This window comes from Bradyrhizobium sp. USDA 3240, assembly GCF_054063295.1.
In genome coordinates, this window is sequence record NZ_JBSSGD010000002.1 from 5,548,262 (window position 1) to 5,663,604 (window position 115,343).

Genomic DNA, 115,343 nt, shown 5'->3' on the forward strand with positions numbered 1-115,343 from the left:
GCAAAGCAATACACATTTGTTGATCAGGCTTCGCGATTGGCTGTGTTCGATCGCGTTCGCCTTGCTTTGACGAGGTGATGCGAAACGGGCGGGGCGTTGGCCAACGCTCGTTTCAGATGGCGCAAGGCGACGTAGGCAGAGCGTTCGCCATTGCGCTGAACGTTCAGTAAAATGATCCACTAAACATCGGGCAGAGCCGAGCGCTGGGTGCTTTCCACTATCAGCGTTGGTGCACTGCAGCGATTATCTCGCGCTGGATAGCGCGGACAGCTTCTCTTGAGGTTCGCAAGAAACCCGCTTGACGGGTTCCTGAATTTAGTAATACGTTTAGTATTACAAAAACGATAAACATCGCGCATCGAGCTGATGCGTGGGAGGAGCCCCGCCATCCGGACTCCGATGTCCGGACGCGTTCAGTCTCGCTCTCCATCATCGCTCATCAACTCGGTTTTCGAAGTCTCGGCGTCAATCCGGCATGGATGCGCCGGGCGAGTTAGGTGCTTCAACGATAGGGAGGAAATGGATATGCGAAGATTGGGATGGTTACGCAGTACGGTGGCGTCCGCGGTCGTTGCGGCCGCAGCACTTGGCGGTCCCGGCGGCGGGCAAGCCGCAGCACAAGGCAAACAGCTCACGCTGTGCTGGGCGGCATGGGATCCGGCCAACGCACTGGTCGAACTGGGCAAGGACTTCACCAAGCAATCCGGCATCGAGATGAAATACGAGTTCGTCCCTTGGACGAGCTATGCCGATCGCTTCCTCAACGAGCTCAACTCGCACGGCAAGCTCTGCGACCTGATCATCGGCGACAGCCAATGGATCGGCGGCGCCGCTGAGAACAAGTGGTACGTCAAGCTCAACGACTTCTTCGACAAAGAGAAGATCTCGATGGACGATTTCGTCCCGGCGACCGTGGTCGGCTATTCGCAGTGGCCGAAGAACACGCCGAACTACTGGGCGCTGCCGGCCATGGCCGATGCGGTGGGCTGGACCTACCGCAAGGACTGGTTCTCGCGGCCCGAGATTCAATCTGCGTTCAAGGCCAAGTACGGCCGCGATCTGGCGCCGCCGAAGACCTATGACGAGCTGAAGCAGATCGGCGAGTTCTTCCAGGGCCGCGAGATCGACGGCAAGAAGGTCTATGGCGCCTACATCTTCACCGAGCGCGGCTCGGAAGGCATCACGATGGGCGTGACCAACGTGCTCTACAATTACGGCTTCGCCTACGACAATCCGAAGAAGGCGTACCAGATGCAGGGCATCGTCAATTCCGCCGACGCCGCCAAGGGGCTCGAGTTCTACAAGGAACTCTACAAGTGCTGCACGGCGCCGGGCATGACCAACGCCTACATGCAGGAAGGACTTGACGCCTTCAAGTCCGGCCAGGTCGCGATGCAGATGAACTGGTTCGCGTTCTTCCCCGGCCTCTACAAGGATCCGAATGTCGGCGGCGACAAGATCGGCTTCTTCGTCAACCCGGCCGGTCCGAAGGGGCACTTCACGCAGCTCGGCGGGCAAGGCATCTCGGTGGTGGCGACCTCCGACCACAAGGACGACGCGCTCGCCTACATCAAGTGGTTCGCGCAGCCCGCCGTGCAGCAGAAGTGGTGGCAGATCGGCGGTTACTCGGCGCTCAAGGCGGTGGTCGACGCGCCCGACTTCCCGAAGAGCGCGGCGTTCGCGCCGCAATTCCTGGAGTCGATGGGTATCGTGAAGGACTTCTGGGCTGAGCCGTCCTACGCGCAGCTGCTGCTCGACATGCAGAAGCGAGTGCATGACTACGTCGTGGCCGACAAGGGCACGTCACAGCAGGCGCTCGATCTCTTGGTCAAGGACTGGACCAAGGTGTTCAAGGAGCAGGGCAAGGAAGTCGCCTCGCAATAGCGTCCGCCCACACTTCATCTGAACTGGATTCCCCGAGGGCCGCCTCGGGGAATCCGAACCGGCCCAGCCCAGCTGATGGACACGATGACGACGATCCTCCAACCCGATCATGCTACGATCCCAGGCGTGAGCAAGCCTGTTAAATCCCGCGCCGGGCGGCGCGTCCACGGCCTGTCGGACCGGGCCATCGCGTGGCTGTTCGTCGCGCCGACGATCGCGCTGCTGCTCGCGATCAACATCTTTCCGCTGATCTGGATGATCCGGCTGTCCTTCACCAACCTCAACCTCAGCATGTCCTATCTGCCGCTGCGGTTCGTTGGCCTCGACAATTTCAGGGACATCCTCACCGACGAGGACGTCTGGTTCCGGCTGCAGACAACGGCGCAGTTCGTGATCTCGTCGGTGGCGTTGCAGGTGGTCGTCGGCTTCGGCCTCGCGCTTTTGATCAACCGTCAGTTTCGCGGCCACAGCTTCTGGACCACGATCATCCTGCTGCCGATGATGCTGTCGCCGGCGGTGGTCGGCAATTTCTGGACGCTGCTGCTGCAGCCGCAGATCGGACCGTTCAACTACCTGATCAGCCTGTTCACCGGTGTGCCGCCGAGCTCATTCAGCATGACCGGGCAGGTGTCGCTTGCGCCGTGGACCATCGTGCTGGTCGATACCTGGATGTGGGCGCCCTACGTGATGCTGATCTGCCTCGCCGGGCTGCGCTCGATCCCCGACTACATCTATGAGGCCGCGGAAGTCGATCGCGCCTCGCCCTGGCGGCAGTTCTGGTCGATCACGCTGCCGATGACGGTGCCGTTCCTGATGCTCGCGGTGCTGTTCCGCGCGATCGAGAACTTCAAGATGTTCGACATGGTCAATTTGCTGACCTCGGGCGGGCCGGGCTCGACCACCGAGCTGGTGTCGATTTCGCTGAAACGCGCTGCGTTCGAGAAGTGGCGCACCGGCTATTCCTCGGCGCTCGCCATCATCCTGTTCGTGACCGTGTTCGGTGCCGCCAACATCTACGTCAAGACGCTCAACAAGGTGAAGCAACGATGACCGCTGCCGCCACCAAATCCACTGCGCATTCGATCGTCGAGGCCTCGCCGCGCACCAAGGCGTTCGCCGGCGGCTTCGTCATCCTGTACGCCGTGATCACGATCCTGCCGCTGCTGTGGATCGTCGCTACCGCGTTCAAGTCGCAGAGCGACGCCATTGCCTATCCGCCCAAGGTGATCTTCGAGCCGACCCTCGAAGGCTATGTGAACCTGTTCACGGTGCGGACGCGGCAGACGCCGGACTTCATCGCCAAGCTGCCGCCGCCGGAGACCTGGTACGACAAGCTGGTGCGCAAGCGGGACATGGTGATCGCCGGGCCGTCCAAGGTCGTGCCGCGCTTCGTCAACTCGCTGATCATCGGCTTCGGCTCGACCTTCCTCGCGGTCTTCCTCGGCACGCTCGCGGCTTACGCATTCTCGCGCTTCCGCATTCCGCTGGCGGACGATCTGCTGTTCTTCATCCTCTCGACGCGCATGATGCCGCCGGTCGCGGTGGCGATCCCGATCTATCTGATGTACCGGCAGCTCAACCTGACCGACACGCGGCTCGGCATGATCCTGCTCTACACCGCCGTGAACGTCTCGCTCGCGGTCTGGCTGCTCAAGGGCTTCATCGACGAGATCCCGCGCGAGTACGAGGAGGCGGCGCTGGTCGACGGCTATACGCGGCTGCAGGCGCTGCGCAAGGTGGTGTTGCCGCAGGCCGTCACCGGAATTGCGGCGACCGCGATCTTCTGCCTGATCTTCTCCTGGAACGAGTATGCCTTCGCGGTGCTGCTGACCAGCGGCGAGGCGCAGACCATGCCGCCTTTCATCCCCTTCATCATCGGCGAGGGTGGACAGGATTGGCCGGCGGTTGCCGCCGCGACCACGCTGTTCGTCGTCCCGATCGTCATGTTCACCGTGCTGTTGCGCAAGCATCTGCTGCGCGGCATCACCTTCGGAGCGGTGCGCAAATGAGCGGGTCTGTGGTTGCCAAGAATGGCGTAACTCGGGCCGGCGTCGCGCGCTGGTTTCGCCGCGGGCCGTGGGAGGCCGTCGCGATGACCCTGATCGGAGGCGGCATCGTCATGCTGGTGCAGCCCTGGTCGATCGATCTCTACAGTTACTCGTTCGTGACGATCCTTGCCGGCACGATCGGCTTCGTCATCGTCAGTCATTTTCCGGAATAGCCCCATGGCACAGATCCGCATCGAAAACCTGCGCAAGTCGTTCGATCAGTTCACCGCAGTGGAAGGCTCGACCTTCACGATCGACGACGGTACGTTCTTCGCGATGCTCGGGCCCTCCGGCTGCGGCAAGACCACCACCTTGCGCATGATCGCCGGCCTCGAGCTGCCGACCGAAGGCAAGATCCTGCTCGATGGCGAGGACGTCACGTTCCACCGTGCCGCCGCGCGCGATATCGCCTTCGTGTTCCAGCTGTTCGCGCTCTACCCGCACATGAATGTCGGGGAGAACATCGGCTTCCCCCTGAAGTGCCAGGGCATGGGCCGGCGCGAGATCCGCGAGCGGGTGCAGGAGACCGCGCGGATGTTGCGGATCGAGCACCTGCTGTCGAGCAAGACCTCGAAACTCTCGGGCGGCGACCGGCAGCGCGTCGCGCTCGGGCGCGCTATGGTACGGCGTCCGAAGGCGTTCCTGATGGACGAGCCGCTGGGTGCGCTCGACGCCGAGTTTCGCCATCTGATGTGCGGCGAGCTGCGCGACCTGCACGATCGCATCAAGGCGACCACAGTCTATGTCACCCACGACCAGCTCGAGGCGATGTCGATGGCTGACCAGATCGCGGTCATGAACAAGGGCCGTGTCGAGCAGATCGGCACGCCGCAGGAGGTCTATGACCGGCCCGCGAGCATGTTCGTCGCCGACTTCATTGGCTCGCCGCCGATGAACTTACTGCGCTTCGAGGGGGGCTTGCGATCCGGCGATCGCGCGGTCAGCTTCCACGACACCAGGCTTGCGGTGCCAGAAATTCGCGAGGACCGCGCCAGCGCGCCGCTGGCGCTCGGCGTCCGTCCGGAGCATATCCGCTTCGCTGACGCGGGCGCCGTTCGCGGCGAGGTGTTCGGCGCGGAATATCTCGGCACCACCCAGATCGTCACCGTCGACACGGCCTATGGCCGGGTCGCGGCGCGGCTGCCTTCAAGCGCGTCGGTGCAGATCGGCGAAGCCATAGGTCTCGAATTCAACGCCGAGCGGCTGGCGCTGTTCGACATCGGCAGCGGCCGTGCGATCCGGACCGCGAGCGCGGAGGGTGTGCGCCATGGCTGACGTCACCCTGCGCAACGTCAACAAGCGCTTCGGCGCGATCGAAGCTGTCCGCGACCTCTCGCTGACGGTGAACGACGGCGAGTTCCTGGTCCTGCTCGGACCGAGCGGTGCCGGCAAGACCACGACGCTGCGGCTGATCACCGGACTGGAGAGCCCCGATACGGGCTCCGTCATGATCGACGGGCGCGACGTGACGCAGGATCCGCCCGGCTCGCGGGACATCGCCTTCGTGTTCCAGCAATACTCGCTGTATCCGCATCTCACGGTCTACGACAATCTGGCGTTTCCGCTGCGCTCTCCGGCGCGGCGGGTGGCGGAGCCGATCATCCGCAGGCGCGTCGAGCAGACCGCGGAGCTGTTGCATATCGCAAGCAAGCTGAACAACCGCGCCACGCGGCTGTCCGGTGGCGAGATGCAGCGCGTGGCGATCGGCCGGGCCCTGGTCCGCGATCCGTCGATCTATCTGATGGACGAGCCGTTGTCGTCGCTGGATGCGAAGCTCCGCGCCGAGCTGCGGCTCGAACTCAAGCGGATCCAGATCGAGCTCGGCGCGACCATCCTCTACGTCACCCACGATCAGGTCGAGGCGATGACGATGGCCTCGCGCATCGGCGTGATCAGGGACGGCCAGTTGCTTCAGCTCGGCACGCCCCGGGAGATCTACGAGAGTCCGTCCAGCAGCTATGTCGCTTCGCGGCTCGGCACGCCGCAGATCAACTTCCTGCCGGCTCGCCTGCTCGCCGATGTCGCGATGCCGGCTGGAACCGAGACGGTCGGCATTCGCACCGAGCATCTTCAGCTCGCCGCGCGCAATGGCGGGCAGATGGTCGGCCGCGTGCATCGGGTCGAGCACCTCGGCGAGCAGAATCATATTCATGTGGATTATAAGGGCGAGACGCTGGTGACGCTGGCGGATCCGCATCAGCCACTGCAGGCCGGCCAGGAGGTCGACTTGCATCTGGTGCGTCCGTTGTGTTTCGACCGCGCCGGGCAGCGCATTGCCGCGGCGGTTCATTAGAGGGGCGAGAGGATCGAGGAGATGTCGGTGCCATCAGAGACATTGAAGTCGTTGGTCAAGGCGGCCGCAGAGCAGGTCATCGCCAGCGCGCCGGAGCTGACCAGCCTGGATCAGGCGATCGGCGATGGCGACCACGGGACCAACATGAAGCGCGGTTGCGAAGCCGTGCTCGGCAAGCTCGATGCGATCTCGGCGCAGCCGCTCGACGAAGCGCTGAAGATGATCGGCAAGACCCTGGTGATGACGGTCGGCGGCGCCTCGGGGCCGCTCTATGGCAGCTTCTTTCTCGCAGCGGGCGAGGCGCTGTCGCACGACAAGCATCTGCCCGAGGATCTCGCCGACGTGTTCGGCAGCGCCGTGAACGCTGTGAGCGCGCGCGGCCGCTCGCAGGTCGGCGAGAAGACGATGCTGGATGTGCTCGTTCCTGTGCTTGAGACGTTGAAGACGGCGGCCGGCCAGCCGGATCTGATCGCGCGGGTGCGCAGCACCGCGAGCGAGGCGGTCGAACGGACGGCGCCGATGCAGGCCACCAAGGGACGCGCGTCGTTCCTCGGCGCGCGCAGTGTCGGCCATGTCGATCCCGGCGCGCGGTCGAGCTGCGTGCTGGTGCAGGCGGTGTGCGCCGGCCTGGAGGCACGCCCATGACCGACACCGTGGGGATCGTGATCGTCTCGCATTCCAGCGACATCGCCAAGGGAACCGCCGACATGGTGCGCCAGATGGTCGGCAGCGAGGTCAAGGTGGCGTTCTGCGGCGGCAATCCCGACGGCGGATTGGGCACCAGCGTGCCGCTGATCATCAACGCCATCAATGACGCATGGTCTCCGAAGGGGGTTGCGGTGCTGGTCGATCTCGGCGGCGCCGAGACCAACAGCGAAATGGCGGTCGAGATGCTGGAGCCGGCGCGGCGCGATCTCGTTGTCGTCTGCAACGCACCGATCGTCGAAGGCGCCGTGATGGCGGCGACCGAAGCGGCGGGCGGCAGCTCGCTGGCCCAGGTCAAGGCCGTGGCCGAAGAACTCTCTGCCGACTGAAATGTCGGCGAAGCGATGATGGATGATGAGTATGCTTGATAAAGCGGACGGACAGATCTTCTCCGGCAATGTGCGGTTGGTGCATGCGGTGGGCATGCACGCGCGCCCGGCGGTCAAGCTGACCAAGCTCGCCAAGAAGTTCGAGGCGCAGATCTCGGTGCGGGTCGCGGGTGCGCCCGAGTGGATCAACGCCAAGAGCGTGGCCAAGATCATGGCGATGCGCGCCGCGCACGGCAGCACGATCGAGATCAAGGCTTCCGGTAGCGACGCCGAGGCCGCCGTCGCGGCCCTCGTCGATCTGGTCGCCAGCGATTTTCCGGATGGAGCAGGCTAGCATGCAGGGCGGCGCTGCAGGATCGGCTTACCGCGGCAGGACCGCCTCGATCGGCTTTGCCCATGGTCCGCTGGTCCGCGTCGATGCGGGCGCCGGCGGCGAGCGGGTGGCCGGCACGCTGGTCGAGGAGGCGCTCGCCTTGCGCAAGGCGATCGATCTTGCCAGCGGACAGATCGCCGATCTTGCCGCCAGCGCCGGCGGCGAAGCCGCGCAAATCCTCGAATTCCAGGTCGCGTTGCTGGAGGATGAGGATCTGATCGAGGCGATCTTCGCGTCGATCGGCGAGGGGCGTCCGGCCGACGTCGCATGGCGTTCGACTCTCGACGAGCAGATCGCGGAGTACAATTCGGCGGCGGATGAGTATCTGCAGGCGCGCTCGTCGGACCTTGCGGACCTGCGCGACCGCGTGGTCCACATCCTGCGCGGCGACGAGGGCGAGCCGCTGAAGATCCCGAGCGGAGGCGTCGTCTGCGCCGACGACCTGCCACCGTCGCGCTTCCTGGAGATCGACTGGTCCGGCGGCGGCGGCCTGGCGCTGCTGCACGGCAGTCCGACCAGCCACGTCGCGATGCTGGCGCGGGCGCGCGGCATCCCGATGGTCGTGCAACTCGGTGCTATTCCCAATGCTGGCGCCACGGCGCTGCTCGACGGCGAAGGTGCGACGCTGGAGCTCGATCCCAGCGCCGAGCAGGTGCGGATCTTCGAGAAGCGGCGCGAGAGCCATCGCAAGAGCCGGGCATCCGCGCGCGCGATCCTGCGGCGGCCGACCGCCTCGTGGCGCGGCGAGCACATCAAGCTCCTGATCAATATCCAGCGGGTCGACGACCTCGAGCATGCGGATGCGCAATATGCCGACGGCATCGGGCTGATGCGGACCGAATTCCTGCTCGCCGGGCGGAGTGACCTGCCGGATGAGGAGACCCAATTCCAGGCCTATGATGCGGTGTTGCGCTGGGCCGGAGCGCGGCCGGTCACGATCCGCACGTTCGATGCCGGCGGCGACAAGCCGGTGCCCGGCTTTACATTCGACGGCGAAGCCAATCCGTTCCTCGGCGTGCGCGGCTTGCGGCTTTGCCTCGCCCGGCCCGAGATTTTTGCCGTCCAGCTCCGCGCGCTGGCGCGCGCCGCGGTCCGTCGCAATCTCAAGGTCATGTTCCCGATGGTGACGTCGGCGGACGAGCTCGAGGCCGGACGGAAGCTGTTCGCCGACACCGTGCAGCGCTTGCAGGCCGACGGCATTGCCGCGATGCTCCCGGATCTCGGAATCATGGTCGAGGTTCCGGCGGCGGCCCTGGCGATCTCGAGCTTCAAGGCGTCGTTCTTCTCGATCGGCTCGAACGATCTCGCGCAATATGTGCTGGCCTGCGATCGTTCCAACGGAGCTCTCGCCCCCCTGATGGACCCCTTGCATCCCGCAGTGCTCGAACTGATCGCGCGGACCGCCGAGCACGGCCGCCGCGCCGGCGTCAGTGTCAGCCTGTGCGGCGACATGGCGGGTGATCCGCGCTGTGTTCCCGCGCTTCTGAACTGCGGCCTGCGCGAATTGTCCGTGAACCCATCGGCGCTGGCGCAGATCAAGCAGACCATCGACCGGCTGAGCAGCGGAGGCGGCGTTGGCTGACACGGCGGCCGATGAAGCGCCCGAAGCCGGCGCGGTTGCGGCCTACAAGCGCATCTTCAAGGAGGTGCTGGAGAGCCGCCCGTCCGGCATGCGGCTTCGCCTCGCCCATGCGATGGGCAAGAACCGCAGCTTCGTCAGCCAGATCAGCAATCCGGCCTATCCGGTGCCGATCCCGGTGCAGCATCTCAACACGATCTTCGATGTCTGCCACTTTCCGCCGCAGGCGAAGACCGCCTTCTTGCGCGCCTATGCGCGCGCGCATCCACGCCGCGTCGGCCGGCTGAGCGAAGGATCGCATGAGCGGACGCTGACATTGCATCTGCCGGATCTCGGCAGCGCCAAGCGCAACGCCGAGCTCGACGCGCTGCTGCAGGAATTCACGCGGCGCCTGATCGGCATCATGCGGGAAAAATAGGCGAAAACGCCAACCAAAGCGTTTTCGAGCGAAGTGGCTAGCGGTTCGCGAAGAAAACGCGTCAAAACAACAAACCTGGAGCTTCGTTCCGATTGATCGGAACGAAGCTTTGGACGAAGCGGGGAGGACACCATGAAGAAGTTCATCAATGCGGTTGACAATGTGCTCGGCGAAAGCCTCGACGGCTTCGCGGCCGCGCATGCCGATCTGGTCGTGCTGGGCGCCGAGCGCAAATTCGTTCGCCGCCGCGAGCTGAACGGCAGGAAGGTCGCGCTGGTCTCGGGCGGCGGCAGCGGGCACGAGCCGCTGCATGCCGGCTTCGTCGGCCACGGCATGCTGGATGCCGCGTGTCCCGGACAGGTGTTCACCTCGCCGACGCCGGACCAGATCGTCGAAGCCGCGCAGGCGGTCGCGGGTGATGCCGGCGTGCTGTTCATCGTCAAGAACTACGCCGGCGACCGCATGAATTTCGAGATGGCCGCCGAGATCGCCGAGGGCCGCACCGCCACCATCGTGACCGATGACGATGTCGCGGTCGAAAAGTCGACCTACAGCATCGGGCGCCGCGGCGTCGCCGGCACCTTGATCGTCGAGAAGATCGTCGGCGCCGCCGCCGAGAAGGGCGCCGATCTCAAGACCTGCGTGGCGCTCGGCGAGCGCGTCAACGCGCAGACGCGCTCGATGGGCGTGGCGCTGACCAGCTGCACGGTCCCGGCCGCCGGCACGCCGACCTTCACGCTCGGCGCCGACGAGATGGAGATGGGCGTCGGCATCCATGGCGAGCCGGGCCGCCGTCGCGTCAAACTCGCGGAGGCCGACGCGATTGCGTCAGAAATGACGACCGCCATCGCCGACGATCTCGCCGCGCCGGCAGGCTCCGAGGCCTTGTTGCTGGTCAACGGCTTCGGCGGCACCCCGACGATCGAGCTCTATCTGATGTACAACGCCGCGCGCCGCATGCTCGAAAGCCGCGGCCTGCGCATCGCGCGCTCGCTGGTCGGCAGCTACGTCACCTCGTTGGACATGGCCGGCTGTTCGCTGACCGTGAGCCTGCTCGATGCCGAGATGTCCGCGTTGTGGGACGCCCCGGTGCGCACGGCCGCGTTGAAATGGTGATCGTTGCCGCTGTCGGCCGTATGGATGTCGGCGCAGCTCAAAAGGACTGATATTGGAATCTGCGGCCCATACCTCGAAATGAGGCCGTCCGTCTTCGCTCTCGTGTCGCTCGAGCTTCGCGGGACACGTTTCGCCGTTGCAATCTTGGCGCGGCTGCGCCACGCGAAGCCCGCAAGGGCGAAGCGTGGTGCCCCTGGCCGATAATTGCCTAGAGCCATAACCATTTGAATTTGAAGCCACTTTTGTCGTCGATTGCTGTCGATACCAGCACAAATACCAGCAGGATGACGCGCGGTATTCGCCGACAAAAAATAGCAGCAGGCTTCCGGCAGCGGAGGCGCCTATGGATCGTCGCGTCGAGGATACTGAAAAGGTGAGCATCCGTGGTTGCTTGAACCGGTGCAGAACATGCCTAAATGTGATCTCCATCTCCCTTTTCAGGAACAACCGACCGATCGCGTACTCGTGAGCGCAAACTACCTGCGCTAGATGACATACGCGAAGGTGAGAGCGGTCAGCCAAAGCACCAAAAGGACTGCGGCCCGGATGGCGAATGGTCCCTGCGCTCTAACGGCCGCCCAGCGAGCGAGACTTAGTTTAATCCAATCGTCTTGCTTTCCCGGCTCCGGCTTCATGGTCATTCCTCGAAGGCTTCGCCGTCGCGTATGGATATGTCGATGCTCCAGGATGCGTGCCGCTGGATGCGGTCATACAGGGCAAATGCAGGCGAAAACCGGGGAAGTTCGGCAACCGCTTTTTCTGCCTGTGCCCGTGTTGCGAGATCATCCGGAGTCGGTTCACCGGGCGTGCCAGACCGCACGCCACTTATCGCCGATCGGAAAAGGTTGCTGATCGCTTCTTCGAGAGCACGTTCGCCGAACTGCCGGGCCAGCTCGACGAAGCGAACGACGAAATCGCGATGCGTGAAAACAAACTCAGGGGGCGCCTCGCCCAGAATCTTCGCGATCGCCTTGATGTCTTCTTCCGTCGCGGTCTCGGCCCATTCCCGAAGATTTGCGACAAGGGTCTCGTCGAACGGCTTGAACATCGTGTCGAACAGTTCCGCGCTCCGCTCCCGGAACAGGAGATCGTTCCGGGTCTTCATCCAGTCCGACACCTGGCGGAGCACCGCTCCGCAATCTGGTGATGACCTGAACCGAAGCGGGACATGCCCGTGCGGGCCGTAGTTGCAGGGGCGATAACGCCAGTCGCCGGCGGTTGCCGCCTGATCGACACGGGCCATGAAGAAGGCGGCCAAGCGGCCTGCGTGTTCTTCTGAAATCGCAGCCAGGAACGTTTCCGTCCACCAGCCATCCAACTGGGGAAGGCCCATCAGAGAGCTCAGGAACGCATCAACATCTTCGCCGGTCAGGACGGCCAAAAAATCACCGTTATCGGCGGTGAAACTCACGAACACTTCGTCGGCGAGCTTCGGTGATATTGCGAGGTCCACGTCCCGCAAGAGGTCGATGGCAAGCCTCCAATCGCCTCTGGTGATCGACCGCACTCCCAGAACGGCGGAGTGCGCGACCCATTCGTCGCGGGAGCGCAGCTGTTCCCTCAGGAGCTCGACCTCTTCAGGCGGCAATGGAAGCTGGTCATTGCCAAAGTAGCTGAACGCCAGCCCCACGGCCGCGCGCAGGTCCGCAGCACCGGACCGGCCGAAGCGCTTCATCCACGCGAGGCATTCGTCCCGGTCATGCTGCGCAACCTTGGCAAGGGCGGTCGCGACGAATGGCCTGGTCGATGAATCGGGATGGGCGAGCGCATCTTCAAGCATTGCCCTGGCGAGGGCGAGCGAACCGCTGATCAATCGCGAAAAAAGGAGATGCCCGGACGAACCGGCATCCGGATAATTGGCGTTGATATGGTTCATATCCGCCGCAACAAAGCCGCGCAGCGTTTCGCCATCCGGATAGGCTTTCACGAGATCGGTCACTAGGTCGAGGAGATAACCGTCCCATCTCTTGCGGTGCTCGCGATAGTCCGCGTGCAGCTTGATGGCCGTGCCATGTCCATCGACGAGGGCGCGTAGCGTGCGAAATTCCAGCGATTGCGGCAGGAAGTTCAAAATGCGCTGCGCAATGGCCCGAGTCTCCGGGAAACCATGATGGGCTTGCCACCAGACGGCACCGCCGACCTCGATGAGCGCCAACGGATCGACATCATGCGTCGCAATGTGGTCGGCGATCTTGTTGAGGGTCAGGGCGAAGTCGGCGGCCCATTTCGGCAAGGCCTCGGGGCGAGGGTCCATGGGGCCCCGCAATGCCTCTTCCAGCAACCGGCCCGCGAGCACGGCGGCCCTTGTGTTCTGATTGGACAGTGTCGCGACAGTCGCATCTACGACCCTGGCGCGCAGCTTGCCGACGGCGTCCAGATTGACGCCGAATTTCTTCAGCAGGAACTGTCGACCGCTGGCCTGGGTCGTATGCCCCTCCGACTGCAGCATGCCCTTGAGAATGTCGAACGGAGAGTAGCGGTGCTTCCAGGAATCCTCGCGATCAAAAAGCGAAAGCGCAAACGCCACGATGGCTTCGTTGAATTGAACAGGCTTCGTCGGCTCCACGGCGCAGAGTTCGGTCAGGATCCGGATCGCGTGACTGGGATTCGGATTGAGCTCTCTTGTGTCCGTCTTGCCGAGCTCCCACAGGCATTCGCAGGCGCGATTGATGTAGGCGAAGTTGAAGGTGGTGTATTTGATGAGTTGCGGCAACTCACGCAGGTGAAGGCCAAGACCGATCAGCTTTTCGGCGAACGACAACGCTCGCTCCGGCTGGAAATAGGCGACCGCCGTCACCGCTTTGATGTGAGGATCGCCATATTCGCGCGACGGTGAAAGCTGGCCCCACACCCCGTCCAGCAGGCGGCTGTTGCGCGGCTCGCCGCTGGCAAGACGCCAGTCCAGCTTCCCCAGATTCAGCAGCACGTTCTCTACGTACCGGTCACCGGCGATGGCGAAGACCTTTTCCGCGTAACCGGTCGACATGCCGGCGGGGCCGACGCATGCATTTTCGATCAGATAATCCGCCAGAAGGTCCGGAGAGAGCCGATACCGGCCGCCACGGCGAAACAGCACTCCGGCCTCGGTGAGGGCGCGAATGATCCGGCTCACATCGTGTGGTTCGATGCTCTCGACGCCCGAGATGATCTCCGTGATCGTTTGGTCCTCGGGGTAGAAGGGCTGAACCAAAGCCAGAACGCGCAGGATTTTGCGGACCAGCCCCGTCTCGCTCTTGCTCCCGACCCGACCGGCAATCACGTCCTGAAACTTCCCGAGCAGCGTTGCCCGGAAAACCTCCTCGTTCTTGACCAACTCGAAATGACGGCGATCCGTCGCGACGACCTGAGCGCCGATCACGGTGGCGAGTGAACAGTCACGCGTATAACGCGCGATAGTCTCGGCTTCGCCCACCGGTCCCGAAAACCGCTCCAGGGCCTGCCGGGCGAGTTCGGTCGCCTGGGCGAGATTGAGGGCCGGGAGATCGACTTCCGCGACCAATTTTCCCGCGAGGGCAAAATTGGCGGCCTGGCCCTTGACGGCATCGCGGCCATAGGGCCGCAGCGACAGGACCAGACGCGCGTGATTTTGAGGGGCTGCGGCGTACTGGAACAGGAGCGGCAGGTCGCTGCGATCATGCGCATCGTCGACGACAAGAAGCTTCTCCCCGCTGCCGAGCTCGTCCAGGCTCTGCCTGGTCGCGTCCTGGGTCGGCGAGAGAAAGCGGATGGTCCGGTCCTTGTGCCGCCCCTGATATTCCCCGATGGCTTCCTTGAGCACGCGCGATTTTCCGCTGCCGCCGGCGCCGGTCAGCAGGATCACCTTGGTGTTGGCGTCTTCGAGCTTGGCGGATAGCCCGGCCAGTTCTGTCGCTCTCCCGACAAGCGGCCAATCGTGACTGAAGGCCCCATGGCCCGACATGTATGGCGCGAAGAACTCATCGCTGCTCTGCCAGCGTCCGTCGGCGGTATCGCCGAGAAGGGCGAACCGGCGCTCGGGGAAGAACGTCATCACGAGCCGAACCTGTTGCTCGCGCGACAAGCTTCGCACGCGCCGGGACAGATCCTCCTTGTCCCAAAGCTCCCAGTCGGCATGCTCGCGGATCGCATCCCGCGTGCGCGGGCTTGCGATCCGCGATAACAGGATGAATTTCCGGGTGGCCGCTCCCGCATACGCGGCGACAGCTTTGTCGACGTCGTTGGGACCAAACTGGCCGACGCGCTTGCATTGGAACGAGTGACACTTGCCGTCGTCGAATGTCACGTCAATGTCCGAGCCCAGCTGCGTATGTCCCTGGCCTCCGACCGCATGCACGCGTGCGGTCGGATAAAGCTGCTCCAAAAGCGCCTGGCTAAAGCGTTCGAAGCTTTCTGGTGCCAGTCCGCCGACGGGAAATGGCTTATCAAATGAGACGATCGTTTCCCTTGGGGCGTAGCCGGCGGCGGCGAGCAGCTTATCGGCGGAGACCCGCAGCACCCGGGCGAGCTGGGGAATTTCGTTGGCGCGCGGCCGCGAGATGCCAGCCTCCCAGCGGCTGACGGTCTGCTGCGAGGTCTGCATCAGGCCCCGAGCTCGGCCTGCTGCGCGATTCCAGCCAATTGGCGCAGTTCCGCCAGCCGCTTGCCGAATTCGGCGTACGGCCGAGCGCTGGCACTCTTTTTTTGTGTGTCGATAATAATCACACACATTAAGTGTGTGCTGATCTGATTCGCAAGGGCCTGAGACCTGAACAATCCCGGATGGGGCGGGCACTTCTGAAGTGGTCGCTGGACGATCTCGCCTCGGCCGCCGGCATCCATCGCAACACGCTGTCGAACTTCGAAACCAGGAAATTTCAGGGAGATCCGAACACGCGTTTGGCGGTGAGACGGGCCCTGGAATCCGCGGGCGTGCTCCTTGTGGACGAAAACGGAGAGGACGGCCCCCCACTTGTCAGGATTGTAGCAGACTTCTGACCAGATCGCTTGCTATCAGATGTCCGGCCTGTTTGCGCGAACAAAGTCCGCTGGCCGAGATGGTGTTCGCTACGCACGCCCCAAGCACATGGGCGACATTTTTGGTGCCAGTGTAATCTTCGGAAGCTCGCGCGTATCGACCGATCGGTCCTTCCATCTACTGCGTCCTGCAAGTTCGTGGGCAATCCGCCGAGCAACCTCGCTCGCGGTCCGATTTCAGATCAAGTCGGCATGGCTGCTACCGGCTGGCTGTACACGCCGCCCGATATCATCAAGCGCCAAGCGATGCGGGCAAACTTGTTGGCCAATGCCACCGCAACCAACTTTGGCGGCTTTCGCTCCAACAGTGAGGCGAGCCATGGTGTGGGCTTATGACGACCCTTGCGGATATGCCTCAGCAGCGCGGTAGCACCGACAATCAACGTCGATCGCAGTACAGAATCTCCAGCCTTTGTGATGCCGCCGAGTCTGTGCCGGCCGCCAGTTGAATGATCCTTGGGTGTCAGGCCGAGCCATGCCGCAAAGTCGCGACCCGATCTGAACGTCTCGGGCGGCGGTGCCTTCATGCTGAGCATCGACGACCCAATCGGCCTATTGGGCCGGACGCGTGCGTTTGATGCAGCGTTGCACTGATCGCCTCGACAGCCTGCGCGACGGTGCGCCTGCCGTTCCGCTGCGCAGATCGGCGGTCTAGCTTGCTCTCGCTTCGACCCTCGGCAGCGAAGCGTGATATTCATCCACGCTGTCGAGATCGATCATGGTCTTACCTCCCATCTTGTACGCTCTGATCCTCTCGTGGGCGATCAGCTCATAAGCCTTAGTCTTTCCGAATTTGCCATAGCGGCAACCATCCTTGAACTCGACGAGCCGGCGCCGCTTGTTGTTATCATTGTCAATCATGGTTTCTGTGTGTGCTTCGATGATTTCCGCCACAATCGGATCAAGTCCCGCTGAGCGAGATCGGCATAGGAATTTCCATGGCGCGACCTTGGTGTCGGCGCGGGCTTACCAGGAAGGCATTGCTTTTGTGGTAGCTGATGAGGTTCATGCTGACTTGATTCGACGCCAGCTGCGCGCAGCCCAATTGCCCGATGCGTCGATCTATGTCGCCTACGGTGCCAAACAAAAGGCTCTCTGATGCCGCGACTAACTCCTGCGCGCTATAGCGTACAAATCGGACAGACCGGATGCGCTGTTGGCAAGTTCGTAACACGCCGTCCCCGTGCTCACTTGGCCCCGTGTGCAAAGAAAAGACGAAAGTCGGCGTGAAGGCGCGCGAGCGCCCGGCCCGGGGCCTTTTGAAACGTCTGGACGCCGCGCTCGTCGCGGATGAATTCTGCAGCAATGGTGGTCATACCCGCCGCTAGCAGCGCGTCAATGCGTGATTGAACCTCGGGCAGGGGCCGAATCTCTCCGGCATCAAATCGCCAGCAAACCTGACATCATGAGCGAGTTCACGCATCGGACCAGCCTATAGGGTCAACCGATGGAGAGTTGCGCCTCAATGCGGCTGTGCTAGTACGCCCGCTCTCGAATCGAGGAGCTAAAAGTGGCGAAGAAGGCAAAGAAGACGGCTACGAAGAAGAAACCTTTGCGTCGCGAATACACAAAGGCTGACGTAAAGGAGCTGCGCGCTCATTCGAAAGCCAAGACTCCGGTTGCAAAAATTGCGAAGCTCACAAAGCGCTCCGAAGGCTCACTCCGCCAAAAGGCGCTCAAGCTTGGAATCCGGCTTGGTCACCAGCGCTAGAAGGCGACATCATGATGCTCTTCAATAGAGTGTTGCCGCATTGACGGCTCCCTCGATCGCAAGGCTTAGATAGGTGTCCAACTTCTCGTCCCATCGCTCAGCGTAGGCAAACGGACCGGGAAGCGTACCGCCCACGGCAGCCTGCACGGCCTTGACCAGAACCTCCTGGTTCTCTAGCCGCGGCAGGTAGACATAGCGATTGAGGTACTCGCGGAGGTCCTTAAGTGCAGGCGGGCAGAGGCTAAACCCCGGCCCAGACCGCGGAATGGTGCCCGAAGAACCTGCACCGTGGCTGCAGCTTACTATGTCGGCACGGCGGCTCTTCCTGGGTTGCGCCGCCTGAAGCCGATGCGGTAAAACAAACGCGGATTTCGAGATCAGCGATGGTACTCGTAATTCACGCTGACGCCGAAAGCGACGTGGGACGCTCAGCTCAGGGTCTCCGCTCAAGCCGAAGTTCACCAAAACCAAGCCCAAGTGGAGAAACCGAAGATGAAAGCACCCGTCAGCAAACCGCGCAATCACATCCGTAGCACGATGCGTTCGACGGTTCGAAAAGGTTTAGCAGCACTTACGGCACTGGGGACCCGAAAGGGTTGAGCGCTGTCACGCCAGCTTCTTGCTACGTGAAGTACCTGTTACCAAGCTGATACCCCACCAGTTTTAGGCCCCGGTCACCCGGGGCCTTTTGCTTTGTGGTCGTCAGTCTGCCTTGGGCCACTCGAAGTCGAGCTTTTTGGCCCATGACTCCAGGATGAGGTCGGAGAAGCCGCCGCCCTTCTTGAACCACATGGTCGGGCGACTGCGGACGCTGGTCAGCTCCACCTTGTAGTAGATGCTGTTCAGTTCGTGCGTGAAAAACTGGTTCAGGTTCTCGGCGTTTGCGCGGGTGTAGCAGGAGGCAAGATCCTTCAGTTTGTGTCTGAATACGGCGAGGAGTTCCTCGACGTCCTGGAGAATGATGACCGCGACATTGCGCTCTTGTACTGACATGTCGGCGATGAAGTACAGAGCCTCGTCGCCGTAGCCATCTGGCGCAACCGACGCCAGCTTGCGGTGGATCGTCTCCAGATCCCTGATGGCGTTATAGTCCTTCACGACAGCGGTGTGGCCGGTAAATGAACCGAAGGTATGGTCCCGGGTCTCGATCGCGTCCTTGCCTCGCCCTTTGAGCCGGCGGGTCCGTAGTAGTCCGACTCGTCCTCGGTCGACTCGTTGCGGATGATTTCGGTCAGGGTGCGCTGACCGCCGTGCGGATGCTTCATCCTGCGAAGCAGCTCATGGACTTGGGGGAGGCTGGTCCTAAACTTCCGATAGGCCCGCGTCGCCTCCAGGGCGACCGGCTTCAGCTTCTCCAAGATGGCCAACTTCGGAGCCACCAGCGGCAGGTTCGCGAGAAGGTAGTCCTCCTCGAACTTCCTCTTCTCCTCGAACTTCCATACCCTTGTCGGCCTCGGCCAAGACGTCGGCGTCGGCGCAGCAGTTGCCGATGAAGGCGCAGCACTGGAGGTCGGGAAACCAGACGAGAGTGCCGGTCAGAAAGCGGTTTGGTGCACACATCGGGCAGGGGCAGAGGTCGCCGTCCGGCCGCCTGGTCCCATTGACCGTGATGAGCTGCCAGAGCTTCCTGAACTTGGCATCCTTCGGGATGCTGTTTCGATACAGGGACTCGATCAGCTCCGGTTGGCCAGTCTCCGTGATCTGCGCCACCGTCTCCTCGATCCAGATACCTGACCGACGGTCCTTGAAGGTCCGCCAGGGTAACACTTTGACTTCAGAACCTTTCGTACCACGCGACTTACGACCGTCTTTGGTCACGAACGCCCCTATGAGAACGAACCCAAAAGATTCCTTTTGTTCTTTGTGCTGAGCCTGCCGGGTTCCAGGAACTCCCGATTCGCATGCCTACAATTAGTACGGTCGCAAGGCGTGAAGCTCAATATGCTGCGCGTATCTACCCCCGGTAGTCCCAGCATCCACAGGGTCAGGTCGCGTGTAGGGCCCCTGTTCGATGGCGGCCATAAGCTCGGCTCCTGTGGAACAGGTCGGTGGTTCGAGCCCACCCAACTGTACCAGAGCGCTCCCTAAGTGCTTCTGCCGCAGCAAGTAATTGAACAGCCAGACCATTTCGCTCGCTCTTCAATACAAAGAGCGATACAGATGCCCATCCGAATGGCTGCGCTAAATTTCTCAGCAACAGGTACGACGAAAACTCGCAAGGCCATCCCGAAGGATGTACAAGCGGCTATACGGCGTCAGCCGCGAGGCAATCCTCCGTACCCCGGCAGGAACCTCCAAGGCTCAGGCCAAAGCGCTCCATGGACAATGGCTGGCAGAGGTCGAAACGCGGATCGAACGCATCCGCGCGGCGGCAAAGGGCCAGGGCCAGCCACTCACGAAACTCAACGCCTTGGCCTTGGCAGGCCGGTGGTACGCTTGGTTTCTCGAGAAGCACCAGAGCGGCGCATTGGAGCAGCCGCAAGGATCATACATCTGGCAGGTTCTCGCGCCGCATGCGCCCGAGGTGTCAAACGCCATCCGGAACTGCCCCCTTTGCGTCATGAAGAACTGCCTCCACCATCGGGATTATGATCTCGGTTGAAGGTTGGCTCCGCCGCTGACGGGACGGAGGGAGGCGGAGCCGACCGGAGGGCCGTCAGCGGCGGGCGGCTTGATGAGGCCGCTCTTGCGCTTGGATCGGAGCCGGTAGCTGTCGCCGCGGATCGTCAGCACGTCGCTGTGGTGCAAGAGCCGGTCGAGGATCGCGGTGGCGACCACGGGATCGGCGAACACGGTGCCCCATTCGGCAACACTGCGGTTCGAGGTGATCAGCATGGCGCCAGTTTCATAGCGCCGACTGACCAGTTGGAAGAACAGATGCGCCGCGTCAGGTTCCCGCGGCAGGTAGCCGAGCTCGTCGACGATCAGCAGCTTTGGCTTCGACAGCGCGAGCAGTTTCTCATCCAGACGCCGTTCGCCATGCGCCTTGGCAAGGCCTGCGACCAGTGTCGTCGCCGTGGTGAACTGCACCGTGTACCCGGCCAGGATCGCCTCTCGCCCAGCGCGATCGACAGGTGCGTCTTGCCGACTCCGGGCGGGCCAGCGTCATAATGCCGGGTGTCTGGGATCTGAGGTTGAGATCCTCTACCCATTTCATCCGCGATGTGGAGCGTTAGTCGTCGTTGTCGCCCGCAAGCGGCTCGGGAGTGAGACGCATTTTGTTATCAGACAACCTGATGCGACGTTAACGCTTCTGCCGGCATGGATGACGGCCCCCGCCGCCGCTTCCTTCCGACTGACGGCTGATCCGCGGCTTCCGGTGGATCGTCTGCTGGAGGCGCGCGTTCTTGCCGACGCGGTCTTAGCCTCCTCTCCCAGGGAATCGTCCCAATCGCGAGGAGGCGGTCATGGCGGACGCATCACGTCGTCAGGGGGATCTTTTCGGGAGCCCTCCAAAATACAGCAGCATTCCAATCGAAGCCCACCAGCAAATGTTGGAGCTGTTGAAGGAGCTTCTGACCGAAGCACTCACCGACAGCGCGGTCGACGCAAACGACGTGAACCGGGAGGACAGCGGTGAGCAAGATCACGCCTGAGCACCTTGCTCGCCAGGCCGTCGTGTACGTTCGTCAGTCGACGGCCGACCAGGTTATCAACAACCGAGAGAGCCAGCGCCGCCAGTACGGCTTGGCCGACCGTGCGCGGCAGCTGGGCTGGAGCGAGGTGGTCGTGATCGACGATGATCTCGGTCGCTCTGGTGGCGGCACCACGCGTCCCGGGTTCGAGAAGCTGCTTGCCGCCATTTGCGAAGGGCGAGTTGGCGCTGTGGTCTCGATTGAGGCCTCTCGGCTGGCCCGCAACGGCAGGGATTGGCATACGCTCCTGGAGTTCTGCGGGCTCGTCGGAACACTGATCGCCGATGAGGACGGCGTCTATGATCCGCGCCACCCCAATGATCGCCTTCTGCTCGGCATGAAGGGCACAATGAGCGAGATGGAGCTGTCTATCTTTCGGCAGCGCTCGCTTGAAGCCTTGAAGCAGAAGGCCCGCAGGGGGGAGCTCTTCCTCAACGTTGCAATCGGTTATCTCAAAGTCTCCCACGATCGGATCGAGAAGGACCCTGATCGGCGCATTCAGGAGGCGCTCGCACTCGTGTTCACCAGGTTTGCTGAGATGCAGACACTTCGCCAGGTCCACCTGTGGTTACGGCAAGAACGAATCACTTTGCCCGCGGTCAGCCATGGCCCCGAGGGTCGCCACGTCGAGTGGAAGTTACCAGTCTACAATACGATCTATCACATCCTTACCAATCCCATCTATGCTGGCGCCTACGCCTTCGGGCGCTCGGGCAGTCGGGTGACGATCGAGGCCGGCCGCAAGAGGATCGTGCGGGGCTTCCGGCGGGAGCGCAGCGACTGGGAAGTTTTGATCAAGGATCACCATGAGGGCTACATTACGTGGGCGGAGTTCGAGAGGAATCAGCGCTTGATCACCGATAACGCCAATGGGAAGAGCTTCATGAGTCGTGGCTCGGTCCGCTGCGGCGAGGCCCTTCTTGCAGGGCTCCTTCGTTGCGGTCACTGCGGTCGCAAACTTCACGTTGCCTACAGTGGCACGCACGGCACTGTTGGGCGTTATCATTGCCGCGGTAGCCAGATCAACCATGGCGGAGATCCGTGCATCTCATTCGGCGGCCTGCGCGTGGATCGCGCAATCAGCGCGGAAGTCATCGCACGTTTGCAGCCGCTCGGTGTCAAGGCTGCGCTGGCTGCCATGGAGGCTCGCGGCCGTGAGCACGCCGAGAAGCTGCGCCAACTTGAACTGGCTCTGGAGCAAGCGCGCTATGAGGCCACTCGTGCTCGTCGGCACTATGAGGCCGTCGATCCCGACCATCGCTTGGTAGCTGGCGAGTTGGAGCGGCGTTGGAATGAACGCCTGCTGGCTGTCCGCGCGCTCGAGGATGAGCGCGGGGCGTTTTTAGCCAAGCCGGAGACGACTCTGAGCGAGGCGGATCGCGAGCGGTTACTCGCGCTTGGCTCCGATTTGGAGCGAGCCTGGAACAGCCCTGGGGCGACGCCTGCGAGGCGCAAGCGGATCATCCGAACTGTGATCCGCGAGATCGTTGTGCGCGTCCACGATGAGGCGATCGAGCTTGTCATCCACTGGCAGGGCGGCGATCATACAGCACTGAAGACCAGGAAGAACCGTACGGGTCAACACCGCTGGAGGACGTCCGCGGATGCCATCGATCTCGTGCGTGTTCTGGCACGGCAGATGCCCGACAACACGATCGCGGCAGTCCTCAACCGGGCCGGCAAGTCGACGGGGCGGGGTAACAATTGGACCCGCGCCCGCGTTTGCCACTTGCGCAACCAGCAGGCTATCGCGCCCTACCGAGAGGGCGAACGCAAGGAGAGAGGAGAAATCACTCTGGATGAAGCCGCCGCAGCCTTGCAGGTCAGCCCATCGACGGTTCACCGTCTGATCGCGGAGCAGAGCTTACCTGCGCACCAGCTGTGCAAAGGCGCACCTTGGGTGATCAAAGCGCTTGATCTGGAGCAACCCGAGGTCAAGAAGGCCGCGCAGGCGCGACGCTTCCGGCGGCCGCCGTCCGACGATCTGCGCCAAAGAGAGCTTGAACTATAACGGCATAGCGAGGTGAGCAGTATGAATCGGACTCGGGCGGCCCGAGCAACAGCACGTTCTCTCCGTTAGCGATCCAACGTGATGCGGCCAGGTCGCGGATCTGCTTGGGATCAATCGAGGGCTGCGCCTCGAAGTCGAAGCTTGCGAGCTCCTTCACGGCCGGGAAGTGTGCAAGCTTCAGCGCCATATCGATGCGGCGATGATCCTTGCGCGCGATCTCACGTTCGCACAGCAAGATCAGCGTCTCACGCGCCGACAGGTTCGCGCGCGCCGCCTCGTCGAGCAGGCTGTCGAGCTGATCGCGGATGCCGGAGAGCTGCAATCGCGCCAGCATGGCATCGAGCGGATCGGTCGGTGCTTCGGTTGCCTTCTTTGCGCGCGTCATCAGAAGCTTCCCCCGATCACGGCTTCATATTCGGTAAGCGGACGCAACAACGAATGCGGTGGAGACGATCCCGGCACCGCCGCTGCAGTCTCCGGCCGGCGGACCGCGCCATTGCGCCCGGCAACACCGTCGAGATGAACCGGATCGACGATCCGCAGCCTGCGCCCCTTCGATTTCTCGTGAACCGCGACCTGGTGCACGCCATGGCGGATCCGCACCTCGCCGGCTGCGATCGTTACCGCTACGCGCTCGCCAATAAGGCGCCACGGCACCGAGTAGCTGTTCGTATCAATCTCGACGGCGCAATCATTGCCGACGACGCGGGTCGGTTCACGCAAGGATCCGAACGACGGCTGCCCGCCGAGCGGCTTCAACCGATGTATTTCGTCACGCGCGAAGCGGATGATCGGCGCCTCGCCCGTCGTGCCGTGGATACGAACGTTCGCAACCTCACGCTCCCACCTGTCGAGATGCGCCTCGAATGCTTCCCAACTAAGGAATGACCGGCGATCGCGTTCTTCTTCACATAGCCGACGCCGTTCTCCGTCTTGCCCTTCGTGCGCGCCCGATATGGCGCGCAGGCGCGAGGACGGAAGCCCCAATGTTTTGCGAAGGCTATCAGCTTGTCGTTGAACTGAACCGACCGGCTCACCGCGTCGTGGCGCACGACAAGCGCGCGTGGATTGTCCATCAGCACTTCCTCCGGCACACCGCTGAAGGTCGTGAACGTGCTCTCGAGCCCGGCGAACCAATGCTCCTGCCTCTCGGCCCGGAACGCACGCGCATGGAGCCGTCGCGAGTGTCCAAGCGTTGCCACGAACACGAATGCCTTGACTTTCGCCCCTCCGATCTCGACCAGACGCTCCCCGAAGTCGATCTGCAGCTGCCGGCCCGGCGGCGTCTCAAACCGCGTCGTCGCCAGCGCCTCCGCCTTCAGCGCCTGGCGATAGGGCTGCACGGCGCGTTGCAGTGTCCGCCGGCTGACGGCCACGCCTCTCTCGGCCAACAGGTCCTGGCGCACCACGTCGGCATTGCCGCGATGCCGAATGAGCCTCTCGCGCAGCCAGCCCTCAAGGCCGTCGAGACGCTTCGGCCGCTCAGGCGACTTGAACGGCTTCAACCCGCCCGCCGCCACGTAGTCCTTCACCGTGTGATGGCTGCAGCCAAGCTGCCGCGCAATCCGCTTCACGCCCCACCCGCACGCTCTCAGGCGCATCATTTCCGCCACGTCATCCGGCGTCTTCATCACCTGCCCCCGGGGATCATTCCACGGCGAGCCTTCAGTGATTCGTTCCCGCTTGATTCACTCTCTCCTCAGCTATCCGAGGAGGGGGCAATTCCTCGTGACGCTGAGGGGGCAGTTTTCCATGGCGCGCGACAGCAGGGTGCAGGATTCACGGACAGTGCGAATAAGGGCATAAGGTCGGAATCGCAGTCGGCGCCCGTGATTCGCCTTGCTCCAAGCCTTCCGCTCACTGGTTTCCCCCGAGCTTTCGATTGTCCAGATCCTTCCCCGGACCGACAGGGTGGCGCTCGTGGCTCGCTGAAGTCAGCGGTCTTGCTGTGTCCCTGTTGCGTCTGCCAGACGAGTCGCGTCCACAGCCATTACGTGCGACGCTTTAGCCGATCTGCCGTGGCAAGGTTGGGTGGTCGAATTCCGGCTTCACGCGCGGCGGCGAAGGCTGCCTCCGTTCATGTCTCTGATATCGGCGCGAGCGATCTGGCGAGCCGATTAGAGGCGGCCTAGGCGCTTGCAATCGCCATTCCGGGTATCGTCGTGAACCACGACTTGCCCGATCGCCGTGTAGAGCGCCTGCCGCTCGCAACTCGACTTCACCTCGTAGATTTTGCGCAAGACGCCGCCGGTCTGGACCCCGAGATCAACATAGCTATCCTTGAAAAATGGTCTGAAGCGGTAGCTGCAATGACCCGTGCCTTGCCCGGGAATGTCCCCTCGCTGATAATGGCGCAATCAACAGAGTTGCCGAACGAAACGTTCTGCCCATAAAAAACGTGCCAAGGTGCTCGTTGCGGAAAATTCGTGTGTTGTTATCACCCTGTTCAAGAGTGCCATGACAGCCTCTTGCGAAACCAAGCCGAAGTCGGCCAAGGCGCAAGAAGCAAGCTGTGATGAAATTATGTCCGCACGAGCCGCAATCGCCTTTGGCAGTACAAGCGCGAAAGTCTCCTTTGCGTAACCGCGTGGAAATACGTCAGAGCCCAAGCGCTCACGCAAGTAAGAACGGAGGAGCTCCTTGCCCGAGCGAAGTGCAAACGGAAGCTTCGCTCCAAAATTGATCAATCTCGGATCGCCGAATGGGCGGACGGGCCAAAGTCCTCGCGTCGCGAGTGGGCGAGCATGACAAAGACTTGCGAGCAGAGTTGTGGATAGAGTGGCGCTGATGGGGGCGCTAAAAAGGAAGGATGAACGAGCGGCGTCAAGCCCGCGTTTCGTCAATAGGTCTTCTGCAAGCCCAAGTGCGATATCCAGGTCGGGTGAAGACGGAGATCTGGGTTCCTCCTCGTCGCTGCTGAAGCGAGCGCAAAGCTCGTCTCCTCCTATGCCGGTCCAGATTATTTCGCAGCCATCACCTCGGAACCGATCCCAGAGTGACCCGAACGCCTCAAGGTAATACTCTGAAATGAGTGGCAGGCGTCCTTTCAGGTCAAGATCTAGATCAATCGCCGGCATGTGGGCGTGCATGTCAACTTTGTGATCGCGACAATCCAGTGCGCTCAAAATGTTAGCTCGGCGGTCAATCTGCTTGGGGCTACTCCCGTCGCCCAATAGTATCCCGCCACATGCTAGCGATGCTACACTCTCGCCAACAGCAACTGCGACGGAAGCGGAGTCCATTCCTCCGCTCAGCTCCACAGCGTTTGCGCAGAAGGCCGTCGGCCGCGAACGAACAACCGCCTGAAGAGTATCAGAAAACTCAAGGACATAATTGCTCCCCTCTCGTCCAGAGAGCTCAGGGGCTGATGAAGTTGTCGCGCCGTACTCAAACGACGTTTGCGATCTGTCGACGTACAAGGTGGCGCCAGCAGTCAGCAGATTAACGCCAACGAGGGCCTGTCGCGCAGAGTAGAACGTTCTCATAGATAGATGATGGGCTACGATTTCTGTATCGATCGTTCCCGATTTATCCAAGAGATCTATGAAATCCCAGGAGAGCGTAACCGTACGAGTGCGCTCCTCCACGTGGAAGTAAATTGGGAGGCTGGCTATATAGCCTGCTCGTACACGCAACCGAGGGCCCCGTCGAGCCGCCTCGATCACGATAAAATCGAGCGGCCAGTGCATACATTTCTGGTAGTGCTGACGAAACTGATCCATAGACGCATGGGCTATTACGACCGAATGAACGCCAGCCCCGTCCGCCGCTACTTGACGCTCACGTATGACGAAGAACCATTGCTCAGTGTTCTTCACTAACGAACTCTCAAGACTCTTATGTTGGAACGGCCGGATGTAGCTTTCACCAACCTGTATCGAACTGCCTTTGGCAACAGGATCGTAGTTTTCCAAGTCGGCTATTTTCAGAGTGGCCTTGAGCATTTGTTCCTTAAACGTTGCCGCCTCTCGTGGGAGAGGCGGCAACGGAGTTAAGAATGATCTTAAAGGTAGCCGAAGTTACTGCTGTCGTTAGGGAAGGGGCCCTTCTCTCCCTGAATAGTGGGAGGTGGCAGTACCGGTAAGGGGAGGTCAGTTGTATCGGGCCGCGATGGCCGCTTAGGCGCGTCTGCAGTTGTGCTCTTCATGTCAATCTCCGGGTGGTCCGGCTTCTCGTCGTCTCAAATCTAGGCTTCAGTAAAAGCCAGAGAGAGAGTGGCGCGGCACCGTGTCGAGCCACAATGGAAGGTCTCTCATGTGAGAAGGCGGGCGACAACCTACCAATGTCGGCAGTTGGATGACGGTGCTGGACAGAAGAGCTATCGCCAAATTTTGGTGACGGCGCGGCCGGTCAGGCGGCGGCGGTTATGGGCTGACGGTCAGTCGGTTTGGCGATGAGCTCGATCCCGTCGTTGAATGTCACACCGAGAACGAGTTTTGGCAACTGGTTGTGGCCATCGAGACGACGCCGGCTTTTCTGCGCGGCCTCAAGCAGTTTGAAGACCATCGCGAGCGCCGTTCTGTTGGACAGGCAGCCCTTCGATCGGATCGTGCGGTGGCGCACGGTAGCGAAGGTGCTTTCAATGGGATTGGTGGTCCGCAGGTGTTTCCAGTGTTCGGCCGGGAAGTCGTAGAACGCCAGTAGCGTGTCCCGATCCTTGCTCAGGCAGTCGGCCGCCTTCTCGTATTTGGGCGTATAGCTCTCGATGAAGGCGTCGAACGCCAGCTCGGCGGCGGCCTTGGTTTCGGCCATCCAGCTCTCCTGCAACGCGCGTTTGGCTTTAGGCTGCTGGCTCTTCGGCAACTTGGCGATCACGTTGGCGGTCTTGTGTACCCAGCAGCGCTGCTCGTGCGTTTTCGGCCAGACCTCGCCGGCGGCCTTCCAGAACCCGAGCGCGCCGTCGGCGATGGTGAGCCGCGGCGGCACGCCGAGCCCGCGCCGCTTCAGGTCGAGCAGCAGATCGCGCCAGTCCTGCGCGCTCTCGCGGGCGCCATCGGTGAAGCCGACCAGTTCCTTGCGGCCTTCCGGCGTCGCGCCGATCAGCACCAGGATGCACTGCTTTTCGTCTTCGAGGCGTGCTTGGAGATGGATGCCATCGGCCCAGATGTAGACGTAGCGCTTCGCCGACAGATCGCGCCTCTGCCACGCGGTGTGTTCGTCAAGCCAACCGTCCTTCAGACGGCCGATGGCGGATGCCGACAACCCGGCAGCATCCTTGCCGAGCAGCGCCGCCAGAGCCTCGGAGAAGTCGCCGGTGGAGATACCCTTCAGGTAAAGGATCGGCAGCAGCGTCTCGATCGATTTCGAGCGGCGCATGTAGGGCGGCAGGATCGACGGAGAGAACCGGATGCGGTCGGGATCGGTAGCCTCCGCCTCGCGATCGCGTACACGCGGCTGGCGGACGCCGACCGGACCGATACCGGTCATCACCTCGCGTTCCGGCAGGTGACCGTGGCGCACGAGCGCTGGTGGCCGTCCGCAGTCCTCAAATCGGCATGCTTGCCGAGAAAGTCCGCGACCTCGGCCTCGACCGCCTGGGCCAACAGAGCACGCGCCCCATTGCGCAAGATTTCGGTGAGTTGATCGTCGACGTTTCCTGGCTGAATCAACTTGATGATGTTATCTTTGGACACGGCATATCGCTCCTTCGGTGGAGAAGTGGAGGCGTCAAGCACCCCCACGATATGCCGCCTTCCCGATTCCCGCCGTCACCAACTTTCAGCGATAGCTCGTCACCCGCCGAATGTGCCAATTGCTTCGCCGACGCCGGATATGGCCAAAACTAAAGTCATCACGCTCTAGGTTGTGACGAACCGAAGTTGCATCCCATGCAAAGACCGCCACGGGATATCGCCCCGAGCGATCAGACCTTGACGCCTTATGACCGGGAGCACGCCGAAGGCCGATTGCTACGACAATGCTCCGATGGAGAGCTTCTTCCATACCTTGAAGACTGAGCTCGTTCATCATTGCAACTACAAGACCCGCGCCGAGGCCCAGCGCGATATCTTCGCCTTCATCGAAGGCTTCTACAACCGAACAAGGCTCCATTCCGCCGTGGGATATCGCCCCGATCGAAATGGAGCTAAAAGCCGCTTAAACCAGTCCACTTTCTCGGGGGAAGATCAGACGCAGAGTGCGCAGACTGGCGAGAGGTAGCGGAGAGTATTGCGCATCAATCCTAAACGCGAGCCGCAGCGCGCCCGCCGAGCGTGACCTGCTCCCCGATTTGCTCGTTTATAAGGAGAGTCTGTTCTGGGTTTGGCCCCTGTTGGGGCGGGTTGCAAACTCGGTCGGTGTGAGCCCGTTGAGGCTCGTGTGCGGTCGGTTGGTGTTGTAGTCGATCCTCCACTCTTCGATGATCCGGCGAGCCTCGTTGAGATTGGCAAACAGGTGCTCGTTCAGGCACTCGTCGCGCAGGCGGCCGTTGAAGCTTTCGACAAAGCCGTTCTGCATCGGCTTGCCGGGCGCAATGTAGTGCCACTCGATCCCGAGTTCTTCCTGCCAGGCCAGGATCGCATTTGAAGTGAACTCGGTGCCGTTGTCGCTCACGATCATGCGTGGGCAGCCCCGGCTTTCAATGATGTGGCCAAGCTCACGCACCACACGCAGGGCGGTGAGCGAGGTGTCGACGACCAGACCCGGGCATTCCCGGGTGAAGTCGTCGACCAGGGTCAGGACACGGAAGCGCCGGCCACTGACCAGCGTGTCCATCACGAAGTCGAGCGACCAGCGCAGGTTCTGATCCTGCGGGATCGTCATCGGCGCCCGGGTGCCCAGTGCCCGTTTGCGGCCACCACGCTTGCGCACGCTCAGCCGCTCCTCCTTGTAGAGCCGGTACAGCTTCTTCCGATTGATCCGGACCCCTTGCCGAGCCAATAGCAGCCCCAGGCGACGGTAGCCGAAGCGGCGACGTTGCGACGCCAATTCCTTCAGCCGGGCTCGCAACGGACCATCGTCCGGTCTCGTCGGGGCATAGCGATAGGTCTTCGGTTGCAGGCCAACCAGCCCGCAGGCCCGCCGCTGCGAGTAGCCCTTCTCATCGATCGCCCAGGTCACAGCGCGTCTCCGCAAGCTGGGCGTCAGAAGTTTTTTCCGAGCATCTCCTTCAGTGTCGATGCGTCTAGCATCGACTCCGCCAGCAGCTTCTTGAGCTTGCGGTTCTCCTCTTCCAGGGCCTTCAGCTTGCGGCCGTCGTCGATCTCCATCCCGCCATAGCGCGACCGCCACTTGTAGAAGGTCGCATCGCTGATGCCGTGCTTGCGGCACAGATCGCTCGCCGACATTCCGGCAGCGTGTTCCTTCAAGACCTTGATGATCTGCTCTTCCGTGAACCTGCCTTTACGCATCGTCTGTCTCCTCGGTGGAGAACAGAACCCTAACTCAAAACCGGGGGCGTTTCAGGGGAGCAGGTCAGTGGCGACCTTCCGTATATCGCATACGTCATTTTGATAGGACTAACCTCGCTCGCCATCGCCGCGGTCGTAATATTTATGCAATGAGGTGGCCGTCCTCGTGTTCAGCCGCGGTGTCCGATGCCTCGGGATCTTCAGAGGTTCGGCAGCTCAGGGCCCACGGAGCTCAACAAGATGGATGGTTGGATAGTAACAGCGGCAAGGAAGATGGCGACGATGACGAAGAATTCGGGCACATAACTTGCGTGGGGGCCGTCGCCGATCCGGCGGAAGTGGTGAGGATGACCATCGCGGAATGCGGCGCAAAGGCCGCAATGCTCAACTGCCCAATCGAAGAGGAGCAGTTGCGAAGACTTGGCGTGAAGCCCGGCGAGCTTCTCATCGTGCACGATGACGAGATCAGTCCGACTATTTCGCACGCTCGTCGTCATTAACGCGGCACGTCTGATGTCGCTCAGTTGCGTCCGGTTCGTGACATTGTCGTCCGGAAAGCACCGCTCGCGCGAGTAGTTAGTCTGCACAAGGTATGAAAGCGCGCCGTTTGCCTCTCTGCGCAATGTGGCCGTCTGGCCCATTGATTGCTGAGCCAAGTATGGCTTGGTCGCTTATTGATTGAGGGCCAAGTCCTCACACCGTAACTCGTGCGGGCGGTCGTCAGCACCGCCCGCACGCTTTTCATGGTGGTGCGCACTATTTCGCCTCTCTTGCATCTTGAATGGCCCGCGAGTTGCTGAGAGCCAATTGGGCTTGGCTCCTCATAATTCGCGCGACCTCTATGAGATGGCCAAGTCTGCGCGGGGGGGCTCTCCTCCGTGCATCTTTTCATGCCATCGGAGGCACGGTGTGGAGATCATGCATGCCTGCGTTCGACGCAGCTGTTCGCTCTGCCGATCCCGACAGCTCGCCGCACTGCGGGAGGCCGTGACGCGTTCGCGAAGGCGAGCACAGAACTCTTACGTAAACACCCGCTTACGCTCTTTAGGCTGCTTACGATCATTTCCGTTGCGGCGCATGAGGAGCATGGACTATGAGCATCAAGCTAGCTTCTCGAAGTTACACTATTCTCATCGCAGACGCAGCTGTATCGGTCGTTGAGGTGGTTTGCGCAGCATGGCGCGGACAACATGCCTTCTCGGACAGCAGCGCGAGCAGCCTGCGATCTGCGTGTGAAAGCGTGTCCCTTGTTCCCTTACGTTTATCTAGCACGCGGACTGCTGAGCTATGTATAGCTTGGTCGCTTACTGAATCTCTTGAGGACCAAGCATCATGCGTAACGCAACTCGTGCGGGCGGTCTCTCAGCTACCGCCCGCGCGGTTCCATCGTGGCGCTAGCCGCCATGCTCTGTCGAGGTCAGGCTACGACGGGCGAAAAGACTGGCTCCGCTTATCTCTACACTTGAAGTTCGTGACCGTCTGGCACGCGAGTTGCTGAGAGCCTTTTGGCTTGGCTGTTTATTTCACGTAACCCCAGCAGCCAAGCTTGGCGTAGCAAACTTCGCGCGGGCGGCTCCTCCAGACGCCCGCGCCTCTTTTCCTGGGTTTTACCGGTCTTCTGCAACAGGCTCGCTGGGGAGATAGTTCACATGAGCCGTGAAGAGGCTTTGGAAGGAGCCATCGCGGCGCTCGGAGATTGGTCCGGGGGAACGACCGAAACGAGCGTAGTTCTCGCGACGATTGCGCAGCTCACGGCGACTGGGCCGCCCCCTAGCCGGCCTCAAAACCAAAAGCTCGTTTCCCCGACTGACACTCACGATGGCTTTGTGGAGCGTGCTGTAATGGCCCGGCTCAAATTCATACCGGCCTTCGAGGCCGCTATTCGCTCTTCCGCCCCTGAGAAGCCATCTGCACTCCGAGAGGTCATCCGCCAGCGCGGAGGCCCTGATGAGTTCGCGGTGACGAGCACTTAGCTCTTTAGGCTGATCAAGATCATATTCTCGCGGCGTGCACGAAGAGTATCGCTCATGAATGGCAAGCTGCCGCCCGCTCGTGGTCGCTTGGCTAGGGGCGGCTCGCGAGCAATGAAAGACAGCACGGGGAGCATCACTGCGGATGTTGGACCGACATCGATCGGCCCTATCGGCATCTTAATGACAGCGGTCCAACTGGCCGCGCACTTCAAGACCACGCCTCGAACAATCGCTCGTTGGGCTGAAGAGCCAAATTTTCCGTGCGCGAGCACTTCAGCAGGTGAGGTAATGTTGCTGTTAACGGACGTACAGGAGTGGAATCGCCAACGCCGACGCACCGCGCCGCGCTACGCTCCAAAGAGAAGACCATCGAGAAGGTGGTGGAAAAAGCTGGCCGCCGCCAGCGCCTCATTGCGGTGTTTTCCCGGCGATATCCGCCGCAGATCCGGCGATCGGCAGTTCCGCCGCTTGGCGCGCCCCTCTCGCCCAAGATGATCGTTCAGGCCGATGGCTCGCTAGCCCCTGCGCCCACTGAAGAACAAGAATCGAATGTAGCCGATTTTCATCAGTGACAGAATCTTAGTGCTGCCGTGTTTCGCCAGGCTGTGAATGCACTGCCGGCGGCATTGATCGCGTCGATAACGCGCTTCTCAGGTGCACCCAGCGTGTCTTTCGGCACGTAGTCCCGGGCCACCTCAACGCGGAGATCGGCCAGCCTTTTTCAAGCGAGCTTGTTCGAGCGACCGCCGGATGCCGATTTGGCTCCCTCATCCGCGGTCACTTTGCATCCGTTATAAAGTTGGAAAGTTCATCCAGAATGTGAGGGCGCCTCCGATGGAGACCACGGCCCCGAGCAGCCGGTGCGCGGCAGGAGAGAGGACGCCGATGGCCCTTGTTTCCATCGAAAATCGCGCGGCGGTTCGTATCATCACCTACGCAAACGCCCCGTTCGGCACCATGGCCGCTGCCGGGACGGCCGAGATGTTCCATGCAGCCGCAGCAGATTAACTGATTAGCGCCAACGCAGGCCTGCCGCGCAGAATAGAACGTTCTCATAGATGGATGATGGGCTATGATTTCTGCATCAATCGTTCCCGAGTTATCCAAAAGATCCACGAAATCCCAGGAGAGCGTAACCGTACGAGTGCGCTCCTCCACATGGAAGTAAATTGGGAGGCTACCTATATGGCCTGCTCGTACACGCAACCGAGGACCCCGGCGAGCGGCCTCGATCACGATAAAATCGAGCGGGCCAGTACATGCATTTCTGGTAGTGCTGACGAAACTGATCCGTAGACGCAAGGGCTATTACGACCGAATGAACGCCATAGTTTTCCAAGTCGGCTATTTTCAGAGTGGCCTTGAGCATTTGTTCCTCGACTTAAACGTTACCGCCTCTCGTGTGAGAGGCGGTAACGGAGTGAAGAATGATCTTAAAGGTAGCCTTCGTTAGCGCTGTCGTTAGGGAGGGGCCCTTCGGCCCCACAATAGTGGGAGGTGGCAGCACCGGTAAGAGGAGGTCAGTTGTATCGGGCCGCGATGGCCGCTTAGACGTGTCTGCAGTTGCGCTCTTCATGTCTGTTCCTAGCGTGATCGGGCTTCTCGTCGTGTGGCGCGGCAGCGTGTCGAGCCACACTATAACTTCTCTCATGTGAGAACCCGGGCGACAACCTACCAAGATTTGGCGGGGTTGGATGACGGTGCTGGACAAAACTGGGTTGGAGTCTAGTAACGGTAAACGGCAGCAAATTCCACAGAGCCGCATCTTTACGTGAGATCGTATGGAATCCAGATCGCAAGGCCATGTCGGCTCTCTCAGTGTAAGCAAAGCCCCATTCCCTGGATCAACCGCAGATCAGGTCAACGACAGCGCATTGTCGCCGGTTTCCGAAATTCTGCATGCGTACTGGCGATCCGATCGGCGCTTGCTTCTCATCGTTGCCACAGTGGTGCTGATCTCCAGCGCGAGCAGCGTCGCAGCCCCCTATGTATTTTCGAGTCTCATTGATCGTCTCCCGCGGGGGGAAGGCATGTCGGCGCTTGCCTGGGGATTCGCCGGCTATGCGGTCCTGCTCGGCATAGCCTCCGCATTGCAGCGCATGCTGCAGTATCTTTCCTTCATGACAGCCGAGAACCTGGGCTTCATCGCTGCAACTCGCTTTTTCGATCGCATTCTGAGAAAAACCTCGGCCTTTTTTCTTGAGCACAATCCCGTGGAGATACAGAGTGCGGCCGCGCGCGGGTGCAGCGGGTTGACGACGTTGGTCCAGCTTGGAATTATGATATTCATCCCGGCTGCAGCGCAACTTCTGCTTACGCTCGCTACTCTCGGTGTGCTCGTCAATATCCAAGTCGCTGCAATCGTCCTCGCTTATGGGGCTGTCGCGATTACATTGGGGTGGAATTCCACGCGTCGGGCGCGCGTGTTTCTGGACCGGGCCATCGAAGCCGGACAGGAGAATGCGCGTTTCGTCGGCAACGTCATGAACTCCATGGACACGTTGCGCCATTTCGGCAGTCATTCCTGGATGAGTCAGCGCTTTACGATGAAGGCGCGGGAGGTGCGCGATAACTGGCGAGCCTACGTGTTTCAACGATTGGCCTACATAGCCGTGCTCGGCTTAGCCATCGCGCTACAATTTGCCGTCACACTTCTCCTTCTAATGCCTGAATACCGGGCCGGTGCGGTCACGATCGGCGATATTGTGCTATTCAACACGCTTCTACTCCAACTCAATACGCCCTTCGAGATGGTCGCGCGCGCGATCTCTGACGCGGCGCGGTCGCGAGCCGACCTCATTCCTCTCGCCAGACTGTGGGTCGCACCAGAAGAGCGGCGAACATCTCATGCTCATGATTTCACGCCCTCCGCTGGCCAGCTATCCTTCGAGGGCATTCGGTATGCCTACGACAACGGTCGTGGCGTTACGAATGTCTCGTTTCTGGCTAGGCGCGGCGCCATTACCTTCCTTGTCGGCGAATCCGGATCGGGGAAGTCGACAATATTCAAGCTCGTCCTGAAATCGATCGAGCCAGACTGCGGCCGTATTCTGGTCGATGGAACCGATATAGCGACCATCGATCACACGGATTGGTATGCCGCAGTTGCTATTGTGCCGCAGGACGTGATGTTGCTCAATGAGTCGGTAGCCGACAACATTCTGCTAGGACGGCCCCGCGACGAGGTGCGCCTTCGCGGTGCGTCGGAAAAAGCCGCAATTCTCCGCATTATCGAGGCTCTGCCGGAAGGATTTGAAACAACCGTTGGAGAACGCGGTTTGAAGCTTTCAGGCGGGGAGCGCCAGCGTGTTGCTATTGCCCGCGCGCTCTATGGCGAGCCGGCGATCCTTCTTCTCGACGAGGCCAGCTCCGCGCTTGACGAACGAACCGAGCGCGACATTTTGGACCGTATTCGCAGCCTGGCGGAAGATGTGACCGTGCTGGCAATCACTCATCACAAAGGCGTCATTTCTACAACCGACGTCGTGGTCGAGCTGACCGACTGCGGTTTGTCCTTGACCTAGGCGAAGGGGATAATCAGCCCGGCGCATTGATTGTCTGCACTGTAGGCGCATTGCTGGACGAGATGCCTTCGCAATTGCAAGAAGTGGCCCACGCAATTAAACGTGTCAATCGTGCATACGATGACGTAATTGCGGTCAGCGCCTGCGGCTCAAAACGTCAGCTATCTTCAAGCCTTCCCGCAAGCTCGCGAATCGGAGGGGACTATGAAGCAACCGCCAGCCTGTTGAGCTCGTCGGATAGCAGGAGAAGGTATTTTTCGAAGCGTTCGGCTCTTTGGTTGGGGACGAGCGCTGTCACCATTTCCTGGAGGTCCTGTCCGACGACGGGTACGATTGACAGCACCGATCGCGCTTCGGCGGTCGTGACATCGGCGGCTCGTTCCCAAGTCTGGTTTTTCTGAAACGCCCGGGTGTTCTGTCATGACGACGATACAACCCGAACGGGCGAGCGAACGCACCCCCGAAAGGAGATGGATTTTTAGGTGCAGGCTGACCGCGGGTTTAGGAACCCGGACCGAAACAGGCTGGCGATCGATCGGCGTCGATTGCTGCCGAAAGCGCGGTGAGCCTTGGCGGGCGCGCTGGACCCTCTGGTTTGGCAGAAGGCCAAAAGATTTCTTACGAAGTCAAAGTCGCCCCCAAGCGAGCAAAAAGCAGCGCAGAAAACCTGCGGGTCTGATCACGTCCGCCTGTGATAGATCTCCGGCAACAATCGCTAAGACGAACAGGCTGCGTTCTTTTCAGAGAGGACGCAGCGAATTAGGAGTGCGGCACGTCTTTGGACTGACCATGTTCGCCGTCTTTTGCGTCTATATCCGCGTCGGGCTTTCGATCCTAAGTGCAGTAGGCCACGGCAGCACGGCTTGCAGGTTCGTTGTCCGCGCTTTCGGCAGGAGCTTGAGCAATTCGGGTTTGATAAAGCCGAGCGGCCGAGCGCAGCCGTGTGCACGAAAACCCAAGGGAGAGCGCGCGGTTTCGTCGCGCCCTGAGTAGGCAATGACTGTTGCAAACGTCTAGGATGTATGCGACCGTAGACTTGGGTGTCAGAAACCCGAGATAGCATCAGTGGCCATCAATGGGCTAGCGTATAACAGCCCCGTTCGGTGGGACGGTGCGCCCATGTCGAAGGGGCACCCCAAAAGCACATTGGCCGTTCAGGATTACGGTTTCTGAACCGCCGGCAGCCAGTCCGCTACCGGCATCAGAGCTAAAAGCAAAATCCATGAACCATCAGCGAATCTCGCGCCGTGGCGATCGCTCGCGTCTGCAGTCTCAAAGTGTTGCACGACAACGAAACATCTCAGCAGAGAGCCGACCGGTTGCTGGTGCCGCACAAGCGGCGTAACGGCATCGTCAACTTAATCGACCGCCGAGCTGAAGGAGGCGCTTCTTAAAGATTCGAGATTCAGCCATTGTGCTTGTCGTCTCGCACCAAGTCGCAAAGGCTCGCTCGCGCGAAGCGACGGCAGTGACGGCTCCCCATGCGAGCCAACAAATAAGCCCGCTAGCCTCTCCGGATTTGTTAGCGATCTGTGGACGCTCACATTGCTGTCGGCCGCCAAAGACGATCTTGGCGGGGTTTCCTCGGCAAGGCGGTTGATACCTTGGTCCGGCGAGTGTCGCCCACGTGTGGATTCAGGATCACTCGCCGAGGAGCTTCGACAATACAACGCCGCTCGCTTGAAATGATTCGACCGGCGTTGGCTCCCAGCCCCCCGCGAAGGTGATGCAAAATCCCGACAAGGATGGGTCAGCACAAAGCGTGCCAAGGTTCATGTCTCAAACTGGAACTTTGTAGAACTGCGGGAGTCAATTCCTGGCTCTCAACCCCTTCACTACGCTCAACAGATGGAAAGCCCAACCAACTGAGCTGACGCCATTTAGTGTTCTTCGCGCTGGGACCCTCTGACTCGCGCGGAGCAGGGATTTCCTGTCTCTGGGGCTTCGGGTTCTGTCGCGTCCTTCCAGCAGTTGATGTCGCAATATGGTGCAGGCCCGGAACGTGTTGGAAGTTCAAACCAACCCGCCGGGGAGGGCGGCTGCGCTTCGGTGACAACGTCAACCGCCTGTCGACCCGTGCGGACTGGTTTTCGATCCGGCGCGTCTTTTTTCTTTGGCTGGGCCGACCTGACTCTTCTGGCAGGGGATTTGTGCCGGGCTTTGAAGATTATCTAGAAAGCGCCGGTCCGTAGCGGCTGTTGGTTCCAACCAACAGCAGGGATGAAGAGTGCTGATTCCGCTCGATGTCGCCCACCATTCCGGAATGATCTCGCCCACCGTTCCGATTTGATGTCGCCCACCATTCCGGGATGATGTCGCCCGGGGTGACGAGGCCTCTTCTGGCTCCGATACGGTCCCGCCTTTCGGCTTTGCGAAGGGGGACCTGGATGCCGACGGAGAGGTTTGCGATGCGCCGTGTGCGCGATGTGATCAGATTGAAGTCGGCCGGGATGCCGACCCGCGAGATTGCGCGGCGGGTCGGCACGGCCCCTTCGACGGTGCGGTTGACGATCCGCCGGTTCGAGGCGGCGGGGCTGACCTGGCCGTTGCCAGGCGACGTCACCGACACGGTGCTGGAGGCCCGGCTGTTCGCCAGCGCCGGAGGAGGTCCGGGCACCCGGCGGGGCCATCGGCGGCAGGCCGAGCCGGACTGGGCGGCGGTGCATCGCGAGCTCAAGCGCAAGCACGTGACGCTGTCGATTGTGTGGGAGGAGTACATCGCGGGCGAACCCAGCGGGTATCGCTATTCGCGGTTCTGCGAGCTCTACCGGGCCTGGGAAGGCCGGCTGTCGGTGACGATGCGCCAGTCGCACGCGGCCGGCGAGAAGCTGTTCGTCGACTATGCGGGCGACGGCGTGCCGGTGGTGATCGACCGGCTCACCGGCGAGCGGCGCGCCGCGCAGATTTTCGTCGCGGTGCTCGGCGCATCGAGCGTCACCTACGCGCAGGCGACCTGGACGCAGGGCCTCGCCGACTGGATCAGCGGGCACGTCGGCGCCTTCGAGGCGATCGGCGGCGTGCCGGCACTGCTGGTGCCGGACAACACCAAGGTCGCGGTGATCAAGGCCTGCCTCTACGATCCGCAGATCAACCGCAGCTACGCCGATATGGCGGCGCATCACGGCACCGCCATTCTGCCTGCCAGGCCACGACGGCCACGGGACAAGGCCAAGGTCGAGCAGGCGGTCCTCATGGTCGAGCGCTGGCTGCTCGGACGGCTGCGCCACCGGATCTTCCACAGCCTCGCCGAGGTCAACGCGGCGATCGCCGAGTTAATGACCCGGCTCAACGAGGAGCGGCCGATCCGGCGGCTCGGCGTCACCGCGCCGCAAGATCGACCGGCCGGCACTGAAGGTCTTGCCGGAGAGCCCTTACGTGTTCGCCGAGTGGCGGATCTGCCGGGTCAGCATCGACTATCACGTCGAGGTCGAGGCGCATTACTACAGCGTCCCGCATCGCTTCGTCCGCGCCGAGGTCGAGGTGCGCTTCACCGCCCGCACCGTGGAGACTTTCCACAAGGGCGAGCGGATCGCCGCGCATCAACGCGTGAGCGGCAACCACAAGCACACGACCGTGCCGGAGCACATGGCCTCCAGTCATCGGCGCTACGCCGGCTGGACCATCGAGCGCATCCGCAAGGATGCCGCCACGATCGGGCCGGCCACCGCGGCGCTGTGTGATCTGATCCTGGATGAACGCACACACCCCGAGCAGGGCTTCCGCGCCTGCCTCGGCATCATCCGGCTGGCCCGCTCCTACGGGCAAGAGCGGCTCGATGCCGCCGCCATGCGGGCGATCGATATCGGCGCGCGCACTTACGGTTCGGTCAAATCGATCCTCGCCAACAATCTTGATCGGCGTCCTTCACCCAAGCGCTCCGCGGACGACGCACCGATCCTCCATCCCAACATCCGCGGGCCGCGCTACTACAATTAGGAGATCACGCCTTGCTCACCCATCCGACCCTCGATCAGCTCCATCAACTCGGCCTTCACGGCATGGCCAAGGCCTTCGCCGACATCGAAGCCGGCGGCGAGGCCGCCAGCCTCGGTCACGCCGAATGGCTTGCGCTCTTGCTCGAACGTGAAGCGTCGCTGCGACGCGACAAGCGACTGTCGAAGCGGCTTCAATATGCCAAGCTGCGCCAGCAGGCCTGCATCGAGGACATCGACTATCGCACCCCGCGCGGCCTCGACCGCAGCCTCTTGACGATGCTGGTCGAAGGCCAATGGATCACGACCACGCCAATCTTTTGATCTGTGGCCCGTCCGGCGTCGGCAAGAGCTGGCTCGCCTCGGCGCTCGGCAACAAAGCCTGCCGCGACAATCGCTCCGTGCTCTATCAGCGCGTCCCGCGACTGTTCAGCGATCTGGCCTTGGCGCGCGGTGACGGCCGCCACCCCCGCCTGCTGCGCGCGCTCGGCCGCGTCGATCTCCTCATCCTCGACGACTGGGGTCTCGAGCCGCTCGACGCCGCGGCCCGCCACGACCTCCTGGAGATCCTCGAGGACCGCTACGGCCACCGCTCCACCATCGTCACCAGCCAGCTTCCCGTCGATAAATGGCACGCGCTGATCGGCGACCCCACCTATGCCGACGCCGTTCTCGACCGCCTGGTCCATAACGCCCACCGGATCGATCTCAACGGCGAGAGCCCGCGGCGAACCCGTAAGCCTGGCCGAAAGGCCTGAGCCCGTGGCCCTGTGGACATGCCGCTGCGCTTGGACGACGCGAAGGGCGTTGCCCACATGCCCACAGCAGGAGCAGCAAAAAACAAGTCCTTCGAGCCGCGATTCAAGATTGACCACGCGGCTTCGCCGATGCCAGCAACCAGACAGCCAGAACGCCTCGCGCCCCGGGCGACATCAAATCGGAATGGTGGGCGAGATCATCTCGGAATCCTGGGCGAGATCAAATCGGTACACCCGGGCGAGATCATCGGAATCCGCAGAAGAGGCCGGTTTCATCGAGATCGTGCCAGCAGGAGCCACGATCGGAAGGAATAGTCATCAATGAACACGATCGTCATCAACAATAAAAAGTCGTCCGTTAACAAGCGGGATTGAGGGCGACTGGGGTTGCGAAGGCGCGCCAAAGGACGGTCAGGATGAAGCGCAAGAGCTTCCTGAGCCAGGCGAGGATACGGCGGAAGTTATAGCCGACGGCGGAGAGGATGACGTTGGCCGCATCGCCGGCACGGCCTTTGAGGTAGCAGCGGCCGAGGTAACCATCGACTTTCAGGTGTCCGATGATGGGTTCGATGGCGGAGCGGCGGCGCAGCTCGCGCTTGATGACACCGAAGACGCCGCGCTTCTGGCCAGAGATGAAGATGCGACGGGGATTTTGTGCGTCGTGGCCGCGATATCCCTTGTCGACATAGGCCCGCTCGATCGCGCAGCCGGTGAGTGTCTCGGTGCGGTCGATGACGTCCCGCAAGGTGTGACCGTCGTACGGGTTATCGGGTAGCGCCCTGGCGTGCAGCACGAACAGGCCACCGGGAGCCCGCCGGTTGTTGGTGACGATAGAGGCTTTGACACCGAACTCGTAAGGCGCGGCTGCTTTGCCCTTGCCGATGCATTCCACCTCCGGGGCGTGGAAGGAATAGAGCTTCCAGCCGCGCTGGCGCTGCTGCTGCGCGCGAATCTGCGTGGCCCGGCTGAGCGAGAGGGCGAACGCGTTCTCGAGCACAGCCTGACCTTCGATCTTGCAGCGGATATCGCGGATGATCCGGCCCAGCCGGCTGCGCAGCTGCCGATGATGCCGCTTGAATTGCTTGGCATGGGCGTAGCGTCCCGCCATCATTGCCGCGGTTCTTGGCAATGCGAAGATAGGACTGCCGCAGCTTGACCCCGTGCTTCCTCGCCAGGCGGTTGAGCCCCTTGATCGCCGCGTGCAGCAGCTTGGCGTCGGTCGGGAAGGTGATCGCCTTCGGCTGCACGGTGGTATCGACCGTGACCCGCTTGAGGTCTTGGCTGCGTAACGCGCCGGCCTCGTGCGCCACCCGCAAGCTCTCGGCCAGCAACAGCTCCAGCTTGTCGCCGAGCCGCTTGCGCCAGTGGCTCAGGTCCGAGCGCTCGTGCGGGAACGCGTGCTGAAAGAACTCTTCGCCGGTGAAGTACTGGAAATACGGGTCGTGGACCCAACGCTCCCCCTCGTCGGACAGGCCGTAAATGTGCTTGAGCAGCAGCCCGATCATGAAGCGGGTCGCGATACCCGGCCGGCCGTTCTCGCTATAGAGCGGCGCGATCTCGCCGTCGATCCAGTCCCAATCAACCTTGCCGGCGAGCTGAACCAGCTCGTGCTTCATATTGATGATCTGGTCCAGCCTGGCCCGGAACAGATCGCCCGATCCCGTCGTCTTGTGCTTCTTCGGTCGCATCGCCACCTCCGATGCAACGACGGAATCATGACTGGCGATTCGACGGAATCCCGAAAATGAAACTGCAAGGTTCCGATGTCCGAAGCATCAAAACCCTGCAATCCTAACAATCCAAAACGACAAATGCGATTCCAGCTCAATCGCTTAGCCGCTCTTCACGGACGACTAAAAAGGGTGTCGGCAAGACGACGCTTGCTGTGCATCTGGCTTGGTTCATGGCGGAAGCTGGCCACCGGGGTCTGATGATCGATGTTGACGCGCAGGGCAGCGCGACCGACACGATCAAGCAGAATACAGGGGCGATCTCGCCGGCCGATCTCTTCAAGCCGGCGACCCGAGTCGCTGGTGAAAACAACGGTATCACGCTGGCGCCGGCCGACAGTGACTTTACGGATATCGATCGCGGCAACGCTGCTGCCGTCATGACCCTGACAGCAATCTCGCCGATGCCGCCGAGCGGTTCTCGATATCTGAATGATCGATACCCCGCCATCGCTTGGCTTCGCAGCGCCGCTTGCCTGGTCGCCGCCTCGCATGCGCTGGCGCCAATTTACCTGGAAGATTAAAGGCCTGATGCAGACCGTGATCGGTGTCCAACGACGGTGCGGTCGCCAGGACACGAGAATCTCGGCTTGCTACATTCGAATTTCAATACCAAGTCGCCTCGTCAACGGACGCACTTAGAGCAGCTCTTGCGCGAAGCGGGAAAGTACGCATTCCCAGGCCAGATTGTTGCACGAGACCGCTATGCCGAAGCCGTTGCGGAACGCGTGCCGGTATGGAGATTGAAGCGTCGCTGGGCGCAAAAAAAAAAGCATAGTTTCACAACCGAGGTCGGCAGCATCGTCGCTGGCAATAAGGGTTCGCTATCAGAACCGGACCGGAGAGCTTGTTGTCGATCAAACGCAAGCAGTCGCAGCACTCAACGCAGCAAGGGTGGAGACGGAAAAAGAGCTTGGGATCACGGTCATAATGGAAAAATGGATCGTCTCCCAATCCGTCATCAATCCAGCCTTCGACTCCAACGAGAGAGAGCGAGAAGATTGGCTAGCAGCTAGGCGACATCTCGCTCTCGATACTCGATCTCGCCGATTGAAGCCGCTACGTTCCAGCTCTCGTAATAAGGGAAGCGGCCAAGGCGCGGCAGTTGGTCTCCGCGGTCACAGCAAACAGGCCAGCCCTATCACTACAAGGCACTGCTCCTTGGGGGCCCACCAAAACGGTAGTTGAGGCGACCGCGGCAGATTTGTAAGACCGTATGTCCGCCTCTACCGATGAGGTGGCTCGCCCTACACTGCGCGTCCGAGGGTTGCTCGGGCGAACCGAGCCGATCCTCATCACAGGAGGACGAGCCGTGGCAGATTATAGGGAAGCATTCGTCGGAATCGATGTGGCCAAGCTGAGAAATGCCGTCGCGATTGCGGATGCAGGCCGGGAGGGGGAGGTTCGGTTCTTCGGCGAGGTTGATGCTTCGGCCACCAACATGCGCCGCGTCTTAGGGCGGATCGCCAACCGGTTTGACCGCGTCCACTTCTGTTACGAAGCCGGCCCGACTGGCTATGGTCTTTATCGCCTGATCCGGTCGCTCGGCCACCAATGCACGGTGGTGGCGCCGTCGCTGATCCCAAGGAAGCCGGGTGATCGTGTGAAGACGAACCGCCGGGACGCCGTTTCTCTCGCGCGGCTGCTACGCGCCGGCGAGCTGACGGCGGTATGGGTTCCCGATGAAGGTCACGAAGCGATGCGCGACCTCGTTCGCGCTCGATCGGCAGCGGTTGAGACGCTGCGCATCCACCGGCAGCAGGTGAGCGCCTTCATGCTCAAGCATGGCCGCACCTATCCCCGCAAAAAGGGCTGGACGATGCGCTATTTGCGTTGGCTCCAGGAACAACAGTTCGACCACCCCGCACATCAGATCGCGCTACAAGAAATGGTCGAAGCAGTTCGCGTCGCCAGGGACCGGGTCGACCGGCTCGAGCGCACGATCGAAGAGTTCGTCTCGACCTGGTCTCTGGAGCCGCTCGTGCGGGCGCTTCAAACATTGCGCGGCGTCGATCTGGTCGTCGCAGTGACATTCGCAACCGAGGTCGGTGACGTGAGCCGTTTTGAGGGCCCACGTCAACTTATGGGTTACCTCGGTCTGGTGCCAAGCGAGCGATCGACGGGAGAGGCTGTCAGACGTGGCGGCATCACCAAGGCCGGCAACGGCCGTGTTCGCCACATGTTGGTCGAAAGCGCCTGGACATATCGACACCCGCCGAAGATCGGCAAGACAAAACTATACCGGCTCGAACAGACGTCGCCAGCAGTGCGAGAGATTGCTTGGAAGGCGCAGAGCCGCTTGACGGCCCGGTACCGGAAGCTGGCGGCGCGCGGCAAACGAACGACGGTGGTCTGCACCGCTATCGCCCGTGAACTGGTGGGGTTCATGTGGGCGGTTGCCAGGCAAGTGCAGACAGCCTGATCGAGCGCCCTTATCATCGTGCATGGGCGGAGGCGGGACCACGGCAGAGGGAATGCCCGTCAGACGCTTTGTGGCCGGCAAGAGCGCCGACGCCCGCAGTAAGATAGGAGCAGACCTCGGACGCACAATCGGGAATGCGGTAGCCAACCCGCGCATCAGAGCTTGATCACCGACGTCCTTCGGTTCCGCCTCCACCTATGCACGACCATCTCTATGAATAGCCGATCGACGACGATCGGGGCGGTGCTCTGCGTTCTAATCCTTGACAGCGGACATCAGAGCGTCGTTCTCGGGCCACAGCGTTGAGGTCTTGACGGCAATAGGCCCACGGAAGCAGCTGATCGATGTCGCTGTTTGGATGGCCGTTGACGATCCTGGTGAGGGCGCCGGGCAGGTAAGCGAGTGGATCGACGTCGTTCAGCTTACAGGTTTCGACCAGTGATGCGATGATGGCCCAGTGCTCGGCACCGCCGTCAGAGCCTGCAAACAGCACATTGTTCCGGTTCAGCGTGATCGGACGGATCGATCGTTCGACAGTGTTGTTGTCGAGCTCGATATGACCGTCGTCGATGAAGCGCGTCAGGCCCTCCCAGCGTGAGAGCGCATAGCGAATGGCGTCGGCCAACTTGCCCTTTTGGCTGATCAACGCGAGCTTTGCACGGAGCCATCGCTCGAAGGCTGCCGCCAGCGCCCGGATTGTCTGCTGCCGAACGAGACGGCGCTCCTCGGCGCCGCGACCACGGATGTCCCTTTCGATGCGTAGAACTCGCCGATAGAAGTTACGTCGCATGTGCGCCCAGCTTGCGTCAGGATAAGTCCTGGAAAGGAGGAAGAATGTGACCTGAAACCTTTCAACGTGACCCAGAGGGTTCGACGCCCTCGCGGCAAAGGCGGAGCCCGCCAGCCGGAAGCGAGTCTTGCATGGGTGACGGCAACGTCATTCGTGAAGCGTAGACAGCGGGTACTGAAGCCCTGTGGCAGCCTCGAAATCATGGTCGTGCTGAAGCCTTCGCCGTGTTGGATCCGGGGGCAGCACTGGGAAAGCCGCTATGGTCAGGCTTACCGGTTCGGCCGGGGTCTCAGAGCAGGGCAAAGGTACGGGATGGGCCACCAGGAAACCTGAGAGGTCCCGTTTGTGTCCACATGAATCGGCCGGACAGGAGCACCGGCCTGAACAATGCTCCGGGCCCGATGACCGACTTGGCGAACATCGGGAGCGCAGACGCGAACACGGAACACCAAGGCATGTGGAATCCCGAGGCGAAGACATAAGCTGACGGACATGCGCGGCGGGAAGTCGTAGCGGCTTCGTAGTACCGAGGAAGGCGGGGAACTGGGCTCACCGGGACCCGCTGGAGGGAAGGGAGCCGTCACGCGTTAAGACCCATTGACGAGAAACACGGGAGGGAACCCTGAGTCCCGCAAACCTGTCCACGAAACGACAATGGATAGCCGATCTGGCGAGGCAACATCCCGAGCGGGTGCTGACCGCGCTGCATCACCTGATCGACCGTGAATGGATGCTCGAGGCTTATCGTCTGACGCGCAAGGATGGCGCGCCCGGCGTCGACGGCATGATGGCGACGGACTATGAGGCGAACTTGGAGGTCAATCTTTATGATCTCCTGGCGCGCATCAAATCCGGCCGTTACATCGCGCCGCCGGTGCGACGGCACTACATCCCCAAGGCGGATGGCACGGAACGGCCGCTGGGCATCCCGACACTGGAAGACAAGGTGGCGCAGCGGGCGATTCTCCTGCTGCTGGAGCCGATCTACGAGACGGACTTCTTGCCGTGCTCGTACGGGTTCCGATCGGGACGATCGGCCCATGACGCCCTGCAAGCTCTACGTACCGGGTTCATGGAACAGGGGCTGCGCTGGGTGGTGGACGTCGATATCTCGAAATACTTCGACACCATCGACCACGCACACTTGCGCCGATTCCTCGACCAGCGAGTCACGGACGGTGCCGTCCGGAGGATGATTGATAAATGGCTGAAGGCGGGGGTGCTCGAAAAGGGCATCCTGCGCCGCACGACTGTTGGAACGCCCCAAGGCGGCGTGATCTCGCCACTGCTTGCAAACATCTACCTGCATTATGTGCTGGACGAATGGTTCGAGCAGGTGGCGCGACCGCGGCTCAAGGGGCGGTGCAAACTGGTTCGATACGCTGATGATGCGGTGGCTGCCTTTGAGGACCACCTGTCCGGCAAGCGATTGCTGAACGTGTTGGCCAAGCGGCTTGATCGGTATGGGCTTCAACTCCATCCGACCAAGACTCGCTTCGTAGACTTCCGGTTCAAACGCCCAGGCGGGCGTCATCCTGCGACGGCGGGGACCACGTTCAACTTCCTTGGCTTCACCCACGTGTGGGGTCTGTCGAGGCAAGGCAAGAATGTCGTCCGTCAGATAACGGCAAAAGACCGTTACGCACGCGCGCTGGCTTCTGTGATGGAATGGTGTCGGCAAAACCTGCACTGTTCGTTCAGGGAGCAGCACGCCCATCTGTCACGGGTAATCCGGGGGCACTGCGCCTACTACGGCATCTCCGGAAACGGCCGACGCATCAGATGGTACCACCACCAAGTCACGCGGATATGGAGGAAGTGGCTCGCACGGCGTGGCCGCCACAGCAATCTGCCGTGGACGCGCTTCCGGGCCATGCTCGCGCGATACCCACTGCCAACAGCCAAGATCGTCCACCAATATGCCGTCTCGTGAGCGAAGCTTGCGCGTGAAGAACCGGATGCGGGTAATCCGCTCGTCCGGGTCGGGGGGGGGCGGGGATGGCAACACCCCCGCCTACTCGGCAGAATGCAAGTTGGACATCGCCACGCTCGGCGAGCTTGCCATAGCCGGCATAGCCATCGACCTGCAGGATCCCTTCGAAGCCTGCGAGATAGGCGATTAGCCGATCGGCTTTGCGATCGGGGGCACAGCCATGGCAACGCCCGGCGGATCGGCACCGCCCCACGGCCGGTCGTCCGCTGCATAGGCCCAGAGCTGACCGGTCTTGGTGCGCCCGCGGCCGGTATCGAGCACCGGCATCGTCGTCTCGTCGGCGAACAGCTTTGGCCGTTGCCTGAGCTTGCCGAGCAGACGGTCATGCAGCGGACGCAGGTGACCCCGTCCTCGCAAGCCCGGCAGGCGTATTTGGGACGCCGGGTCACGAGGATCCGGAACTGCGCCGGGACCAGGTCCAGCCGCTCGCTTCTATCCTCGCCGATCCGGTGCAACTCGCTCTGGCAGCAGGGACAGGTCTTGTCCTCGATGTGGAGGACGACCTCGATCCGCGGCAGGCGCCTCGGCAAGGCACCGCGGTTGCCGCGGCGCTTGCGAGCCCGCGCCTCACGGCCTTCAGGCGCGCTCACGTCCTGTGCCGTCTCGTTGTATGCGGCGACCTGCTCGACGTCTTCCAGGCCCAGCAGCATCTGATCTTCAGGCAGCGTCTCTGCCCGCCGGCCAAACCGATGTCGCTGCAATTCCTTGATGATCTGACGCAGCCGTTCGCTCTCGCATCGCTCGGCAAGCAGAATCGCTTTCAGCGTCTCGGGATCGTCAGGCAGGGCGTCGCTCACACCCAATTCAGAGCATATTCGCCGCCGTCTGACGACGCGTTCGACGCTCCTGATTCACTCCGCCGCAGCGCTGCCAACAATATCCGGCTTGCGTTGGCGCCGGCGTCTCTCGCGCCTCATGCACAAGCCGCCAGCCGAGCCCCTCCAGCAGCGCCGACAATTGCGCCGCCGACAGGCGCATCACGCCGTCCTCGATCGTCGGCCAGCGGAAGATCCCATCCTCGAGCCTCTTGGCGAACAGGCACAGACCCGTTCCGCCCAGAACACCAGCTTGATACGATCCGCCCGCTTGGCCCGAAACACATAGACAGCTCCCGAGAATTGGTCTGCCCGCATGCTCTCGCGCACCAGGATCGCGAGCCCTTCCATCCCCTTGCGGAAGTCCACCGGTTTGGTCGCCACCATCACCCGGACCGCACCCGACGGGCCGATCACCGGCTCGCCTTCAGTGCCTGGACAATCGACGCAATCATCGTCGTATCCGCACCACGACCGGCCCGGATTGTGATGCCGTCGACTTCGATCTCGATGATCCCGGCATCGCAACGGCGAGCCCGGGTATCCGCCTTGGCCTTGCAGCGCACCGCTTTGCGCTCCCGATCAACAGCGGGCGCCGGCACCGCGGCATCCACCACCGCCGGCACAAACTTACTTCTTCTATTTCGGAATGACAGCCTGCTCCTTCTCGCAACTGACGTCGCCAGCCAAACAACTGCTGCGGTGACAATCCATGCCGTCGGGCCACCGAACAGACCGAGCCGCCGCTCGCCACGATCTCCGCAACGATCCGCACCTTGTCCTCATCGCTCCACTTCCGCCGGCGGCCGGCTCCGGTGAAGACCTCAAGCCGCCGCACCGGCTCCGTGATAGCACTATGCTCTGTGTCCATTCTAAGCCTAACGGTTCAAACAAACCGCAGACTCGCAGATCGCCCCGTGGTCCGGAAGGTGGCCGCTGAACGGCGCTTACCCAGATTTGCAGAGTACGACCCGTCTATCGATCACGGGGGCGATGCCGGAGCCAAGCTTTATGGAAAGCGTTCAGTACTTCGTCACGCGCCATGAAGGCCAGTGGAGGGTTGCGCTCATTGTGAGCACTCCGGCGCTTACGCCACTGAGGAAGAGGCGATCCGCGCCGCGGTCGACGCAGCCCACAAGGAGGGAAAGGCAGGACGCGACGCTCAGGTTCTAGTTCAGGGCCATGACCACAGGTTCAGAAACGAGTGGACATATGGCACCAAGACCTATACCCACCGTCCGGCTAATCGGGCTGGAGCCCCAGATACGCACCCACGCTCGATGCCGATCGAAAACGCCGATGGGTCATCGATGATATCGCGGAACGTCAAGGCGGTCACTACGAATTTCATTTCTCCGCAGGACTCATCGAAGCGCGGTGGCGTGTGTTTCCAATTCAGCGAATCTCGGAACGTCAGCTCAGGAGCACGAGCACTGTTCGCGCGACAAGGTTTTTTCGTGTGTCTCCAGCCGACCGGAGACCCACGAAACTGCTCGCCCCCTTTACGGCGCCCGAACTGGTCGCGGCTGCCAAGGTGATCGGCGAAGACAAGCACATAAGCTACCGCCCATTTCATTTACATAGCTATCGCCCATTTGATGTCTTGATGATGCCAGCCCCCTGGCACCGTGGCCGTGTCGTGCTATTGGGCGACGCGGCCCATTCGTTGACGCCGCAAATGACATCCGGCGGCGGTATGGCAATCGAGGATGCACTGGTTCTTGCCCAGGAACTGGATCGCAACGACGACTTGTAGACTTCGCTCGTGACCTATTGCCGTCGGCGCGAGCAAAGGGTCAGTCGCGTATACGACATCGCATGCGCCATTTGCCGGGAAGAGCGCAAATCGGAGCTGGCCGGGACCATTCGATGGGCCTTCTTCGTGAAGGCTACGCGTTTCTGGCTACGCCCGTCTGATCGGAAGCAGGCGAAGTCAGCTGGGAAGGGACGGACGTCGATTCCGCGGTGGCAGGGCCACGTCCGTGGACCGAACGCAAACTCCGTACTCACTTCGGCCCACAACAAGTATGTCACGAGAAGGGGAAATGTATGACAAGACAGGCGGGGTCGCTGCAGGGATGGATTTTGACATCTGCCCCATGGATGACGATTTTTGGAGTGGTTCTTTATCGCCAGTCCTGCCGTTTATGATGAAAGATCTTGCGGAGAACACGGAAGCGCTAGTATTGGTTCCGACGGTGCTTGCCGGGTCGGCGGTGATCATCGCGATCCTGTCGCCATTCGTAGGCGTTTTGGTCAAGCGCGTTGCACGCAAGAGTACTTTGATAGCGACGCGATCGCGGAATCGGCGCCGGTCTGGCTTAACGACATCTATCACATCATCGCGAGCCGGATGATCGTCGGCGCTGCCGAGGCAGTAGTGACGGCGGTCGCAACTCCGTAGCAATAAGCGAATGGCCAGATTTGATAGAGAACTTCCTGCACTGTCTTGTCCGCCAGCGATAGCTGCAACTCAATACCTTTGGTCCCGAGCACGGCAACAGACTTTATCTGTTCGTTTGTCACGGCCATTGATTATGCTCAGCATCTCGCTGATGATGATGTGATCGCGAAGCACCCCGGTTTCATCCTCAAAATAAGCTCTCACATCTTGGCGAGGCCGATAACGGGCGGACACGCTTTAACTCTCGATCAGCCTGCGCAGGATGGCTTCCGCGCGCATCCCGACGGCCGTGTGGTGCTGCGCCGCCTTGATGGACTTGAACCGCCCCGGATCATTCTGAGCGATGTCAGGATCAGCTAGGAGACGCTGGAAACGCGCCTTGCGTCACGCCTGTATGGGACGAAGGCGCGGGAGGATTGCCGGCCGCTCTTCAACACTGACCCGCTTCTCGCTCGGCACTTCCAGTCGCCTCCTCTTGGGGCTATGAGCCTAGCGCAACTCCCGGCTCGTGTGGAGGAGGTTCCCGGGACGATACGGATTAATCAAGACCGGCCGAATTCGACAACGAGGGATGGCTCGATTAGTATTCCGGACCAATCTCGCCTGCGCCTTTGTTGAGCCTCCGACATGAAACGACCGTTGATCGCCGCCGCGCTCCTCCTCCTGACCGATTCGTCTGTGAATGCCCAAAGCGCACTAACTGACGCGGAACGTGGAGCTATCCACAAAGCGCGCGAATTTTGTATCGAAGCTCTTGGCCGTGACCGCCGTCGAATATTTTTCGGAAACAGCGACACCGCCGACGCGTTTCACGCACAGGTTAATGAGTGCGCAATGCGCATCATGCCTCGTTACCTGCCTCCCGCGAGCCGTTGAGGCTAGTCTGGGTATGTTTCTTGTTTGCGTGCAGCCGCGCTCGGTTGACGGCATGCACGCCCGATGGCTCCGAATTTGCAGGATCATCGGTCCGAGCCGATTTCACATGACGAGGGCTGCTCCCGAGGGCAGCAAGGTGGATGGTTGGATAGTGACTGTCGCCATCTTCAAGAAAGACAGCGACGACGACGAAGACTTCGGGCATGTAACTTACGCGGTTGCGGTCACCGATCCGGCGGAAGCCGTGAAGCTGCCCCTGAAAGACTGCGGCGCAAAGGCCGCAATGCTAACTGGCCGATCGAAAAGGAGCAGTTGCAAAGGCTCGGCGTGGAGCCCGGCGAGCTGATAGCTATACACGATGACGAGGTTGATCCAATCATCCCGCGCCCCAGACGTGACTAAAAGCGCCGCACGTCTGATCTCGTTCAGTCGCGTCCGGTTCATGACATGTACGTCCGGAAGCTGCCACCACAGTGCAGGTAGTCAGTCTGCACGAGGTGTGAAAGCAAGCCGTTTTGCGTTTCTGCAGCGTGACCGTCTGGCACGCGAGTTGCTGAGCCCTGTTGGCTTGGTTGCTTATTGATGACCCTCGTGAGACGGCCAAGTCTCCACCAGCAACTCGTGCGGGCGGCTCCTTCCGCCGTCCGCACGCTTTTCATTGATCGCCCTAGCGCCGCGTTTCGTGTCGATCATGACCCGTGAAGAGGCTGTGCAGCTTTTCGCCTCCCTGACTGTCTGGCACGCGAGTTGCTGAGAGACGTTTGGATTTGGATTCTCATACTTTTGCACAACCCCCGTGAGATGGCCAAGTCCGCGCAGCCTTAACTAGCGCTAGCGGCTCCTCCAGCCGCTCGCGCGTCTTTCCGTAGCATCGGCCTAGCGGCGCGGCGTGGAGATCATGCTATGACCCGTGAAGAGGCGTTGAAGAACGTCATTGAGGCACTCACACAGTGGTCCCAAGGGACGGTCGCAACAGCTGTCGTGCTTGCCGCGATCCCGAAGCTCGAACTGACTACCGCCCAGACGGCCTCGAAAACGGAAAGTCACTTCCTACGCCAGCGCTCACGATCGCTGGAGGCTGGTGCAATGGACAGACCACATTTATACTGGCCTTCGAGGCTGCTATTGGTATGCCGATGAGGGGAGGCGCACATGAGCATCAACCCAGCTTCTCGAAGCTATAGCATTCTCATCGCAGACGCGGCCGTATCTGTCGTTAATACGGCTTGCACAGCATGGCGGCTGCACGTCCGGACCGACAGAGAAGGCACAAGTGATCGGACCATAAGCGAAAGCGAAGAGATCGACCAAAACGAAAAGCCGGCGCAGTGGCCGGCCCCGCAAATCTTCAATAGCTTGATATGCTCAACGGAAGTACATCATAATCACTTCGATATCCGAAGTGATGCGGGGCTGACGGTCAGTCAAGTGAGCGTCCACAATGCGGCGCGCAACCAAGTGCGTAACGATATCTCCGAGATCGCGGGCGGCTGAGAGAATGGTCCATACCTCAGCTAGTAGCGCTTGGCGTTCTGGCGGGACGGACATGCCCCTGTCCTCCTCAAGCCGGAACGACACGTACGGGAGCATCGGATATCGTCGCCTCGTATTCACCAAAGAACGGCCATCAATGGACGCTCCTATTTGCTTTTCGATGTATTGAACGAGGCCGGCACGAACCGCCTCAATGAACTCGGTCGCCGTCCGTCGAATGATCTCTTTGCTCTCCATCTCCCCCTGAGGTACGCCGAGATGCTTTGAAACGCCGCGCCCAGCGTGCCGCCGAGCGAGGAGACGATGGCGAGCGCGACCCCGGCGCGGAGGATCGAGTACTCGCTCGAGGTGACCCCGCGGGCAGGATCACGGCTTCCAGGTTCGGTATCCGCAGCGGAAGACGTTGCGCAAGACGATGGCGATCAAACGCGATCACTTCGCAGTCGTCGTCCGTCACTGGGTTGTCGTGCATGTGGTCGATAGCAGCGAGGTCGATGGCTTCACTGCTGCGGGCCGTCTCGGCGACGACCAACTCGATTTGCTCGCGCTTCAGCGCAGTGAGCCGCTGCGCCTCCGCAATCAACGTGCCAGCCGCTCGGTCATTTGCGGCCCTCCACGATACGCTCAATGAACTTGACGAAAGCGACCTGAACAGCCGGCTCCAGGTACACGACGTGATCGCCTTCAGGACGCGGTGCACGAAGCTGGATTTCATCTCGATCTCGATTACCCCGGAGAGCTTGGTTGTCGCCACACCGTGAGCAGCCCGCGGGCAACGCCATTGCGCCGCGCCACCTCGGAGATGTTCGCCCCCTCCTCGAAGCTCTCCGCTGCGATCCGGGCCTTCTCTTCGCCCGTCCATCGCCGCCGCTGTCCGGTGATCACCTCGACCCGACGATAGGAATCACCTTCCTGCCTGGCATCAAGCATGGTATTTGCCATCGTTGCACCTCCGCCGATCAGCTCATGCCAGGCTGTATCGCAGGCGAGCCTCACGATGGCGAGGTGGGGGCTTCATGCCGGTTACGTTGATCCAACCCGATCGGTCGGGGGGGCGAGGCCTTGGGCGACGTAACACGACCTGCGACGAAAATTCGTTGCGATCGAAGGTGCAGATGCGCTTGCGCCGCCCGCCCCTACGTCCCTATGTCCCCGCACGTACGATCTGGGGAACGGCGGCGCAAGAGGACTGGCCCTTGGGCGATGAGGCTGATGCTGATCAATTGTCGACGCCCTACACACAAAGATCCGGTACGATGATCGATCGTATCGTACCGCGCTTGTTGCGGAATCAGCAACAAGAGGTCTGCCCAACAACTCTTTGTGCTTTTCAGACGAGAGCTTGGCCAACGATTTCACGGTCCGAGACTTTGATACCCCGATGCGGTGAGACGCATGTTGCCCGGCAGCGCACGCCAATACCTAGCCAGGCCTCCAAAGCGATCGTCAGTCTCTGGAGACAAATCGGCGTGGGTCTGGTTCGCTACGGCAGGTTCTGCGATTAGTAAGGCTACCGATACACCGCTAGCCGGTGCCTTCTCCCAAGACTTGGTAGGTTGAACTTAGTTGGACAGCGCCCTCTAATGACCAATGATCAGGCGACCTGCAAGCCGAAAGGCGAGCCCAAGTTTGCCGGAGACGGCGTGGGGTTTCGGCGAACGTCTCTTCGGGCGATTTTGACAATGGAAGCGGTAGGCCACACGATGCTCCGTACTCTCATTCTAATTGCCTTAGCGTTTCGTCACGACAAGATCGAGCGCTCAGGGTACCGACGCCAACCCTATCTATGTTGACCAAGGTATGGATTGGACCGCGGCAGCGAGAGCGGATTTCTATTCGTGCGATCAGGGTTCGCGTTTGATTTCGTTATCTTGGATGCAGGCCCTGAAGCAAACGAACGGACAGCCGTTCCTCGCGGATGGCTTGTCACGGTACGGGTATCTACGGAATCCTGCAAACACGGCCAACCTTCCCGTCGGCTTTCACGCTTCTGGCCCTCCAAGACTTCCAGGTCGTCGGAATGACCTGCTCGGCATGTCACTCGCGCCAGATCGAAGTTGACGGCAAGGTGTATCGGGTGGATGGCGGTCCGGGGTTTGGAGACTTCTACGCACTGCTTGGCGATCTGGACAAGGCAGTCGGCGACGTGATCGCCAGCGACAGCTCGTTCGCTCCGTTTTCTGCAGCTGTTCTGCGGTCCGCAACGCCGGATGCGGCCGATGTTCCGGATCTTCGTCGACAGGTAGATGGGTGGTACTTGCGGTTTCACACGCTCATGGTGCGTGCGCTGCCCAAGAACGGCTGGGGAGTTGGCCGTCTGGATGCTGTAGGTATGATTTTCAAGCGCATATCCGGACTGGACATCGGCCCGCCACCCGACTTCATGATCCCGGAAAACATGAAAACCGCGGACGCTCCCGTGAGATACCCATTCCTTTGGAATTCGCCGCGACAGGACAAAAGACAATGGCCTGGATTCGCCAAAGATGGAAGTGACATCTTGGGGCTAGCTCGGAACGTTGGCGAGGTTCTGGGGGTATTCACTACGTTCGAGCCGATGCGTCAGGGCGCGATCATCAATTTCCTCGACAATAACTCCGCCAATTTCGACGGCCTGAGCGAGCTTGAAACTTGGTGAAGTGAATCGGCACTCCGAAATGGCCCTGGAAGATTGACGCTGCTTTAGCCCCCCGAGGCAATGGTGAAAGGGATTCCGCTGAAGGGGGATGTCGCGAATGCCCCGGGATTGAAGACGGAGAGCAACGCATTCCATTCATCAAAACATGGAGGACTACGGTCCAGAACGTTGGTAACGATACACGAGAATACGACGTCCTCGCCTGGAGAGCGAAGACGGGCGTGCTGAAGGGAGCGTACATCCCTTCGCGACCGTCCCACTCAAGGAGAACGATGAGGTCCTTAACATTCTTGCGACCTCGATCATTGGTTCGATCGCAGAGCACCTGTTGGCCGGCGGCGCACCTTCCACTAACGCACGGGTGGCAGCGGCGCCAGACCTGGGATCGTCGGACACACCGGAGTCTCTGGGGCTCGTGCGACTACCACCAACGCTGCAGGATTTGCTAACGGCTTTCGATACTGCCAGCACCTCCGAAGCAATCAAAAAGGCCAAGCGGCAGGGAGCAGCCGTGGGGCGCCTACGAGGCTCGTGTTCTGCAGGGTATTTGGGCCGCCGCACCTTATCTTCATAACGGCTCGGTCCCTACCCTGGCGGAATTGCTCAAGCCATCAGGGGATACGCAAACCGCAGTTCAGCGTTGGACGGAAATACGACATTGAAGACGTTGGTCTTGCTGCGACCCAGGAAGCCGCTGAGCGAAACTCTGTCTGTCACGGATTGTAGTAATATCAATTCTGGAAATAGCCGATGCGGACACGAGTACGGGACCAGTTTAAGCGACCGAGACAAAAAGGCGTTGCTTGAATACCTCAAGACACTGTGACCCGCTCCGGTTTCCAGCATGCTGTCGGTCACAGTATGCTCGCTTATCGGCACGAGCCTTGAAACGGAGATTTGATCCAGCACAACTGCTCAAGGAAGCGCAAGTGATGGCTTACAAATTATCGCGTTTCAACCGTTAGCGTCGCTTGTGCATACGAAACGAGGTTCCACATGACACCAATCTCAATACCACATCACAAAGAATGCCTTCGCTGTGGTTCTGGGTTAGTCACCAGCGAATGGCATGAACGCGTCAGTGCGAACGAAGTTCAGGTTCTTTGGCGCTGCTGGAGCTGCAAACACCAATTTATCTCCGTCGTCAACTCTCACGAAAGGGAGCCGTCAGTCGCTGAGATCACAAAACCATTCTTTACGAGCCTGCTCGTCTGACCAATGACGCCCGAGCTGGTCGACCTTATCAGGATATCGTTTGACGCGATGTGGCGGTCCGTCGCGACCTCGCTGACCTGTGTTACAACAGGTTCGTTGAACTAGCTCCTGATGCAAGAGATATGTTCGGCGGCGATATCGAGCAGCAGCGGATAAAGGCGCTGGATATGATCACCGCGCTGCCCGCCTCGCTCGACGAAAGACCGATGTTCCAATCGCTGATCACGCTTTCAGGTCACAAGCACGCCAGACTTTGCGTTCAGCCATCGCACTTCGTCGCAATGGGCGAGGCGTTGATGTGGAGCTTTGATTGCAAATTCGGCCCTTCTTTCACCCCCGAGCTGAGGGAATCGTGACGGATGCTTTACGCCACCGCCCAGAACGAGATGCTGCGCGCGGCCGGCCGGCAGAGTTCGTTTTGACAACGGCGGGCGAGAAGCCTAATTCGCGACCCGTTGATCAGGTCTCTTGTGCTTTCGAGGCGCCTGACGACCTAGTCTTACTGAGTCAGAAAGTCGCGGACGTTTTTGACGACGAATCGGCTACCCGAGGGACTCACGCGAGGGGGAGCTGGAATGGGTAGCCGAAGCGGTAACCAGGGTGAATCGCGATTTACGGCCTATGTCGAGGGTTTGGCGAGCGTGATCGGGCACGCGGATCGGACGAGACCGCTGAGGGACTACTGTGTTGGCCTGATGCTGCCCGGGGATCGCAAAAGCGTCGAGCCGATGGCGGCGATAACAGCCCCGGAGCGAACGGCGGCCCAGCATCAATCATTATTGCATTTCGTCGGCGCGGGCGGATGGTCGGACGAGAAGGTCTTGAGCAAGGTGCGAGAGATGGTCCAGCCCAAGATCGAGCGACACGGTCCGATCGAGGCCTGGATCATCGATGATACTGGCTTTCCCAAGAAAGGGCGGCATTCGGTTGGCGTGGCACGGCAATACTGCGGTCAGCTTGGTAAGCAGGACAATTGCCAAGTGGCGGTCTCGCTATCGATTGCCAATCATCATGCGAGTTTGCCGATCGCCTACCGTTTGTACCTGCCGGAAAGTTGGGCCGAGGATGAGGATCGCCGAGAGAAGGCGGGCGTACCAAAGGATGTCACCTTCAAGACCAAGCCTGAGATCGCGCTGGAGCAGATCCGGTCGGCGTGTGCAGCGGGCATTGCACGCGGTGTTGTGCTGATGGATGCGGGATATGGGGCCGATACCGCGCTGCGCGGGGAAGTGACGGCACTGGGGTTGCGCTATGTTGCCGGTATCTTGCCGCACACCTCTGTCTGGCCACCAGGCACGAGACCGCTGCCACCAAAGCGATGGTCTGGGAATGGGCGGCCGCCAAAGCTGATCCGGCGCGACGACAAAAATAAGCCCTGCTCAGTCAAGGCGCTCGCGCTGCCGAGAACGGCCTGGCGCAATGTCAGATGGCGCGAAGGCAGTGCTGATTGGCTGACCTCGCGCTTTGCACGCGTTCGGGTCCGTCCCGCTAATCGCGATTACTGGCTGAGCGAGCCCCGTGCGGAGGAATGGCTGTTGATCGAATGGCCTGCGGCGAGGCGGAGCCGACCAAATACTGGTTCTCGACACTGCCTGAAAACATCTCCTTCCGCGCCCTGGTCAACTTCGCCAAGCTCAGATGGCGCATCGAACGCGACTACCAAGAGCTCAAGCAGGAGGTCGGCCTGGGGCATTATGAAGGGCGTGGTTGGCGCGGCTTCCATCACCACGCCACGTTATGCATCGCCGCCTACGGCTTCCTGATCTCCGAAAGGGAGACGATTCCCCCCTCACGACCTCGTCGGCCCGCGTTCGTCAAAGAATTTGCGCTTCCCAAAAATCAAAAGCCGCGGGGCGCTACCGCTCAGAACCGAGCGTCATATTCCGAATTCGATCGCTACCATGCGGCGGCGCCTTACCAGCGCATTGGTTAGCCGGCTACGTAGATGTCCGTGCTGCGCAGTCCAAATCCAGGTCGATGCGCCGTCATGATTTGTGACGCAGTAAGACTAGCAGGCTGTTGAAGAACTCAGCCGCGTTCGCAAACGAAGGCTGAATCGTCGCCATTGTGCATGTAGAAGTGACCGACGAGCCTGCCCGCGGTGCCGATCATAGCCCATCGGGGACCGCAGGCGGGGTCATTCTTGTCGTGCCCTTCCCAAGAGAACTCCGCGCATGCCGAACTGTCTCGCGCGCCGTAGCGGACACAGCGCCCGATTGCCGGTAGACCGCGAACTATCGCTCCTTGCCAAGTCATCGTGTTCACTGATCAAACTTAATGGAGCTGGCGGGGCCAGATCAGCCAATCATGCGTGTCGTCCCATAGGGAATAAATCCCGCCTTTCACCATGCCGAGATCATCCAGTTGCTGTAGACTGAGTTCAGAATTCGCCAAGGCCACCCAGCCGAGACCGGCATCCAATGAGAATCGGGAGGCGCCGACATCCAGTGAAGCCTTGATGGCTTCGGTGGCGTTAGCCACCGCGACCGCATACGTTACGTGCCGAAGTTGGCCGCTTTCTATGTAGCCAATTGAAACCATCCAACCTGCTGCCATGTGTGCAATCCGATATGGCGACTGCCCCAGCTTACTCTGCGCCAAGCGCAAAGCGCACCTACTAATAGTGGGAGGTTGGAAGGGCCGGCTCCCTTAGGCTCGCAACCTCAAGAGGAGTGGCAGATTTGACGAGCGAGAAGCGGATCAGCGTTGAACGGCCGGCGATCCTGACGTGTCTCCGTCGGGTGCAGGCGTGGCGCAGGGCACGGCTCCAGCGATCCCACATCGCCAGAATGATCCCGCGCGACACAAGTCCATCAAAGCCGCGCAGCACTACTTAGCCTTCTCGGCGCGCGCCAAAATCATTCCGATGGGGCTGACGGAACGCTAGGCATATGGTTCCGTGGGCTGGACCCGCTTGCGTAGCGATCTCACGTCGCGCCGAGAACGGCTCAGTCGCGGTCAGTGTAGGGATGCACGTTGTGAGCTGCTGCCGGTTTGATGGACACCCGGTTAAGCTAATCCCACCTTGCGCTCGAACTCAACCGGGCTGAGATAGCCGATGGTCGAGTGCCTGCGGGTCGTGTTGTAAAATCGTTCGATGTAGTCGAACACATCGGCGCGTGCCTCATCTCTGGTTCGATAAATCTTGTTGGCCGTACGCTCGGTCTTGAGCGAGGAGAAGAAGCTCTCCAGCTCATGCTGCAAACGATGCCGTGGTCGGCCATCAGGCGCTGGAACTGCTCGCTGGTGTACTGGCTGCCCTGGTCGGAGTGATGCAACAGTGCATCCGGCTTGCCGCGCCGCCAGACGGCCATCAACAATGCGTCCGTCACGAGCTGTGCCGTCATGGCGGCACTCATCGACCAGCCCACCACGCGGCGTGAGAACAGGTCGATCACCGCTGCGACATAGAGCCAGCCTTCGGCCGTCCAGAGATAGGTGAAGTCGGCGATCCACTTCTGGTTCGGCCGCTCGGCGGCGAACTGCCGGTCAAGGAGGTTCGCCGGTACGGTCTCGAGCTGTCGATCGCCGCTGTCCTTCGGCAAGCGCCGACGTCGCGGCCGCGCCCGCAAGCCTTGCAGGCGCATCAGCCGCTCAATCCGGTGCAGGCCGCAATCCGCCCCGTCGGCGAGCAGGTCACGCCACACCCGGCGTGCGTCATAGGTGCGGTCGCTGGCGGCGAAGCTGGCCTTGACCTTGCCGCCGAGCTCCTCGTCGCTGCGGGATCTGGTGCTGGGAGAGCGATTCAGCCAGGCATGGAAGCCCGACCGCGACACTCCCAGCGCATCGCATAGCCATGCCACCGGCCAGATCGTCCGGTGCTTCGCGACGAAGGCGAACTTCATGTCGCTTCCTTCGCGAAGTAGGCTGCGGCCTTTTTTAGGATATCCCGCTCGGCCTTCAGCTTGGCGACCTCACGGCGCAGCCGCTCGATCTCCTGCTGCTCCGGCTTCATCTGCCCGTGGCCGGGAAAGGCTTGCGCCGGGTCGGAGCCCAACTCCTTCACCCATTTGCGGAGAACATTCTCATGAACATCCAGGTCACGGCCGGCTTGCGCCACCGACACCCCACGGTCCCGCACCAGCAACGTACTATGTCGCTCGATCCGACTACGCGCCTTGGATAATGTGGGTTTATCGTGCCAGCCAGTATGGTAGTCGAACTCGCGGGTGGACTGTTCAGCAGTTCGTCCGCGAATCTCTTCGCGTCAGCCTCACTTGGAAAGGTTCTGGTTTCTCGAATGGGGTATCGATTTGGCCCCTTCGACTGGTTGAAGGAAACATACCAAGTGTGTTGTAGCCATATCCTTTTCGTGCTCAGAGCTATCGCTGAAAGTTGGCGACGGCGGGAATCGGGAAGGCGGCATATCGTGGGGGTGCTTGACGCCTCCACTTCTCCACCGAAGGAGCGATATGCCGTGTCCAAAGATAACATCATCAAGTTGATTCAGCCAGGAAACGTCGACGATCAACTCACCGAAATCTTGCGCAATGGGGCGCGTGCTCTGTTGGCCCAGGCGGTCGAGGCCGAGGTCGCGGACTTTCTCGGCAAGCATGCCGATTTGAGGACTGCGGACGGCCACCAGCGCTCGTGCGCCACGGTCACCTGCCGGAACGCGAGGTGATGACCGGTATCGGTCCGGTCGGCGTCCGCCAGCCGCGTGTACGCGATCGCGAGGCGGAGGCTACCGATCCCGACCGCATCCGGTTCTCTCCGTCGATCCTGCCGCCCTACATGCGCCGCTCGAAATCGATCGAGACGCTGCTGCCGATCCTTTACCTGAAGGGTATCTCCACCGGCGACTTCTCCGAGGCTCTGGCGGCGCTGCTCGGCAAGGATGCTGCCGGGTTGTCGGCATCCGCCATCGGCCGTCTGAAGGACGGTTGGCTTGACGAACACACCGCGTGGCAGAGGCGCGATCTGTCGGCGAAGCGCTACGTCTACATCTGGGCCGATGGCATCCATCTCCAAGCACGCCTCGAAGACGAAAAGCAGTGCATCCTGGTGCTGATCGGCGCGACGCCGGAAGGCCGCAAGGAACTGGTCGGCTTCACCGATGGCGCCCGCGAGAGCGCGCAGGACTGGCGCGATCTGCTGCTCGACCTGAAGCGGCGCGGGCTCGGCGTGCCGCCGCGGCTCACCATCGCCGACGGCGCGCTCGGGTTCTGGAAGGCCGCCGGCGAGGTCTGGCCGAAAACGCACGAGCAGCGCTGCTGGGTACACAAGACCGCCAACGTGATCGCCAAGTTGCCGAAGAGCCAGCAGCCTAAAGCCAAACGCGCGTTGCAGGAGAGCTGGATGGCCGAAACCAAGGCCGCCGCCGAGCTGGCGTTCGACGCCTTCATCGAGAGCTATACGCCCAAATACGAGAAGGCGGCCGACTGCCTGAGCAAGGATCGGGACACGCTACTGGCGTTCTACGACTTCCCGGCCGAACACTGGAAACACCTGCGGACCACCAATCCCATTGAAAGCACCTTCGCTACCGTGCGCCACCGCACGATCCGATCGAAGGGCTGCCTGTCCAACAGAACGGCGCTCGCGATGGTCTTCAAACTGCTTGAGGCCGCGCAGAAAAGCCGGCGTCGTCTCGATGGCCGCAACCAGTTGCCAAAACTCGTTCTCGGTGTGACATTCAACGACGGGATCGAGCTCATCGCCAAACCGACTGACCGTCAGCCCATAACCGCCGCCGCCTGACCGGCCGCGCCGTCACCAAAATTTGGCGATAGCTCCCTAGGTAGTGGACTGCTCTCCTCGCCGGTCAAGATGACATTTCTAAACCCACCGGCTCCATTGTCCAACTTAACAATTGCGCTGCCGGTCTCAGAGCTCAGGGAGGTGACCGCTCTGAATAGTTCGTCTGGGGTCGTCGTGACGCGTCCGTTGGGCAACGGAAGGCCAACACACGTCGCCAATGCCGGGACCGAACGCGCTGTCGCCGTCGATCCGGAACGGCAGGCGCTCGATGAAGCCCATCGGGTGTACGGTATCGAGATGGCTCAGCGCCAGGACGCCCGGTGCCTCCTGGCCCCAGGACGAGCGTGCGATCAGATGATCCCCTCGGCCGTCGCGTCCCGCGACACGTTCCACATTTGCCGGCAAGTCGCCATAGCCTGCGGCGACGAGGTCGACGAGCTTGTTGACCTGATCCGGCCGCTCCGTTGGAGACTCGATCCCAACCCAACGTCAGATACCCTCGAGGATTGCCGTTGCTCGAAACGGATCGCTGGACGTCGCCTGACGCCTGTGAACTCGCCTCTCATCGCTCATACAAGATCAGGATAAGACCCACGCTAATTCTATCATGATCTCGCGCGAAGGTCTTAAGATGCGCAATTGTTGTGGGGCACCTGTGCCTTCTGAAGCCTGGTCTTGTGAAGCCGGTCTTGCCGCGGCAATGATGCTACGCGGCTATCGATAGTAACTGAGCTACCAGGGCTGGTAGGTGTCGGCGCAATTGTAGAAGCTCAGGAGCGCGCCCTGGTATGGGCCGTCCTCGCATTGCTGACCTGCCTTCTGTTGCGCAAAACCACGACATCAATCCAAGAACGTGCCGTGCCTGGCACGGATTGGCTTCGGCGGGAGCGCAGAATGCACCTGTGGAGCCGGCCGCCCGCCTTCCTCGTTCAAGTGCACGTATTCGATGCGCTGCTCGTGGTCTTATTCCGGGAGGATGTGCTTGCCGGTGATCGGAGAAGCCGTGAGTGCCGGCTCGCACGCGCGCGTGCCGTGATAGCGCAGCGCTCTACAACACCCTGAGAGACAATCTTGTCGATCCTTGCTCGTTCCACGAGGTAGATGCACGCGCTTTGGTGTCTGGCCGCACGCATTCCTGCGTATGGCCGCGCGCATCGAAGAGGTGGAGGCACCCTCCTGCTCGGCCAGGAGGGTTTGCCGGAGGCCTCGCTGTTCCCCGGCTGCTCGGTTCGGCACATCGGGCTTTGTGAAGGCACATGTCCCGAAAATGCGCGGGTTCGCTTTTTGTCTGTTGACAGCTCTTGTTTGCAGCAGCGTTCGGTCGACGGCCGTGTTGGTGATGTCGGGCGTGCCGGCTTCGTCAATTCGCAGCGATATGGCAAAGACCAAGCAGTGTAGGAGATGTCCGGCAATGCGTGACGGCAATTCACTTCCGAACGAGGGAGCCGGTGCGTCATGGAACGCATGATCCGCAATGCGCAGGTGACAAGGCATCGGCGGCATCCCCTAGTCGGCCGGCGGCAGCAACCGTGGTTGTCCGGTATTGCACTCTCAATGAACCCAGGCGCTGCATGACGGGCAGCTTTTACCGACGTATGAATCGATCCGAGAAATCCCGTGTGCAGCTTGCTTTCGATCTTGTCGAGAGCAGCTTTGGCGGTAGTTGCCATAGCTTCCATAGAATCCCGAACGAGCCTTTTCGCTACGCCCGCTGTTTCGCGGGTCTGCACGAAATGCCGCCCCTGTACGCCGGCAATCCTGTAGGAGTTGTATGTCCCTACCGACGTCACAAGCTTCATCTGCATGCGTTGCGCCGATCGGCCAAAAGAGAATCTGCGCCCTCAGCAGAATCGCCTGGTCCTCGGAAGGGACATCGCTGTCTTTTTGGCAGATCAAGAAGCTCCACCCTGCCGGCCGCCGCGCCCGGATACTTGCGTAGCGGCAAGCAGACAGCGCCTGACAGCAGTCCTCCTGCGGTAGCCGGAACAAGCGGCCATCCTGGGTCCACCGCAAGGCGCTCGATCACCAGCGCCGTGGTTCTGCCGAAAGTGGCAATCTCGGCATGGCTCACCGGCAGGCCGAACGCGGCAGTCAGCCTAAGGCAATCGCCGACGGTTTGGCCGACGGCCGTGCGCGAGAACGGGCCTGAAGCTGGACCATCTCGATGGATATAATGTGCTTGGCTTTCTCTGTAGACCAATGAGCAATTGCTTGATCTTGTCGAGCTCAATCCTATCCCCGCTAGGCAGAAAGGGGCGGCCATGCTGATGGATTCCGTCGGCGCGATCGGTGCATGGCGGGAACGTCGCCGACTGGCCGTGCGGACAGGATCATGCCGATTGCAGTATTGGCGGGCGCTGGCCAGGGCAAATTGTTTCTCCTTATGCAGGGCATTGGCGCGCTTAATGTCCCCGTGAGAGAACACGCTTTTTTGCATCGATAAGATGCTCATCGAGTATTGCGTGCAGCGCGCCCCGCAGCTCCGGGGGGATCGAGCTGTCCGTATCAATCAATTCCCTAAACTTGCGAATGATGTGTTCTATCGTTGCGATGGATCCGAGTGCTTCCGTTTTTTGTGCGAACGTCATCGATCATCTCCTTTGGCCGGCAGCGTTAGCACCACGTAGCGGGCTCTGAAACCTCGGCAACGGTGCGCCGCAACAGGCTCTCGCCGACGACGAAGGTCGGCTCTTGCCACCTATTCGATGCCAACTGCGTTGATGCATGGGCAAGCGGCGCAAGCTCGCAAGCCTCGCAGGAGCAGCGAGCATTCGCGCTTGTGAACGTTGGCCTTGGCGGTCACAACTGAACAGGGCCCGACTCAGTTGTCATTCGTTGGAAGCCGCGATCAGGCGCTCCAGTCGGGTGGCTGCGGCGCCGCGATCAAGCGCTTCCTGGCCAAGTGCGACGCCTTCCTGTAGCGTGGAGGCCCGGCCGGCCACGATCAATGCCGCCGCCGCGTTCAAAAGGGCGGCATCGCGATATCGACTTGCTGCGCCACCGAGCACGCTTTGCAGCGCGACGGCATTGCCGTCCACATCGCCGCTCTCCAGCGCCTCGGTGTGGCGGGGGAGCCCAGCATCTTCTGGCGTCACCTCGAAGGTGCGGACTGCACCCGCCTCGAGCGCGGCAACAAAAGTCGGGCCGGCAAGGGTTATCTTATCGAGCCCGTCCGAGCCGTGCACCACCCACACCGATTCGGCGCCAAGGTTCTTCAACACTAGGGCCAGTGGCTGCACCCATTCACGAGAGAACACTCCGACCATCTGCCGCTTAACCCCCACGGGGTTGGACAGAAGTGTGATTAGATTAAAAATCGTGCGAGTCCCAAGTGCAGTTCGGATCTGGCGAATACGCTGCATGGCCGGATACTGGGCCGACGCAAACAGAAAGCCGATGCCGGCTTCCTGTAGACAACGAGCAACGGCTTCAGGCGTGAGATCGGTCTTCACGCCTAGGCGCGCCAAAATGTTTGCGGTGCTCGAGCTTGATGACGCTGCGCGGTCGGTGTGCTTGGCGACAGGAACGCCGGCCCCGGCGACGATAAAGGAGGCGCACGTCTCCACGTTGACTGAGCAAAACGGGGTATCATTCGTGCTAGCAATACCGATGGGATCGCATGGCGCATCGACCCGTGGCATTCTATTGCGGATCGCGGAGGCCGCGCCGGTGACCTCTTCGACGGTCTCGCCGCGGACCCGCATTCCCAGCAACAAGCCACCGATCTGTGAAGGGCTCGCTTGACCCGACATCATGCTGTCGAAGGCGAACTCACTTTCCTCACATGTCAGAGTGGTGCCGCTGGCAACTTTGCCAATGATCGATCTAAGCGCTTCCATCGAACTTCACACGTTACCAGTCTATCCTCGGGCTCCTCGTTCAATAGGGGACTTTTCGTCGACGAGGCGTGGCGTCAATTGCATTGATATTGTTGTGCGAGCACCCGCTCGCGGCAGACCGTCCTCGATGCTTGCGTATCTGCCGCTTAAATGCGATTCCTTCGTCAGGCTACAACCTGACGCTACGTGAGGGTCAAGCGCTCCAGGCTGAGCTGCCCGATAGAAGTAATCGGCGACCGTGTCCGTCAGTTCTAAGCTATCGACGTCGCTCTCGATTGCCCGTGCCTGTTGTCCCGCCATCGCGTGACGGCCTGCTGGTCACGGTCGGCAATCTCTGAGCCTGAGGCGAAGGAGCAGCCACCTGGTTCGCCATCCCCTCATTTCGGTTCGTTACTCTTCTTGCCAGCGTCACCAGCGGAAATCATGTAGCGACATTTCAGACGACTGAGCCTCATTGCTTGGATATGAGACAAGCGATGATGGCGACGCGATCAGGAATATGGCTGCTGCACAGGCGGAACACGTCCTCCATGCAGGCTTCTTTCTCCTCTACGGTCGGCGCGTGATCGCGCGCGTCTACTCGCTCTGGGATGAGGGCGGTCATTGCAAAAGCAAGGGGATGGCAGCCTTCAGGGCCGAAGCCAAACGAAGCCGCTGGTTTTGAATCATGGTGTTCCTTCGCGTCGGTTGGTTTGCGGCATGTTCTTCAGGCCTTCCGACCGAAGACATGCCGGATTGTTAGGTGGCGGTAAGCGCTGTTCCGAACACACGGGTTCGAGACGTGAGCTGACCTCTATGTTTTTCGTTTGTGGAGGGCTGCCAGCCGCTCCGCCTCAGCTAGTGCTGCAGTCTTGGTTTTAAATGGACCAACGTCGTGTTCTTGCGTGTCCGGTAGCCAAGCAGGCAAGAACTACCAACCGCCCGGGCGGTAACTCGTGCTGCTCCTGATCGATCCGATGTGTTCGGCCGTAAACCAACCGGGATCGACCCGTCCTGTTGCCACAAGATGTTCTTGTCGCTCACCGGCGCGCCTCAAGAATGTTGGTTCGTCGATTTTCTTCGCCCAGGCCGGATTCTAGCCGTTTCCGTAGTTCCATGGCAACAAACTGTCGAGCTGGCGGTTCGGGTGACCGTTGACGATTCTGGTGAGGACATCGGTGATATAGGCCAGCGGGTCAATGCGATTCAGCTTACAGGTTTCGATCAAGGAGGCGATAACGGCCCAGTGCTGGGCACCGCCGTCAGAGCCTGCGAACAGCGCATTTTTCCAGTTCAGCGTGATCGGACGGATCAAGCGCTCGACGGCGTTGTTGTCCAGCTCGATACGGCCATCATTGATGAAGCGCGTCAGGCCCTCCCAGCGTGAGTTCGACGCTCCTGATTCACTTCGCCGCAGCGCTGCCAACAATATCCGGCTTGCGTTGGCGCCGGCGTCTCTCGCGCCTCATGCACAAGCCGCCAGCCGAGCCCCTCCAGCAGCGCCGACAATTGCGCCGCCGACAGGCGCATCACGCCGTCCTCGATTGTCGGCCAGCGGAAGATCCCATCCTCGAGCCTCTTGGCGAACAGGCACAGACCCGTTCCGCCCAGAACACCAGCTTGATGCGATCCGCCCGCTTGGCCCGAAACACATAGACAGCTCCCGAGAATTGGACTGCCCGCATGCTCTCGCGCACCAGGATCGCGAGCCCTTCCATCCCCTTGCGGAAGTCCACCGGTTTGGTCGCCACCATCACCCGGACCGCACCCGACGGGCCGATCACCGGCTCGCCTTCAGTGCCTGGACAATCGACGCAATCATCGTCGTATCCGCACCACGACCGGCCCGGATTGTGATGCCGTCGACTTCGATCTCGATGATCCCGGCATCGCAACGGCGAGCCCGGGTATCCGCCTTGGCCTTGCAGCGCACCGCTTTGCGCTCCCGATCAACAGCGGGCGCCGGCACCGCGGCATCCACCACCGCCGGCACAAACTTACTTCTTCTATTTCGGAATGACCGCCTGCTCCTTCTCGCAACTGACGTCGCCAGCCAAACAACTGCTGCGGTGACAATCCATGCCGTCGGGCCAACGAACAGACCGAGCCGCCGCTCGCCACGATCTCTGCAACGATCCGCACCTTGTCCTCATCGCTCCACTTCCGCCGGCGGCCGGCTCCGGTGAAGACCTCAAGCCGCCGCACCGGCTCCGGGATAGCACTATGCTCTGTGTCCATTCTAAGCCTAACGGTGAGCTATCGCTGAAAGTTGGCGACGGCGGGAATCGGGAAGGCGGCATATCGTGGGGGTGCTTGACGCCTCCACTTCTCCACCGAAGGAGCGATATGCCGTGTCCAAAGATAACATCATCAAGTTGATTCAGCCAGGAAACGTCGACGATCAACTCACCGAAATCTTGCGCAATGGGGCGCGTGCTCTGTTGGCCCAGGCGGTCGAGGCCGAGGTCGCGGACTTTCTCGGCAAGCATGCCGATTTGAGGACTGCGGACGGCCACCAGCGCTCGTGCGCCACGGTCACCTGCCGGAACGCGAGGTGATGACCGGTATCGGTCCGGTCGGCGTCCGCCAGCCGCGTGTACGCGATCGCGAGGCGGAGGCTACCGATCCCGACCGCATCCGGTTCTCTCCGTCGATCCTGCCGCCCTACATGCGCCGCTCGAAATCGATCGAGACGCTGCTGCCGATCCTTTACCTGAAGGGTATCTCCACCGGCGACTTCTCCGAGGCTCTGGCGGCGCTGCTCGGCAAGGATGCTGCCGGGTTGTCGGCATCCGCCATCGGCCGTCTGAAGGACGGTTGGCTTGACGAACACACCGCGTGGCAGAGGCGCGATCTGTCGGCGAAGCGCTACGTCTACATCTGGGCCGATGGCATCCATCTCCAAGCACGCCTCGAAGACGAAAAGCAGTGCATCCTGGTGCTGATCGGCGCGACGCCGGAAGGCCGCAAGGAACTGGTCGGCTTCACCGATGGCGCCCGCGAGAGCGCGCAGGACTGGCGCGATCTGCTGCTCGACCTGAAGCGGCGCGGGCTCGGCGTGCCGCCGCGGCTCACCATCGCCGACGGCGCGCTCGGGTTCTGGAAGGCCGCCGGCGAGGTCTGGCCGAAAACGCACGAGCAGCGCTGCTGGGTACACAAGACCGCCAACGTGATCGCCAAGTTGCCGAAGAGCCAGCAGCCTAAAGCCAAACGCGCGTTGCAGGAGAGCTGGATGGCCGAAACCAAGGCCGCCGCCGAGCTGGCGTTCGACGCCTTCATCGAGAGCTATACGCCCAAATACGAGAAGGCGGCCGACTGCCTGAGCAAGGATCGGGACACGCTACTGGCGTTCTACGACTTCCCGGCCGAACACTGGAAACACCTGCGGACCACCAATCCCATTGAAAGCACCTTCGCTACCGTGCGCCACCGCACGATCCGATCGAAGGGCTGCCTGTCCAACAGAACGGCGCTCGCGATGGTCTTCAAACTGCTTGAGGCCGCGCAGAAAAGCCGGCGTCGTCTCGATGGCCGCAACCAGTTGCCAAAACTCGTTCTCGGTGTGACATTCAACGACGGGATCGAGCTCATCGCCAAACCGACTGACCGTCAGCCCATAACCGCCGCCGCCTGACCGGCCGCGCCGTCACCAAAATTTGGCGATAGCTCTCGTGCTCATCGGCCGATGATGACTTTATGCCTCAACGCATGTGATGCAGCCGGATCGGCACAGTTTTCAGTGACGATCATTAACTAGGGTGGTCATGCCCCCATCAGCAGGTCTATTGCGAGCATTGGTAGTTGATCGCTTGCGGCAATTGTCGTCGATGAGGGGCTTGACTATTTGGCAGGCCGTCGGATCGACCCAGTCCAGAAGGGCGGCCAGAAGATCAGGTTACACCGGCAGACCTGACCACGTCCCGCGCCGCTGAAGCCTGGACAGGTCCAGGCCACGCCTGCTGATGTCCTCAAGCTGAAATATGCCCACCAGGATGCGGCGCAGCCGGCGGGAGCGAAGCAATGAGGTATCCGCTGTCTAACGCAGCCCCGATGCCTGGCTCGCTGGCGCCATGCGCGGCCCGCGCTCAGGAAAACACGCCGAGCCGATCCTGCGGGTGACGCTCGATCCGCCCTGCGTCGTGGTGAGACAGGCCGCCACGCAGCGGATCGAGGTGCGGGCGCCGAACTACAAGACGGCGCCGCCCAAGCTGCCAGAGTTCCAACCGTGCAATGTCCTGACGCGGCAGCTGCGCAGCCCCTATGAGAGCGAAGAGCGCGACGGCCTCACTGGCGGTGTCTGGTTCGAATTCGCGATCCATCCGCAGGAGCCGGGCAGTTATGCGATCTCTGGTCTGACGATCGTCGCCAAATACGCGGTCGATCCGCCGGCCACACGCGAGGCAACGCTCACGCTCCCCCGGATCGCATTTCAGACCTTCATCCCGCATGTGGCATCCGATCTGCCCTTCCTCGCTGCAGGCAGTCTGTCGATCGCGCTGACCATCAATCGCTCGTCGGATCGGCTCGAGACCGGGAATGCCGTGACGCGAACCGTCACTATAGGACCGAGGGCATGCCTACGATGCTGTTGTCGCCGGCGAAATTTGCTGTCCTAGACGGGCTCATGCTCTACCCCGCTCAATCGTCGCTTCAGACGTCGGCGCGCAAAGAATCGACGTGACGCATTTCGATGCGGTGACCTGCATATCGAGGCAAACCCGTCAGCGAGCGGCGCATCGCCGGTTGGTACGTCCGGCGCAGGCCGATCGTGAGGCGTATTGCGCGACGTGCTCGCGCGCGACTGGCTGCAACAGTTCGAACCGGTCGCGCCACGCATGCGATCGAGGCATTGCGGCTCGCTGCCCACGATCCTGTACTCGACGCCGAGATCAGCGTGGTCGAGCGCGCGCTCTTCCGCGGCAGCCGTTCAAAGCGATTCTGGAGAAGGACAGCAGGGCGCTTGCCGCCAGCGGCGAGAAGGGCCTGGTGCAGATTAATGGCGGTGCCGTATGCCGGCATGACCACCGATGCGTTCGCAAGCTCAGTGCGCGGCTGGCTCGGACGGCTCAGTTGCGGTGCCAGTTTGGAGGCTACGACGGCAAGATCCAAAACAGCCTGCCGATCACCAAAGTCTGGAACTACACGGTTCGGCTCTACCGGGCGACGATGGCAATTGCCCGAGGCAAAACCGGCGGACTGAATACGCAAGGAGGGATGCGAAATGAAAGCGCTCATCTTTGAGGGGCCCGGTAAAAAGTCTCTCGCGCAGGGACCGAAACCGGCCATCCTGGAACCCGGAGACGCCATCGTGCGGATCGTGAAAACCACGATCTGCGGCACTGATCTCCACATCCTCAAGGGTGATGTAACGACCTGTCAGCCCGGCCGAATTCTAGTCCACGAGGACGTGGGCGTCGTTGACCAGGTTGGCGGTGGCGTGACCGCCTTCAAGGCGGGTGACCGCGTCCTCATCTCCTGCATTCGTCCTGCGGCAAATGCGACTTCTGCCGGAGAGTTATGTATTCGCACTATCGCACCGGCGGGTGGATCCTCGGCAACAAGATCGACGGCACGCAGGCCGAATATGTCCGGACGCCGCTGCCGACACCAGCCTCCACCATTTGCCTGATGGGGTCGATGAGGGAGCTCTCGTCATGCTCAGCGACATCCTTCCCACCGGATTCGAGTGCGGCGTGCTCAACGGCAAGATCTCGCCCGGCTCCGCCGTCACCATCGTCGGTGCCGGCCCCGTCGGCTTGGCTACGCTGCTGACCGCACAATTCTACTCGCCTGCCGAGATCATCATGATCGATGTCGATGACAAGGTCACCGGGCGGCGAGATGACGGCGCTCGAGATTGGCTGGAATCCGGCCTCTACCCGAAAGGCAACGCGCGGACGAGCTCGGCCCGTCCCGGATCCGGCCGCTCCTGGTCGTGAGCGCGATGGTCTATGGTAACCCTAGCTCTTCGGCCCTTTTGATTGGCTCTTGACGCCCTATTTTGATCGTAGCTTTTGCCGACGTGGCTTCCAAATTCCGGACAATGCGTTGACGGCGGCCTCGAGGGCCTTCCGGTCGATCTCGTTGGGATTGAACCGCTCCGGGGCCCCAGCGGCGCATATGTTCGTGCTCCGGATGGGTGGAGTCACCGATGGCATCGAGGTATTCGGCATAGCCTGGCGCACCGCCGACGTCTTCCGGAGGACAACGACCGGCGGCCTCGAGCAGGAAGGGCATGCCCTCCGTCGGTGTTGTCGAACCACTTTTCGAGCTTGATCACGTGATCCCAGCTGTCGCCGAAGTCATGGAGATAGTGGATCGTCTTGGCGCCGGTCTCTCGAACGATATCGCAAAGCCGCGCTTTACGGGCATCAATGGGCTGGTGGCCGTAATCATTGTCGGGGTCGGGAATCCCCCAATGTGCCTCACCAGCGAAGAACTCGAAGAGGTGACTGTTCGTCCAGCCGAATGCCTCCTGAAGCGTCAGATGCAACCGATCAAGGCGCAGGGTAACGGGTACGACAAGGCGACGCATCACCTCCGGCTTCACATCCTTGAGAGTTACCTTGATCCGGACCGCGGTCGTGTTCAGGCTCATGCCGCCAGCCTCGGATCGTGTGCATGCATCGTATATGTCGACGCCCAGGGAAGCAGCTCGTCCAGTCGCGCCGCTGGCCAGCCATTGACGAGCTTCGCGAGAACGTCAGCGAGCCAGTGCTCGGCACTGACGCCATTGAGCTTACAGGTCTCGATTAACGAAGCGAGAACTGCCCAATTCTCGGCGCCCTCGTCGCAACCGGCAAAAAGGGAGTTCTTGGCGTTGAGCTTGATCGGCCGCATCGCACGCTCGACAGCATTCGTGTCCATCTCGATGCACCCGTCATAAAGATGGAGCGTCAAGCCGTCCCAATGACGCAGCGCGTAACGCAGGGCCTTCGCCGTGTCGCTCTTCTGTGCAAGGTGATCAAGCTTGGCCTCAAACCACTGCTTCAAGGCTGTCGCCAGAGGTCAGGCATGCGCCTGCCTGCCAGCACGGCGCTCGACATCTGATCGGCCGCGGAGCGCTTTTTCGACTGCGTAAAGTTGGGCGATGCACTCAAGAGCCTCGCGGGCAACCGGAGCTGGCGCCGGAGCGGCCTCGCGCTCGATCTTCACAAACTGGCGCCTCACATGCGACCAGCGGAAGGCAAGCGTCCCGGACAAGGCGTCCGCACGCGTCTCTCGGGTCATAGTCTTGTAAGCCTGATAGCCGTCGCAGTGGATGATGCCGCGAAAGCCCTCAGGCAGCTGCAAGCCATGAACGGCCCCACGGCCCGGTGCATAGGCGTAAACCACGCCAGGTGGGTCAGGTCCGGCCCGGAGCCTGTCATCGCGTGACAGCGCCCAGAAGTAGCCGGTTTTGGTCCTGCCGCGCCCCGGATCCAACACCGGTGCGGGGGTCTCGTCGACACAGAGCTTCGAAGAGCCGAGCAGAAGCTGGCGCAGACGATGCCACAAGGGCTTCAATTCCTGGGCGGCATAGCCGACCCAGAAGGCGAGCGCAGAACGGTCGATGGCGATACCGTGCGTCGTCAGCATCTGCGCCTGGCGGTAGAGCGGCAAATGCCAATGATACTTGGCGTCGATCACATGCGCGACCAGCCGCTCGGTCGGCAGTCCTCCCCTGATCAATCGCTCGGGAGCAGCATGCTGGAGGACGACGCCGTGACAGACGCGGCAGGCCAGTTTGGGGCTGCGGGTGACGATGACGCGATACTGCGCCGGTACGACGTCCAGCATCTGGCTCTCATCGTGACCGATCTCAAAAAGGTCGCCTGCGCAGCACGGGCAGCAGGTTGCAGCGGGCATCAGGGTCTCGACGATGCGTGGCAAATGCTCCGGCAGCTTGCCACGATTGGCCCCGCGCTTGGAAGTTCTCTTCTCGCAGGTTCTTGGATTGGCGTGATTCTCGGCTGCTTCGAGAGCCGCGACGGCCTCTTCGATGTCCTCCAAACAAGCTGTAGCTGATCAGCGTCCAGCTTTTCCGACGATCGACCGAACTGCGCATCTTTTGCAAGCTTGAGCAACCGCTCGAGCCTGGCGCAGCGATCCAGCAGAGCCGCGGCAAAGACACGCAAGTCGCCTGGATCGCTCGGCAGCACATCAGGTAAATCACTCATTGGCCCGAGTCTGCCATGCTTCGCGCCACGATGCAGCGAAGATTTTATGTCCTACGCAAAGCGCTTTCGGCTGCGGGATTCGAGGCGCATGCATGCGTGTCCACTCAATGCCGGCCAGAAGCGCGGACAGCTGCGCGGCATTCACCCGCATGACGCCGGCCACGATGGGAGGACATGAAGCGGCCGCCATCGAGCCGTTTCCGGTACATCACAAGGCCGCTGCCATCCCAGACGACAATCTTCACCCGATCAGCGCGCTTCGCACGGAAGACCACCACACCCTTCATCGCGTCTTGGGTTGAAGCTTCCACGGGGTAAGATGAGGGCCGCCGGCTAAGTTGGGCACCTAAGCCCGGACGATCTAATCCAATCTGCCATGTGGGCAGTCACTTGATGCTCCCGCGCTTTGCGCAACATCGCGTCGCACTTTGGGCATGCCGGCATCTGGTCAACGCAGTTCCTTAAGCACGCCGCCTCTTCCAACAGACGGTCAGTAAGGGGCTTTGCTTGCTTGAAAAGCATTCGGTGTTTGATCATGCGCTTTATCTCTGCCGAGAGAAACCTATGATGGGTCGCTGGAAATACCATCGCGGGCCGCCCGCGCCAGTTCTGACTTTGACGATTTGGTGTCCCGCGACATCGGGGCCAAGCAACCAAGCCCAGCAACGAGCGTGCCAAACGACCGCACGCGGCCCGAGAGGCTCTGGTCAGCGGTGCCTTGAGAATTGGGGCGGCTCGATCCTAGCCGGTATCAGGACGCCACGTCCGTGAGATCAGCGGATCATTCCGATCATCATATATGGTCACAAGCTCGCCAGCTCTTACGCCGAGGCCCTTCAAGTCAGCTTCGCGTAGTTCGGAATTCGAGATCGCTGCTTCGCCCGCGCTGGCCGCCAACGAAGCCTTTACGGCTTCTGTCGCATCGGCCATTGCGACCGCATAGGTTACATATCGAAGCTTGCCGTCGGCTTTGGGAACGCCGATCGAAACCATCCATCCTGCTGCCATCTCACTCGTCCGATATTCAAGACAGGCGGTTACTCTACGCATCCACGCCTAGTAGCCACCTCCCAATAATGGGAGGATTGCAGATCCGTGGCGGCCTAGTCCGTAGGATCACGGGACCCTCTTCCATGCGTAGCGCGAGCTGCGCTAGGCTACGACTTGGAGGAAAGCCGCCGTGGCGAGCAAGTTTGAGCGGATCGACACTGTCGCGCGGCCGGCCATCCTGCCACGCCTCCGCCGTGTGCAGGCGTGGCGCAGGCGCGGTTCCAGCGCATCCTATCTGATCCAAACATCGCACAGAATGACCCGGGAAGGCTCAAGTCTATCAAAGCGGCACAGCACTACATGGCCGTCTCCGTGCGCGCCAAAGCCATCCTCGCCGGGATCATCGATCGCTAGGGGACGCCAGGGGCAGCGCAGCATATAGCCAAATCAAGCGTCGGGCCGTAGAGCCTGCCAGCTCCGATCAATAGTTCTTCCGCGACAATTTCGATAGCGCGCCAGCTTTCCGCCACGAGCGTCTTTGCTTTCGCCTCATAGTGCTCGCGCGGCTCCGGCAATTGCGTCATTGCGCTGGTGATGTTGGCTTCGTCATCGCAGCACAAGCAGCCGGCCGGTGAAGCGAGCTTGCGCGAATGGCCCTGCCATCGTGATCAAGTTTTCAGTCTTGGGGCTGGCCTTCTCGTGCCACACGTGCCCAATGCGACCCATAAAAGGAATGATGGCAACACACGCGACCTCTATGTCTAGTGCGCGAGCAATCACTGCATGCCCCGCCTCGTGATATGCAGCGATCTCGCGCTCTTCGAATACTTCGGTGTACTTCTGCTCGATATCCGGAGGATGGCAGCGCGACCCTAGGGGCCTGACATTGCTAGGGCGTAACTTTAACGCGCGCATCCGCGTTATGGAAGAGAGCTTCCGTTTTGGAGGCCGCCTAGGTGTCGGCCTACTCGCTTCGAGCTTCGCGATCGCGGCAAGCACGACGGCCGTTGCGACCTTCCCTTGAGACCATTGTGTGGGCGCCTCAATGGCGATCTTCAACGCCTCTTCACGGGTTATGGCATGATCTCCACAGCGTGCACTAGCACTACTTTGGCAGAAAGCTGATTTCGCCGCGATTTAGGATTGAACTAAGCCGCTGCCGCGGCGTAGGGGGCAAGGTGGCATAGATCGCCTCCTGGCTGAGAGGATGTGGGTGTTGGAGCCCACCCCCTCAGACAGGAGTATCGAGATGGCCGATTTGAGCCCTCTTCGCCGCCGCATGATCGAAGACATGACCGTCCGCAATCTGTCGCCGGCGACGCAAAGATCCTACATCAGCGCGGTTTCGAAGTTCAGCCGCTATTTTTGGCCGATCGCCTGACCGGTTAGAGCTGGAAGACGTCCGCGCCTTCCAGGTGCATTTGGTCTCGACCGGCATCTCATGGCCGGCGCTGAACCAGATCGTCTGTGCGCTACGGTTTTTCTACGGCGTCACGCTCGGCGAGGCGCTCATCCCAGAGCGCATTCCCTATGCGCGAAAACCGCGCAAGCTGCCGGTCGTTCTCAGCGCCGACGAAGTGGTTCAGTTTCTTGAAGCGGTATCGAGCCTGAAGAGCCGCGCCGCGCTCACCACCGCCTATGCGGCCGGGCTCAGGGCCTCGGAGGTCGCGGGACTGCGGATCGAAGACATCGACAGCGCCCGCGGCGTCATCCAGGTGCGCCACGGCAAGGGCGCGAAGGATCGCAACGTGATGCTGTCGCCCCAGCTGCTGGGCATCCTGCGCATCTACTGGCGGCTCGCCCGGCCGCGGCTTTATCTGTTCCCTGGTCGTGACGAAGATCATCCGATCGATCAGACCGTGCTGCATGCCGCCTGCCGGTCGGCGGTGAAGGCTGCGGGCCTGACCAAGCGCGTCACGCTGCACACGCTGCGCCACAGCTTCGCGACACATCTTCTCGAGAACGGAACCGATATCCGGATCATCCAGGTCTTGCTCGGGCACAATAATTTGTCGTCGACAGCGCGCTACACGCAGGTCGCCACCGATACGATCCGAGCGACGCAGAGCCCGCTCGATCGCCTGTCGCTGGAGGTGACGCCACCTGGATGACCCGCAGCGGGATGCGGGTCATGACCCGCTCCGACATCCGCTCCAACAGGCCCGCCATCGAGATTGCCGATATTCTGTGCCGGCATGGCGACGCCTATCGCCGTGTACATGCCGGTCATCTGGGGCGGGTCAAGCGGCGCGTGATGAGCGCGATCGTTGCGTGCCGGACCGAGGCGCTCGGCGGCCACATGCAGGCTTGCGACGACTGCGGCACGACACGCGTTGCCTATAATTCCTGCCGCAATCGGCACTGTCCGAAGTGTCAGGGGAGAGCCCGAGCCGCGTGGCTCGCCGCGCGTCAAGCCGACCTGCTTCCGGTTCCCTATTTCCACGTCGTCTTTACACTTCCCGCACCGATCGCCGCGATCGCTTTCCAGAACAAGGCCGTCGTCTATGCCATCCTGTTCAAGGCTGCCGCCGAGGCGATGACGACGCTCGCCGCCAATCCACGCCGGCTCGGCGGTGCGATCGGCGGCGTCGCCGTCCTCCACACCTGGGGACAGACGCTGATGCATCATCCCCACGTCCATTGCGTCGTTCCGGGTGGCGGCCTCTCGCCCGATGGCGCGCGCTGGACCGCTTGCCGACCGAACTTCTTCCTGGCCGTCAAACCGTTGTCCAGACTATTTCGCACACTTTTTCTCAAACGTCTGTCGGCAGCCTTCAACTCCGGTGCCTTGCGTTTCTTCGGCGATCTCGGAGCTCTGGCCGAGCCGGCTGCCTTTGCGGCCCACCTCGACGCCATGCGACGCATCAACTGGGTTGTTTACGCCAAGCGGCCCTTCGGCGGACCCGCACAGGTCCTGGCCTATCTCGGCCGCTACACCCATCGCGTCGCGATCGCCAACAGCCGGCTCGTCGCACTCGACGACGATCATGTCGCCTTCTCATGGAAGGACTATCGCCAAAACAGCGCGACAAAGATCATGAATCTCAAGCCCGATGAGTTCATTCGCCGTTTCCTGCTTCATACGCTGCCTGACGGCTTCCACCGCATCCGCCACTTCGGCTTCATGGCCAACCGCCATCGCGCTGCCAAGCTCGCCCTTTGCCGCGAACTTCTCGATCATGAGCGAACAGCCCCAAACGATGGCCAGCCGTCGCCTGTGGATTCGGAGGCTCAAACCTGGGCCGAGGTTCCTGCCTGTCCCGATTGTGGTGGCGTCATGCGCATCATTGAGCGCTTTCGACATAGCTTCAGACGCTCCAGCCCTCGAACATCACCGTTCCGATGCGACACATCGTGAGCCAAGTCATGTCGTGCACGACGATCATCATTCGTCATTTCGCTCCCAGCGTCTCGATCATCGCGGACGATGTCGAATCCGTGCTGTCACACTGCGCGACAACAACCGTCCGATGCAGCAAAAGGCCTATCGCGATCTCAGGCGAAGCGCGTCTGATCTCAACTCTTCCAGGATGCGCACTCCTGTGTCTCTGCCTCACGCGCCGAGCCAGCAGATCGGGCATGGCGATCTCGAACAATCCCCATAGCTGCAAAACCGCGAATAGCCTCCCGCGCCTTCGTTCAATCCGGCTTCAATGAGGTCGCGTCATAAGCGCCTGCCGCGCCCTCGCGTGAGCGCGACCTCACAGAACCCTCCAGATTCCCGAATCAATTTTTCAATGATTCATGGGTGGTCGGCTCTTGGAGGGCTGACCATGCCGGAATGGGAAGACGAGCTCGAACGCTGGCTGATGCCGTTCTTGGACCGGCTGGGTCATAAGACCCGACAGCGGATGTGTCCTCTGTATGTTGCGGGATTGATCGGTCCCGGCGATCGCAAGAGCGTTCAGCCGATGGCGGAACGCCTTGCCACCAGCAACTACGACCAGTTGCACCATTTCATTGCGGACGGTGTCTGGAACGCGACGCCGCTGGAGACAGAGCTGCTCAACCAGGCGGACCGACTTGTCGGCGGTAGGGATGCGGTGCTGGTTATTGATGACACCTCACTGCCAAAAAAGGGGGGGGCGATCTGTCGGTGTTGCGGCTCAATACGCGTCGGCTCTCGGTAAAACTGCAAATTGCCAAACACTGGTGTCTTTAACGCTTGCGCGCGGCGAAGTGCCAGTGATGGTCGCGTTACGTCTCTTTCTGCCTGACAGCTGGACAAGCGACATATCTCGTTTGAAGCGCGCTCGCGTGCCAGTCGAATACCGAACGCCACGGTCCAAGCCGGAGATCGCTTTGGCCGAGATTGACCGCGCGATGGCAGCCAACATACGCTTTGGATGTGTGCTGGCGGATGCAGGATACGGCCTCAGCGCACCGTTTCGACAAGGGCTAACAGAGCGCGGGCTGGCCTGGGCGGTCGGTATCCCTCGGCACCAGAAAGTGTATCCGGTCGATGTAAAGCTCATTTGGCCGATCACCAAAGCCCGTGGCAAACCACGAAAGCACCACGTGCCCGATATCTTATCTATTGCGGCAGAACAAATGCTGGCCAGCGCCAAATGGAAAACCGTGAGTTGGCGTAGCGGGACGAAAGGTCGGCTCAAAGCCCGATTTGCTGCTCTTCGTGTCCGCACCGCCGACGGCCCTCCGCAGCGGATATGGGATAAAGGTCAGCAGCATCTCCCAGGCGACGAAGCCTGGCTCATTGGCGAGCAACGTGCCTCCGGGGAGAAGAAATACTATCTTGCCAATCTTCCGGCGACGACGGATCTGCGCACGCTGGCCGCCACCATCAAGGCACGGTGGATTTGTGAGCAGGCGCATCAACAGTTGAAGGAGGAGCTTGGACTTGATCACTTCGAAGGGCGATCATGGCAAGGTCTTCATCGCCACGCCCTTATGACAATGATTGCCTACGCCTTCCTGCAACATCGTCGCCTCGCAAACGCGGGGCGGAAAAAAAAGAATCAACGGGCTTCCCCCTCAACCAACTATGCCCGCCGTACGTCACGCTATCGTCGATCTCATCCTTCGGCCGCCGCCCCAGCAGTGCCCATATTGCCGAAAGCAAATCCTTGAAAAACAGCGGCGAAAATACTTTCTGCCAAAGTAGTGCTAGGCCGATGCTACCGAAAGAAGCGCGAGCGGCTGGAGGAGCCGCTCGCGCTAGCGCAAGGCTGCGCGGACTTCGCCATCTCATGGGGGTTGCGCGAAAGTATGAGAAGCCGAGTCCAAACGTCTCTCAGCAACTCTCATGCCAGACCGTCGCGACGCAAAAGAGGCGAAAAGCTGCGCAGCCTTTCCACAGGTCACGATCCACACGAAGCGCGGCGCTAAGGCCAGCACCGTGAAAGGGGTGCGGACGGCGGAAGGAGCCGCCCGCACGAGTTGCTGGTGGAGACTTGGCCGTCTCACGAGGTTCATCAGTAAGCAACCAAGCCATAAGGGGGTAGCAACCGGCGTGCCAAATAGTCGAAATGCAACTCTGCTTGAAGGAGAGGCAGAACGCATCGCTTCCAGCTTTGGCCCGAGGCTTCCAGCTTTGGCCCGAGCAATTTCTCGCAATTCAAATGGCGGCTTCCGGACACATGTCATCAATCGGACACGGGTGAGCGAGACCAGACGTGCGGCGCTTTTAGTGACTTTGGGGTCGCGAGATGATTGGATCGATCTAGTCATCGAGTATAGCGATCAGCTCGCCAGGCTCCACGCCGGGCCTTTGCAATTGCTTCTCTTCGATCGGGCAGTTTAGCATTGCGGCCTTTGCCCCCGCAGTCTTTCAGGGGCAGCTTCACGGCTGACCGCAAAGTTACATGCCTGTTCGTCGTCGTCGCTGTCTTCCTTGAGGATGGTGACCGTCACTATCCAACCATCCATCTTGCTGCACCTTGGAAAGAGTCCTGGCTATGTGAGGCCGGCTCGCACCGATAATCTTGCAAATCCGGAGCCGCCGGACTTATCAACGCCGCGCAGCACCGCACGGTCGTCTATGCATGCCAAAGTCATTCTGTTGGGGCTGATAGGCGCTAGGCATATGCCGCGCGGAAAGGCGAAGGTCTTCTCAGCCCTATGGGCGAGACGCTAGGTCTTTGCGCTCTCTTAACCACTCATGCTGCGGATGTCAGGCAGAAAGGAGGTGACTGCCATGACACTCGACGAATTTGTCGCTGCCGATATCGCTCATCTTCGAAAGCCAATTGCGATCGGCGATAGCTGCCCGCCAATAGCGGACAAGAACAGGCACAGCGCGCAAATCGCAGAACTCGATGCATCGCTCAAGACGATTGATCAGCCGCAGAGCGCGGCCTGGTCAGGCTAGATGCGGTAAGGGGCCCTGCTCCGAGCAAGGGGGCATGATGGTGGCTGTCCCCTGATCAAACGGGGTCACGACTTGAGTCGGCCCAAGCATCCTGAGACGGAGGGTTGCCGTGGAGAACTAGGCCGGAATCGACGTGTCATTGGAACTGTCGAGCGTGTGCGTTGTGATGCCCAGGGTAAAATCCTGAAGGAAGCAAAGGTCGCGAGCGAACCCGACGCCTTACTCAACGGCGCGATGGTTTCCAGTGTCATGTAACGGGCACGCTGGACGGCCCATTCATCGTTCGGCTCGAGCAGGATCGAGCCGATGAGGCGGAGATGGCATCCTCGTTGGGGAAGATGCCAACCACCTCGGTGCGCCGCTTGATCTTGCCGTTGAGGCGCTCGATTGGGTTCGTGGAGTGCAGCTTGGTGCGATGTTGCGGCGGGAATTCATGTAGGCCAGCACATCGGTCTCCGCTTCGTCGAGGAAGTCGGCAAGCTTGGGCAGCTTGGGGCGGAGTTGATCGGCGACCTTGCGCCACTGCGCCGTTGCGGCTTCGGCATCGTCCTGGGCGAAGGCGGTGGCAATGAAGGCGGAGACGACGCGCCGCCCGCTCTTGCCGGCGCGCGCCAGCGCGTTGCGCATGAAGTGGACGCGGCACCGTTGCCAGCCGGCGTTGAGCACCTTGGCGACGGTGGCCTTGATGCCCTCATGGGCGTCGGAGACGACCAACTTGACGCCACGCAAGCCCCGGCGAGCGAGCTTGCGCAGGAACGCCGTCCAGAACGTCTCGGCCTCGGAAGGGCCAATATCCATGCCGAGAACTTCGCGCCGGCCGTCGCTGTTGACGCCAACAGCGACGATCACTGCGACCGACACGATACGCCCCTGCTGGCGCACCTTCACGTAGGTGGCGTCGATCCACAGATACGGCCAGTCGCCCTCGATCGGCCGGGCGAGGAACGCCTTCACTTTGTCGTCGATTTCCGCGCAGAGCCGGCTCACCTGGCTCTTGGTGATGCCGCTCATCCCCATCGCCTGGACGAGATCGTCGATGAGCGGGTCGAGACGCCCTGCACATAGGCTTCCTGAACTACGGCGGTGAGCGCCTTCTCGGCCATCCGGCGCGGCTCCAGGAAACCCGGGTAGTAGGAGCCCTTGCGCAGCTTGGGGATGCGAAGCTCGACCGTGCCGGCCCGGGTCTCCCAGGTCCGGTCGCGGTAGCTGTTGCGCTGGGCCAGCCGTTCGGGGTTCTTCTCGCCGTAGGCCGCCCGGTGTGGCCCTCGACTCCCAGCTCCATCAGCCGCTGGGCGGAAAAGCCGATCATCTCGCGCAACAGATCGGCATCAGGGGTCTTCTCCACGAGCGTGCGCAGGTTCACATATCGTCGGTCATCGGTGGTTCCTCGGTTGCGTTGGCGTGTCGCAACCCGATCCTACCGGCGAATCGCCGGTGACCACCGCAAAGCCGCCCGCCCGCTACGGCGCTATTTGAGGCGCGCGTACGGGCGGCTTTGCTCTACCGAGCTACACCATCACTGGGACACGACCGGATTCTCATAGAGCAGTTTCTCGGTGGCTCGCGCATCATCCTCATGTACGGGAAAATGCGAGACGATGTAGCCAACGCTATTCAGGTTGACTGAGAAGCAAAGGGCGCGGTCTTAGAAGCTGCGTTCGGCCGTGGCACCGGCGAATGTCATATGAGAATGAAGCACCTTCTTGATGTGGTACATGCTGCGTCAGCGGGGTTGCGTGTGATCGATCCTCACGACAAGCCACGAGTCGTACCAGCAAGGTCGTTGCCAGCACCAATGTCTGTCCCTCAACTGCTGTGACATCGGCCAATGAAACGCCTTCGAATGCCACGACATCATCTGATGAAACGTTCGCCCAGAATGGCCAGGAACGGAAGCTCGCCTTCGTCAGCGCATCCGTCGACCGCCGGACGACCAGTCCGGATCGCCTCGTGAGGCCAGCTTCGCCGTTTGTGGTGCAGGCCGGCACAGTCATTCCGGCCGCTCTCATCACGGGCATTCGATCCGATCTACCGGGGCAAATCACGGCGCAGGTGACGGAAGCTGTCTATGACAATCCAACGCGGCGAGCTCGAAGGCTGATCGGCACCTACGACAGCCAGGCGGCATTTGGCCAGTCGCGCGTACTGTTGGTTTGGACGCGGCTGATTATGCCGAACGGGCGTTCGATCGTCCTGGAACGGCAGCCTGGCGCAGATGCATCTGGATACGCCGGCCTCGAGGACGAGGTCGACAATCACTGGAAAGAGCTCTTGGGCGCAGCAGCGCTTTCGAGACTGCTCGCTGTTGGCACGGAGGTCAATTCGGGCGCGGACGCAGGCAACACCAACAGCGACCTCATTGCTGCGCTCCGGCGTGGAGCGGAGGATTCCGCAAATCAGACAGGACAGCAGCTGGTTTGCCGCAATCTCAACATCCAGCCAACGTTGACGATCCGCCAGGCATTTTCGGTGAGGGTGATCGTCAACCGCGACCTGGTGCTCGAACCATATAGGGGATAACGCGATGGCCAAGCTCAAGCTTGGAGCGATCGAAGACGACAAACCGATCAAAGTGGCGCACGAACTGCCGGCAATCGTCCACCGGGACCTCGCTGCCTACGCTGAAATCCTGCCCCAGGAAACGGGACAACCCGTTCAGGATCCAGCCAAGCTGATCGCACCTATGCTGGCGAGGTTCATGGCGGCGGACAGGAGCTTTCGCAAAGCTCGGCGCGCGCGTCAGCGTGCGAATGGAGGCGAGCGGTAGCGCTCTGACAGCAAGTTCAATGCGGCCAACTTGGGTTGTCGTTGTCCGCTCGCGAATATGCCCAAGAGTCGAGCCGGCCGCGGCCGGTTCCGTCGCGCAATTCGCGTAGAAGAGGCTCGCATACGATTCCTGCGTTCGTGCTAATCAGGCTCGCGGCGGCGGCTGACACCGTGGCGCTCGATTTTTGGCGCCTTCAGGCTAAACTGGCTTGGAAAACAAAAAATCCTCAAAGGCTTTTCGTCTCTCGTAGTTCTGCATCGTCACGCTATCGCCGTGGGTGCTGATGACGGACTATCGCTGGGCATGGCTGAAGAGGAATATTGGCGCGTTCCAACTCAATGATCGATCGCGGCTCAGCATCGACTTCAGATCGCGCTTATCAACTGTCGACTTCGGCGGAGTAGAACAACACATCCGCGATCATGATCATTTTGCGTCGTGATGCAAGCCGGTTGATCCGCATGCTGGCCAGCATGTACCGGGACTTACATGTTGAGGATCCAACCGGTCGCCGTGTGAGAAGAAGGCCGTTCACAGAGTACATTATTACCGAATGGCCTGGGCTGACGGACGGCCGGGATAGTCGCCGCGGACTCGTCGTGCAGGATTGCCTTCCCTTAAGCCCACTTGCCGGGGATGAGCTGGATCACTCTGGTGGCCTTTATTGCTCTGGCCGAGATACGCCCGGTACGCCAACTTAATGCCTTCCTCCAGTGAGGTCTGGGCACGCCAGCCGAGCCTGGCCAAATGGCTGACGTCGAGCAGCTTGCGCGGGGTGCCGTCCGGGCGCGACGTGTCGAAGCTGATCTCACCGCGATAGCCGACGGCCGCCGCCACCAAGAGTGCGAACTCGGCGATGGTGATGTCCTCGCCGGTGCCGATATTGACCAGTTCCGGTGAGGAATAGGTCTTCATCAGGTGGATGCAGGCATCCGCGAGGTCGTCGACATAGAGGAATTCACGGCGCGGCGTGCCGGTGCCCCACACCACGACGCTGCCGACACCCGAGACCTTGGCTTCATGGAAGCGACGGATCAGCGCGGCGACGACGTGGCTGTATTCGGGATGATAATTGTCGCCGGGACCGTAGAGATTGGTCGGCATCACGCTGATGAAATCGGCGCCGTACTGGCTGCGATAGGTCTCGGCCATCTTGATGCCGGCGATCTTGGCGATGGCATAGGGCTCGTTGGTCGGCTCCAGCGGGCCGGTCAGCATCGAATCCTCGCGCAACGGCTGCGGTGCCAGCCGCGGATAGATGCAGGACGAGCCGAAGAACATCAGCTTCTCGCAACCATTGGCATGCGCCGCCTGGATCACATTGGTCGAGATCGCCAGATTGTCGTAGAGGAATTCGGCCCGGAGCGTGTTGTTGGCGACGATGCCGCCGACCTTGGCGGCGGCGAGGAACACGGCCTGCGGCCGCTTCGCGGCAAACCAGGCATTCACCGCGGCCTGGTCGCGCAGATCAACCTCGCCGCGCGACACCGTCAGCAGCTCGGCCCCTTCGCGCGCCAGCCGGCGCATCAGCGCCGAGCCGACCATGCCGCGATGGCCGGCGACGAAGACCGTCTTGCCCTTCAGTTCAAACGCCGTGCTTGCCATTGGCCGCATCCTGCCTGGCCTCGACGAGATCGCTGGCGACCATTTCATTCACCAGTTGCGCGAACGGCGTCTTCGGCGTCCAGCCGAGCTTGGCGCGCGCCTTGCTGGCGTCGCCGATCAGAAGATCGACCTCGGTCGGACGGAAATAGACCGGGTCGATCTGCACCAGGGTGTTGCCGGTCGCCTTGTCGACGCCGATCTCCTCGACGCCCTTGCCGCGCCATTCGACGCTGCGGCCGACTTCCGCAAATGCCAGCTCGACGAATTCGCGAACCGAGCGCGTCTCGCCGGTCGCGAGCACGAAGTCGCCGGGCTCGTCCACCTGGAGGATCTTGTGCATGCCCTCGACATAGTCGCGGGCGTGGCCCCAGTCGCGCTTGGCATCGAGATTGCCGAGAAAGAGCTTGTTCTCCAGGCCGACCTCGATGCGGGCGACGGCGCGGGTGATCTTGCGCGTCACGAAGGTCTCGCCGCGGATCGGGCTCTCATGGTTGAACAGGATGCCGTTGCTGGCGAACATGCCGTAGGCCTCACGGTAGTTCACCGTGATCCAGTAGCCGTAAAGCTTGGCGACGCCGTAGGGCGAGCGCGGATAGAACGGCGTAGTCTCCTTCTGCGGCACCTCCTGCACGAGCCCGTAGAGCTCCGAGGTCGAGGCCTGGTAGAACCGGGTCTCCTTTTCCATGCGGAGGATGCGGATCGCCTCCAGCAGGCGCAGCACGCCGATAGCGTCGGCGTTGGCGGTGTATTCCGGGCTCTCGAAACTGACCTGGACGTGGCTCTGGGCGGCGAGGTTGTAGATCTCGGTCGGCCGGATCTGCTGCACCAGCCGGATCAGATTGGTCGAATCGGTCATGTCGCCGTAGTGCATCAGGAACGGCACGTTGCCGGCGTGCGGATCCTGGTAGAGATGGTCGACGCGCGCGGTGTTGAACGAGGACGATCGACGCTTGATCCCGTGCACGGTATAGCCGAGGCCGAGCAGATATTCGGCGAGGTACGCGCCGTCCTGCCCGGTGATGCCGGTGATCAGCGCAACGCGCCGCTTTGAATTCTGAGCCGCCATGGTCTCTATTGGTTGCGCCGTAAAGAGCCCCCCTTAAGAACGCCAGTTGCGAAGCGGCTGCGAGAGATCTAGATGCTCAAGCGCGCTCCACCCGCAACTAGAGGAAAGCGATCGTCAGCTCCGATCATACACATCATATATACATGTACACTACATACATTGATTTATACCGATCCGGCAGTTGCTCCCAACATTAAAATCATTCGGACCTGGCTTATCGTGGCCGGATAAAGCGACGTGCTGAGGTTAGCCAGTTGAAAGTTAGGAGATCGGCATTGCATTGATAGAATCGCAGCATGCAGGCCGACACCCAGCCACAGCCTGTGCATAAAAAGTCGTCCGTTAACAAGCGGGATTGAGGGCGACTGGGGTTGCGAAGGCGCGCCAAAGGACGGTCAGGATGAAGCGCAAGAGCTTCCTGAGCCAGGCGAGGATACGGCGGAAGTTATAGCCGACGGCGGAGAGGATGACGTTGGCCGCATCGCCGGCACGGCCTTTGAGGTAGCAGCGGCCGAGGTAACCATCGACTTTCAGGTGTCCGATGATGGGTTCGATGGCGGAGCGGCGGCGCAGCTCGCGCTTGATGACACCGAAGACGCCGCGCTTCTGGCCAGAGATGAAGATGCGACGGGGATTTTGTGCGTCGTGGCCGCGATATCCCTTGTCGACATAGGCCCGCTCGATCGCGCAGCCGGTGAGTGTCTCGGTGCGGTCGATGACGTCCCGCAAGGTGTGACCGTCGTACGGGTTATCGGGTAGCGCCCTGGCGTGCAGCACGAACAGGCCACCGGGAGCCCGCCGGTTGTTGGTGACGATAGAGGCTTTGACACCGAACTCGTAAGGCGCGGCTGCTTTGCCCTTGCCGATGCATTCCACCTCCGGGGCGTGGAAGGAATAGAGCTTCCAGCCGCGCTGGCGCTGCTGCTGCGCGCGAATCTGCGTGGCCCGGCTGAGCGAGAGGGCGAACGCGTTCTCGAGCACAGCCTGACCTTCGATCTTGCAGCGGATATCGCGGATGATCCGGCCCAGCCGGCTGCGCAGCTGCCGATGATGCCGCTTGAATTGCTTGGCATGGGCGTAGCGTCCCGCCATCATTGCCGCGGTTCTTGGCAATGCGAAGATAGGACTGCCGCAGCTTGACCCCGTGCTTCCTCGCCAGGCGGTTGAGCCCCTTGATCGCCGCGTGCAGCAGCTTGGCGTCGGTCGGGAAGGTGATCGCCTTCGGCTGCACGGTGGTATCGACCGTGACCCGCTTGAGGTCTTGGCTGCGTAACGCGCCGGCCTCGTGCGCCACCCGCAAGCTCTCGGCCAGCAACAGCTCCAGCTTGTCGCCGAGCCGCTTGCGCCAGTGGCTCAGGTCCGAGCGCTCGTGCGGGAACGCGTGCTGAAAGAACTCTTCGCCGGTGAAGTACTGGAAATACGGGTCGTGGACCCAACGCTCCCCCTCGTCGGACAGGCCGTAAATGTGCTTGAGCAGCAGCCCGATCATGAAGCGGGTCGCGATACCCGGCCGGCCGTTCTCGCTATAGAGCGGCGCGATCTCGCCGTCGATCCAGTCCCAATCAACCTTGCCGGCGAGCTGAACCAGCTCGTGCTTCATATTGATGATCTGGTCCAGCCTGGCCCGGAACAGATCGCCCGATCCCGTCGTCTTGTGCTTCTTCGGTCGCATCGCCACCTCCGATGCAACGACGGAATCATGACTGGCGATTCGACGGAATCCCGAAAATGAAACTGCAAGGTTCCGATGTCCGAAGCATCAAAACCCTGCAATCCTAACAATCCAAAACGACAAATGCGATTCCAGCTCAATCGCTTAGCCGCTCTTCACGGACGACTAGATATCGCAGCCCACAATGCGTGCCGCTCACTCAACTTCCAACAGAACACTCAGCCTAGGGCGCAGCAAGCTCATCGACCGTATCGATGACAATCGCTTCGGCTGGTGCAGGAAATACGGGGAGTTTGCAAACACTTGTATAGTTCTTCGAACGTTTCGACATCGAAAGTTTACCTTCGTACAATCGAGCTATCGATATTGATCGCTTAGTCTGATCTCGACAAGCGGAGCATGCATCTGTCCGAGTATCGCATGTTCGCCTGAACGAGCGCGACAAACATTTCCAGTAACAAATGGCAACACACGCTAGAGCAGCCCCGCAACTACGTCGACAGCAGACCATTTGGAAGCCGCGGCTTCGTGAACTTGGGGTGCATTGATCAGCATGTGTGGAATTGTCGGCATCCTGGGGCGTGGTCCGGTCGTTAGACAGTTGGTCGCTTCGCTCGAGCGGTTGGAGTATCGTGGCTACGACTCCGCAGGCGTTGCGACGCTCGAAGGTCTCCGTATCGAGCGCCGCCGCGCTGAAGGCAAATTGAGAAACCTTGACGAGCGGCTGCACCGGCATCCGCTATCGGGTCATATCGGTATTGGTCACACCCGATGGGCGACTCATGGAAGGCCTACCGAAAGAAATGCCCATCCGCATGCGACGGAAAATGTCGCGGTCGTTCATAATGGGATCATCGAGAATTTCCGCGAGTTGAGAGCCGAACTGGAACAGAATGGAGCTCATTTCAGTTCAGAGACCGACACCGAGGTGGTGGCGCATCTCGTTGAATCCTATCTCATGAATGGCTACTCGCCACAGCATGCGGTGCAGGCGTCGCTGCTGCGGCTGCACGGAGCCTTCGCGCTGGTATTCCTGTTCAAAGGCCACGACGATCTTTTGATCGGTGCGCGCAAGGGATCACCCCTTGCGATTGGGCATGGCAATGGCGAAACGTATCTAGGATCAGACGCGATCGCGCTCGCACCCTTGACCGATTCCATTGCCTATCTTGAAGATGGCGACTGGGCCGTACTTACCCGCACGACTTGTGTGATCCACGACGCGGACGGCACTATCGTCCACCGGGAAACATCAAAGTCAGGCGCGTCGTCACTCCTGGTAGATAAAGCGAATTACCGACACTTCATGGCCAAGGAAATCCACGAGCAGCCGATGGTGGCCGGGCAGACATTGGCTCATTATGTCGATATCGGCGCCGAGCGCGTAGCCCTGCCGCTGACTCTACCGTTCAACTTCAATTCGATTCAGCGAATCTCGATTACGGCCTGCGGCACGGCAAGCTATGCCGGTCACATCGCCAAATACTGGTTCGAGCGGTTAGCACGTCTGCCGGTCGAAATCGATGTAGCATCCGAGTTCCGTTACAGGGAGGCGCCTTTGCGTAAGGGCGATCTCGCGATCGTCATCTCGCAGTCGGGGGAGACTGCCGACACACTGGCTGCGCTGCGTTACGCCAAGAGCCAGGGTCTGCACACGATATCTGTAGTCAACGTCCAGACCTCGACGATTGCGCGTGAGAGCGAATCCGTGTTGCCCACGCTGGCGGGACCGGAAATCGGCGTCGCCTCCACCAAGGCGTTCATCTGCCAGCTAGTGGTAATGGCGGCGCTTGCCCTGGCAGCAGGCAAAGAGCGCGGTAAACTGCACGAGATCGATGAATCGAAGCTTGTCCGCGAGCTTATCGAAGTGCCGCGGCTGATTGCTGCGGCGCTGTTGATCGAGCCGCAGATCGAGAAACTCGCGCGTCATGTCGCCAAGTCGAGCGATGTGCTCTATCTCGGCCGCGGCACATCGGCCCCCCTGGCACTGGAGGGTGCGCTCAAGCTGAAGGAAATCTCGTATATCCATTCAGAAGGCTACGCCGCTGGCGAGCTCAAGCACGGACCGATTGCATTGATTGATGAGACGGTGCCCGTGGTGGTGATCGCGCCATACGACGCGGTCTTCGGAAAAACTGTCTCGAACATGCAAGAAGTCGCGGCTCGCGGCGGCAACATCATCTTGATCACTGATGCGAAGGGCGCTTCGGAAGCGACGGTGGATACGCTCATGACCATTGTGATGCCGGACATGGGTGGAAGCTTTACGCCCATGGTTTATGCCATCCCGGTTCAGCTTTTAGCCTATCATACTGCCGTCGTTATGGGGACGGATGTGGATCAGCCGCGCAATTTAGCAAAATCGGTCACCGTCGAATAGCCGGCCGCGGCAATGTCGAGGTGCTTCTCCGTTGTCTAGCCATCAGGCTGCGGTGGCTGCCCCATCTGGTGGATTCAAAATCCGGAAAGGCTGTAGTCTCGCGCTTATCCATGGTTGGTCATGGTTGGCGGATACTTGGTTGTCGCGAATTCTGGTAACTGTTAGCAGGCCGTGAGCTCCCCCGGACTTATCGAGACTGCAATCTGGGCATACGTCTAGCATGGCGCGCGGCATCAGAAGGAGAGCATTCGACGGCTGATTCAATTAAAAGGAACTATCGATCGAACCCGCTCCTGATAGGCTGACATTGCGAGCCATGCTCGTAGCCTCACCAATCCCGGCAACGCCAATGCGACGTGCATTGGTGCCGCTTTAGGAAAGCTTGCCGAAAGGATGAGAGGGCATTCACGGTCTCGCGTCAGGTTCTGGTAAGGCAGTCAGCCTATCAACTCCGCCGAGTCTAACAAGCCTGAACCAAATGCGGAAGTGTATGCCCGTTGGGAGCACCAATCGCCATGTATAATCGGATCAATGGCTTGTCCGACTTCCAATCCTCACGCTTTGTCGAAGCTGACGAGCAATGGGATGCAAACAGCTTCGCGGATGCGTTCGCCAATATGCGCTTGGCCGCGCCAGGCCCCAGTGGCTGCTCATCGTCGGCAACAAGACCGTATTCGCTCGTTCAAAACCCTCCTGTGGTGCAATAGGCTCAGACCTATCACGGCGAAGAGATCAAGTACATCGCCGACAACCCGCAAGAGTACTCAGATTTCGTGTCCGCAAGAGCAAGGCGAACTGCGGAAATTGCTGAGGACTATGGAACAACTCGAGATTCCGATAATGCGCGATATTTCAGCTGCCAATTAGGAAACAAGAGTGTCGGGCTTCTAAGAATGGAAGGCGGCGACAGCATGACAGAGTTCGACGTCAAGCGATGGCGGGAGCTGTTTCCTGGGCGAACGGGGACTACCTCGAGTGTAGATCTTCAGGTCGTTCATCCGCTTGTCGAGAACGCTGGCGATATTCTGCTCCGAGCATCGACTTCGAATGGACGGTAAGGCCGTTGCTCAATTTGCGTCCCGCTAATCCAGAAGCAGGAGCCGGTGCGGAGAAGTTGGGGTTTGTCGAGGTTGACGCCGACAAATGGTCCTCGACCCAGAGACGTCAGAAAATTGGATAAGGAACAGTGATGGTGAATGGCAGCGAAATGGCGCTGCCGCGCGATATCTTTCCGAAATTGGCAACTGTGAGAACGGTGATACCGAGATCGCAGAAGGCTCAGCGACCTACGATTGCGAGGATGATTTTATGTGACTAGAGTATAGTTGCGTGGAACGTATCTCGTCGTGCTCTTCGCGCCGTCTTTGCTGCGCTAGGCGGCCTTGGGGAAGGCTCACATTCAGAAGAGCTCCTGCGCGGAGAAGATGGTACGCAGACTGAGCCGGCCGGCGTAGTCTTCGCCGAGCTGCTAGTGCCTGGTGCGCTCTGTGACAGCATTGCACAAGCCGATAGATCGAATTGGCGGCGTCGTAATAACTTTACGAGGCGCGGCCAAGATCCGCCCGGCCGTCGAAAGGAGGCCGGGCATTTTGCACGCAGATTATGTGGGGTATCTGGAGGGCAAAGGTCTTCCGGGCGATCTGATGAGGCCCAAGAGTTCATGAGGAGCAAAGGAGCAGCCTGAGATAGGGCGTGAAGGAGCTACGGAGCGATTGCGGCCCCCCCAATAGACAAGGAGGCGCGGTGAACAGGAGCTCGTCCCACAGAGCTTTTCGCCCGACGACCAACATCGATGATGAACAAGACGCAAGCAATTGGTTCGAAAATGCTTTCCGGAGAGCTCCTGGGCTGAGCAGAGCTCTTTCGTTGTTGAAAATAGTATGCTTGCTGCAACGAGACCGAGCTAAGCAAGCGCGCGAACCTGTCGAATCCTGTCCGGGAGGAGGATCACCCTGAGCACCAGCCTACGGAGATTGAACGGAGCCGGGAGTGCCGAGTACCGCGAGCCTCGCGGCGGCAACGTTGGTCTTGATCAACGCGGCTAGCGAGCGGAGCACGTCAAAGGATCAATAAGCCAAAGTAAGAAATCGACCGCTGGTGATGCCGGCCGATTTCGGGGAGTTCATTCCAGTAGATCGTACGAGCTCGAGATAGGATTTCAACATGCAGGTCTTGAACCGTGCTTGAGCGAACTCGCGGGTGACGAGCCTAAAAAAGCGGACCAACCAATTAGACTGGAGCGCGCGGACTCGGCCTCTGGGAGTTCTAATTACAGGCGCAGCGTGCTCGGCGCCAAGAAGCTGATCGATGTCGTGTAGCGTGAGAAGTGCGCAGATTGGACATGAGGTTGGCGGTCTTCTGGATTAGGTGTGCCCCCCGTCGCGATTCTCCTGCAGTGCAGCATCGAGGCACTCGATCAGCGTATGCCCGGCGAAGGGCTTGGCCAGAAAGCCAATCGCTCCCGCGTCCAGGGCTGAGGCGCTCACGCGGTCGTTCGGGAACGCAGTAATGAAAATGAACGGCACACCGTGACCCCTCGCCCGCATTTCTGCCAACAGGTCCAAGCCGCTCATAACCGGCATCTGCAGATCCGAAATTACGCAGGAGGTTTCGTTCAATCGCGGTGACCTCAAGAAGTCCTCGGCCGACGCAAACGTTTGGACGATGTAGCCACGCGATTTCAGAAGGTTCTCTGTCGCCGCGCGGACCGACGCGTCGTCGTCAACCACAGATATTAAAGGCGTGCACAAGACGTGCCCTCCGGACGCGGGAATGGCGGCTGCCGCAGCATTAGCCACCCTCGGCGAAAAGTGGGCTTGAGTGTTGAAATTGTAAAATCATACTTAGGTTTGTTCGGGCCGATTTGCGCGGATGCTCAGCGTCTCAGTCATTCTGATCAAATCCGCGAGCGACCGGGCGCGCATCTTTTTCATTACGTGTCCACGGTAGATCTTGACCGTAATCTCGGCGAGCCCCAGCTCGGCGGCTATCTGCTTGTTCATCAGGCCGGTAGCGACCAGCCTCATCACCGCCTGCTCGCGCGGGCTTAAGGTGTTAAATAGAGCCTGCAGTTCCGCGACGGTCTGCTCAGCCTTCCGTCTTTTGCGATCACGTTCGGTCGCGGCGACCACGGCGTCAAGCAGCTCCTGATCGCGAAACGGTTTGGTCAGAAAATCGACGGCTCCGCCTTTCATGGCCCTGACGCTCATGGGAATGTCGCCATGGGCGGTGATGAAGATGATCGGAATATGAATGTTCAACCGCGCTAGGTCAGCCTGGAACTCAAGTCCACTCAGACCTGGCAGCCGGATATCAAGAACCAGGCAGCTAACAACATCGGGAAGCCCGCTCTGTGGCATTTCGCGGGCCGATCCGAATGCAACGACGTCCAGGCCGACCGATTGAAAAAGGTTCGTTAGCGACCGACGCATCGAGACGTCATCTTCGACAACGAAGACTGTCGCATTTGCCGACGCTTCAGCTTTGCTGCCTTCGCGCGGGGGGGAAGGGCGTTCGCTCACGGCACGAGCTCCTTGTGCAACGGCAGGTCAAACCGAAAGCTCGCTCCCGGCCCCTGCTTGCGAACGACTGAGAGGCGGCCTGCATGAGCTTCCACAATCGAGCGGCAGATCGAAAGGCCCATGCCAAGGCCACTCGACTTTGTCGTGAAGAAGGGGTCTAATACTCGGTCGGTATCATCTTCAGCGATCCCGACGCCGCAATCAGTCACGGTAACCTGCACATATCCCGTGTCGTCCTCCGACGACTGAATCACCAGTTCGCGCGTCCGGTCCGTAACTGCGTCCATGGCTTCGATCCCATTCATCACCAGATTGATAATCACCTGTTGCAGCTGAATCCGATCACCGAGGATCGCGGGCAGCGCTTCCGTCAACTTGGTCTTTAGCTTCACTCGGTGGTTAACCAGCTCACGTGCCACCAGAGCAATAACATCCTTAACGACATCATTGATATCGAGCGGTACCATCTCGATCTCGCCTTTCTTCGCAAGTGCGCGAATCCGACGGATCACCTCGCTTGCCCGGATTGCGTCTTCGATTATCCACTCAACCGAACAGCGAGCGGCGGAAAGGTCAGGTGTCTGGCGGCCCATCCAACCGAGGCACGCGTCGGCGTTGCTGATAATCGCGGCGAGTGGCTGGTTGATTTCGTGGGCGATGGAGGTTGTCAGCTCTCCTAGCGTCGTCACACGCGTCACATGCGCAAGCTCCGCCTGCGCCTTTCGGAGCTCTTGTTCGGTTTGATCTCCGCGAATCAAAGCGGTGATGTCGGTGCTGACTCCGCGGTAGCCGAGGAAATTGCCGTTTAAATCAAAAAAAGGCTTGCCGCTCGTCCGGACGTAGATCGGAGATCTCATACGGTTGACAGTGCGGTAGACCAGATCCCGAAACGGAAGATGCGCCTCCAGCGTCGCCCGATGTTGCCGCCACTTCTCAGGTTCTTCCTCGACGTCGCACGCGATGTCCCAGCGAGGCAGGCCTATCAATCCCGTCGCCAATATTCCCGCAGCGCTGGTGTGCTCGGATAAGTGGGTGACCTGATGATCTGGTCCCGTCTCCCAGAGCCAGTCGGAAGCTGTTTCGGCGTAATCGCGAAAGCGCTGCTCGCTTTCGCGCAGCGCGGCAAGTGTGTTTTCCAAGCGTTCCCTAGCGGCGTATTGGTCGGTGACATCCATGTGTGTTCCGATCAGTTCGCGCACATTGCCATCGCTGCCGACCACCACATGCGCGACGGAGTGTATGCGTCTTATCCCGCCATCTGCTAGAAGGATTCGAAAATCATACTCGAAGCGCTCTTCCTTGCCTTCGATAGCCTGGCGCTGCACTTCCTGAAGCGGCGGCAGGTCATCTGGATGAACGCGCGACCGAATGGTCTCGATCGATACAGTCTCTTGCGGTTCAAAGCCAAATAGACGGTCGACCTCAGCGGAGCGATACACAAAGTCGAGACTGTAGAGGTCCCAAGACCAGCTGCCCGTGTGACTGAGACGCTGGGCCTCGGCCAAATAGGCTTCGCTACGGCGTAGCTGCTGTTCTACTTGCCTTGCTGCCGTGATATCCGTCGCTGCGCCGACAAACTCGATGTCACCGGTGGCAGTTCTTGTTGCTCGCGCCCTCGCGTGGATGTGCTTCACCGAGCCGTCCGGCAGCAGCAACCGGTATTCGTGCTCGAAGTCCCTTGGGTCTCGCATCGCTCGATCGATGATCTCTTGGACCGAAGCTTTATCGTCTGGATGGGTACGCTCGACAACCAGTTCCGGCCCAGGAGCCGTCTGCGGGTCCAATTGGAAAATTCGAAAGCTCTCCTTTGACCAAAAGACCTCGCCGGTAGCAACGTTCCAGCCGAAGCTGCCTGTGTGGCTCAACTCCTGCGCCTGAGCCAAATGGGCTTCGCTCCGCTGCAGGGCAAGTTCGGTTCGCTTTCGCTCCGTGACATCTTCGCACGCTATTAGGACAATGGGCTGGTCATCGGCCCAGAGCATGGCTTTAGCGTTTTCACGTACCCACAGTACCGAGCCGTCTTTCCTGATTTTCTGGACATCCCAGGTGTGCGATTGGCCGATATTTTCAAGGCAGGTGCGAACGCATTCGTGAACGAACGCGCGATCTTCCTCGAGAAAGATTCCCAGCACGGATTGGCCGATCAGTTCGTCGCGAGCATACCCGAGTTGTGTTGCGCCGAAGGTATTGACGTTGAGGACCGTACCGGCTTCATCGAGCATGAAGTACATGGCCGGGTTGTGCTCAAAGATCGCGTGCCACCGTTTTTCGCGATCCTTCAAATCGGCCGCGCCGCGCCGCAGCTGGGCCGCAGCCTCATGCGCAGCCTCTCTTTCCTGGCGGATTCTTCCGATCAGGTGTGTTCCAACGATCGAGACCGTAAGAAATGCGACGACCACCGGAAGAGCTTGGGGGTCGTCAATCCGTAGACTGAACGCCGGCGGCACAAAGCAGTAGGCCAAAGCAGCGATGGCTAAGACGGAAAGCGCGCATGAAGCGACAAAGCTGCCGATCAGCGAAAACAGCAATATCACCAGCAGATAGACGAGCGCCATCGCGGCGAAATGCGCCTGAAGGTAAAAGGAAGCTAGCGTCACCACCGCCAGCGTTATGCTGCCGAAGGCAAACTGCGTGGCCGAACGTTTGAAATTGCTGATCTGATTATGCATTCTTCGACCATCCGGCCGTTATGCGGCAGGAGAGCTATAACATTCTAGGCAAAAGTAAGGCAATCCTTTCTGCCCCAGAGACGCTCACGAGCATTTCCGGGATCGATTGCTTACGGTTGAACTGAGCACGTACCGAAGGAAGGCGCATTACAAACGTACGTATAGTTGTCCTAAACCATCCAATATCGCGCGCTGACATGCGTACAACCGAGCCCGGGCTATCTGTTTTCCTTCGCTATTGAAACGGTCGCGGGCGCGTGAGGCTGCGGCCGAGTACAGCTGTGTGGCGCCAAGGCACATCAAGGTCAGGGTCACCGGCCACATCAATTCAGCTAAGCGCTGACGCTGAACAATGCGGCAGGCCTTCTGCCTATGCGGAGAGAGCAGCGAAAAGCTGTGAAGCGCCGTGACGTTACCCTCTGGGATCCATCTCATGCTGGTGAAGGGGGCGATCTGGTCCACCGTGATCACGTCCATCGCGGTCTCTTCCGCAATGCGCACCGGAACAAGCCAGATGATCGAGTTGCGCCAGCGAGGTCGCCGCCACATTGTCGGTCGGACATGGCGGGTTCAGCAGCCACGTACCAACCGTTTCATGGGCGGACCGGGTACCGTGGACCGTCACGCCGCACAGATTCTGTCATTAACCGTATGGTCTGGCTCGGCCAACCTTGCCCCGGCATTTGGATGGCCAGGAGCTGTACCTCAAAAGGCGCGCCTGGAGATGGCTGCCGAAAACAATGCTCTCTTTTCCCTTTATATGTGAGGATCTTTCTCAGAGCAGTTGCCTGGACCGCAGCGCAAAGCAGGCGGTCCGAGATCGCGTGAGAAAACGCTCCGGTTTGCTGTTCAGGTCGGCTGAGCCGATCTGAACTGCGAAGAATCACAAGTTTGGGCAACACTCGCGTTCGACGCGTCTTGTAATCACGGATAAAGTCCGGGGCCTACCTCCTTGTGCTTCTAACGTCGATGCTGGTGGAATCGGCGGGCTGGTTGAGGCGGGCGTGCAGCGTCCCGTGCTTGAGTTCGCCTTCCCACCAGGAGACGAACACAGCTGCGATGCCGTTGCCGGTGATATTGGTAAGGGCGCGTACCTCGCTCATGAACTTGTCGATCGAGAACACGATTGCCATGCCCGGCACTAGCGTTGGGTTGACCACCGACAACGTAGCAGCGAGCGTGATGAAGCCCGCGCCGGTGACGCCGCTTGCCCCCTTCGAGGCCAGCATTGCCACGAGCAAGATCGTGAGCTGCTGGCCAAGAGTGAGATCGACCCCGAGCGCCTGGGCAATGAACAAGGTCGCAAGCGTCATATAGATGTTGGTGCCGTCGAGGTTGAAGGAGTAGCCGGTTGGCACCACGAGGCCGACCACGGGCTTGGAGCAGCCCAGCCGCTCGAGCTTCTCCATCAATTGCGGCAGCGCGCTTTCCGAAGACGAGGTGCCGAGCACGATTAGAAGCTCATCCTTGATATAGGCAATGAACTTGAAGATCGAAAAGCCGACAAGGCGCGCGATTAGGCCGAGAACGACCACTACAAATATCGCGGCCGTCGCATAAAATAGCGCGATCAGACCGATCAGATTACCGAGCACCGCCGGCCCGAACTTGCCGATCGTGAAGGCCATTGCGCCGAACGCGCCGATCGGAGCCGCTTTCATGATGATAGCGATCACGCCGAACACCGCGTGCGCAACGTCGTCAATCATGCCGCGCAGCCGCGCTCCACGCTCTCCCAGCGCCATCAGCGAAAAGCCAAACAGGATCGCGAACAGGAGCACCTGCAGAACATCGCCGCGAGCCAGGGCGCCGACCACGGTATCGGGAATGATATTGAGAAAGAAATCGACGGTTTTCGAGGCTTCCGCCTGCTTGACGAAATTGGCGACTGCCGCAGCGTCGGGTTTGACGGCAACGCCACGGCCGACTTGAACCAGATTGCCCATGACAAGGCCCAACACCAAGGCAAAGCTGGAGACGATTTCGAAGTATACCAGCGCCTTGACGCCGACGCGCCCAACTTTCTTTGCGTCCTGAATATGCGCGATGCCGGATGCAACGGTGCAGAAGATGATCGGCGCGATCACCATCTTGATCAGCTTGATGAAGCCGTCACCGAGCGCCTTGACCCAGTCGTTGGTCGCGACCGATGGCCACTGCCATCCGACGATGGCGCCAATCACGATAGCGATCAACACTTGGACGTAGAGAATTTTATACCAGGTTTGTGACGCGCGCGCAGGCGCCGCAGTTGCCATGGTGGTCATGACGCTTCCTTCCCGAATTCCCTCGAATGTGAGCCGCCGCGTCGTGAGAGCCGACGGCATCATACGAGGCTGTCCTTTTGGCCGTAGCCTTGTCCGATTGAAGACGGTTCCGGGAGCCGGCGCGTCATTCCAAAGGCAGGCATTCAGTCACGTTATCTTTTTCGGCAAGCAAGATTTGCACCAGACGCTAATCTGCGGCCGATCAAACCAGGCATAAGCCGTCTATCTCTTGATGAGTTATCTGAATGCTCGGACCTGCGTTCGCATGTTCGAATGGAAGGCGTTGCGCTGGGTGACGTATCTCTTGCTCTGGCAGGGCACGTAAGGCGAGTCGCGTCTCGGCGTTGAAGCTTGGTGTGATCGGAATGTGTCGAGTGCCGAGTTGATGCAACAGTGCGTCGCATTGGTAAAATCGATTGTTTGGATCGCAGGTATCCGCGCGATGGAAGCTTGGCGACATCTGAGCGTCAGATCTAGATTCTTTTGGGCGCGTTATCTCCGTCTGGCGGGCCGCACGCTCAAGAAGCGCCGGACATATGGCGCAGGGCCAACGTATCGAAGAATTTGGCGGTCGCGTCATCTACGCACTGGATGAGCTGAAAGAGCTGAAAGCGCGGGCCGATCTCGCTGTCAGGGCGTCAAACTCCGATCCCGGTGAAGGCATCGTTACTGCCGGCCAAGAATCGCCCAAGGCTGCGCCCTATGCACGCCAGGAGTCACGGTGATCGCCGCACGAGAATAGCGACGATGCAGGACTGTGATGCAGCAGGATGTGCCGTCTGGCGATGTCCCGGGAGTTTGACTAGCTGATGCCTCTCCATCGCCGGCCGGGACATATAGGGTTGATAAAATCGAATTTTGTATACATGCAGCCATTACGACGACGGTCTGACCGCAAAGATTTCACCATAATGAGCATATTTCGCGCGAAATCTCGAATTGCTGTATACATTGACTATACAGAGAGCTGCCATTATTTCTGGGCATTCGTACGTAGTTACCGCTTAAGCGAACAGTGTCTGACCACCGAACCCCGCCAAGGCGTTTCCGGCATCTTCCGGGAGGATGAGGTTATTCTCGAGGCGCAACAGCGCGCCATCGACGAACATGCCGATCGCAATCGCTTCATCTGGCTGTGGATGGCCGATCTGGCGCTGGCTGACCCAGATTTGGTGCCGGACATGCACTGGAACGACGATCCTGCTTGGGTCGCTGATGGTGAGACCGTTCACCCCAAATGCGACTATCGTTTGGTCGTCGACAATCTCATGGACGTGACGCACGAGACCTTTGTGCACGGGGCCAGTATTGGCAACGACGCCATCGCGGAAGCGCCGCTTGACGTCACGCACGGCGAGAAGACTGCCACGGTAACGCGCTGGATGAAGGGGAATACCCCCGCCGCCGTTCTGGTCGAAACAGTTGCAAAAGCCTGGTCGGGTGGACCGCTGGCAAATCATTCGTTTCGAGGCGCTCTGTCTCACAGACGGTGCGTGCCCAGCTCAGTTTGCGCGATCTGATTCTGTCGGGTGATTTGCTGCCTGGCGAACGGATCTCCGAATTGCAGGCTGTGGAGGCGACCGGCGCCTCGCGCACTCCGGTGCGAATGGCGCTGGTTCGACTGCAGGAGGAAGGGCTTTTGGAAGCGATCTCTTCCGGTGGTTTCATGGTAAAGGCATTCTCCGAGTGTGATGTCGTGGACTCGATCGAACTACACGGCACGCTCCAGAGGCTGGCCGCACGCGTTGCCGCCGAGCGGGGTGTTTCATTGCGCGATCTCGAACCCTTGAAAGGTTGTCTTGACGAGACTGACGGTCTTGTGCGGCAGGATCCAATCTCCGTCCAGACTTTCTCCTCCTACGTCGCGCTCAACGCGCGCTTTCACGCGCTGCTGACGGAATTGTCGCGCATCCGCCCTTGATCAGGCAGGTCGATCGCGCGTCCGCATTACCGTTCGCCTCGCCTAGCGGCTTTGTGATGACACAATCGACACTGCCGGATGTGCGCGCAGGATCAACACCGCGTCGTAATCGACGCAATCGATAATCGAGAAGGCGCGCGCGCCGAAGCAATCTTGCGAGAGCACCCGCAAGTGGCGGCGCGCAATTTGCGCTTGGTGCTCAAGAACAAGACGCATTCCGACGAGCTATCGCTGAAAGTTGGTGACGGCGGGAATCGGGAAGGCGGCATATCGTGGGGGTGCTTGACGCCTCCACTTCTCCACCGAAGGAGCGATATGCCGTGTCCAAAGATAACATCATCAAGTTGATTCAGCCAGGAAACGTCGACGATCAACTCACCGAAATCTTGCGCAATGGGGCGCGTGCTCTGTTGGCCCAGGCGGTCGAGGCCGAGGTCGCGGACTTTCTCGGCAAGCATGCCGATTTGAGGACTGCGGACGGCCACCAGCGCTCGTGCGCCACGGTCACCTGCCGGAACGCGAGGTGATGACCGGTATCGGTCCGGTCGGCGTCCGCCAGCCGCGTGTACGCGATCGCGAGGCGGAGGCTACCGATCCCGACCGCATCCGGTTCTCTCCGTCGATCCTGCCGCCCTACATGCGCCGCTCGAAATCGATCGAGACGCTGCTGCCGATCCTTTACCTGAAGGGTATCTCCACCGGCGACTTCTCCGAGGCTCTGGCGGCGCTGCTCGGCAAGGATGCTGCCGGGTTGTCGGCATCCGCCATCGGCCGTCTGAAGGACGGTTGGCTTGACGAACACACCGCGTGGCAGAGGCGCGATCTGTCGGCGAAGCGCTACGTCTACATCTGGGCCGATGGCATCCATCTCCAAGCACGCCTCGAAGACGAAAAGCAGTGCATCCTGGTGCTGATCGGCGCGACGCCGGAAGGCCGCAAGGAACTGGTCGGCTTCACCGATGGCGCCCGCGAGAGCGCGCAGGACTGGCGCGATCTGCTGCTCGACCTGAAGCGGCGCGGGCTCGGCGTGCCGCCGCGGCTCACCATCGCCGACGGCGCGCTCGGGTTCTGGAAGGCCGCCGGCGAGGTCTGGCCGAAAACGCACGAGCAGCGCTGCTGGGTACACAAGACCGCCAACGTGATCGCCAAGTTGCCGAAGAGCCAGCAGCCTAAAGCCAAACGCGCGCTGCAGGAGAGCTGGATGGCCGAAACCAAGGCCGCCGCCGAGCTGGCGTTCGACGCCTTCATCGAGAGCTATACGCCCAAATACGAGAAGGCGGCCGACTGCCTGAGCAAGGATCGGGACACGCTACTGGCGTTCTACGACTTCCCGGCCGAACACTGGAAACACCTGCGGACCACCAATCCCATTGAAAGCACCTTCGCTACCGTGCGCCACCGCACGATCCGATCGAAGGGCTGCCTGTCCAACAGAACGGCGCTCGCGATGGTCTTCAAACTGCTTGAGGCCGCGCAGAAAAGCCGGCGTCGTCTCGATGGCCACAACCAGTTGCCAAAACTCGTTCTCGGTGTGACATTCAACGACGGGATCGAGCTCATCGCCAAACCGACTGACCGTCAGCCCATAACCGCCGCCGCCTGACCGGCCGCGCCGTCACCAAAATTTGGCGATAGCTCCATTCCGACCAGCTGCCGGGACTGGCGCTCATTAGGATGGCAGGCGATTGAAGGGAGCTGCATGCGGTTCATTGAAAGCTGGATACCCGCAACCCTCGTTGCGACATGCGATCTGACGCCTTCGATCCGCGAGCTGCTGATCAAGCCGGACAACTTTGATGGCGCGGCCTATCCGGTGGGCAGCCATATCAATGTCGCCGTCACTGTCGATGGACACGGCCGGAGACGCGGTCCTACTCCTTGGTCGGCGAAGTCGACTGGGCGGGCTATGGCATTGCGGTGCGGCGCGTGGAGGACTCGCGCGGCGGCTCGCAGTACATGTGGTCGCTCGCGCCGGGCACGCGGCTGACCATTACATTGCCGGTCTCACTGCTGTCGATAGACTGGGCGCGCCGGCACTGCTGCCTAATCGCCGGGGCATCGATATTACACCACGAATAGGGGCTCAAGCGATAGCCCGCCGCGATAGCCAATTCACTTTACATTATGCCGTGCCTTCTTGTGATCAAGCCGTCTATCTGGATGTCCTCGCCCCCTTGCTGAACGAGAGACTTAATATCCATGCAAGCAACGAAGGGCGTCGGCTCGATTTCGATGACTTGTTCGCCTCGCTGCCGCCTAACGCCTTGACACTCTTGTGTGGTCCGACGCGGATGCTCGATACGGCCCGCCGGGCTTGGACCGGCGCAGGGCGCACACTAGCGGACCTACGCTACGAGACCTTCGGTTCGAGTGGCTCGCTGCCGACTGAAGGTTTCCGGGTGTGCCTTGCAGATCGTGCCATCGAGCCAACGATTCCGCGCGATCGCTCGTTGCTCGATGTACTCAATGCAGCGGGTTACGAGCTGATTGCGGATTGCCGGCGCGGGGAGTGCGGCGTCTGTGCGATCGATCTCGTCAACATCGACGGTGAGCTCGACCACCGCGACGTCTTCTTCAGCGAGCAGCAAAAGCGCGCGAACGCAAAGATCTGTGCATGCGATTCGCGCGCTCACGACACGATAACCCTCGATATACTACATCGCCTGGATACGATATAGGCTCGTTGCAGCGCTTGTTTCGGCAGTGGGTCTTAGTCCAGCGCTCGGAACAACTGGCGCATGACCACGCATGGGACTGTCGCGCGGTTGCCGGCCGTCATACCTGCTAGCGTTTAAGGAACGGCTAACCAATTCTTCGAAGCAGGAGATGCACGCGAGGATTTCCGTCGAGGAACGTTATGAGACCCCAAGGGCATTTCGCGCACGTCAACTCTGCGGTTTCAGTGTGCGGCGCTGTCCGCTCGAGGACAATGATGCCAGAAAGCTGACAGAGCGTTAGGTCCACTCCACAGCAATGCCCGCATCTATGCGCGTTTTTCCTCACGTTGAGCACGGAGTGCATCACATTTGGCAAGCGGCACAGACATTGCTGGACGACAAGACAGGAGCTGCTGTTGAAGCGGCCCTGTCACAGGAGTCTCCGATGAGTACTGCGATTTCCGCCCTCTTGCCCGCTCTCGCAGAAACGACGCGCGTCAATATGGCATCCCTCATCAAGTTCCGCATGCCGACGGATAGGCTTGCCGGATTGTCAAAGCGGGCGAGGTGGTCCGAAGCCATGTTGAATGTCATAGCGGGCACTGAGCTATACAGCCAGGCCACGCAAGCTCCAACATTTCTGGCGTTTCGCTCGGGCGACCGCGGTCGCCCGGCTCGGCTGCTTGAGGGCGGCCTTGCGCCGCTGGAAAGCCACTTCGCCTCTCTGCCGAGTTCGGCTTCGAACGTTGTGAATCGTGCGCGCAAGCCGTCGTCGTTCTCCGTGCCGTCGATCCGCAGGCGCGTCGTCGCCGCAAAAGGGACGAGTGGGCCGGACGCCGCAGATGCATTCGCAATGGGGAAGGCGGCGCGGCCGAAGCTAGTACAGTGTGCGTCGATCCCACAGATTTATCGATTGATTCAACCGGAGATTCTGAATCGCCGCTAAAAGGCAACGATGTGAGAATGCGCCGGCGGTTAGCAAAGGACCTTGTGAACCGACCTGGCAGGATGCTCGCTCTTGGAGGTTGGATCCGGCCAAAAGGCGCTGCATGCCAAATCCTTCAGCAAGCCGGACGTGCAGGCGATCGCTCTGCCGATATGGCAACGTGCTCTCACCGTGGAGCTGACGCACATGGATACCTTTTCGGCCGAGATCTGGCGATCCGTTGCGCTCACGATCGAGCTCGCCAGCCTGACGACGATGATCCTTTTGGTTGTTGGCGCGCCACTCGCATGGTGGCTGGCACGTTCAAAGACGGTTTTGAGCAAGGCGGTGGCGACGATCATCGCGCTGCCGCTGGTGCTGCCTCCGACGGCGCTTGGTTTCTGCGTACTCGTCCTGCTCGGCCCGAACAGACCGGGTGGCTTTCTCGCCTCTTTCTGGGGCGAGCACACGCTCGCCTTTACCTTTGCAGGAATTGTAGTCGGATCGGTCCTCTCAGCGCTCCCTTTGGTGGTGCAGCCGATCCATAATGCCTTTATTGCGATAGGCGGGGGACCGCTCGTCAATCAGCGTGCTTCTCCATTGTATGCCTTCATTACTATCGGTCTGCCGTTGGTGCGACTGGAGTTTCTCAAGGCTGCCTTGGTTGGCTTTGCTCATTCGATCGGCACCTTCGGCGTAGTGATGATGATCGGCGGCAACATTCCTGGGCGCACCAAGGTGTTGTCAGCTTATGTCATTGACTATGTGCAAGAATCGCGCTGGAGCGAGGCAAGTTGGATTGCCGGCGGTATGGTGATGTTTGCCTTTGCCGTCATTTTTATTCTAACCTTCATCGACAAACGCTGTGCCAGAAGAGGCACATGAGGGCACCAGCCCTGATTAAATCCGCTTCGGTATGACGGCCAGACATGTCCGATCGTGAGCGAGCAGCAGCATTGCAAGCCGGATCCGGCCATCCGTTATGGCCGCGGCTGGCGCTGGAATCGGCTTTAATTCGCCGCACGTCGCGCCTCTGCGGGAGGCTGGGGCTTGACGTCGGAGTTCCAAGAGCCGCCTTGCCAAACTGGAGGAGCTCTGCGCTCGATCGCTGGCAAGTGCGTGCCGGCGCGGGTTGCATCGCCTGAGGCGGCAAGCTCATCCACTAAAGGCATACGAGCAATTCGATCCCTGCGAAAGCAACATCGATGCGCTTCGAAGCGATATTCGCAGTCGCGTCCGTCGCCAAACCGATAATGGCGATTGCCTATTACGCTGAGGCAAGTTGCTTACCTCTGCAGGCCCAGATTACCGGGCACTACCTGGACTTCGCAAAAACAATAGAGGGGGTGCAGCCTGACGGTTGATCAAAAATTCGATCGCCGAGGGCGCCATAGATTAGCCTCACTTATGGCGCGCCCGGATAGCTCGGATCAAGCAGCGCGTCTTCATCCGAATTTCGTAGCTCCGCCGGTCAAGAGCGATGAACAGGCTTTCATCGAAGCCATACTAAGCTGCCGCTGCCCCATCTTCTCGACCGATGTGCTCGGGATTGTTGTCGAAAAGTCAGCGAATAGCGATTGTGACAGTATCCTGCGAACAGCACGTGGAGGCTGATCGAAACGCAAGATGCCACGTTCCATTTGTCGGGATCGCAACGCGAGCGCCCCGCGCGTCAATTTCTAGACGCCCCTCTGACATGAAAGCCACAGAACTCGAGCTCCTCGAAAGTCCGACGAAGTTTGACTGCGGGGGAGCTTGCGTATTTGTGACAGTCCATGACGCTGTGCGGTTTGGACAAATGCTGCTAAACGGCAGGATCTCGATGGCAACGCTATCGAGATCTCAAGACGGCGCATCACATAATCTCCAACGACTTTGCGGGATTGGGACTCGGAGCGGCTGTGCGCGCATGAAAGGGCTCCTCGGCGCTTCCAGGCAATTCAGGTGAGTTGACCTGGACTGGCGCCGCTGGATGTGAGCTTTGAAGGTCCAGACTCCGATTATAGATCCTGTGAAAGTGCTCGCGCAGCAAGCACCCACTGAATGAAAGATGCATCGGATCGATCCGCCCCGACGGATCATTAGCACGAATGGCGGACAACGCGTAGCTTGTGCCTCGCGAGCTCGGCTCGCTCATCCCTACCGATAATCGCGAAGCGGCGGTCGCGTATCTGCCGAGTGTGCTCCCATGCGGTGGCCTGTTTCTTGCTGTTGAGGTCAGCAATTGTTACGGCCGACAAGTCACTTGGAAGGGGCCATGGGCGGGGCATCGGAAACTTTCTACAGCGTGATCAGACGTCAGGGTATCACGCGTCGTAGTTTTCACAAATTCTGCAGTTTGATAACCGGGAGCTTCGGACTCGGTTCGCTCGCCGCAAGCGGTATTGCTTCCGCCTTGGAGATCAAGCCGCGTGTGCCGGTCATCTGGATGCACGGGCTCGAGTGCACCTGCTGCTCGGAAAGCTTTATCCGATCGTCTCATCCGTTGATTGAAGACCGCTGCTATCGATGATTTCGCTGACTATGACGACACTATCATGGCGGCGGCAGGACACCAAGCCGAAGCCATCCTGGAGGAAACCCGTGCCAAGTACAAGGGCAGGTATGTGCTTGTCGTGGAAGGCAATCCGCCGCTGAACGAAGGGGGCATGTTCTGCATAGACGGCGGCAAGCCGTTCGTTGAAAAGCTCAGGTCGATGGTGGAAGAGTCCATGGCGATCGTCGCTTGGGGCACGTGTGCGTCCTCGGGCTGCGTGCAAGCGGCCGAGCCCAATCCGACTGGGGCGGTGCGAATCGATAAGGTGATCACCAACAGGCCGATCATCAAGGTGCCCGGGTGCCCGCACATCGCAGAGGTCATGACCGGCCTGGTGACCTTCGTGACCGCGTTCGGAAAGCTGCCGCAGCTCGATCGCCTGGGACGCCCCAAGATGTTTTATTCCGAGCGCATTCACGACAAGTGCTATCGGCGTTCCCATTTCGACGCTGGCCAGTTTGTCGAGGAGTGGGACGATGAGGGCGCACGCAAGGGCTATTGCTTATACAACATGGGCTGCAAGGGGCCGACCACTTACAATGCCTGTTCGGCCGTTCGGGAACGGCGGCGTGTCATTCCCGATTCAATCTGGCCACTCGGCATTGAGAAGAACGCCGATCAGATTGGCATGGCCGCTGCCGGCGTTGTTGGGCTGACCGTCGCTGCGCATGCGGCGGTCACGGCTGTGAAGCGGTTGACCCACAAGCCGGATCGCGCAACTGACAAAAGTAAGCCGAGTTGAGGGGAAGGTGACGGTGGCTGTTCAGACACCAAATGGGTTCAATCTCGATCCTTCCGGCAAGCGAATTGTCATCGATCCGCTGACCCGCATCGAAGGCCACCTGCGCGTCGAGGCCAATGTCGATTCTGATAATGTGATCCGCAATGCGGTCTCGAGCGGGACGATGTGGCGTGGCATCGAAGTCATCCTGCGCGGGCGCGATCCGCGGGACGCCTGGGCCTTCACCGAGCGGATTTGCGGTGTCTGCACCGGCACCCATGCGCTCACCTCCGTGCGCGCCGTTGAAAGTGCGCTAGGGATCGCCATTCCGGAGAATGCCAACTCGATACGCAATATCATGCAACTGTGTCTGCTTGTGCCTGATCACCTGGTGCATTTCTACCACGTGCACGCGCTCGATTGGGTTGACGTGATGTCCGCGCTCAAGGCCAATCCCAAGTCGACGTCGGCGCTGGCGCAGTCTATCTCGCCCTGGCCGCTGTCGTGCCCTGGCTACTTTAACGATCTGCAGATCAGGCTCACTAAGTTCTACGGATCCGGGCAACCCGGTCCGTTCAAGAATGGCTATTGGGGGCATCCGGCCTACAAGCTTCCACCGGAAGCGAATCTGATGGCCGTGGCGCATTATCTGGAGGCGCTCGATTTCCAGAAAGAAATCGTCAAGGTCCAAGCGGTCTATGGGGGCAAGAACCCGCATCCGAACTGGCTGGTCGGCGGCGTGCCCTGCGCGATCAATATCGACGGAACTGGCGCGGTGGGTGCGATCAATATGGAGCGGCTTAGCTTAGTATCCTCGATCATCGATCGTTCGATCGAGTTTGTCGAGCAGGTCTATCTGCCGGACATTGCAGCGATCGGCTCGTTCTACAAGGACTGGCTGCATGGCAGCGGGCTTTCGGGCAAAGGTGTGATGTCCTATGGCGACATCCCCGAAAATGCCAACGACTGTTCCGCGAAAAGTCTCAAGCTGCCGCGCGGCGTCATTCTTGATGGCGATCTCAGCGAGGTGTTGCCGATCGAACCATGGTGATCCAAAGCGCTGCCGCTGCTGCTGGCGGTCAGACGAGCGGCGCCGAGACGCAACTCTACAGACTCGCTAAACTCGACGATCTCGAACGCAAGCTGATTGCCGAGGTGCTCGGGGAGGGTGAGGTGGCCGGCGTCGTTGCACTGCCGGACGGCTCTCTGGCGCAAATCGGGGAGACCGTGCATGCGGGAATCTGGCGCCTGCGCATCGGGATGGAGCCGGCACATGAATATATTCAGGTCGGGGCGATCCCACAGATTGTGCAGCGCGCCGCGACTGAACTGACGTCCACCGATCTTGTGATAGGCCCGGCGCCGGACGGTACGATGAACGTGCTGCCGGTGCTCGCCGAAATACGCAGACGGGCTCGTGCCTGGCTGTCTGGCATGCACGCGCATGTCATCAATCCCACGCTGCTGCCGATGAGCGCTGTCGAGCTGGCGTTTCAGCGGTGAAGCGTGGGCAATGGTCCGGTCCGACTGATCTTCTGCGGCTACGGCGCATGCCGAGTGCAGGCGACCCGGATCCGGAACGTCTGGTCGGTGCAATACTTCAATTTTATGGACAACATCACTCTGGATACGCTGGAAGGTCGGCGGCGTGCCGATTGTTGCGTCGGCCGCCGACGAAGATCTCGAGGAATCCGCCGAACGCCTGCAGGAAATTATCGAGGCATACTTCACATGAAGTACTTGGAAATCAATCGGCATCCGGCGCGTTCGTCGCAGACGGCGCGCCGGCAACGCGACATTGGCTGGATCGCGTGTCGATTGAGTACGATGCTTGACCGTGAAATAAGCCCTCGCGGGAGCATGCAAAACGATATGTTCACATCGGTGGCGATGCTTGTGGTAGCCAATCGGCATATCGCCAATCGCAAGCGACGGACCTCGAGCGAACCGCCCAGGGTCGAGGCGAGCAAATTTCGCACGCATGAGCGCTCGCCCGTCGGCATGATTGCGCGTCGGGTCATGAAGGCGGTTGCATCTTGCGTAAGGCCACTTGCCAACCGCGTGCTGGCCACAAATGGTATCTACCCCCGCGGGCCGGATCTGGTTTCATCGAACTTATTGTCGGCGAGCTAGCGCCATTCGCCGTAATTGCCTGTTGCTCCCCTCTCAGCGATCTTTGCATGCAAAGCTATGCGATCCGCCCGCGCCAAAGCAGCGGTCCTTGCCGGCGTCTAGTCGGACAACCGCTCAGCGTCACATTGGAGCCACGCGTTGGATCTCAGTGCGTCTGGTCGCCGGCTTTTGTTGCGTGAGATGATGGAGGAGCGCCGCCCATGAGCCTCGCCTACCGCAACAAGATTGATGTCACCGTATCGATTGCTGCCGACGTAATCGGCGCAGTCGAGATCGTGCCCCGAGCCCGGCCGCCGCTGGCATGGCTGTTCGCCGGCAAACAGGCATCGTCGGTGATTGAGGGGCTGCCGCGGCTCTTCGCGCTATGTGCCGCTGCGCAGCAGGCTGCCTTACTGGCCGCGATCGAGGCGGCGCGCAAGGAAGAGATCATCCTCGCGACAAAGCAGCATCGTATTACCTTGGTCGTTGCCGAGCGTATCGCGGAATTGCTGCGTGGCCTCTTTGTCGGTCATCTTACGCCGAACATCGGCAGTGCGGCAGCGGTTCGATCCGTGATGCACGGAACATCAGTGTCTATCGGCAGCGAACAGCCAATCCGCGGCCCTGCTCGACGCGAAGCAATAGCGCGAATTGGGGCCGCGATGGCCGCGTTCGGCATAACGAGAGAGGCTTGTGCGCTGAAGTCCGGCAGCCCGTTCGCGCTTCGCATTGCAGAGCTTGATGAGGTCGACTTGAAGTCAATCTCGATCGAGCACTCGTTCCTGTCCGTTGCCGACGACCGCAATATCGTTGAACGGTTACTCGCGGACGACGATACGTTCTGCTGTTGTCCGGATCTCGAGGGGCATGCGCCCGAAACGGGGCCGTTGGCGCGCCACATGACGCGTAATCGGCTTCCGCCGGGCCGGCCGGGTGCGGTTGCGCGGCTGATGGCCCGAATTACGGAGATGGTTCGGCTGTGCGCTTGGCTCGAGGCTCGTGCTCATATCGAGTCGGCGGAACATGGGATCATCGAAGGCTACAGGCTAGGTCCTGGCCGTGCAGCGGCAGCAGTCGAATGCGCCAGGGGGCGCCTCTATCACGCGGTTGAGCTTGATCCTCGGGGCCGGATATCCCGCGTCGAATTCCTAGCGCCGACGGAATGGAATTTCCTTCGGTGCGGACCACTTGTCCGGCGCCTTCAGGGCGCGGTGCTGACGGCGAGACCACATCAGGAAGCGGTTCGTGCGGTGATTGCATCGCTCAATCCTTGCGCCGGGTTCACGCTCAATTTTCGCGAGGTTGGCGATGCATGAAATGGCGCTTTGTCTGGCATCGTCGAAATTGTCGAGGAGGAGGCGCGTCGCCGATCGATTTCGCAGGTGCAGAGCATCTGTCTGGAGATCGGGGCCCTCAGCGATGTCGCGCCCGAAGCTATTAAGTTCTGCTTCACAGCTGTCGCAACACGGACCGTCGCCGACGGCGCGGTTCTTAAAATCATCGAAGTGCCTGGCATGTCCTGGTGCATGGCCTGTTCGAAGAGTGTCGAAATTGCTCTGCGCGCTGAGCGTTGTCCTTACTGCGGCAGTTATCAGTTGCAGATAACGACAGGCGAACAGATGCGCGCGAAAGAGCTGGAGGTCAATTGGTGTGACCGTATGCGGTTGCAGTGAAGGAATGTATTCGACCGGACGCGTCGAAGTTCATGATGCGCAAGACCACCGGCGCTATCATGCTCGTGTGCAGGACGGTGATCGCCACGGAGCGTATGTGCATGGTGATCAAAGCTTGCTGCATTCCTACCATGCTCGCCAAGACCATGCTCGCCATCATCATCCCGGCCATCCGCAGGCTCATGATGGGCAGGCCATTCAGACCTGCGGGGCCGGTGCGGCTACCTTGAAGGCAGCGGACACGAACCGCGAGCGGGTCATTCAGGTCGGACGTGACATACTTGGCAAGAACGATACGATCGCGGCGGATAATCGCGCGCTCTTCGTGGCCGATGACCTGCTGGCGTTTAATCTTGTGTCCAGTCCCGGTGCAGGCAAAACGTCGCTGCTCGTCCGCGCCGTGTCCGAGCTCAAGCGCACTCGCCCGATCGGCGTCATCGAAGGCGACCAACAGACCTCGAATGATGCCGAACGCGTTCGCGCGGCTGGCGCGCCGGTTGTTCAAGTCAATACCGGCAGGGGGCCACCTCGATGCTTCAATGATCGGCGAGGCCGACCGCCGCGGCTCACGCGCGGTATTCTCTTCATCGAGAACGTCGGTAATCTGGTCTGTCCCGCAGCCTTCGACCTAGGCGAAGCCTGCAAGATCGTGATGCTATCGACCCCCGAAGGTGAAGACAAGCCGCTCAACTATCCGGATATGTTTGCCGCTTCGTCGCTCGTGCTGATTACAAGATTGATTTGACATCATTCCTTGAGTTCGATGTGAGCAAGATCATCGAGTATGCAAGGCGCGTCAATTCAAGGATCGAAGTGCTCACGGTCTCGGCGCGTACTGGCGAGGGGTTCGGCGCGCTCTATGCTTGGATCGACAATCAGGCGCATCAGAGACTCGCCGAGAGGGACACAAGGCGATGAGCGCCGCCCACCTGCGGCCAAACTCGGCTACGCGTGCGCGTGAGCGGAGCTGTGCAAGGGGTCGGATTTCGTCCTTACGTCTATGGCCTGGCCACGCGGTACGGATTGGCGGGGTTTGTCGTCAATGATCCAGAGGGCGTTACGATCGAGGTGGAGGGCAACCGTGCGTCGGAGTTTGTCGCCGCTTTGCCGCTTGAAGCACCACCACTGGCATGCATCGACCACATCTGCGTTCAGGAGACAGGAGCGCTCGCGGCGAAAGACTTTTCGATCGGCACCAGCGAAGGTGGCAAGTCCAACGCGGATCGTCGCCGATGCCGCGACCTGCCAGCAGTGCATCAGTGAGTAGTTCGATCCGAAAAGTCGCCATTACCGTTATCCCTTCATCAATTGCTCGCATTGCGGCCCGTCCCTCTCCGAACAGCTTCCCTACGATCGCCGAAACACGGTCATGAAGGCCTTTAGGCTGTGTGCCGCCTGCGTCAGCGAATATCTCGATCCGGCGATTCGCAGGTTCCATGCGGAGGCGATCGCATGTCCGACATGCGGCCCGCGGCTCAGCCATGGAAACAACGCTATTGTCGCGGCAATCGTCGACGGCCAAACCGTGGCGATAAGGGGGCTGGGCGGATACCAGCTGCTTTGCGACGCGCGCAACCAGGGCGCGGTGCAGCGTTTGCGCGGCAGAAAGCGGCGTCTTGAGACGCGAGTCGCCGTCATGGTCGGTTCCATAGAGCGGGTCAATGAGATCGCGGAAGCGAATGAGCCCGAGTTCGCGCTACTCGAATCCGTAGCTCGTCCCGTCGTCCTTCTACGTTCGCGCCATAATTTAGCACCCGCGATAGCTCCCGGCTTATCGCGGGTAGGTGCCATGCTGCCCGCAGCCCCGCTGCATCACTTCATCTTTCAGGTGCTTCGTTCGACCGGAGTATCGCTTGTGGGGACTGGCCCCGTCATCGTTGCCACCAGTGCCAATTTTTGTGGCGAACCGCTGCTGATCGACAACGCACAGGCGCTGCGGCGGCTTGAGGGAATCGCCGACCTTGTCGTGACCCATGATCGCGAGATCCTAACGCGTGCGGATGACTCCGTCGTGTCGGTTGTGGCGGGCCGCGCCCAACGCATTCGTCGCGCCCGTGGCTATGTTCCAGAACCGATCCGGCTGGCAAGATCTGTGCCGTCCGTCCTGCTGTTGGCGCTGCGTTGAAGTCGACCATCACCGTCACGCGGAACAACGAAGCGTTCGTCTCCCAGCATATGGCGATCTCGATACGGCCGAAAGCATTCGTGTGTTTGAAGAGACGATTCGTCATCTCACATTGATTCTTGACGTCGATCCTGCCGTCATCGCCCATGATCTGCATCCCAATATGGCGTCCACGCGCTTTGCGGAGGCAAGCGGCCGCGCGCTGGTCGCTGTCCAGCATCACCACACGCATGCTGCCGCCGTCATCGCTGAGCACGGTCATGTGGGACCTACGCAATGTTGCAGTTGCTTGGCAAGGGAACCGAAATCGGCCATCGCTTTGCAGCGCAACGCCAGGCTGAGCGCGTGCGCGCATTGCTGGATCAGCAGGGCGGGACCATCACAACCCGCGCGGGCCGGTTGTTTGATGCGGCGGCGGCGCTGCTGGGCATTGCGAGTTTGCAGAGCTATGAGGGCGAGGCCGCAATGAAGCTCGAGGCGCTGGTGCGGCGGACTGAGATTCTCGATGCCGGCTGGACGATGGATGGCGGCGTGCTGTCGCTTCGTCCGCTTTTTGAGCACTTGATTACAGACAACGTAGGCGCCACGGACGGAGCCGGGCTGTTTCATGGCACTCTCGCCGCCGCTTGCATTGACTGGGTCACGCGCTTTGCGTGAACAACCGGTGTCAATGCCGTCGTCCTAAGCGGCGGCTGCTTTTTGAACGCGGTGCTGGCTGACCAAA

73 protein-coding genes and 37 pseudogenes (1 of these 110 cut by a window edge) are annotated in these 115,343 nt (G+C 60.6%); 64 read left to right on the forward strand and 46 right to left on the reverse strand.

Features of this window, described 5'->3' with window-relative positions; all coding sequences use genetic code 11:
- The first annotated feature begins 525 nt into the window (after positions 1 to 525).
- From ACVIGA_RS26845 to dhaK, 12 genes are all read left to right on the forward strand, one after another.
- Positions 526 to 1,884 (forward strand): ABC transporter substrate-binding protein, encoded by a 1,359-nt coding sequence (locus tag ACVIGA_RS26845; protein WP_456668623.1) that lies wholly within the window; start codon positions 526 to 528, stop codon positions 1,882 to 1,884.
- Between the two features lie 75 nt (positions 1,885 to 1,959).
- A complete protein-coding gene (locus ACVIGA_RS26850; protein WP_223966718.1) occupies positions 1,960 to 2,934 on the forward strand; it encodes a carbohydrate ABC transporter permease in 975 nt (324 codons plus the stop codon).
- The gene (locus ACVIGA_RS26855) at positions 2,931 to 3,893 is read left to right on the forward strand and encodes a carbohydrate ABC transporter permease (RefSeq protein WP_342709202.1); all 963 of its coding nucleotides are present in this window, start codon (positions 2,931 to 2,933) and stop codon (positions 3,891 to 3,893) included. Before ACVIGA_RS26850 ends, ACVIGA_RS26855 begins: the two co-directional genes overlap by 4 nt.
- Positions 3,890 to 4,105 carry a hypothetical protein gene (locus ACVIGA_RS26860; protein WP_223966721.1) on the forward strand — a complete coding sequence of 72 codons (216 nt, stop codon included), beginning with the start codon at positions 3,890 to 3,892 and terminating at the stop codon, positions 4,103 to 4,105. Before ACVIGA_RS26855 ends, ACVIGA_RS26860 begins: the two co-directional genes overlap by 4 nt.
- Positions 4,106 to 4,109: 4 nt before the next feature.
- Complete coding sequence (locus ACVIGA_RS26865; RefSeq protein WP_456668624.1) at positions 4,110 to 5,207, forward strand: ABC transporter ATP-binding protein; 1,098 nt, start codon at positions 4,110 to 4,112, stop codon at positions 5,205 to 5,207.
- Positions 5,200 to 6,225, forward strand: a complete 1,026-nt coding sequence (locus ACVIGA_RS26870; RefSeq protein ID WP_456668625.1) for an ABC transporter ATP-binding protein — start codon at positions 5,200 to 5,202, stop codon at positions 6,223 to 6,225. The genes ACVIGA_RS26865 and ACVIGA_RS26870 overlap by 8 nt, the downstream gene beginning before the upstream one ends.
- Before the next feature lie 21 nt (positions 6,226 to 6,246).
- A complete protein-coding gene (dhaL, locus tag ACVIGA_RS26875; RefSeq protein WP_456668626.1) occupies positions 6,247 to 6,870 on the forward strand; it encodes a dihydroxyacetone kinase subunit DhaL in 624 nt (207 codons plus the stop codon).
- Positions 6,867 to 7,259: a dihydroxyacetone kinase phosphoryl donor subunit DhaM gene (dhaM, locus tag ACVIGA_RS26880; RefSeq protein ID WP_456668627.1), complete on the forward strand. Its 393-nt coding sequence runs from the start codon at positions 6,867 to 6,869 to the stop codon at positions 7,257 to 7,259. Before dhaL ends, dhaM begins: the two co-directional genes overlap by 4 nt.
- A 31-nt stretch (positions 7,260 to 7,290) precedes the next feature.
- Positions 7,291 to 7,593: an HPr family phosphocarrier protein gene (locus ACVIGA_RS26885; protein WP_456668628.1), complete on the forward strand. Its 303-nt coding sequence runs from the start codon at positions 7,291 to 7,293 to the stop codon at positions 7,591 to 7,593.
- 1 nt (position 7,594) lies between these two features.
- Positions 7,595 to 9,214 (forward strand): phosphoenolpyruvate--protein phosphotransferase, encoded by a 1,620-nt coding sequence (gene ptsP / locus ACVIGA_RS26890; protein ID WP_456670897.1) that lies wholly within the window; start codon positions 7,595 to 7,597, stop codon positions 9,212 to 9,214.
- Positions 9,207 to 9,629 carry a hypothetical protein gene (locus tag ACVIGA_RS26895; protein WP_050405512.1) on the forward strand — a complete coding sequence of 141 codons (423 nt, stop codon included), beginning with the start codon at positions 9,207 to 9,209 and terminating at the stop codon, positions 9,627 to 9,629. Before ptsP ends, ACVIGA_RS26895 begins: the two co-directional genes overlap by 8 nt.
- 132 nt (positions 9,630 to 9,761) lie before the next feature.
- On the forward strand, positions 9,762 to 10,745 hold the full coding sequence (gene dhaK, locus ACVIGA_RS26900) for a dihydroxyacetone kinase subunit DhaK (protein ID WP_456668629.1): 984 nt from the start codon (positions 9,762 to 9,764) through the stop codon (positions 10,743 to 10,745).
- A gap of 637 nt (positions 10,746 to 11,382) precedes the next feature.
- On the opposite strand, the gene ACVIGA_RS26905 is transcribed toward dhaK, so the two are convergent.
- From ACVIGA_RS26905 to ACVIGA_RS26920, 4 genes and pseudogenes are all read right to left on the reverse strand, one after another.
- Positions 11,383 to 15,303, reverse strand: coding sequence for a P-loop NTPase (locus tag ACVIGA_RS26905; RefSeq protein ID WP_456668630.1), 3,921 nt, complete (start codon positions 15,301 to 15,303; stop codon positions 11,383 to 11,385).
- A 616-nt stretch (positions 15,304 to 15,919) separates the two neighbouring features.
- Positions 15,920 to 16,339: pseudogene (locus ACVIGA_RS26910) on the reverse strand (transposase); the annotation flags it as partial.
- A 49-nt stretch (positions 16,340 to 16,388) separates the two neighbouring features.
- The gene (locus ACVIGA_RS26915) at positions 16,389 to 16,631 is read right to left on the reverse strand and encodes a MerR family transcriptional regulator (RefSeq protein WP_224580947.1); all 243 of its coding nucleotides are present in this window, start codon (positions 16,629 to 16,631) and stop codon (positions 16,389 to 16,391) included.
- Positions 16,632 to 16,924: 293 nt separating this feature from the next.
- On the reverse strand, positions 16,925 to 17,053 hold the full coding sequence (locus ACVIGA_RS26920; protein WP_456668631.1) for a hypothetical protein: 129 nt from the start codon (positions 17,051 to 17,053) through the stop codon (positions 16,925 to 16,927).
- Positions 17,054 to 17,247: 194 nt separating this feature from the next.
- On the opposite strand from ACVIGA_RS26920, the gene ACVIGA_RS26925 reads away from it, so the two are divergent.
- Entirely contained in the window at positions 17,248 to 17,448 is a 201-nt protein-coding gene (locus tag ACVIGA_RS26925) for a hypothetical protein (RefSeq protein ID WP_456668632.1), read from the forward strand.
- A 702-nt stretch (positions 17,449 to 18,150) separates the two neighbouring features.
- On the opposite strand, the gene ACVIGA_RS26930 is transcribed toward ACVIGA_RS26925, so the two are convergent.
- Positions 18,151 to 18,546 (reverse strand): hypothetical protein, encoded by a 396-nt coding sequence (locus ACVIGA_RS26930; protein ID WP_173643861.1) that lies wholly within the window; start codon positions 18,544 to 18,546, stop codon positions 18,151 to 18,153.
- A 204-nt stretch (positions 18,547 to 18,750) separates the two neighbouring features.
- Complete coding sequence (locus tag ACVIGA_RS26935; RefSeq protein ID WP_166104314.1) at positions 18,751 to 19,266, reverse strand: hypothetical protein; 516 nt, start codon at positions 19,264 to 19,266, stop codon at positions 18,751 to 18,753.
- Between the two features lie 415 nt (positions 19,267 to 19,681).
- On the opposite strand from ACVIGA_RS26935, the gene ACVIGA_RS26940 reads away from it, so the two are divergent.
- Positions 19,682 to 20,050 carry a hypothetical protein gene (locus tag ACVIGA_RS26940; protein ID WP_456668633.1) on the forward strand — a complete coding sequence of 123 codons (369 nt, stop codon included), beginning with the start codon at positions 19,682 to 19,684 and terminating at the stop codon, positions 20,048 to 20,050.
- On the opposite strand, the pseudogene ACVIGA_RS26945 reads toward ACVIGA_RS26940, so the two are convergent.
- Positions 20,035 to 20,549: pseudogene (locus ACVIGA_RS26945) on the reverse strand (ATP-binding protein); the annotation flags it as partial. The gene ACVIGA_RS26940 and the pseudogene ACVIGA_RS26945 sit on opposite strands and share 16 nt — an antisense overlap.
- Positions 20,550 to 20,855: 306 nt before the next feature.
- Here ACVIGA_RS26945 and ACVIGA_RS26950 point away from each other — a divergent pair.
- Both ACVIGA_RS26950 and ACVIGA_RS26955 read left to right on the forward strand, forming a co-directional pair.
- Positions 20,856 to 21,044, forward strand: coding sequence for a hypothetical protein (locus ACVIGA_RS26950; protein WP_207835012.1), 189 nt, complete (start codon positions 20,856 to 20,858; stop codon positions 21,042 to 21,044).
- Positions 21,025 to 23,094, forward strand: coding sequence for a recombinase family protein (locus ACVIGA_RS26955; protein ID WP_456668634.1), 2,070 nt, complete (start codon positions 21,025 to 21,027; stop codon positions 23,092 to 23,094). The genes ACVIGA_RS26950 and ACVIGA_RS26955 overlap by 20 nt, the downstream gene beginning before the upstream one ends.
- A 34-nt stretch (positions 23,095 to 23,128) precedes the next feature.
- On the opposite strand, the pseudogene ACVIGA_RS26960 reads toward ACVIGA_RS26955, so the two are convergent.
- From ACVIGA_RS26960 to ACVIGA_RS26975, 4 genes and pseudogenes are all read right to left on the reverse strand, one after another.
- Positions 23,129 to 23,479 (reverse strand): annotated as a pseudogene (locus tag ACVIGA_RS26960) (ATP-binding protein); the annotation flags it as partial.
- Positions 23,479 to 24,725, reverse strand: a pseudogene (gene istA, locus ACVIGA_RS26965) (IS21 family transposase). The pseudogenes istA (ACVIGA_RS26965) and ACVIGA_RS26960, both read right to left, overlap by 1 nt.
- Positions 24,726 to 25,451: 726 nt before the next feature.
- On the reverse strand, positions 25,452 to 27,038 hold the full coding sequence (locus tag ACVIGA_RS26970; protein WP_456668635.1) for a hypothetical protein: 1,587 nt from the start codon (positions 27,036 to 27,038) through the stop codon (positions 25,452 to 25,454).
- A 406-nt stretch (positions 27,039 to 27,444) separates the two neighbouring features.
- Positions 27,445 to 28,727 (reverse strand): annotated as a pseudogene (locus ACVIGA_RS26975) (IS256 family transposase).
- Positions 28,728 to 28,992: 265 nt separating this feature from the next.
- Between ACVIGA_RS26975 and ACVIGA_RS26980 the strand changes: the two are divergent.
- Positions 28,993 to 29,253 (forward strand): annotated as a pseudogene (locus ACVIGA_RS26980) (IS3 family transposase); the annotation flags it as partial.
- 78 nt (positions 29,254 to 29,331) lie between these two features.
- Here the strand turns inward: ACVIGA_RS26980 and ACVIGA_RS26985 are convergent.
- Together ACVIGA_RS26985 and ACVIGA_RS26990 are read right to left on the reverse strand one after the other, a co-directional pair.
- Positions 29,332 to 30,443 (reverse strand): IS3 family transposase gene (locus ACVIGA_RS26985; RefSeq protein WP_456668636.1). Its coding sequence is split into 2 segments (ribosomal slippage): positions 29,332 to 30,188 and positions 30,188 to 30,443, totalling 1,113 coding nucleotides; the frame shifts between segments, so codons are not numbered across the junction.
- 200 nt (positions 30,444 to 30,643) lie between these two features.
- Positions 30,644 to 31,099, reverse strand: a complete 456-nt coding sequence (locus ACVIGA_RS26990; protein ID WP_166104051.1) for a hypothetical protein — start codon at positions 31,097 to 31,099, stop codon at positions 30,644 to 30,646.
- Between the two features lie 1,631 nt (positions 31,100 to 32,730).
- Here ACVIGA_RS26990 and ACVIGA_RS26995 point away from each other — a divergent pair.
- From ACVIGA_RS26995 to istB, 5 genes and pseudogenes are all read left to right on the forward strand, one after another.
- Positions 32,731 to 32,988 (forward strand): hypothetical protein, encoded by a 258-nt coding sequence (locus ACVIGA_RS26995; RefSeq protein WP_173643868.1) that lies wholly within the window; start codon positions 32,731 to 32,733, stop codon positions 32,986 to 32,988.
- 313 nt (positions 32,989 to 33,301) lie between these two features.
- A complete protein-coding gene (locus ACVIGA_RS27000; RefSeq protein WP_256459633.1) occupies positions 33,302 to 33,424 on the forward strand; it encodes a hypothetical protein in 123 nt (40 codons plus the stop codon).
- 773 nt (positions 33,425 to 34,197) lie between these two features.
- Positions 34,198 to 35,940 (forward strand): ABC transporter ATP-binding protein, encoded by a 1,743-nt coding sequence (locus ACVIGA_RS27005; RefSeq protein WP_173643869.1) that lies wholly within the window; start codon positions 34,198 to 34,200, stop codon positions 35,938 to 35,940.
- A gap of 2,408 nt (positions 35,941 to 38,348) precedes the next feature.
- Positions 38,349 to 39,876, forward strand: a pseudogene (istA, locus tag ACVIGA_RS27010) (IS21 family transposase).
- Between the two features lie 11 nt (positions 39,877 to 39,887).
- Positions 39,888 to 40,630 (forward strand): annotated as a pseudogene (gene istB, locus ACVIGA_RS27015) (IS21-like element helper ATPase IstB).
- Positions 40,631 to 40,988: 358 nt separating this feature from the next.
- On the opposite strand, the pseudogene ACVIGA_RS27020 reads toward istB, so the two are convergent.
- A pseudogene (locus ACVIGA_RS27020) lies at positions 40,989 to 42,318 on the reverse strand (IS5 family transposase).
- 128 nt (positions 42,319 to 42,446) lie between these two features.
- On the opposite strand from ACVIGA_RS27020, the gene ACVIGA_RS27025 reads away from it, so the two are divergent.
- Both ACVIGA_RS27025 and ACVIGA_RS27030 read left to right on the forward strand, forming a co-directional pair.
- Complete coding sequence (locus ACVIGA_RS27025; protein WP_456670898.1) at positions 42,447 to 42,884, forward strand: ParA family protein; 438 nt, start codon at positions 42,447 to 42,449, stop codon at positions 42,882 to 42,884.
- Between the two features lie 788 nt (positions 42,885 to 43,672).
- Entirely contained in the window at positions 43,673 to 44,782 is a 1,110-nt protein-coding gene (locus ACVIGA_RS27030) for an IS110 family RNA-guided transposase (protein ID WP_173643979.1), read from the forward strand.
- Positions 44,783 to 45,092: 310 nt separating this feature from the next.
- Here the strand turns inward: ACVIGA_RS27030 and ACVIGA_RS27035 are convergent.
- A pseudogene (locus ACVIGA_RS27035) lies at positions 45,093 to 45,662 on the reverse strand (IS66 family transposase); the annotation flags it as partial.
- Between the two features lie 601 nt (positions 45,663 to 46,263).
- Here ACVIGA_RS27035 and ltrA point away from each other — a divergent pair.
- On the forward strand, positions 46,264 to 47,505 hold the full coding sequence (gene ltrA / locus ACVIGA_RS27040; protein ID WP_456668637.1) for a group II intron reverse transcriptase/maturase: 1,242 nt from the start codon (positions 46,264 to 46,266) through the stop codon (positions 47,503 to 47,505).
- Positions 47,506 to 47,593: 88 nt separating this feature from the next.
- Here ltrA and ACVIGA_RS27045 read toward each other — a convergent pair.
- From ACVIGA_RS27045 to ACVIGA_RS27060, 4 genes and pseudogenes are all read right to left on the reverse strand, one after another.
- Positions 47,594 to 48,380, reverse strand: a pseudogene (locus ACVIGA_RS27045) (IS66 family transposase); the annotation flags it as partial.
- A gap of 64 nt (positions 48,381 to 48,444) precedes the next feature.
- Positions 48,445 to 48,797, reverse strand: a pseudogene (gene tnpB / locus ACVIGA_RS27050) (IS66 family insertion sequence element accessory protein TnpB); the annotation flags it as partial.
- Positions 48,794 to 49,006, reverse strand: a complete 213-nt coding sequence (locus ACVIGA_RS27055; protein ID WP_224581069.1) for a hypothetical protein — start codon at positions 49,004 to 49,006, stop codon at positions 48,794 to 48,796. The gene ACVIGA_RS27055 and the pseudogene tnpB (ACVIGA_RS27050), both read right to left, overlap by 4 nt.
- An 89-nt stretch (positions 49,007 to 49,095) precedes the next feature.
- Positions 49,096 to 49,251 (reverse strand): annotated as a pseudogene (locus ACVIGA_RS27060) (transposase); the annotation flags it as partial.
- 181 nt (positions 49,252 to 49,432) lie between these two features.
- Here ACVIGA_RS27060 and ACVIGA_RS27065 point away from each other — a divergent pair.
- A complete protein-coding gene (locus ACVIGA_RS27065; RefSeq protein WP_210285306.1) occupies positions 49,433 to 49,918 on the forward strand; it encodes a DUF2188 domain-containing protein in 486 nt (161 codons plus the stop codon).
- Positions 49,840 to 50,136, forward strand: a complete 297-nt coding sequence (locus ACVIGA_RS27070) for an FAD-dependent monooxygenase (protein WP_305879366.1) — start codon at positions 49,840 to 49,842, stop codon at positions 50,134 to 50,136. The genes ACVIGA_RS27065 and ACVIGA_RS27070 overlap by 79 nt, the downstream gene beginning before the upstream one ends.
- Positions 50,137 to 50,714: 578 nt before the next feature.
- Here ACVIGA_RS27070 and ACVIGA_RS27075 read toward each other — a convergent pair.
- The gene (locus ACVIGA_RS27075) at positions 50,715 to 50,912 is read right to left on the reverse strand and encodes a hypothetical protein (protein WP_173643871.1); all 198 of its coding nucleotides are present in this window, start codon (positions 50,910 to 50,912) and stop codon (positions 50,715 to 50,717) included.
- Between the two features lie 899 nt (positions 50,913 to 51,811).
- On the opposite strand from ACVIGA_RS27075, the gene ACVIGA_RS27080 reads away from it, so the two are divergent.
- Together ACVIGA_RS27080 and ACVIGA_RS27085 are read left to right on the forward strand one after the other, a co-directional pair.
- Positions 51,812 to 52,006, forward strand: coding sequence for a hypothetical protein (locus tag ACVIGA_RS27080; protein WP_456668638.1), 195 nt, complete (start codon positions 51,812 to 51,814; stop codon positions 52,004 to 52,006).
- Positions 52,007 to 52,812: 806 nt separating this feature from the next.
- On the forward strand, positions 52,813 to 53,154 hold the full coding sequence (locus ACVIGA_RS27085; protein WP_173643872.1) for a hypothetical protein: 342 nt from the start codon (positions 52,813 to 52,815) through the stop codon (positions 53,152 to 53,154).
- A gap of 190 nt (positions 53,155 to 53,344) precedes the next feature.
- Here the strand turns inward: ACVIGA_RS27085 and ACVIGA_RS27090 are convergent, their stop codons facing one another.
- Complete coding sequence (locus ACVIGA_RS27090; RefSeq protein ID WP_456668639.1) at positions 53,345 to 53,869, reverse strand: hypothetical protein; 525 nt, start codon at positions 53,867 to 53,869, stop codon at positions 53,345 to 53,347.
- A gap of 11 nt (positions 53,870 to 53,880) precedes the next feature.
- Positions 53,881 to 54,096, reverse strand: a complete 216-nt coding sequence (locus ACVIGA_RS27095; RefSeq protein WP_173643874.1) for a transposase — start codon at positions 54,094 to 54,096, stop codon at positions 53,881 to 53,883.
- Positions 54,097 to 55,174: 1,078 nt separating this feature from the next.
- On the opposite strand from ACVIGA_RS27095, the gene ACVIGA_RS27100 reads away from it, so the two are divergent.
- From ACVIGA_RS27100 to ACVIGA_RS27115, 4 genes and pseudogenes are all read left to right on the forward strand, one after another.
- Positions 55,175 to 55,792, forward strand: coding sequence for a di-heme-cytochrome C peroxidase (locus ACVIGA_RS27100; protein WP_210285307.1), 618 nt, complete (start codon positions 55,175 to 55,177; stop codon positions 55,790 to 55,792).
- A 545-nt stretch (positions 55,793 to 56,337) separates the two neighbouring features.
- A complete protein-coding gene (locus ACVIGA_RS27105; RefSeq protein ID WP_456670899.1) occupies positions 56,338 to 56,454 on the forward strand; it encodes a c-type cytochrome in 117 nt (38 codons plus the stop codon).
- Between the two features lie 675 nt (positions 56,455 to 57,129).
- Complete coding sequence (locus tag ACVIGA_RS27110) at positions 57,130 to 57,363, forward strand: globin domain-containing protein (RefSeq protein ID WP_231168613.1); 234 nt, start codon at positions 57,130 to 57,132, stop codon at positions 57,361 to 57,363.
- 219 nt (positions 57,364 to 57,582) lie between these two features.
- Positions 57,583 to 58,940 (forward strand): annotated as a pseudogene (locus ACVIGA_RS27115) (IS701 family transposase).
- Between the two features lie 341 nt (positions 58,941 to 59,281).
- Here ACVIGA_RS27115 and ACVIGA_RS27120 read toward each other — a convergent pair.
- Together ACVIGA_RS27120 and ACVIGA_RS27125 are read right to left on the reverse strand one after the other, a co-directional pair.
- Positions 59,282 to 59,563, reverse strand: coding sequence for a hypothetical protein (locus ACVIGA_RS27120; protein ID WP_173643875.1), 282 nt, complete (start codon positions 59,561 to 59,563; stop codon positions 59,282 to 59,284).
- A 453-nt stretch (positions 59,564 to 60,016) separates the two neighbouring features.
- Positions 60,017 to 61,112, reverse strand: a pseudogene (locus ACVIGA_RS27125) (IS3 family transposase).
- 312 nt (positions 61,113 to 61,424) lie between these two features.
- Here ACVIGA_RS27125 and ACVIGA_RS27130 point away from each other — a divergent pair.
- A pseudogene (locus tag ACVIGA_RS27130) lies at positions 61,425 to 62,707 on the forward strand (IS256 family transposase).
- A gap of 207 nt (positions 62,708 to 62,914) precedes the next feature.
- Here ACVIGA_RS27130 and ACVIGA_RS27135 read toward each other — a convergent pair.
- The 3 genes and pseudogenes from ACVIGA_RS27135 to trpD form a co-directional block, all read right to left on the reverse strand.
- Positions 62,915 to 63,184 (reverse strand): annotated as a pseudogene (locus ACVIGA_RS27135) (M20 family peptidase); the annotation flags it as partial.
- Between the two features lie 1,925 nt (positions 63,185 to 65,109).
- On the reverse strand, positions 65,110 to 65,295 hold the full coding sequence (locus ACVIGA_RS27140; RefSeq protein ID WP_173640776.1) for a hypothetical protein: 186 nt from the start codon (positions 65,293 to 65,295) through the stop codon (positions 65,110 to 65,112).
- A gap of 240 nt (positions 65,296 to 65,535) precedes the next feature.
- Positions 65,536 to 66,546, reverse strand: coding sequence for an anthranilate phosphoribosyltransferase (gene trpD / locus ACVIGA_RS27145; protein WP_166072521.1), 1,011 nt, complete (start codon positions 66,544 to 66,546; stop codon positions 65,536 to 65,538).
- 499 nt (positions 66,547 to 67,045) lie between these two features.
- Here trpD and ACVIGA_RS27150 point away from each other — a divergent pair, with 499 nt between their 5' ends.
- Positions 67,046 to 67,210, forward strand: a complete 165-nt coding sequence (locus tag ACVIGA_RS27150) for a hypothetical protein (RefSeq protein ID WP_456668640.1) — start codon at positions 67,046 to 67,048, stop codon at positions 67,208 to 67,210.
- 411 nt (positions 67,211 to 67,621) lie between these two features.
- Here ACVIGA_RS27150 and ACVIGA_RS27155 read toward each other — a convergent pair.
- From ACVIGA_RS27155 to ACVIGA_RS27170, 4 genes and pseudogenes are all read right to left on the reverse strand, one after another.
- Positions 67,622 to 67,912, reverse strand: a pseudogene (locus tag ACVIGA_RS27155) (transposase domain-containing protein); the annotation flags it as partial.
- Positions 67,894 to 68,279 (reverse strand): annotated as a pseudogene (tnpB, locus tag ACVIGA_RS27160) (IS66 family insertion sequence element accessory protein TnpB). The pseudogenes tnpB (ACVIGA_RS27160) and ACVIGA_RS27155, both read right to left, overlap by 19 nt.
- A 26-nt stretch (positions 68,280 to 68,305) precedes the next feature.
- Positions 68,306 to 68,518, reverse strand: a complete 213-nt coding sequence (locus ACVIGA_RS27165) for a hypothetical protein (RefSeq protein WP_224581069.1) — start codon at positions 68,516 to 68,518, stop codon at positions 68,306 to 68,308.
- Between the two features lie 89 nt (positions 68,519 to 68,607).
- A pseudogene (locus tag ACVIGA_RS27170) lies at positions 68,608 to 68,763 on the reverse strand (transposase); the annotation flags it as partial.
- Positions 68,764 to 68,876: 113 nt separating this feature from the next.
- Between ACVIGA_RS27170 and ACVIGA_RS27175 the strand changes: the two are divergent.
- Positions 68,877 to 70,159, forward strand: a pseudogene (locus ACVIGA_RS27175) (IS256 family transposase).
- A gap of 436 nt (positions 70,160 to 70,595) precedes the next feature.
- On the forward strand, positions 70,596 to 71,141 hold the full coding sequence (locus ACVIGA_RS27180; protein WP_456668641.1) for a hypothetical protein: 546 nt from the start codon (positions 70,596 to 70,598) through the stop codon (positions 71,139 to 71,141).
- 34 nt (positions 71,142 to 71,175) lie between these two features.
- On the opposite strand, the gene ACVIGA_RS27185 is transcribed toward ACVIGA_RS27180, so the two are convergent.
- Entirely contained in the window at positions 71,176 to 71,760 is a 585-nt protein-coding gene (locus ACVIGA_RS27185) for a hypothetical protein (protein WP_173643878.1), read from the reverse strand.
- On the opposite strand from ACVIGA_RS27185, the gene ACVIGA_RS27190 reads away from it, so the two are divergent.
- Both ACVIGA_RS27190 and ACVIGA_RS27195 read left to right on the forward strand, forming a co-directional pair.
- A complete protein-coding gene (locus tag ACVIGA_RS27190; protein WP_371821714.1) occupies positions 71,747 to 72,154 on the forward strand; it encodes an alcohol dehydrogenase catalytic domain-containing protein in 408 nt (135 codons plus the stop codon). The genes ACVIGA_RS27185 and ACVIGA_RS27190 overlap by 14 nt on opposite strands.
- Positions 72,155 to 72,179: 25 nt before the next feature.
- Positions 72,180 to 72,464, forward strand: coding sequence for a hypothetical protein (locus ACVIGA_RS27195; protein ID WP_371821713.1), 285 nt, complete (start codon positions 72,180 to 72,182; stop codon positions 72,462 to 72,464).
- 10 nt (positions 72,465 to 72,474) lie between these two features.
- Here ACVIGA_RS27195 and ACVIGA_RS27200 read toward each other — a convergent pair.
- The 6 genes and pseudogenes from ACVIGA_RS27200 to ACVIGA_RS27225 form a co-directional block, all read right to left on the reverse strand.
- Positions 72,475 to 73,123 (reverse strand): annotated as a pseudogene (locus ACVIGA_RS27200) (plasmid pRiA4b ORF-3 family protein).
- The gene (locus ACVIGA_RS27205) at positions 73,120 to 73,365 is read right to left on the reverse strand and encodes a transposase domain-containing protein (RefSeq protein ID WP_456670900.1); all 246 of its coding nucleotides are present in this window, start codon (positions 73,363 to 73,365) and stop codon (positions 73,120 to 73,122) included. The pseudogene ACVIGA_RS27200 and the gene ACVIGA_RS27205 overlap by 4 nt, the downstream one beginning before the upstream one ends.
- A pseudogene (gene tnpC, locus ACVIGA_RS27210) lies at positions 73,363 to 74,397 on the reverse strand (IS66 family transposase); the annotation flags it as partial. The gene ACVIGA_RS27205 and the pseudogene tnpC, both read right to left, overlap by 3 nt.
- Positions 74,373 to 74,684 carry a transposase gene (locus ACVIGA_RS27215; RefSeq protein WP_371821704.1) on the reverse strand — a complete coding sequence of 104 codons (312 nt, stop codon included), beginning with the start codon at positions 74,682 to 74,684 and terminating at the stop codon, positions 74,373 to 74,375. The pseudogene tnpC and the gene ACVIGA_RS27215, both read right to left, overlap by 25 nt.
- A gap of 104 nt (positions 74,685 to 74,788) precedes the next feature.
- The gene (gene tnpB / locus ACVIGA_RS27220) at positions 74,789 to 74,971 is read right to left on the reverse strand and encodes an IS66 family insertion sequence element accessory protein TnpB (protein ID WP_456668642.1); all 183 of its coding nucleotides are present in this window, start codon (positions 74,969 to 74,971) and stop codon (positions 74,789 to 74,791) included.
- 454 nt (positions 74,972 to 75,425) lie between these two features.
- Complete coding sequence (locus ACVIGA_RS27225; RefSeq protein WP_173643880.1) at positions 75,426 to 75,692, reverse strand: hypothetical protein; 267 nt, start codon at positions 75,690 to 75,692, stop codon at positions 75,426 to 75,428.
- 1,231 nt (positions 75,693 to 76,923) lie between these two features.
- On the opposite strand from ACVIGA_RS27225, the pseudogene ACVIGA_RS27230 reads away from it, so the two are divergent.
- The 4 genes and pseudogenes from ACVIGA_RS27230 to ACVIGA_RS27245 all read left to right on the forward strand — a co-directional run bounded on the left by ACVIGA_RS27230 (position 76,924) and on the right by ACVIGA_RS27245 (position 82,002).
- Positions 76,924 to 77,785 (forward strand): annotated as a pseudogene (locus ACVIGA_RS27230) (tyrosine-type recombinase/integrase).
- A gap of 20 nt (positions 77,786 to 77,805) precedes the next feature.
- Positions 77,806 to 79,032, forward strand: coding sequence for an IS91 family transposase (locus ACVIGA_RS27235; RefSeq protein WP_173643881.1), 1,227 nt, complete (start codon positions 77,806 to 77,808; stop codon positions 79,030 to 79,032).
- A 379-nt stretch (positions 79,033 to 79,411) separates the two neighbouring features.
- Positions 79,412 to 80,762 (forward strand): annotated as a pseudogene (locus ACVIGA_RS27240) (IS701 family transposase).
- A gap of 1,066 nt (positions 80,763 to 81,828) precedes the next feature.
- On the forward strand, positions 81,829 to 82,002 hold the full coding sequence (locus tag ACVIGA_RS27245; protein WP_456668643.1) for a hypothetical protein: 174 nt from the start codon (positions 81,829 to 81,831) through the stop codon (positions 82,000 to 82,002).
- Between the two features lie 247 nt (positions 82,003 to 82,249).
- On the opposite strand, the pseudogene ACVIGA_RS27250 reads toward ACVIGA_RS27245, so the two are convergent.
- Positions 82,250 to 83,225, reverse strand: a pseudogene (locus ACVIGA_RS27250) (IS256 family transposase).
- Positions 83,226 to 83,766: 541 nt separating this feature from the next.
- Here ACVIGA_RS27250 and ACVIGA_RS27255 point away from each other — a divergent pair.
- Positions 83,767 to 84,522: pseudogene (locus ACVIGA_RS27255) on the forward strand (TrbI/VirB10 family protein); the annotation flags it as partial.
- 4 nt (positions 84,523 to 84,526) lie between these two features.
- Positions 84,527 to 84,769, forward strand: coding sequence for a DUF2274 domain-containing protein (locus ACVIGA_RS27260; protein WP_173643882.1), 243 nt, complete (start codon positions 84,527 to 84,529; stop codon positions 84,767 to 84,769).
- A 546-nt stretch (positions 84,770 to 85,315) separates the two neighbouring features.
- On the opposite strand, the gene fcl is transcribed toward ACVIGA_RS27260, so the two are convergent.
- From fcl to ACVIGA_RS27275, 3 genes and pseudogenes are all read right to left on the reverse strand, one after another.
- Positions 85,316 to 86,374 (reverse strand): GDP-L-fucose synthase, encoded by a 1,059-nt coding sequence (gene fcl / locus ACVIGA_RS27265; RefSeq protein ID WP_456668644.1) that lies wholly within the window; start codon positions 86,372 to 86,374, stop codon positions 85,316 to 85,318.
- Positions 86,355 to 87,440, reverse strand: a complete 1,086-nt coding sequence (gene gmd / locus ACVIGA_RS27270) for a GDP-mannose 4,6-dehydratase (protein ID WP_456668645.1) — start codon at positions 87,438 to 87,440, stop codon at positions 86,355 to 86,357. Before gmd ends, fcl begins: the two co-directional genes overlap by 20 nt.
- Positions 87,441 to 87,782: 342 nt before the next feature.
- A pseudogene (locus tag ACVIGA_RS27275) lies at positions 87,783 to 89,112 on the reverse strand (IS5 family transposase).
- 553 nt (positions 89,113 to 89,665) lie between these two features.
- Between ACVIGA_RS27275 and glmS the strand changes: the two are divergent.
- On the forward strand, positions 89,666 to 91,492 hold the full coding sequence (gene glmS, locus ACVIGA_RS27280) for a glutamine--fructose-6-phosphate transaminase (isomerizing) (protein ID WP_456668646.1): 1,827 nt from the start codon (positions 89,666 to 89,668) through the stop codon (positions 91,490 to 91,492).
- A 2,363-nt stretch (positions 91,493 to 93,855) separates the two neighbouring features.
- On the opposite strand, the gene ACVIGA_RS27285 is transcribed toward glmS, so the two are convergent.
- From ACVIGA_RS27285 to ACVIGA_RS27295, 3 genes are all read right to left on the reverse strand, one after another.
- A complete protein-coding gene (locus ACVIGA_RS27285; RefSeq protein WP_166072973.1) occupies positions 93,856 to 94,242 on the reverse strand; it encodes a response regulator transcription factor in 387 nt (128 codons plus the stop codon).
- A 93-nt stretch (positions 94,243 to 94,335) separates the two neighbouring features.
- Positions 94,336 to 95,013 (reverse strand): response regulator transcription factor, encoded by a 678-nt coding sequence (locus tag ACVIGA_RS27290; RefSeq protein WP_166072984.1) that lies wholly within the window; start codon positions 95,011 to 95,013, stop codon positions 94,336 to 94,338.
- Positions 95,010 to 97,682, reverse strand: a complete 2,673-nt coding sequence (locus tag ACVIGA_RS27295; protein ID WP_173643884.1) for a PAS domain S-box protein — start codon at positions 97,680 to 97,682, stop codon at positions 95,010 to 95,012. Before ACVIGA_RS27295 ends, ACVIGA_RS27290 begins: the two co-directional genes overlap by 4 nt.
- Before the next feature lie 433 nt (positions 97,683 to 98,115).
- On the opposite strand from ACVIGA_RS27295, the gene ACVIGA_RS27300 reads away from it, so the two are divergent.
- Complete coding sequence (locus ACVIGA_RS27300) at positions 98,116 to 98,448, forward strand: hypothetical protein (RefSeq protein ID WP_456668647.1); 333 nt, start codon at positions 98,116 to 98,118, stop codon at positions 98,446 to 98,448.
- A gap of 178 nt (positions 98,449 to 98,626) precedes the next feature.
- On the opposite strand, the gene dctA is transcribed toward ACVIGA_RS27300, so the two are convergent.
- The gene (gene dctA / locus ACVIGA_RS27305; protein WP_166073047.1) at positions 98,627 to 99,949 is read right to left on the reverse strand and encodes a C4-dicarboxylate transporter DctA; all 1,323 of its coding nucleotides are present in this window, start codon (positions 99,947 to 99,949) and stop codon (positions 98,627 to 98,629) included.
- Between the two features lie 536 nt (positions 99,950 to 100,485).
- On the opposite strand from dctA, the gene ACVIGA_RS27310 reads away from it, so the two are divergent.
- The 17 genes and pseudogenes from ACVIGA_RS27310 to hypF form a co-directional block, all read left to right on the forward strand.
- Positions 100,486 to 100,674, forward strand: a complete 189-nt coding sequence (locus ACVIGA_RS27310; protein ID WP_371821712.1) for a hypothetical protein — start codon at positions 100,486 to 100,488, stop codon at positions 100,672 to 100,674.
- Between the two features lie 186 nt (positions 100,675 to 100,860).
- Positions 100,861 to 101,007 (forward strand): annotated as a pseudogene (locus ACVIGA_RS27315) (hypothetical protein); the annotation flags it as partial.
- Between the two features lie 54 nt (positions 101,008 to 101,061).
- Positions 101,062 to 101,428 (forward strand): annotated as a pseudogene (locus tag ACVIGA_RS27320) (aromatic ring-hydroxylating dioxygenase subunit alpha); the annotation flags it as partial.
- Positions 101,382 to 102,098, forward strand: a pseudogene (locus tag ACVIGA_RS27325) (GntR family transcriptional regulator); the annotation flags it as partial. The pseudogenes ACVIGA_RS27320 and ACVIGA_RS27325, both read left to right, overlap by 47 nt.
- Before the next feature lie 92 nt (positions 102,099 to 102,190).
- Positions 102,191 to 103,473: pseudogene (locus ACVIGA_RS27330) on the forward strand (IS256 family transposase).
- A gap of 96 nt (positions 103,474 to 103,569) precedes the next feature.
- A pseudogene (locus ACVIGA_RS27335) lies at positions 103,570 to 104,548 on the forward strand (PDR/VanB family oxidoreductase).
- A 424-nt stretch (positions 104,549 to 104,972) separates the two neighbouring features.
- Complete coding sequence (locus ACVIGA_RS27340) at positions 104,973 to 105,473, forward strand: hypothetical protein (protein WP_456668648.1); 501 nt, start codon at positions 104,973 to 104,975, stop codon at positions 105,471 to 105,473.
- Positions 105,474 to 105,659: 186 nt separating this feature from the next.
- A complete protein-coding gene (locus tag ACVIGA_RS27345) occupies positions 105,660 to 106,337 on the forward strand; it encodes a molybdate ABC transporter permease subunit (RefSeq protein ID WP_173643969.1) in 678 nt (225 codons plus the stop codon).
- 1,372 nt (positions 106,338 to 107,709) lie between these two features.
- Positions 107,710 to 108,730: pseudogene (locus ACVIGA_RS27350) on the forward strand (hydrogenase small subunit).
- 13 nt (positions 108,731 to 108,743) lie between these two features.
- Positions 108,744 to 109,770 (forward strand): annotated as a pseudogene (locus ACVIGA_RS27355) (nickel-dependent hydrogenase large subunit); the annotation flags it as partial.
- Positions 109,754 to 110,284, forward strand: a pseudogene (locus ACVIGA_RS27360) (hydrogenase expression/formation C-terminal domain-containing protein); the annotation flags it as partial. The pseudogenes ACVIGA_RS27355 and ACVIGA_RS27360, both read left to right, overlap by 17 nt.
- A gap of 73 nt (positions 110,285 to 110,357) precedes the next feature.
- The gene (locus ACVIGA_RS27365; protein WP_371821834.1) at positions 110,358 to 110,444 is read left to right on the forward strand and encodes a hydrogenase expression/formation C-terminal domain-containing protein; all 87 of its coding nucleotides are present in this window, start codon (positions 110,358 to 110,360) and stop codon (positions 110,442 to 110,444) included.
- The gene (locus tag ACVIGA_RS27370; RefSeq protein ID WP_173643887.1) at positions 110,441 to 110,842 is read left to right on the forward strand and encodes a hypothetical protein; all 402 of its coding nucleotides are present in this window, start codon (positions 110,441 to 110,443) and stop codon (positions 110,840 to 110,842) included. Before ACVIGA_RS27365 ends, ACVIGA_RS27370 begins: the two co-directional genes overlap by 4 nt.
- Before the next feature lie 200 nt (positions 110,843 to 111,042).
- Positions 111,043 to 112,137 (forward strand): hypothetical protein, encoded by a 1,095-nt coding sequence (locus ACVIGA_RS27375; protein ID WP_456668649.1) that lies wholly within the window; start codon positions 111,043 to 111,045, stop codon positions 112,135 to 112,137.
- Between the two features lie 9 nt (positions 112,138 to 112,146).
- Entirely contained in the window at positions 112,147 to 112,494 is a 348-nt protein-coding gene (locus tag ACVIGA_RS27380; protein ID WP_173643889.1) for a hydrogenase maturation nickel metallochaperone HypA/HybF, read from the forward strand.
- 4 nt (positions 112,495 to 112,498) lie between these two features.
- The gene (gene hypB, locus ACVIGA_RS27385; RefSeq protein ID WP_224580576.1) at positions 112,499 to 113,239 is read left to right on the forward strand and encodes a hydrogenase nickel incorporation protein HypB; all 741 of its coding nucleotides are present in this window, start codon (positions 112,499 to 112,501) and stop codon (positions 113,237 to 113,239) included.
- A gap of 206 nt (positions 113,240 to 113,445) precedes the next feature.
- Positions 113,446 to 115,343 (forward strand): annotated as a pseudogene (gene hypF, locus ACVIGA_RS27390) (carbamoyltransferase HypF) (its annotated part continues 11 nt past the right edge of the window); the annotation flags it as partial.

Coding starts and splice junctions, on each gene's coding strand:
- ACVIGA_RS27075 (WP_173643871.1), bottom strand. CDS start 50,912: ATGGCCGTGACAAACGAACAGATAAAGTCTGTTGCCGTGCTCGGGACC.
- ACVIGA_RS27215 (WP_371821704.1), bottom strand. CDS start 74,684: ATGAGTGATTTACCTGATGTGCTGCCGAGCGATCCAGGCGACTTGCGT.
- ACVIGA_RS27110 (WP_231168613.1), top strand. CDS start 57,130: ATGTTCGGCGGCGATATCGAGCAGCAGCGGATAAAGGCGCTGGATATG.
- ACVIGA_RS27345 (WP_173643969.1), top strand. CDS start 105,660: ATGGATACCTTTTCGGCCGAGATCTGGCGATCCGTTGCGCTCACGATC.
- ACVIGA_RS27190 (WP_371821714.1), top strand. CDS start 71,747: ATGAAAGCGCTCATCTTTGAGGGGCCCGGTAAAAAGTCTCTCGCGCAG.
- ACVIGA_RS27375 (WP_456668649.1), top strand. CDS start 111,043: ATGAGCCTCGCCTACCGCAACAAGATTGATGTCACCGTATCGATTGCT.
- ACVIGA_RS26920 (WP_456668631.1), bottom strand. CDS start 17,053: ATGACCACCATTGCTGCAGAATTCATCCGCGACGAGCGCGGCGTCCAG.
- ACVIGA_RS26885 (WP_456668628.1), top strand. CDS start 7,291: ATGCTTGATAAAGCGGACGGACAGATCTTCTCCGGCAATGTGCGGTTG.
- ACVIGA_RS27095 (WP_173643874.1), bottom strand. CDS start 54,096: ATGGCAAATACCATGCTTGATGCCAGGCAGGAAGGTGATTCCTATCGT.
- ACVIGA_RS26940 (WP_456668633.1), top strand. CDS start 19,682: ATGTACAAGCGGCTATACGGCGTCAGCCGCGAGGCAATCCTCCGTACC.
- ACVIGA_RS27245 (WP_456668643.1), top strand. CDS start 81,829: ATGACACTCGACGAATTTGTCGCTGCCGATATCGCTCATCTTCGAAAG.
- ACVIGA_RS27370 (WP_173643887.1), top strand. CDS start 110,441: ATGAAGTACTTGGAAATCAATCGGCATCCGGCGCGTTCGTCGCAGACG.
- ACVIGA_RS26865 (WP_456668624.1), top strand. CDS start 4,110: ATGGCACAGATCCGCATCGAAAACCTGCGCAAGTCGTTCGATCAGTTC.
- ACVIGA_RS27295 (WP_173643884.1), bottom strand. CDS start 97,682: ATGCATAATCAGATCAGCAATTTCAAACGTTCGGCCACGCAGTTTGCC.
- tnpB (WP_456668642.1), bottom strand. CDS start 74,971: ATGAAGGGTGTGGTGGTCTTCCGTGCGAAGCGCGCTGATCGGGTGAAG.
- ACVIGA_RS27085 (WP_173643872.1), top strand. CDS start 52,813: ATGAGCATCAACCCAGCTTCTCGAAGCTATAGCATTCTCATCGCAGAC.
- trpD (WP_166072521.1), bottom strand. CDS start 66,546: ATGGAAGCGCTTAGATCGATCATTGGCAAAGTTGCCAGCGGCACCACT.
- ACVIGA_RS27100 (WP_210285307.1), top strand. CDS start 55,175: ATGACCTGCTCGGCATGTCACTCGCGCCAGATCGAAGTTGACGGCAAG.
- ACVIGA_RS27150 (WP_456668640.1), top strand. CDS start 67,046: ATGGCTGCTGCACAGGCGGAACACGTCCTCCATGCAGGCTTCTTTCTC.
- ACVIGA_RS27340 (WP_456668648.1), top strand. CDS start 104,973: ATGAGTACTGCGATTTCCGCCCTCTTGCCCGCTCTCGCAGAAACGACG.
- ACVIGA_RS27090 (WP_456668639.1), bottom strand. CDS start 53,869: ATGAAATCCAGCTTCGTGCACCGCGTCCTGAAGGCGATCACGTCGTGT.
- ACVIGA_RS26970 (WP_456668635.1), bottom strand. CDS start 27,038: ATGCTCAAGGCCACTCTGAAAATAGCCGACTTGGAAAACTACGATCCT.
- ACVIGA_RS26860 (WP_223966721.1), top strand. CDS start 3,890: ATGAGCGGGTCTGTGGTTGCCAAGAATGGCGTAACTCGGGCCGGCGTC.
- ACVIGA_RS27225 (WP_173643880.1), bottom strand. CDS start 75,692: ATGGCAGCAGGATGGATGGTTTCGATCGGCGTTCCCAAAGCCGACGGC.
- ACVIGA_RS27195 (WP_371821713.1), top strand. CDS start 72,180: ATGCTCAGCGACATCCTTCCCACCGGATTCGAGTGCGGCGTGCTCAAC.
- ACVIGA_RS27205 (WP_456670900.1), bottom strand. CDS start 73,365: ATGCGGCCGATCAAGCTCAACGCCAAGAACTCCCTTTTTGCCGGTTGC.
- gmd (WP_456668645.1), bottom strand. CDS start 87,440: ATGGCGGCTCAGAATTCAAAGCGGCGCGTTGCGCTGATCACCGGCATC.
- ACVIGA_RS26905 (WP_456668630.1), bottom strand. CDS start 15,303: ATGCAGACCTCGCAGCAGACCGTCAGCCGCTGGGAGGCTGGCATCTCG.
- ACVIGA_RS27185 (WP_173643878.1), bottom strand. CDS start 71,760: ATGAGCGCTTTCATTTCGCATCCCTCCTTGCGTATTCAGTCCGCCGGT.
- fcl (WP_456668644.1), bottom strand. CDS start 86,374: ATGGCAAGCACGGCGTTTGAACTGAAGGGCAAGACGGTCTTCGTCGCC.
- dhaL (WP_456668626.1), top strand. CDS start 6,247: ATGTCGGTGCCATCAGAGACATTGAAGTCGTTGGTCAAGGCGGCCGCA.
- hypB (WP_224580576.1), top strand. CDS start 112,499: ATGTATTCGACCGGACGCGTCGAAGTTCATGATGCGCAAGACCACCGG.
- glmS (WP_456668646.1), top strand. CDS start 89,666: ATGTGTGGAATTGTCGGCATCCTGGGGCGTGGTCCGGTCGTTAGACAG.
- ACVIGA_RS26845 (WP_456668623.1), top strand. CDS start 526: ATGCGAAGATTGGGATGGTTACGCAGTACGGTGGCGTCCGCGGTCGTT.
- ACVIGA_RS27260 (WP_173643882.1), top strand. CDS start 84,527: ATGGCCAAGCTCAAGCTTGGAGCGATCGAAGACGACAAACCGATCAAA.
- ACVIGA_RS27235 (WP_173643881.1), top strand. CDS start 77,806: ATGACCCGCTCCGACATCCGCTCCAACAGGCCCGCCATCGAGATTGCC.
- dhaK (WP_456668629.1), top strand. CDS start 9,762: ATGAAGAAGTTCATCAATGCGGTTGACAATGTGCTCGGCGAAAGCCTC.
- ACVIGA_RS27140 (WP_173640776.1), bottom strand. CDS start 65,295: ATGACGTTCGCACAAAAAACGGAAGCACTCGGATCCATCGCAACGATA.
- ACVIGA_RS27310 (WP_371821712.1), top strand. CDS start 100,486: ATGGCGCAGGGCCAACGTATCGAAGAATTTGGCGGTCGCGTCATCTAC.
- ACVIGA_RS27000 (WP_256459633.1), top strand. CDS start 33,302: ATGGCCCTTGTTTCCATCGAAAATCGCGCGGCGGTTCGTATCATCACC.
- ACVIGA_RS26855 (WP_342709202.1), top strand. CDS start 2,931: ATGACCGCTGCCGCCACCAAATCCACTGCGCATTCGATCGTCGAGGCC.
- dhaM (WP_456668627.1), top strand. CDS start 6,867: ATGACCGACACCGTGGGGATCGTGATCGTCTCGCATTCCAGCGACATC.
- ACVIGA_RS26870 (WP_456668625.1), top strand. CDS start 5,200: ATGGCTGACGTCACCCTGCGCAACGTCAACAAGCGCTTCGGCGCGATC.
- ACVIGA_RS27300 (WP_456668647.1), top strand. CDS start 98,116: ATGCTGGTGAAGGGGGCGATCTGGTCCACCGTGATCACGTCCATCGCG.
- ACVIGA_RS27120 (WP_173643875.1), bottom strand. CDS start 59,563: ATGGCAGCAGGTTGGATGGTTTCAATTGGCTACATAGAAAGCGGCCAA.
- ACVIGA_RS27180 (WP_456668641.1), top strand. CDS start 70,596: ATGCGCGGCCCGCGCTCAGGAAAACACGCCGAGCCGATCCTGCGGGTG.
- ACVIGA_RS26950 (WP_207835012.1), top strand. CDS start 20,856: ATGGCGGACGCATCACGTCGTCAGGGGGATCTTTTCGGGAGCCCTCCA.
- ptsP (WP_456670897.1), top strand. CDS start 7,595: ATGCAGGGCGGCGCTGCAGGATCGGCTTACCGCGGCAGGACCGCCTCG.
- ACVIGA_RS26850 (WP_223966718.1), top strand. CDS start 1,960: ATGGACACGATGACGACGATCCTCCAACCCGATCATGCTACGATCCCA.
- ACVIGA_RS27005 (WP_173643869.1), top strand. CDS start 34,198: ATGGAATCCAGATCGCAAGGCCATGTCGGCTCTCTCAGTGTAAGCAAA.
- dctA (WP_166073047.1), bottom strand. CDS start 99,949: ATGACCACCATGGCAACTGCGGCGCCTGCGCGCGCGTCACAAACCTGG.